The sequence below is a fragment of the Bradyrhizobium sp. 23AC genome (assembly GCF_054863025.1).
Genome location: NZ_JAVAYN010000014.1, coordinates 57,672 through 167,203 on the forward strand (window position 1 = coordinate 57,672; position 109,532 = coordinate 167,203).

Annotated in this window: 118 protein-coding genes and 3 pseudogenes (2 of these 121 cut by a window edge); 58 read left to right on the forward strand and 63 right to left on the reverse strand. The window is 64.4% G+C overall.

The window, feature by feature from the left end; genetic code table 11:
• A protein-coding gene (locus RAD10_RS27450; RefSeq protein WP_461619946.1) for a GlxA family transcriptional regulator crosses the window boundary here: on the reverse strand, window positions 1–342 show its 5' end (the start). 597 nt of this gene lie to the left of the window's left edge; the window shows 342 of its 939 coding nt (coding positions 1–342); its start codon is at window positions 340–342; its stop codon lies off the left edge, out of view.
• 95 nt (window positions 343–437) lie between these two features.
• Here RAD10_RS27450 and RAD10_RS27455 point away from each other — a divergent pair, with 95 nt between their 5' ends.
• Both RAD10_RS27455 and RAD10_RS27460 read left to right on the forward strand, forming a co-directional pair.
• On the forward strand, window positions 438–1,124 hold the full coding sequence (locus RAD10_RS27455; protein ID WP_461619947.1) for a DJ-1/PfpI family protein: 687 nt from the start codon (window positions 438–440) through the stop codon (window positions 1,122–1,124).
• Window positions 1,125–1,206: 82 nt separating this feature from the next.
• Window positions 1,207–1,926, forward strand: a complete 720-nt coding sequence (locus RAD10_RS27460) for a DUF899 family protein (protein WP_461619948.1) — start codon at window positions 1,207–1,209, stop codon at window positions 1,924–1,926.
• 356 nt (window positions 1,927–2,282) lie between these two features.
• Here the strand turns inward: RAD10_RS27460 and RAD10_RS27465 are convergent, their stop codons facing one another.
• On the reverse strand, window positions 2,283–2,690 hold the full coding sequence (locus tag RAD10_RS27465; protein WP_028144863.1) for an NADH:ubiquinone oxidoreductase subunit NDUFA12: 408 nt from the start codon (window positions 2,688–2,690) through the stop codon (window positions 2,283–2,285).
• A 243-nt stretch (window positions 2,691–2,933) separates the two neighbouring features.
• Between RAD10_RS27465 and RAD10_RS27470 the strand changes: the two genes are divergently transcribed.
• The 6 genes from RAD10_RS27470 (at window position 2,934) to RAD10_RS27495 (ending at window position 11,003) form a co-directional block, all read left to right on the forward strand.
• Entirely contained in the window at window positions 2,934–3,599 is a 666-nt protein-coding gene (locus RAD10_RS27470) for a BA14K family protein (protein WP_461619949.1), read from the forward strand.
• A 305-nt stretch (window positions 3,600–3,904) separates the two neighbouring features.
• A complete protein-coding gene (locus tag RAD10_RS27475) occupies window positions 3,905–4,789 on the forward strand; it encodes an outer membrane protein (protein ID WP_461619950.1) in 885 nt (294 codons plus the stop codon).
• 379 nt (window positions 4,790–5,168) lie between these two features.
• Entirely contained in the window at window positions 5,169–5,591 is a 423-nt protein-coding gene (locus tag RAD10_RS27480; RefSeq protein WP_104464395.1) for a response regulator, read from the forward strand.
• Window positions 5,588–7,846 carry a CHASE3 domain-containing protein gene (locus RAD10_RS27485; RefSeq protein WP_461619951.1) on the forward strand — a complete coding sequence of 753 codons (2,259 nt, stop codon included), beginning with the start codon at window positions 5,588–5,590 and terminating at the stop codon, window positions 7,844–7,846. Before RAD10_RS27480 ends, RAD10_RS27485 begins: the two co-directional genes overlap by 4 nt.
• 377 nt (window positions 7,847–8,223) lie before the next feature.
• Window positions 8,224–9,195: an ABC transporter substrate-binding protein gene (locus tag RAD10_RS27490; RefSeq protein WP_461619952.1), complete on the forward strand. Its 972-nt coding sequence runs from the start codon at window positions 8,224–8,226 to the stop codon at window positions 9,193–9,195.
• Window positions 9,196–9,203: 8 nt separating this feature from the next.
• A complete protein-coding gene (locus RAD10_RS27495; protein WP_461619953.1) occupies window positions 9,204–11,003 on the forward strand; it encodes an adenylate/guanylate cyclase domain-containing protein in 1,800 nt (599 codons plus the stop codon).
• 19 nt (window positions 11,004–11,022) lie between these two features.
• Here the strand turns inward: RAD10_RS27495 and RAD10_RS27500 are convergent, their stop codons facing one another.
• Window positions 11,023–11,919 carry a DMT family transporter gene (locus tag RAD10_RS27500; RefSeq protein WP_461619954.1) on the reverse strand — a complete coding sequence of 299 codons (897 nt, stop codon included), beginning with the start codon at window positions 11,917–11,919 and terminating at the stop codon, window positions 11,023–11,025.
• Between the two features lie 766 nt (window positions 11,920–12,685).
• On the opposite strand from RAD10_RS27500, the gene RAD10_RS27505 reads away from it, so the two are divergent.
• From RAD10_RS27505 to RAD10_RS27515, 3 genes are read left to right on the forward strand one after another with little or no spacing between them, the layout of a single operon-like run.
• Window positions 12,686–16,459, forward strand: a complete 3,774-nt coding sequence (locus RAD10_RS27505) for a vitamin B12-dependent ribonucleotide reductase (RefSeq protein ID WP_461619955.1) — start codon at window positions 12,686–12,688, stop codon at window positions 16,457–16,459.
• The gene (locus RAD10_RS27510; protein WP_461619956.1) at window positions 16,459–16,953 is read left to right on the forward strand and encodes a helix-turn-helix domain-containing protein; all 495 of its coding nucleotides are present in this window, start codon (window positions 16,459–16,461) and stop codon (window positions 16,951–16,953) included. Before RAD10_RS27505 ends, RAD10_RS27510 begins: the two co-directional genes overlap by 1 nt.
• On the forward strand, window positions 16,953–17,483 hold the full coding sequence (locus tag RAD10_RS27515; protein WP_461619957.1) for an ImmA/IrrE family metallo-endopeptidase: 531 nt from the start codon (window positions 16,953–16,955) through the stop codon (window positions 17,481–17,483). Before RAD10_RS27510 ends, RAD10_RS27515 begins: the two co-directional genes overlap by 1 nt.
• Before the next feature lie 212 nt (window positions 17,484–17,695).
• On the opposite strand, the gene RAD10_RS27520 is transcribed toward RAD10_RS27515, so the two are convergent.
• The gene (locus RAD10_RS27520; RefSeq protein ID WP_461619958.1) at window positions 17,696–18,535 is read right to left on the reverse strand and encodes a hypothetical protein; all 840 of its coding nucleotides are present in this window, start codon (window positions 18,533–18,535) and stop codon (window positions 17,696–17,698) included.
• 438 nt (window positions 18,536–18,973) lie between these two features.
• Here RAD10_RS27520 and RAD10_RS27525 point away from each other — a divergent pair, with 438 nt between their 5' ends.
• The 3 genes from RAD10_RS27525 (at window position 18,974) to RAD10_RS27535 (ending at window position 21,467) form a co-directional block, all read left to right on the forward strand.
• On the forward strand, window positions 18,974–19,489 hold the full coding sequence (locus RAD10_RS27525) for a ParB N-terminal domain-containing protein (protein ID WP_461619959.1): 516 nt from the start codon (window positions 18,974–18,976) through the stop codon (window positions 19,487–19,489).
• Between the two features lie 120 nt (window positions 19,490–19,609).
• Complete coding sequence (locus RAD10_RS27530; protein ID WP_461619960.1) at window positions 19,610–20,344, forward strand: transglycosylase SLT domain-containing protein; 735 nt, start codon at window positions 19,610–19,612, stop codon at window positions 20,342–20,344.
• 118 nt (window positions 20,345–20,462) lie between these two features.
• Window positions 20,463–21,467, forward strand: coding sequence for a hypothetical protein (locus tag RAD10_RS27535; protein WP_461620069.1), 1,005 nt, complete (start codon window positions 20,463–20,465; stop codon window positions 21,465–21,467).
• Window positions 21,468–21,624: 157 nt separating this feature from the next.
• Here the strand turns inward: RAD10_RS27535 and RAD10_RS27540 are convergent, their stop codons facing one another.
• The 5 genes from RAD10_RS27540 to RAD10_RS27560 form a co-directional block, all read right to left on the reverse strand.
• Window positions 21,625–22,131 carry a hypothetical protein gene (locus tag RAD10_RS27540; protein ID WP_461619961.1) on the reverse strand — a complete coding sequence of 169 codons (507 nt, stop codon included), beginning with the start codon at window positions 22,129–22,131 and terminating at the stop codon, window positions 21,625–21,627.
• A 361-nt stretch (window positions 22,132–22,492) separates the two neighbouring features.
• Window positions 22,493–22,774 carry a hypothetical protein gene (locus RAD10_RS27545; protein WP_461619962.1) on the reverse strand — a complete coding sequence of 94 codons (282 nt, stop codon included), beginning with the start codon at window positions 22,772–22,774 and terminating at the stop codon, window positions 22,493–22,495.
• Window positions 22,775–22,879: 105 nt separating this feature from the next.
• On the reverse strand, window positions 22,880–23,416 hold the full coding sequence (locus RAD10_RS27550; RefSeq protein ID WP_461619963.1) for a helix-turn-helix domain-containing protein: 537 nt from the start codon (window positions 23,414–23,416) through the stop codon (window positions 22,880–22,882).
• 250 nt (window positions 23,417–23,666) lie between these two features.
• The gene (locus RAD10_RS27555; protein ID WP_461619964.1) at window positions 23,667–24,314 is read right to left on the reverse strand and encodes a cell envelope biogenesis protein TolA; all 648 of its coding nucleotides are present in this window, start codon (window positions 24,312–24,314) and stop codon (window positions 23,667–23,669) included.
• Between the two features lie 38 nt (window positions 24,315–24,352).
• Complete coding sequence (locus RAD10_RS27560) at window positions 24,353–24,757, reverse strand: VOC family protein (RefSeq protein WP_461619965.1); 405 nt, start codon at window positions 24,755–24,757, stop codon at window positions 24,353–24,355.
• 386 nt (window positions 24,758–25,143) lie between these two features.
• On the opposite strand from RAD10_RS27560, the gene RAD10_RS27565 reads away from it, so the two are divergent.
• The gene (locus RAD10_RS27565; protein ID WP_461619966.1) at window positions 25,144–25,317 is read left to right on the forward strand and encodes a hypothetical protein; all 174 of its coding nucleotides are present in this window, start codon (window positions 25,144–25,146) and stop codon (window positions 25,315–25,317) included.
• Window positions 25,318–25,433: 116 nt separating this feature from the next.
• A complete protein-coding gene (locus RAD10_RS27570; protein ID WP_018322971.1) occupies window positions 25,434–25,784 on the forward strand; it encodes a zinc ribbon domain-containing protein YjdM in 351 nt (116 codons plus the stop codon).
• A gap of 7 nt (window positions 25,785–25,791) precedes the next feature.
• On the opposite strand, the gene RAD10_RS27575 is transcribed toward RAD10_RS27570, so the two are convergent.
• Window positions 25,792–26,712 (reverse strand): DMT family transporter, encoded by a 921-nt coding sequence (locus tag RAD10_RS27575; protein WP_091956906.1) that lies wholly within the window; start codon window positions 26,710–26,712, stop codon window positions 25,792–25,794.
• 86 nt (window positions 26,713–26,798) lie between these two features.
• On the reverse strand, window positions 26,799–27,215 hold the full coding sequence (locus RAD10_RS27580; protein ID WP_461619967.1) for a nuclear transport factor 2 family protein: 417 nt from the start codon (window positions 27,213–27,215) through the stop codon (window positions 26,799–26,801).
• Window positions 27,216–27,337: 122 nt separating this feature from the next.
• On the opposite strand from RAD10_RS27580, the gene RAD10_RS27585 reads away from it, so the two are divergent.
• A complete protein-coding gene (locus RAD10_RS27585; protein ID WP_461619968.1) occupies window positions 27,338–27,898 on the forward strand; it encodes a bifunctional transcriptional activator/DNA repair enzyme AdaA in 561 nt (186 codons plus the stop codon).
• A gap of 18 nt (window positions 27,899–27,916) precedes the next feature.
• On the opposite strand, the gene RAD10_RS27590 is transcribed toward RAD10_RS27585, so the two are convergent.
• From RAD10_RS27590 to RAD10_RS27605, 4 genes are all read right to left on the reverse strand, one after another.
• A complete protein-coding gene (locus RAD10_RS27590) occupies window positions 27,917–28,063 on the reverse strand; it encodes a hypothetical protein (protein WP_162832230.1) in 147 nt (48 codons plus the stop codon).
• A gap of 286 nt (window positions 28,064–28,349) precedes the next feature.
• Window positions 28,350–28,598 carry a hypothetical protein gene (locus RAD10_RS27595; protein ID WP_461619969.1) on the reverse strand — a complete coding sequence of 83 codons (249 nt, stop codon included), beginning with the start codon at window positions 28,596–28,598 and terminating at the stop codon, window positions 28,350–28,352.
• Between the two features lie 172 nt (window positions 28,599–28,770).
• The gene (locus RAD10_RS27600) at window positions 28,771–28,974 is read right to left on the reverse strand and encodes a hypothetical protein (RefSeq protein WP_091956908.1); all 204 of its coding nucleotides are present in this window, start codon (window positions 28,972–28,974) and stop codon (window positions 28,771–28,773) included.
• A 115-nt stretch (window positions 28,975–29,089) separates the two neighbouring features.
• Window positions 29,090–29,254 carry a Flp family type IVb pilin gene (locus tag RAD10_RS27605; RefSeq protein ID WP_461620070.1) on the reverse strand — a complete coding sequence of 55 codons (165 nt, stop codon included), beginning with the start codon at window positions 29,252–29,254 and terminating at the stop codon, window positions 29,090–29,092.
• Between the two features lie 333 nt (window positions 29,255–29,587).
• Here RAD10_RS27605 and RAD10_RS27610 point away from each other — a divergent pair, with 333 nt between their 5' ends.
• On the forward strand, window positions 29,588–30,883 hold the full coding sequence (locus RAD10_RS27610) for a hypothetical protein (protein ID WP_461619970.1): 1,296 nt from the start codon (window positions 29,588–29,590) through the stop codon (window positions 30,881–30,883).
• Between the two features lie 5 nt (window positions 30,884–30,888).
• Here RAD10_RS27610 and pdxY read toward each other — a convergent pair whose 3' ends face one another.
• Together pdxY and RAD10_RS27620 are read right to left on the reverse strand one after the other, a co-directional pair.
• Window positions 30,889–31,707 carry a pyridoxal kinase gene (gene pdxY / locus RAD10_RS27615; RefSeq protein ID WP_461619971.1) on the reverse strand — a complete coding sequence of 273 codons (819 nt, stop codon included), beginning with the start codon at window positions 31,705–31,707 and terminating at the stop codon, window positions 30,889–30,891.
• A gap of 45 nt (window positions 31,708–31,752) precedes the next feature.
• Window positions 31,753–32,385: a TetR family transcriptional regulator gene (locus tag RAD10_RS27620; protein ID WP_461620071.1), complete on the reverse strand. Its 633-nt coding sequence runs from the start codon at window positions 32,383–32,385 to the stop codon at window positions 31,753–31,755.
• A 99-nt stretch (window positions 32,386–32,484) separates the two neighbouring features.
• Here RAD10_RS27620 and RAD10_RS27625 point away from each other — a divergent pair, with 99 nt between their 5' ends.
• From RAD10_RS27625 to RAD10_RS27635, 3 genes are all read left to right on the forward strand, one after another.
• A complete protein-coding gene (locus tag RAD10_RS27625) occupies window positions 32,485–33,150 on the forward strand; it encodes an O-methyltransferase (protein ID WP_461619972.1) in 666 nt (221 codons plus the stop codon).
• A gap of 190 nt (window positions 33,151–33,340) precedes the next feature.
• Window positions 33,341–33,685 (forward strand): DMT family transporter, encoded by a 345-nt coding sequence (locus RAD10_RS27630; RefSeq protein ID WP_028144892.1) that lies wholly within the window; start codon window positions 33,341–33,343, stop codon window positions 33,683–33,685.
• A complete protein-coding gene (locus tag RAD10_RS27635) occupies window positions 33,685–34,254 on the forward strand; it encodes a TetR/AcrR family transcriptional regulator (RefSeq protein ID WP_461619973.1) in 570 nt (189 codons plus the stop codon). The genes RAD10_RS27630 and RAD10_RS27635 overlap by 1 nt, the downstream gene beginning before the upstream one ends.
• A 14-nt stretch (window positions 34,255–34,268) precedes the next feature.
• Here RAD10_RS27635 and RAD10_RS27640 read toward each other — a convergent pair whose 3' ends face one another.
• The 5 genes from RAD10_RS27640 to RAD10_RS27660 all read right to left on the reverse strand — a co-directional run bounded on the left by RAD10_RS27640 (window position 34,269) and on the right by RAD10_RS27660 (window position 38,683).
• A complete protein-coding gene (locus tag RAD10_RS27640) occupies window positions 34,269–34,589 on the reverse strand; it encodes a hypothetical protein (protein ID WP_028144894.1) in 321 nt (106 codons plus the stop codon).
• Between the two features lie 71 nt (window positions 34,590–34,660).
• Window positions 34,661–34,867: a hypothetical protein gene (locus tag RAD10_RS27645; RefSeq protein ID WP_028144895.1), complete on the reverse strand. Its 207-nt coding sequence runs from the start codon at window positions 34,865–34,867 to the stop codon at window positions 34,661–34,663.
• Window positions 34,868–35,130: 263 nt separating this feature from the next.
• Window positions 35,131–35,358: a hypothetical protein gene (locus RAD10_RS27650; RefSeq protein ID WP_244550826.1), complete on the reverse strand. Its 228-nt coding sequence runs from the start codon at window positions 35,356–35,358 to the stop codon at window positions 35,131–35,133.
• Window positions 35,359–35,570: 212 nt separating this feature from the next.
• Complete coding sequence (locus RAD10_RS27655; protein WP_461619974.1) at window positions 35,571–36,605, reverse strand: SH3 domain-containing protein; 1,035 nt, start codon at window positions 36,603–36,605, stop codon at window positions 35,571–35,573.
• A gap of 155 nt (window positions 36,606–36,760) precedes the next feature.
• Entirely contained in the window at window positions 36,761–38,683 is a 1,923-nt protein-coding gene (locus tag RAD10_RS27660) for an FAD-binding monooxygenase (RefSeq protein ID WP_461619975.1), read from the reverse strand.
• A gap of 103 nt (window positions 38,684–38,786) precedes the next feature.
• Here RAD10_RS27660 and RAD10_RS27665 point away from each other — a divergent pair, with 103 nt between their 5' ends.
• Both RAD10_RS27665 and RAD10_RS27670 read left to right on the forward strand, forming a co-directional pair.
• Entirely contained in the window at window positions 38,787–39,251 is a 465-nt protein-coding gene (locus RAD10_RS27665) for a MarR family winged helix-turn-helix transcriptional regulator (RefSeq protein ID WP_461619976.1), read from the forward strand.
• 120 nt (window positions 39,252–39,371) lie between these two features.
• The gene (locus RAD10_RS27670) at window positions 39,372–39,806 is read left to right on the forward strand and encodes a COG4315 family predicted lipoprotein (RefSeq protein ID WP_461619977.1); all 435 of its coding nucleotides are present in this window, start codon (window positions 39,372–39,374) and stop codon (window positions 39,804–39,806) included.
• A 71-nt stretch (window positions 39,807–39,877) separates the two neighbouring features.
• On the opposite strand, the gene RAD10_RS27675 is transcribed toward RAD10_RS27670, so the two are convergent.
• A complete protein-coding gene (locus RAD10_RS27675; protein ID WP_461620072.1) occupies window positions 39,878–40,474 on the reverse strand; it encodes a L,D-transpeptidase in 597 nt (198 codons plus the stop codon).
• Between the two features lie 370 nt (window positions 40,475–40,844).
• On the opposite strand from RAD10_RS27675, the gene RAD10_RS27680 reads away from it, so the two are divergent.
• Window positions 40,845–41,888: a hypothetical protein gene (locus RAD10_RS27680; protein ID WP_461619978.1), complete on the forward strand. Its 1,044-nt coding sequence runs from the start codon at window positions 40,845–40,847 to the stop codon at window positions 41,886–41,888.
• A 375-nt stretch (window positions 41,889–42,263) separates the two neighbouring features.
• Complete coding sequence (locus tag RAD10_RS27685) at window positions 42,264–42,494, forward strand: DUF6894 family protein (RefSeq protein ID WP_018322949.1); 231 nt, start codon at window positions 42,264–42,266, stop codon at window positions 42,492–42,494.
• Here the strand turns inward: RAD10_RS27685 and RAD10_RS27690 are convergent, their stop codons facing one another.
• Window positions 42,495–43,280, reverse strand: coding sequence for an SDR family NAD(P)-dependent oxidoreductase (locus RAD10_RS27690; RefSeq protein ID WP_461619979.1), 786 nt, complete (start codon window positions 43,278–43,280; stop codon window positions 42,495–42,497).
• A gap of 130 nt (window positions 43,281–43,410) precedes the next feature.
• On the opposite strand from RAD10_RS27690, the gene RAD10_RS27695 reads away from it, so the two are divergent.
• Complete coding sequence (locus RAD10_RS27695; protein ID WP_461619980.1) at window positions 43,411–43,800, forward strand: hypothetical protein; 390 nt, start codon at window positions 43,411–43,413, stop codon at window positions 43,798–43,800.
• Window positions 43,801–43,909: 109 nt separating this feature from the next.
• Entirely contained in the window at window positions 43,910–44,161 is a 252-nt protein-coding gene (locus RAD10_RS27700) for a hypothetical protein (RefSeq protein WP_461619981.1), read from the forward strand.
• Window positions 44,162–44,178: 17 nt separating this feature from the next.
• Here RAD10_RS27700 and RAD10_RS27705 read toward each other — a convergent pair whose 3' ends face one another.
• The 5 genes from RAD10_RS27705 to RAD10_RS27725 all read right to left on the reverse strand — a co-directional run bounded on the left by RAD10_RS27705 (window position 44,179) and on the right by RAD10_RS27725 (window position 47,591).
• Entirely contained in the window at window positions 44,179–44,364 is a 186-nt protein-coding gene (locus RAD10_RS27705; RefSeq protein WP_091956924.1) for a hypothetical protein, read from the reverse strand.
• Between the two features lie 177 nt (window positions 44,365–44,541).
• On the reverse strand, window positions 44,542–44,823 hold the full coding sequence (gene minE, locus RAD10_RS27710) for a cell division topological specificity factor MinE (protein ID WP_091956925.1): 282 nt from the start codon (window positions 44,821–44,823) through the stop codon (window positions 44,542–44,544).
• Complete coding sequence (minD, locus tag RAD10_RS27715) at window positions 44,820–45,635, reverse strand: septum site-determining protein MinD (RefSeq protein ID WP_018322943.1); 816 nt, start codon at window positions 45,633–45,635, stop codon at window positions 44,820–44,822. Before minD ends, minE begins: the two co-directional genes overlap by 4 nt.
• A gap of 19 nt (window positions 45,636–45,654) precedes the next feature.
• Window positions 45,655–46,353 (reverse strand): septum site-determining protein MinC, encoded by a 699-nt coding sequence (minC, locus tag RAD10_RS27720; protein ID WP_091956926.1) that lies wholly within the window; start codon window positions 46,351–46,353, stop codon window positions 45,655–45,657.
• A gap of 221 nt (window positions 46,354–46,574) precedes the next feature.
• Complete coding sequence (locus RAD10_RS27725; protein ID WP_461619982.1) at window positions 46,575–47,591, reverse strand: ABC transporter substrate-binding protein; 1,017 nt, start codon at window positions 47,589–47,591, stop codon at window positions 46,575–46,577.
• Between the two features lie 100 nt (window positions 47,592–47,691).
• On the opposite strand from RAD10_RS27725, the gene RAD10_RS27730 reads away from it, so the two are divergent.
• The 6 genes from RAD10_RS27730 (at window position 47,692) to RAD10_RS27755 (ending at window position 52,898) form a co-directional block, all read left to right on the forward strand.
• On the forward strand, window positions 47,692–48,339 hold the full coding sequence (locus RAD10_RS27730; RefSeq protein ID WP_461619983.1) for a TetR family transcriptional regulator: 648 nt from the start codon (window positions 47,692–47,694) through the stop codon (window positions 48,337–48,339).
• An 83-nt stretch (window positions 48,340–48,422) separates the two neighbouring features.
• The gene (locus RAD10_RS27735) at window positions 48,423–49,193 is read left to right on the forward strand and encodes an ABC transporter permease (RefSeq protein ID WP_461619984.1); all 771 of its coding nucleotides are present in this window, start codon (window positions 48,423–48,425) and stop codon (window positions 49,191–49,193) included.
• Between the two features lie 27 nt (window positions 49,194–49,220).
• Entirely contained in the window at window positions 49,221–50,258 is a 1,038-nt protein-coding gene (locus RAD10_RS27740) for an NAD-dependent epimerase/dehydratase family protein (RefSeq protein ID WP_461619985.1), read from the forward strand.
• Window positions 50,245–51,066, forward strand: coding sequence for a GNAT family N-acetyltransferase (locus RAD10_RS27745; protein WP_461619986.1), 822 nt, complete (start codon window positions 50,245–50,247; stop codon window positions 51,064–51,066). The genes RAD10_RS27740 and RAD10_RS27745 overlap by 14 nt, the downstream gene beginning before the upstream one ends.
• 6 nt (window positions 51,067–51,072) lie before the next feature.
• Window positions 51,073–52,128, forward strand: coding sequence for a dihydrodipicolinate synthase family protein (locus tag RAD10_RS27750; RefSeq protein ID WP_461619987.1), 1,056 nt, complete (start codon window positions 51,073–51,075; stop codon window positions 52,126–52,128).
• The gene (locus RAD10_RS27755; protein ID WP_201759891.1) at window positions 52,125–52,898 is read left to right on the forward strand and encodes an ABC transporter ATP-binding protein; all 774 of its coding nucleotides are present in this window, start codon (window positions 52,125–52,127) and stop codon (window positions 52,896–52,898) included. The genes RAD10_RS27750 and RAD10_RS27755 overlap by 4 nt, the downstream gene beginning before the upstream one ends.
• A 150-nt stretch (window positions 52,899–53,048) precedes the next feature.
• Here the strand turns inward: RAD10_RS27755 and RAD10_RS27760 are convergent, their stop codons facing one another.
• From RAD10_RS27760 to RAD10_RS27770, 3 genes are all read right to left on the reverse strand, one after another.
• A complete protein-coding gene (locus tag RAD10_RS27760; RefSeq protein ID WP_461619988.1) occupies window positions 53,049–54,140 on the reverse strand; it encodes a TRAP transporter substrate-binding protein in 1,092 nt (363 codons plus the stop codon).
• 216 nt (window positions 54,141–54,356) lie between these two features.
• Window positions 54,357–54,614, reverse strand: coding sequence for a hypothetical protein (locus tag RAD10_RS27765; RefSeq protein WP_461619989.1), 258 nt, complete (start codon window positions 54,612–54,614; stop codon window positions 54,357–54,359).
• Window positions 54,615–54,680: 66 nt separating this feature from the next.
• Window positions 54,681–55,631 (reverse strand): DUF2778 domain-containing protein, encoded by a 951-nt coding sequence (locus RAD10_RS27770; protein ID WP_028144917.1) that lies wholly within the window; start codon window positions 55,629–55,631, stop codon window positions 54,681–54,683.
• Between the two features lie 189 nt (window positions 55,632–55,820).
• On the opposite strand from RAD10_RS27770, the gene RAD10_RS27775 reads away from it, so the two are divergent.
• Window positions 55,821–56,252 carry a DUF1810 domain-containing protein gene (locus RAD10_RS27775; RefSeq protein WP_461619990.1) on the forward strand — a complete coding sequence of 144 codons (432 nt, stop codon included), beginning with the start codon at window positions 55,821–55,823 and terminating at the stop codon, window positions 56,250–56,252.
• A gap of 105 nt (window positions 56,253–56,357) precedes the next feature.
• Complete coding sequence (locus RAD10_RS27780) at window positions 56,358–58,439, forward strand: methyl-accepting chemotaxis protein (RefSeq protein ID WP_461619991.1); 2,082 nt, start codon at window positions 56,358–56,360, stop codon at window positions 58,437–58,439.
• Between the two features lie 6 nt (window positions 58,440–58,445).
• Here the strand turns inward: RAD10_RS27780 and RAD10_RS27785 are convergent, their stop codons facing one another.
• Together RAD10_RS27785 and RAD10_RS27790 are read right to left on the reverse strand one after the other, a co-directional pair.
• The gene (locus tag RAD10_RS27785; protein WP_461619992.1) at window positions 58,446–59,036 is read right to left on the reverse strand and encodes an NADPH-dependent FMN reductase; all 591 of its coding nucleotides are present in this window, start codon (window positions 59,034–59,036) and stop codon (window positions 58,446–58,448) included.
• 49 nt (window positions 59,037–59,085) lie between these two features.
• Window positions 59,086–60,033 carry an AraC family transcriptional regulator gene (locus RAD10_RS27790; RefSeq protein WP_461620073.1) on the reverse strand — a complete coding sequence of 316 codons (948 nt, stop codon included), beginning with the start codon at window positions 60,031–60,033 and terminating at the stop codon, window positions 59,086–59,088.
• Window positions 60,034–60,331: 298 nt separating this feature from the next.
• On the opposite strand from RAD10_RS27790, the gene RAD10_RS27795 reads away from it, so the two are divergent.
• Genes RAD10_RS27795 through RAD10_RS27805 form a run of 3 tightly spaced genes read left to right on the forward strand, consistent with a single transcriptional unit; the run spans window position 60,332 to window position 62,939 of the window.
• Window positions 60,332–61,441, forward strand: coding sequence for a DUF2336 domain-containing protein (locus RAD10_RS27795; RefSeq protein ID WP_461619993.1), 1,110 nt, complete (start codon window positions 60,332–60,334; stop codon window positions 61,439–61,441).
• Window positions 61,438–61,770, forward strand: coding sequence for a PilZ domain-containing protein (locus RAD10_RS27800; protein WP_028144927.1), 333 nt, complete (start codon window positions 61,438–61,440; stop codon window positions 61,768–61,770). The genes RAD10_RS27795 and RAD10_RS27800 overlap by 4 nt, the downstream gene beginning before the upstream one ends.
• Before the next feature lie 50 nt (window positions 61,771–61,820).
• Window positions 61,821–62,939 (forward strand): HD-GYP domain-containing protein, encoded by a 1,119-nt coding sequence (locus tag RAD10_RS27805; RefSeq protein WP_461619994.1) that lies wholly within the window; start codon window positions 61,821–61,823, stop codon window positions 62,937–62,939.
• 40 nt (window positions 62,940–62,979) lie between these two features.
• On the opposite strand, the gene RAD10_RS27810 is transcribed toward RAD10_RS27805, so the two are convergent.
• Both RAD10_RS27810 and RAD10_RS27815 read right to left on the reverse strand, forming a co-directional pair.
• On the reverse strand, window positions 62,980–63,183 hold the full coding sequence (locus RAD10_RS27810) for a hypothetical protein (protein ID WP_018322924.1): 204 nt from the start codon (window positions 63,181–63,183) through the stop codon (window positions 62,980–62,982).
• Between the two features lie 133 nt (window positions 63,184–63,316).
• Window positions 63,317–63,775, reverse strand: a pseudogene (locus RAD10_RS27815) (nitroreductase family protein); the annotation flags it as partial.
• 106 nt (window positions 63,776–63,881) lie between these two features.
• On the opposite strand from RAD10_RS27815, the gene RAD10_RS27820 reads away from it, so the two are divergent.
• On the forward strand, window positions 63,882–64,844 hold the full coding sequence (locus RAD10_RS27820) for an alpha/beta hydrolase (protein ID WP_461619995.1): 963 nt from the start codon (window positions 63,882–63,884) through the stop codon (window positions 64,842–64,844).
• Window positions 64,845–64,850: 6 nt separating this feature from the next.
• Here RAD10_RS27820 and RAD10_RS27825 read toward each other — a convergent pair whose 3' ends face one another.
• A complete protein-coding gene (locus RAD10_RS27825) occupies window positions 64,851–65,315 on the reverse strand; it encodes a cupin domain-containing protein (RefSeq protein ID WP_461619996.1) in 465 nt (154 codons plus the stop codon).
• Between the two features lie 204 nt (window positions 65,316–65,519).
• On the opposite strand from RAD10_RS27825, the gene RAD10_RS27830 reads away from it, so the two are divergent.
• Entirely contained in the window at window positions 65,520–65,768 is a 249-nt protein-coding gene (locus RAD10_RS27830; protein WP_461619997.1) for a hypothetical protein, read from the forward strand.
• A gap of 197 nt (window positions 65,769–65,965) precedes the next feature.
• Here RAD10_RS27830 and RAD10_RS27835 read toward each other — a convergent pair.
• Window positions 65,966–66,840: pseudogene (locus RAD10_RS27835) on the reverse strand (MBL fold metallo-hydrolase).
• Window positions 66,841–66,987: 147 nt separating this feature from the next.
• Here RAD10_RS27835 and RAD10_RS27840 point away from each other — a divergent pair.
• Complete coding sequence (locus tag RAD10_RS27840) at window positions 66,988–67,983, forward strand: glycerophosphodiester phosphodiesterase family protein (protein ID WP_461619998.1); 996 nt, start codon at window positions 66,988–66,990, stop codon at window positions 67,981–67,983.
• Here the strand turns inward: RAD10_RS27840 and RAD10_RS27845 are convergent.
• Both RAD10_RS27845 and RAD10_RS27850 read right to left on the reverse strand, forming a co-directional pair.
• Window positions 67,980–69,602: an ABC-F family ATP-binding cassette domain-containing protein gene (locus tag RAD10_RS27845; RefSeq protein WP_461619999.1), complete on the reverse strand. Its 1,623-nt coding sequence runs from the start codon at window positions 69,600–69,602 to the stop codon at window positions 67,980–67,982. The two genes, RAD10_RS27840 and RAD10_RS27845, sit on opposite strands and share 4 nt — an antisense overlap.
• Window positions 69,603–69,730: 128 nt before the next feature.
• Complete coding sequence (locus RAD10_RS27850) at window positions 69,731–72,751, reverse strand: AfsR/SARP family transcriptional regulator (protein WP_461620000.1); 3,021 nt, start codon at window positions 72,749–72,751, stop codon at window positions 69,731–69,733.
• A 143-nt stretch (window positions 72,752–72,894) separates the two neighbouring features.
• Here RAD10_RS27850 and RAD10_RS27855 point away from each other — a divergent pair, with 143 nt between their 5' ends.
• Complete coding sequence (locus tag RAD10_RS27855) at window positions 72,895–73,185, forward strand: hypothetical protein (protein ID WP_461620001.1); 291 nt, start codon at window positions 72,895–72,897, stop codon at window positions 73,183–73,185.
• 284 nt (window positions 73,186–73,469) lie between these two features.
• Here RAD10_RS27855 and RAD10_RS27860 read toward each other — a convergent pair whose 3' ends face one another.
• Window positions 73,470–73,856, reverse strand: coding sequence for a hypothetical protein (locus RAD10_RS27860; RefSeq protein WP_461620002.1), 387 nt, complete (start codon window positions 73,854–73,856; stop codon window positions 73,470–73,472).
• 234 nt (window positions 73,857–74,090) lie between these two features.
• Between RAD10_RS27860 and RAD10_RS27865 the strand changes: the two genes are divergently transcribed.
• Complete coding sequence (locus RAD10_RS27865) at window positions 74,091–74,507, forward strand: SRPBCC family protein (RefSeq protein ID WP_461620003.1); 417 nt, start codon at window positions 74,091–74,093, stop codon at window positions 74,505–74,507.
• Window positions 74,508–74,654: 147 nt separating this feature from the next.
• On the opposite strand, the gene RAD10_RS27870 is transcribed toward RAD10_RS27865, so the two are convergent.
• From RAD10_RS27870 to RAD10_RS27900, 7 genes are all read right to left on the reverse strand, one after another.
• Window positions 74,655–75,020, reverse strand: coding sequence for a GNAT family N-acetyltransferase (locus RAD10_RS27870; RefSeq protein ID WP_461620004.1), 366 nt, complete (start codon window positions 75,018–75,020; stop codon window positions 74,655–74,657).
• A 198-nt stretch (window positions 75,021–75,218) separates the two neighbouring features.
• Entirely contained in the window at window positions 75,219–75,923 is a 705-nt protein-coding gene (locus tag RAD10_RS27875; RefSeq protein WP_461620005.1) for a GrlR family regulatory protein, read from the reverse strand.
• A 258-nt stretch (window positions 75,924–76,181) separates the two neighbouring features.
• Window positions 76,182–76,331 (reverse strand): hypothetical protein, encoded by a 150-nt coding sequence (locus tag RAD10_RS27880; protein ID WP_007591825.1) that lies wholly within the window; start codon window positions 76,329–76,331, stop codon window positions 76,182–76,184.
• A 70-nt stretch (window positions 76,332–76,401) separates the two neighbouring features.
• Window positions 76,402–77,223, reverse strand: a complete 822-nt coding sequence (locus tag RAD10_RS27885; RefSeq protein ID WP_461620006.1) for a tetratricopeptide repeat protein — start codon at window positions 77,221–77,223, stop codon at window positions 76,402–76,404.
• 32 nt (window positions 77,224–77,255) lie between these two features.
• A complete protein-coding gene (locus RAD10_RS27890) occupies window positions 77,256–77,939 on the reverse strand; it encodes a substrate-binding domain-containing protein (RefSeq protein WP_461620007.1) in 684 nt (227 codons plus the stop codon).
• Window positions 77,940–77,957: 18 nt separating this feature from the next.
• Entirely contained in the window at window positions 77,958–78,659 is a 702-nt protein-coding gene (locus RAD10_RS27895) for a GrlR family regulatory protein (protein ID WP_461620074.1), read from the reverse strand.
• 197 nt (window positions 78,660–78,856) lie between these two features.
• A complete protein-coding gene (locus RAD10_RS27900; protein WP_091956955.1) occupies window positions 78,857–79,891 on the reverse strand; it encodes a glutamine synthetase beta-grasp domain-containing protein in 1,035 nt (344 codons plus the stop codon).
• Window positions 79,892–80,431: 540 nt separating this feature from the next.
• On the opposite strand from RAD10_RS27900, the gene RAD10_RS27905 reads away from it, so the two are divergent.
• Window positions 80,432–80,635 (forward strand): DUF2735 domain-containing protein, encoded by a 204-nt coding sequence (locus tag RAD10_RS27905; protein WP_461620008.1) that lies wholly within the window; start codon window positions 80,432–80,434, stop codon window positions 80,633–80,635.
• 110 nt (window positions 80,636–80,745) lie between these two features.
• On the opposite strand, the gene RAD10_RS27910 is transcribed toward RAD10_RS27905, so the two are convergent.
• Window positions 80,746–81,072: an MliC family protein gene (locus RAD10_RS27910; protein WP_461620009.1), complete on the reverse strand. Its 327-nt coding sequence runs from the start codon at window positions 81,070–81,072 to the stop codon at window positions 80,746–80,748.
• A 72-nt stretch (window positions 81,073–81,144) separates the two neighbouring features.
• Here RAD10_RS27910 and RAD10_RS27915 point away from each other — a divergent pair, with 72 nt between their 5' ends.
• The 4 genes from RAD10_RS27915 to RAD10_RS27930 all read left to right on the forward strand — a co-directional run bounded on the left by RAD10_RS27915 (window position 81,145) and on the right by RAD10_RS27930 (window position 83,780).
• The gene (locus RAD10_RS27915; RefSeq protein WP_461620010.1) at window positions 81,145–81,888 is read left to right on the forward strand and encodes a tyrosine-protein phosphatase; all 744 of its coding nucleotides are present in this window, start codon (window positions 81,145–81,147) and stop codon (window positions 81,886–81,888) included.
• Between the two features lie 23 nt (window positions 81,889–81,911).
• Window positions 81,912–82,592, forward strand: a complete 681-nt coding sequence (locus RAD10_RS27920) for an SDR family oxidoreductase (protein WP_461620075.1) — start codon at window positions 81,912–81,914, stop codon at window positions 82,590–82,592.
• 100 nt (window positions 82,593–82,692) lie between these two features.
• Entirely contained in the window at window positions 82,693–83,379 is a 687-nt protein-coding gene (locus RAD10_RS27925; protein ID WP_461620011.1) for a DUF2161 domain-containing phosphodiesterase, read from the forward strand.
• Window positions 83,380–83,474: 95 nt separating this feature from the next.
• Window positions 83,475–83,780 carry a hypothetical protein gene (locus RAD10_RS27930; RefSeq protein ID WP_028144951.1) on the forward strand — a complete coding sequence of 102 codons (306 nt, stop codon included), beginning with the start codon at window positions 83,475–83,477 and terminating at the stop codon, window positions 83,778–83,780.
• Between the two features lie 81 nt (window positions 83,781–83,861).
• On the opposite strand, the gene RAD10_RS27935 is transcribed toward RAD10_RS27930, so the two are convergent.
• A complete protein-coding gene (locus tag RAD10_RS27935) occupies window positions 83,862–84,473 on the reverse strand; it encodes a GNAT family N-acetyltransferase (protein ID WP_461620076.1) in 612 nt (203 codons plus the stop codon).
• 167 nt (window positions 84,474–84,640) lie between these two features.
• Window positions 84,641–85,039 (reverse strand): PaaI family thioesterase, encoded by a 399-nt coding sequence (locus tag RAD10_RS27940; RefSeq protein ID WP_461620012.1) that lies wholly within the window; start codon window positions 85,037–85,039, stop codon window positions 84,641–84,643.
• Window positions 85,040–85,156: 117 nt separating this feature from the next.
• Here RAD10_RS27940 and RAD10_RS27945 point away from each other — a divergent pair, with 117 nt between their 5' ends.
• A complete protein-coding gene (locus RAD10_RS27945; RefSeq protein ID WP_461620077.1) occupies window positions 85,157–85,936 on the forward strand; it encodes a cobalamin-binding protein in 780 nt (259 codons plus the stop codon).
• 180 nt (window positions 85,937–86,116) lie between these two features.
• Here the strand turns inward: RAD10_RS27945 and kynU are convergent, their stop codons facing one another.
• The 5 genes from kynU to RAD10_RS27970 all read right to left on the reverse strand — a co-directional run bounded on the left by kynU (window position 86,117) and on the right by RAD10_RS27970 (window position 91,374).
• Complete coding sequence (kynU, locus tag RAD10_RS27950) at window positions 86,117–87,319, reverse strand: kynureninase (protein WP_461620013.1); 1,203 nt, start codon at window positions 87,317–87,319, stop codon at window positions 86,117–86,119.
• Between the two features lie 20 nt (window positions 87,320–87,339).
• Window positions 87,340–88,179 (reverse strand): tryptophan 2,3-dioxygenase, encoded by an 840-nt coding sequence (kynA, locus tag RAD10_RS27955; protein ID WP_461620014.1) that lies wholly within the window; start codon window positions 88,177–88,179, stop codon window positions 87,340–87,342.
• A 36-nt stretch (window positions 88,180–88,215) separates the two neighbouring features.
• The gene (locus tag RAD10_RS27960) at window positions 88,216–89,025 is read right to left on the reverse strand and encodes an alpha/beta hydrolase (RefSeq protein WP_461620015.1); all 810 of its coding nucleotides are present in this window, start codon (window positions 89,023–89,025) and stop codon (window positions 88,216–88,218) included.
• A gap of 291 nt (window positions 89,026–89,316) precedes the next feature.
• On the reverse strand, window positions 89,317–90,594 hold the full coding sequence (locus tag RAD10_RS27965; protein ID WP_461620016.1) for an ArgE/DapE family deacylase: 1,278 nt from the start codon (window positions 90,592–90,594) through the stop codon (window positions 89,317–89,319).
• A gap of 54 nt (window positions 90,595–90,648) precedes the next feature.
• A complete protein-coding gene (locus RAD10_RS27970; protein WP_461620017.1) occupies window positions 90,649–91,374 on the reverse strand; it encodes a pyridoxamine 5'-phosphate oxidase family protein in 726 nt (241 codons plus the stop codon).
• A 76-nt stretch (window positions 91,375–91,450) separates the two neighbouring features.
• On the opposite strand from RAD10_RS27970, the gene pdxR reads away from it, so the two are divergent.
• Both pdxR and RAD10_RS27980 read left to right on the forward strand, forming a co-directional pair.
• Complete coding sequence (pdxR, locus tag RAD10_RS27975; RefSeq protein ID WP_461620018.1) at window positions 91,451–92,941, forward strand: MocR-like pyridoxine biosynthesis transcription factor PdxR; 1,491 nt, start codon at window positions 91,451–91,453, stop codon at window positions 92,939–92,941.
• Between the two features lie 67 nt (window positions 92,942–93,008).
• On the forward strand, window positions 93,009–93,254 hold the full coding sequence (locus RAD10_RS27980) for a DUF6719 family protein (RefSeq protein WP_104463142.1): 246 nt from the start codon (window positions 93,009–93,011) through the stop codon (window positions 93,252–93,254).
• Here RAD10_RS27980 and RAD10_RS27985 read toward each other — a convergent pair whose 3' ends face one another.
• The 3 genes from RAD10_RS27985 to RAD10_RS27995 all read right to left on the reverse strand — a co-directional run bounded on the left by RAD10_RS27985 (window position 93,255) and on the right by RAD10_RS27995 (window position 94,990).
• Entirely contained in the window at window positions 93,255–93,620 is a 366-nt protein-coding gene (locus RAD10_RS27985) for a hypothetical protein (protein ID WP_028144962.1), read from the reverse strand.
• A 34-nt stretch (window positions 93,621–93,654) separates the two neighbouring features.
• Complete coding sequence (locus RAD10_RS27990; RefSeq protein WP_461620019.1) at window positions 93,655–93,819, reverse strand: hypothetical protein; 165 nt, start codon at window positions 93,817–93,819, stop codon at window positions 93,655–93,657.
• Between the two features lie 622 nt (window positions 93,820–94,441).
• Window positions 94,442–94,990, reverse strand: coding sequence for a CreA family protein (locus RAD10_RS27995; protein ID WP_461620020.1), 549 nt, complete (start codon window positions 94,988–94,990; stop codon window positions 94,442–94,444).
• A gap of 208 nt (window positions 94,991–95,198) precedes the next feature.
• Between RAD10_RS27995 and RAD10_RS28000 the strand changes: the two genes are divergently transcribed.
• The 4 genes from RAD10_RS28000 (at window position 95,199) to RAD10_RS28015 (ending at window position 99,193) form a co-directional block, all read left to right on the forward strand.
• Window positions 95,199–96,779: a L,D-transpeptidase gene (locus RAD10_RS28000; RefSeq protein ID WP_461620021.1), complete on the forward strand. Its 1,581-nt coding sequence runs from the start codon at window positions 95,199–95,201 to the stop codon at window positions 96,777–96,779.
• A 94-nt stretch (window positions 96,780–96,873) separates the two neighbouring features.
• Window positions 96,874–97,443: a glutathione peroxidase gene (locus RAD10_RS28005; protein WP_461620022.1), complete on the forward strand. Its 570-nt coding sequence runs from the start codon at window positions 96,874–96,876 to the stop codon at window positions 97,441–97,443.
• Window positions 97,444–97,608: 165 nt separating this feature from the next.
• On the forward strand, window positions 97,609–98,634 hold the full coding sequence (locus RAD10_RS28010) for a polysaccharide deacetylase family protein (protein ID WP_461620023.1): 1,026 nt from the start codon (window positions 97,609–97,611) through the stop codon (window positions 98,632–98,634).
• Between the two features lie 7 nt (window positions 98,635–98,641).
• A complete protein-coding gene (locus tag RAD10_RS28015; RefSeq protein ID WP_461620024.1) occupies window positions 98,642–99,193 on the forward strand; it encodes a dihydrofolate reductase in 552 nt (183 codons plus the stop codon).
• 4 nt (window positions 99,194–99,197) lie between these two features.
• On the opposite strand, the gene RAD10_RS28020 is transcribed toward RAD10_RS28015, so the two are convergent.
• The gene (locus RAD10_RS28020) at window positions 99,198–99,650 is read right to left on the reverse strand and encodes a DoxX family protein (RefSeq protein WP_338306866.1); all 453 of its coding nucleotides are present in this window, start codon (window positions 99,648–99,650) and stop codon (window positions 99,198–99,200) included.
• Between the two features lie 296 nt (window positions 99,651–99,946).
• Window positions 99,947–102,253, reverse strand: coding sequence for an NADP-dependent malic enzyme (locus RAD10_RS28025; protein ID WP_461620025.1), 2,307 nt, complete (start codon window positions 102,251–102,253; stop codon window positions 99,947–99,949).
• A 248-nt stretch (window positions 102,254–102,501) separates the two neighbouring features.
• Here RAD10_RS28025 and RAD10_RS28030 point away from each other — a divergent pair, with 248 nt between their 5' ends.
• Window positions 102,502–104,472: a hypothetical protein gene (locus tag RAD10_RS28030; RefSeq protein ID WP_461620026.1), complete on the forward strand. Its 1,971-nt coding sequence runs from the start codon at window positions 102,502–102,504 to the stop codon at window positions 104,470–104,472.
• A 141-nt stretch (window positions 104,473–104,613) separates the two neighbouring features.
• Here RAD10_RS28030 and aspS read toward each other — a convergent pair whose 3' ends face one another.
• Window positions 104,614–106,386 carry an aspartate--tRNA ligase gene (aspS, locus tag RAD10_RS28035; protein WP_461620027.1) on the reverse strand — a complete coding sequence of 591 codons (1,773 nt, stop codon included), beginning with the start codon at window positions 106,384–106,386 and terminating at the stop codon, window positions 104,614–104,616.
• Between the two features lie 197 nt (window positions 106,387–106,583).
• Here aspS and RAD10_RS28040 point away from each other — a divergent pair, with 197 nt between their 5' ends.
• Entirely contained in the window at window positions 106,584–108,056 is a 1,473-nt protein-coding gene (locus RAD10_RS28040; protein ID WP_461620028.1) for a protein adenylyltransferase SelO, read from the forward strand.
• A gap of 140 nt (window positions 108,057–108,196) precedes the next feature.
• Here RAD10_RS28040 and RAD10_RS28045 read toward each other — a convergent pair.
• A pseudogene (locus tag RAD10_RS28045) lies at window positions 108,197–108,729 on the reverse strand (REP-associated tyrosine transposase).
• 190 nt (window positions 108,730–108,919) lie between these two features.
• Here RAD10_RS28045 and RAD10_RS28050 point away from each other — a divergent pair.
• Window positions 108,920–109,532 carry the 5' portion of a phosphodiesterase gene (locus tag RAD10_RS28050; RefSeq protein ID WP_461620029.1) on the forward strand. It continues 239 nt past the right edge of the window, so 613 of the gene's 852 nt are visible here — the first part of the coding sequence; the start codon lies at window positions 108,920–108,922; its stop codon lies off the right edge, out of view.

Genomic DNA, 109,532 nt, shown 5'->3' on the forward strand with positions numbered 1-109,532 from the left:
GAGCAGCCCCGCCTCGGCGAGCACATAGGCGCCCGAGCAGACGCTCGCGACGCGCACGCCGCGCCGCGCCAGCCGCTGCACGAAGGCGCGCGTGACCTCGCAGCGCGCGGCATCCGCAACGCCCGCGCCGCCCGCGATCACCAGCGTCGTGATCGCATTCGCCGACTTGAAATCACGCGCCATCATCTCGACGCCCGACGAGCTGCGCACCAGTCCCGCGCTCGCGGCCAGCACGCGCAGCGCAAGCGTCTTGCCGGTGCAGCGCGCCGCGACCTCGAACACCGAGATCGGGCCGGCCGCATCGAGCAGCTGGAAATCCGGGAAGATCAGGATGCCGATCATAGCCTGCGTCCGAAATAGAGGGAATTACGCCATTTCAGACACAACCGCACCATGCCAATCTTCCCGCGTCAAGCTCATCTTTAGAGGACCTGCCGATGTCGTCACCGCTCCAGATCGGTCTTCTGGTATTTCCGCGCGTCACCCAGCTCGACTTCACCGGTCCCTTGCAGGTGTTCTCCATGGTGCCCGGCGCGAAGCTGCACCTGATCTGGAAGCGGATCGAGCCGGTGCCGAGCGATTCCGCGCTCATCGTGACGCCGACCACGACATTCGCCGACTGCCCGCAACTCGACGTCATCTGCGTACCCGGCGGCCGCGGCACTGACGACCTGCTCAATGACGAGGAGGTGCTCGACTTCCTGCGCCGGCAGGCCGAGGGCGCCAAATACGTCACCTCGGTCTGCACGGGTTCGCTGGCGCTCGGCGCCGCCGGCCTTTTGAAGGGCTACCGCGCCGCCACCCATTGGAGCGCGATGGAGATGCTCAGCCAGTTCGGCGCGACGCCGACCAAGGCGCGTGTCTGCGTCGATCGCAATCGCTTGACGGGCGGCGGCGTCACCGCAGGAATCGATTTCGCGCTGACGCTGGTGTCGACGCTGATCGACCGCACCACGGCGGAGGCGATCCAGCTCGGGATCGAATATAATCCGGCGCCCCCGTTCACTTCCGGCTCGCCCGATACCGCGCCCGCAGAAGTGCTCGCTTCCGTCAAGCAGCGCATTGAGCCTTTGCAGGCCTACCGCCTCGATGCCGTCGAACGCGCGGCGGCGCGTCTGATGTAGGCATTCCACCTTCGGCGGTGGAACTGAGATTTTGGGGGGCGAGTTAAGCCCGCACGAAACTCACAGCATCCGGAGCGCAATCATGGAGCATCTCCACTACCCCAACGAAAGCACTGAGTATCGTGCCGCGCGAAATGCATTGCTGGATGAGGAGATTGCCCTCCGGGCTCAGATTGAGGTCGTTTCTGCCAGGCGTCGCGCGCTGCCGCTCGGTGGCGAGGTGCCCCAGGATTACGTCTTCGAGCGCATCGGCAAAACGAGCATGCCGGAACAGATCAGGATGTCGGAACTGTTCGGCCCGCATGACACGCTGATCCTGTACAGCTTCATGTATGGACCGGAGCGCGAGCTGCCCTGCCCCGGCTGCACCCATTTGCTTGACGGGCTCGACGGCGCCGCAAGGCATGTCGGCGAGCGTGCCGCGCTTCACATTGTTGCAAAATCGCCGATCGCGCGTCTCGCCGCCTGGGCCCACGAACGCGGTTGGGAACATCTGTCGCTGCTGTCCACCGCCGGCAACAGCTTTGACGCGGATTACTTCGGCGACACCTCGAAATTCTCCAAGGGTATGCGCGCGCAGCACCACGTTCCCGAGGGGCAGAACTGGGACGAAACGATCTTCAACGTCTTCAAGAGAGCGAACGGCAAGATCAGGCACTTCTGGGGCTCGGAGATGAGCTTCGCGCCGCCCGCGCCGAAGCAGCATCATCGCGCCGGTGATCTGGTCGATCCGCTCTGGGGCCTGCTCGACATGACGCCTGAAGGCCGCGGCGACTTCTTCCCGAAGGTGCGCTACGACTGAGGCGCACAAACCGGCCGACGAAGTGCCTCAAAGAAAAAGGCCGCTCGGTTTCCCGAGCGGCCTTTCCTGTCTTACGGCGGCTGCACATTCACATCGGGCGATTTCGGACCTTCCAGACCGGGGGCCTATCTCCCGATCGAGTCCTGGTCGGCGGCCGCTGCATTTCGGGACAGTCGCGAGCTGTTGCCCGAACCGAACGCGATGGTTTCCCATCTCCGTAAGATGGGATCATTGAGCCGCATCGCCCGCATCAGTGCAACGACCGCGCAAGCGTCATCCCCGCTGTTCCCGTTGTCCACAGCGGCGTGATGCGGATGCGGATGCATCCCAGTCGAACGATGGAAGATCGCGGGCAGTTAGCCAGGCGTCCAGGGCTGATAGTCGCCGGTCGCCTTCGGACGCTTGCCGCTGGCCAGCGTCGAGCCCGAGGGCCGATAGGCCTTTGCCGTGCCGGTGAGATTCGGCTGGTGCGGCTTTTCCCATTCGCGCGGCTGATAGTTGGCCTCGGTCGGCGGCACATCGACGACGTGATGAATCCAGCCGTGCCAGGACGGCGGGATCCGGCTGGCTTCCGCATAGCCGTTATAGACCACCCAGCGTCGCTCGAAGCCGAGCGTGGGATCGACCGCCCCGCCGCGGGTGCGATAGTAGAGATTGCCCTGCTCGTCCTGGCCGACCAGCTCTCCGTACCGCTTGGTCCAGAGTTGGGTGCCAAAAGTCTGGCCGTTCCACCAGGTGAAGAACTTGAGGAAGAATTGTTTCATGCGGCAAGGGCCCTGCTTCGTCGGGTCCTGATGCCATCCGGGCGGCGAAATGTCCAGTTCGGCGGGGCGGCGGTGCCCTCGGCAAATGCGCCGGCCTCGCCATGAACGCTGCCGCAAATCGGACGCGATCCGTTCATGCCGGGTACAGCCATTGAGAGCGAGGCTCCGTTCACGCGCAAACCGGCGTGATCCCAGGAACCCCAGCCCTTTCATAGGGTTTGCTTCCGGGAAAGGAGTTTTATCATGAAAAGTCTGAAAGTTTTGAGTGCCGCCGCAGCGCTGGCGCTCGTTCTACCCATGACCTCACCGAGCTTTGCACAGGGGCCCGGCGGCGGTGGCCGTGGCGGCGGTGGTGGCGGCCACGTCGGCGGTGGTGGTGGTGGTGCTCACTTCGGCGGTGGCGGTGGCGGCGGCGCTCACTTCGGTGGTGGCGGCGGCGCGCGCATGGGTGGCGGCGGCTTCGGTGGCGGAGCACGAATTGGCGGCGGCCCCGCGTTGCAGGGCGGTGGCGGCAACTTCGCGGCCGGCCCAGCGGTACGTCCGAGCGGCGGCACGTCCTTCACCGGTGGCGTCAGCCGTAACTTTGCAGCCGCCAACGGCGGCACCTGGCAAGGCCGCGGCGGCAACTGGAGCGGCGGAGGCTGGCATCATCACCATCGTCGCGGCGGTTTCTGGCCGGGCTTCGCGGCCGGTGCGGCGATCGGCGGGCTCGGCTCGTATGCCTATTACGGCGGCGGCTATTACGATGACCCCTACTACTATGGCGACAGCTACTATGATGAGCCGTCCGTGGCGGTGGTCCCGGATAGCGGCGGCGACCCTGCCTATTGCGCGCAGCGCTACAAATCATACGACCCGGCGTCGGGCACCTATCTCGGTTATGACGGCCAGCGGCATCCCTGCCCGTAAGACGGCCTGAACAATCGATGCAACAAATCGCATGGGCCGCGCCGGTGATGGCTGGCGCCGCCCATGTGCGTTCTCCAAGCCGCCTGCAATTTCCCCAGTCCACCCGGTGATGCCCTGCAAAAGGGGGAAGCGACTAGGCCTGTCGCCGGCGGTCTAAACTTCGGGTTGAGTCTGCCGGTTCGTTCCTGAAATAGTTGTTGAATATCTGCGGATGTGTCCTGCGAGTGACAGCATTCGGCTCGACAGGCTTCTAAGCTTGCCGAATTCCGGCACGAAGAATTGCCAAACACATTTTGGGGACGGGCATGAAGACGCGCACGATCGTGGTGGTGGCGGCGAGCGCCCTGTTGGCAGGAGTTGCGACGGCTGATGCCGCTGACATGGCGGTCAAGGCACCCGTGGCAGTTCCGGCGCCGATTTTCAGCTGGACCGGCTTCTATGTCGGCGGAAATATCGGCGGGGCCTGGAGCCGCAATTCGTCGGACACCTACAACGGCGTTGTCTTTCCAGGCTTCATCGTCCTGCCGCCGAACGCCGCGGTCCCAACCCTCTTCCCCGGACAACTGGATACGTTGACGGGACCCGGCACCAAGAGCGCCGTGATCGGCGGTCTCCAGGCCGGATACAATTGGCAGGTGCAGCGCGTCGTGCTCGGTATTGAAGCCGATGCCGCCGGCACGGGCTTTGATGGGGCCACCGAAACCCGATCGCGGACCTTCGGCGCTCCGCTCATCATCGGCACGCCGGTCACCCAGACCGTGACGGTCGATTACGGTCATATCAACTGGATGGCCTCGTTCCGCGGCCGGCTCGGGTTCACGGCAGACCGCGTCCTGTTCTATGCAACCGGTGGCGCCGCCGTCGCCGATGTCAGCGGCAGCAAGGCGACGGTGGTGAATGGTCCGGGTATCGCCATCCCCGCAGGCACCTTCACGTCGGCCGGCAGCGGCTCGGAAACCCGTTGGGGCTGGACTCTCGGCGGCGGCGTCGAGTGGGCGTTCGCCAATCAATGGAGCGTGGCGGCCGAATATCGTCATTCGGATTTCGGCAGACGCAGCGTCAACATCGTGATCCCCGACGGTTTCGGCGGCACGGCAGGAGCCGGCACGACGACCGGCAGATTGACCACTGATCAGGTGACCGCACGCGTCAACTACCGCTTCGGCGGCCCGGTCGTCGCGCGCTATTGATGTTGGCTGGACCGGGCTGAGCCGTTGCCGTCATCCTTCCTCGTCTCGGCGTGACGGCAGGAAGCGGCTATGATTCTTTGCAACGCCTGAACGCCCGCCTCGTCCTTCGAGACGACCTCTTCGCGTCTGGCCTCGCGATCCCCTCGACTTTGCTTCAACCTTTCATCGAAGTTGCTCGCACCTCGCGTGCCGCGCGCGCTTTTGCGCGATCCATGACGTGTGGATGACACACATGGCCCGAAACACCTGACGGAACTGCACGCCGCAGCCCTATGCACCGCACCGTGCATATCTACCCTGATCCAATCCAAAATTGACCCGAGACACGATTCGCGGATATCACCAATCACAGTGGGGACTTCGATTACTGGGAAGTGTCATGCCGCGTATTCTCGTGGTTGATGACGATCCGATGGTCGGCGCGACCATCGAGGTCCTCCTCCAACGTCAGGGCTTCGACGTCACGCTGGCCGACGGCGGCGAAACAGGACTGGCTGCGCTGGAAGCGCAGGCCTTTGAGGTGATGCTCGTTGATATCTTCATGCCGCATATGCGCGGCTTCGAATCCATCCGCATCTTTCATGAGCGCGCGCCGGCTACTCCGCTGATCGCGATGTCCGGCTATGCCTTCGCCTCATCCGCCTCGCCCTCTCCCGATTTCCTCCGCATGGCGCTGGAGCTCGGGGCAACGCGCTGCCTGCGCAAGCCGTTCACGCCGGACGCGCTGCTGACCACGATCCGGGAATGCCTCGCCGGTCCGGGCGAGAGCGCACAGCCGAAGGACAAGAAAGAATCCCCTTGATCCCAACGCAGCGCGTCATTCTCGGTGCCGGACTTGCCATCCTCCTGATCATCACCGCGGCCTCGATCGCCCTCGACGTCAAGTCGCGGTCCGACGCGACGTGGGTCAATCACACCGTCCAGGTGCAGCAGAAGATCTCCGATCTGCGCGTGCTGCTTCGCCGCGCCGAGAGCGCCGCACGCGGCTATGAACTCTATCGCAGCCAGACGCTTGCCGACGAGTTTCAGAGCGTGCGGGTCCAGATCGCGCCGGCGCTGGCCGAGCTGAAGCGCGGCGTGCGCGACAATCCCGATCAGGTCGCGCTGCTGGAGGGCACCGAACCGCTGGCGCTGCGCCGGGTCGAGATCGCCGCCGAAGCGATGCGCCTGCGCGCGGCGAACGACCAGGCCGGCATTACCGCGCTCAACAGCAAGGCCGAGGGCCGCGGCCTGATGGACACGGTGATGGGCAATCTCGACCATCTGAGCGCGGATGAAGAACGCCAGCTCACCGCGCGCTCCCAGGATTCACGCCGTACCGGCATCGTGCTGCTCGGCATCGACGTCGCCGGCGCCGTGCTGATCCTGCTGTTGGTCGCGCTGGTCATGCGCGAGAGCCAGCGCGCCACGGTGCAGCTGCAGAGCACGCTCGAGCAAACACAAGCCGCCAAGCACGCACTCGAAGCGGCGGTGGCCGAGCGCACCGAGCATCTGGTGACCGCGCATGACGAGCTGCGCCTGTCGGTCAACGTGCTGCAAAGCACGTTTCACAGCATGGCGGAGGCGGTGCTGGTCATCGACGCCGAGGGCAACGTCCTGCTGTCCAATCCGGCCGCGGAGCGCATGCTGCTGCATCGCGCCGGCATGAACCTGCGCAATCTGCGCGCGCTGTCGGATGTGTTTCACGGCGACGGCGTCACGCCGATGAAGGCCGACGAGCTGCCCTCGGTGCGCGTGCTGCGCGGCGAGCAGTTCGAAGACCTGGAGATGATCGTCCGCCCGCACAGCGGCAATCCTCCCCGCCATCTCATGATCAGCGGCCGGCCGATGCTGGACGGGCAAGGCGACATCACGGGCGCGGTGCTGGTCTATCACGACGCGACCATGTCGCGCGAGACCGAGCGACAGCTGTACCAGTCGCAGAAGCTGGACGCGATCGGCAAGCTGACCGGCGGCGTCGCGCACGACTTCAACAACATGCTGACCGTGATCTCCGGCAACACCGAGACGCTGGTGGCGAGCCTGAAGCAGCAGCCCGAGCTCCAGCGCGCGGCGCGGCTGATCGACGATGCCGCCGAGCGCTGCGCCGAGCTGATCCAGCATCTGCTCGCGTTTGCGCGCAGGCAGCCGCTGCAGCCGCGCAACGTCGAGATCAACGCCGCGATCGCGGACATCGCGAAACTCCTGCGCCCCACCCTCGGCGAGCAGATCCAGATCGAGACCGTGCTGGAACAGGGGCCGATGACCGCGCACATCGATCCGTCCCGGCTCACCAATGCCGTGCTCAACATGGCGATCAATGCGCGCGACGCCATGCCGAACGGCGGCAAGCTGCTGCTGGAGACCCACCGCGTCGTGCTGGATGAGGCCTATGCGCAGGCCCATGCGGACGTGGTGGCCGGCCCCTACGTCATGCTCGCCGTCAGCGACACCGGCACCGGCATGTCGCCCGACATCCAGCAGAAGGCGTTCGAGCCCTTCTTCACCACCAAGGAAGTCGGCAAGGGATCAGGCCTCGGCCTTTCCATGGTCTACGGCTTCGTCAAGCAGTCCGGCGGCCACATCAAGATCTACAGCGAGGAAAACCACGGCACCACGATCAAGCTCTATCTGCCGCCGGGCGAAGGCACGGCGGACGTCGCAGCCGCCGCCGCGCCGCAGGTCGAAGGCGGCGCCGAGATCATCTTCGTCGTCGAGGACGACAACCTCGTGCGCAACTTCGTCACTGCGCAGCTCGAGAGCCTCGGCTACAAGACGATTGCCGCGCCCGACGGCCGGACGGCGCTGGAATTGATCGAGGCCGGCGAGCCGTTCGATCTCCTCTTCACCGACGTCGTCATCCCCGGCGGCATGAGCGGACGCGACCTCGCCGACGAAGTGGCCAAGCTGCGGCCGGGCGTGAAGGTGCTCTACACCTCGGGCTACACCGACAACGCCATCGTCCATCACGGCAAGCTTGATGACGGCGTGATGCTGCTGACAAAGCCCTATCGCCGCAACCAGCTCGCCGAGATGATCCGGAAGGCGCTGAATGGCGGGACGTTGACGGCGAGCTAGCGCGTGAACTACCGAAGGGCGCGCTGCAGTCACACCATATAAGAAGCCGAGGCACTGGCTCCTGATGTGAGTTCCGGTTGTCCTCTTGAGGCGCCGTAGCTCGCCCGGATCCGCGCCCGAGGTGTTTAGACACCGCGCGATGTAACGAGTAAGGCCGTTTTGATCTCGATCGGCCGGTCTCAAGCAAAAATCAAGCGCATCTCAAGGACAAATCGTCTCACCAGCCCAATCACTGAGCATGCTCGCGGCGACAAATGTTGGAGCCGGTGTCGCGACAGTCCGCTTGCGGAGCGCGATACCGAGCGCAGTCACCAGATGCACAGCTAGGATCATGGTCTGCGGCCGGAATTGACGGCGCAGCTTCGACAGGTGCTCGCATGAAAAGACGAGAGTTCATCTTGTTGATTGGTGGCGGACTGGTCTGGCCTGCGATCGCACGAGCGCAGGGCGGAGCCAAGCTGCATCGGATCTTCTGGGTCTCCACCGAGTCCCAACCAGATCCCTTCCTGGACGGCTTTCGCGAGGGAATACGCGCGCTGGGATACGTCGAGGGCAAGACCGTAACCTTCGAGACGCATTATGCTCCCGGAGATCCGCAGGCACTGCGCAAGATCGTCTCCGAGTTGCAGCGAGGGGATATCGACCTTGTGGTCTCGAGCGGTCCGGCGACACGCGTCATGACTGCGGTCACCGACATCCCCGTGCTGTTTGCATTGAGCGGTGACCCCGTCGCTTTGGGTGTGGTGAAGAGCCTTGCTCACCCCGGCACAAATTTCACCGGCAGCACATTTCTGTCGCTCGAGCTGGCAGGAAAGCGCGTTGAGCTGCTCAAGGACATTTATCCAAAGCTGCGAAAACTGGCGGTCTTCTCCAACACGGATCATCCGGGAGAGCCATTGGAATGGCGTGCGACTTTGGAGTCGTGCCGGAAGCTCGGCATTGAGGCAGCCTACGTTCCGTTCTGTGGCGCTCGCGAAATCGAGAATGGGTTGATGGCTGCCGGCAAGGTGGCCGCGGACGCTCTCCTCGTATTTCCCGATGCTGTGACGCTGGTGCATCGTGCGAAGATTGCGGAGTTTGCAATCGCGCACCGGCTGCCTTCGATGTTTGGCTGGTCTGAATATTGTGACGCTGGAGGTCTCTTGAGTTACGGCGCAAACCAGCGCACGACCTATTATCGGCTTGCCACTTATGCCGATCGCATCCTGCGCGGTGAAAATCCGTCAGATCTTCCGGTGATGCGCCCCGAGAAGTTTGAACTGGCAGTCAATCTGAAGACAGCCAGGCTTCTGGGTCTCGACCTGGATGTGTCGTCGATCCTGTTTCGCGCCAGCAAGGTGATTTCCTGAGAGTCGTTATGACGGACGGTGCTGCGCAATCCTCTTCGTGTACGATGCCCCCGCGTCGCTCGCTGTTCTGCAAGTACTTCGCGACGTTGTTTGTCGCTGCGGTCGTGCCTCTGATACTCGGCGCGGCCGTCGAGGCTTCGTTCGGTTACCGAGACCAGCGCCGCCAGATCAGCGCGGTGCTGCAGGCCGATGCTCGCGCGGCGTCCGACAGGATCGAGGCGTTCACCGATGGCATCCGAGATCAGCTGGGTTGGATGGTGCAGCTTCCCTGGTCTGCCGGAGACGATGCGCAACATAAGATCGATGCCTTGCGCCTCCTCCAGCAGGTGCCCGCAATCGTTTCGGTTTCGCTTCTGGATGAGACCGGTACCGAACGGGTCTTTGTTTCCAGGCTGCATCTGAACAGGACCGGGCGCGGCATTGATATGTCTACGGATCCCGCTGTTCTGGGCGCACGCGCCAACAAGGTTTGGTACGGACCGGTTCAGTACCAGCGAGATTCAGAGCCCTACATGAGGATCGCGGTTGCCGGGAGCCTGCCGGCCGCGGGGATTGCCATCGCCGAGGTCAATCTGAAGCTGATCTGGGATGTCATCGCAGCCATTAGAATTGGCGAGACCGGCCACGCCATTGTTGTCGATGATTCCGGTCATCTGATCGCACATCCCGATATCAGTCAGGTCCTGCGCGGCCGCGCCAGCTCGGGCAGTTTCGGCCGGATCAAGCATCTCGCCGGCGCGGCGAGCGGAGCGGCGGTGATAACCGGGGACCAAGGCAACCCGGTGGTGGCGCTATCCGTTCAGGCCGCCGATGTGGGATGGACGGTGATCGCGATGCAGCCGGCCTCGGAAGCCTTTGCATCAATTCGCGCGGCGTTGTGGCGCTCGTCAATTCTCATTGCCTTTGGTGTTCTCATCGCGCTGGCGCTCGCCTATTGGCGCGCGCACAGAATGTCCGGGCCGATCAAGCAACTGGAAGAGGGCGTGGAGCGGATCAGAACCGGACAATTCGAGCATCGCATCAAAATCTTCAGCGGTGACGAGTTGCAGCAACTGGCGTTGCGCTTCAATGAAATGGCTTCTGAACTGGCGATCTCGCAGCAGAAATCTGCGCGGATCGAACGGCTGAAGCAGTTCCTGCCGTCACAGGTCGCCGAATTGGTCGAGCATTCTCATGAATTGCTCGAAGGGCAGCGACGCGAAGTGGCTGTCATTTTTGGCGACTTGCGCGGCTTCACGGCGTTCTCCACCCGCAATGAACCCGATGTCATCATGGCCGTCATGCGAGAGTATTACGAGGCCGTCGGCGCCGTGACGACTCGTCACGAGGCAACGCTCATCGGCTTTGATGGCGACGGAGTCATGCTCCTGGTCAATGCCCCGGTCGCATGTGAACAGCCGGCAACCCAAGCGGTCCGGCTCGCGATCGACCTGCAAATGACGGTGCAGTCCCTTGCCGGCAAATGGTGCGACGCAGGCCACGCGATCGGCTTTGGTGTGGGCGTTGCCATGGGACCGGCAACGGTAGGAACGGTTGGTTATAATGGTCGGCTAGACTACACGGCGATGGGAGCCGTGGTGAATTTGGCGTCGCGGCTCTGCAATCTCGCGAAGGACGCGCAGATCCTGGCTGATCCCACTATCGCTGGAAGGGTAAGGGATAGCGTTCCGTTGGCATCGCTCGGACAGCGGACCATCAAAGGCTACGACCAGGCCCTCGAAGTCTTTGCCGTCGCACCGGCTGACCTGCCGTTGAAACCGCCGGGCTCGGGACAACGCCGGCGAGAGAAAGAGCCTCAGGACCACTGATACCCCGGCGTCCGGACGGCTAGCGCGTCGCCAGCACGACCGCCGCCAGCGTGAAGATCAGCGCCGCGATCTGGCCGGGCCCCAGTGGCTCGCCCAGCGCAATCGCCGAGGCGACAACGCCGATGACAGGCACCGCCATGGTGCCGATCGCGGCGACCGAGGCCGGCAGGCGGGCGAGTGCTGCGAACCAGCTGACATAAGCGATGCAGAACTGCACCACGGTCGAGTAGACCAGCAGCCACCAGCCGACCGGCGTCACCTGGGAGAGATGCGTGGTCTCGACCAGGAGGCCGATGATCGAGATCGGCAGGCAGCCGATCCCGATCTGCCAGGCCGCGGCCGTGATCGGCGGCAGATGGATCGGGTATTTCTTCGAGAACACCGTGCCGACGGCAAAGCCCAGCGCGCCGCAGAGCGCCATGACGATGCCAGGCAGCTTCTCGACGCTGGCGGCAATGCCGTTGCCGCCCATGATCGAGGCAAGCCCGACAAAGGCCATCACCAGCCCCAGCGTGCGCAGCACGGTCGGGCGCTCGCCGAGCACCGGCCAGGCGATGATCGAGGCCCAGACCGGCATCGTATAGGCGATCAGCGCCGCCTCGCTCGCGGGCAGCCAGAGCAGCGCCAGGCCCATCAGCACCATCCAGCCGGTGACGTTGAGCACGGCGGCGGTCAGGAGGCGCGGCCAGATCGCGGGGTCCACCTTGAGGCTCTGCCGGCGGATGATCGCCAGCGCCGCCAGCAGCACCGCCCCCAGCACGCCGGTCACCCCGCGCAGCGTCAGCGGCGGCAGCTCGGAGAGCAGGAATTTCGTCACCGGCCAATTGAAGCCCCAGCCGATCGAGGTGATGGCAAGGAACATCAGGCCGGCCGGGGCGATGCGCGGCCGCGCATCCCGGCGAGTCGAATCAAGCATGTGGGTGGTCCGGCAAAATCGACCCTCAGCTTGGCCCGGATTCGCCCCTCTCGCCACCGCCTCGGCGGGCATGCCTGCCCTCACCTTCCGTAGGGCTACGTGAGTCCCGCTGACGCAATCCCATTGCTCAAAAATATACCTGCCCTGTGAACAGCGGGATGAAGCATCCGCAGCACCACGGGATGCAAATTTTTTCGGTTGGGAATCTCTGAGGACTCACTGATACTTGCCTCCACAACAGGCGCGGGCTTGCCCCCTGTTATCCCCCGCAATCCACCATATTTAGTATTTGATTCAGGAACTCGCACTAGTTCTTGACGGGCGCAACGGAGAGTCCTAGCTTTCGGTCCGTTCGGCGCGAGTGAGTTTGCGTCCCGCCGGCACTCCCCCAAAGGGTCTCGCAAATCTCAACTCCGCCAAGCCAGCCAAAGGCAGCGGATGAGGGCTTGTCTGCCCGCGAAAGCGGACTTTTCGGGCGCCAGAACGGGCCGGCAACAGGCTCGGATGGCAACGGTAGAAGTTGTGATGGCGTGGGGCGTTGAACGCATGTCGGTCTCATCCCCTTGGGGGCGGATGTGTCTGGACATGCCGGCGGATGATCGATGCACGCATCGAGCCATCGCGTCGGGAAAAAACAGGGCCGGGTCCACCGGCTGAACTGCGATGCCCCAGGGCCGAACGGCCGGAAGGCGTCGCGAAACGAAATGTCGACCCGGCACGCCTGAACGGAGGCGGGTCCGGTCAATGAATAGGACGGGGCAAGACGATGCGGATTGAGCGGCGCCACACCACTTCGGGACAGTCACCTTACGCGGGAATCGATTTCCGCCAGACCACGTCGGAGATCAGGAATCCCGACGGCTCGGTCGTGTTTAAACTTGATGGCGTCGAGGTCCCGACCGCGTGGTCGCAGGTCGCCTCCGACGTGCTGGCCCAGAAGTATTTCCGCAAAGCCGGCGTTGCCGCGCGCCTGAAGAAGGTCGAGGAAGAGTCCGTCCCCTCCTTCCTGTGGCGCTCCGTGCCCGATACTGACGCGCTCGCCGCGCTGCCTGAGAAGGAGCGCTATGTCAGCGAGCTCTCAGCAAAGCAGGTGTTCGACCGCCTCGCCGGCTGCTGGACCTATTGGGGCTGGAAGGGCAAGTATTTCTCGACCGACGAGGACGCGCAGGCGTTCTATGACGAGCTCCGCTACATGCTCGCCATGCAGATGGTCGCGCCGAACTCGCCGCAATGGTTCAACACCGGTCTTCATTGGGCCTATGGCATCGACGGCCCCGGCCAGGGCCACTATTACGTCGACCCCTTCACCGGCAAGCTGACCCGTTCGAAATCGTCCTACGAGCACCCGCAGCCGCACGCCTGCTTCATCCAGGGCGTCGGTGACGACCTCGTCAACGAGGGCGGCATCATGGACCTCTGGGTCCGCGAGGCCCGCCTGTTCAAATATGGCTCCGGCACCGGCTCCAACTTCTCGCGCCTGCGCGGCGAAGGCGAAAAGCTCTCCGGCGGCGGCCGCTCGTCCGGCCTGATGAGCTTCCTCAAGATCGGCGACCGCGCCGCCGGCGCGATCAAGTCGGGCGGCACCACCCGCCGCGCCGCCAAGATGGTCGTCGTCGACGTCGATCACCCCGACATCGAGACCTATATCGACTGGAAGGTGAAGGAAGAGCAGAAGGTCGCCGCCCTCGTCACGGGTTCCAAGATCAACCAGAAGCACCTCAAGCTGGTGCTGAAGGCCTGCGTCAACTGCGAAGGCTCGGGCGACGATTGCTTTGACCCCGAGAAGAACCCTGCCCTGCGCCGCGAGATCAAGCTCGCGCGTCGCAGCCTCGTGCCCGACAACTACATCAAGCGCGTGATCCAGTTCGCCAAGCAGGGCTACAAGGACATCCAGTTCGACACCTACGACACCGACTGGGATAGCGAAGCCTATCTCACGGTCTCCGGCCAGAACTCCAACAACTCGGTCTCGCTCAAGGACGACTTCCTCCGCGCCGTGGAAACGGATGGCGACTGGAATCTGAACGCCCGCACCTCCAAGAAGGTGACGAAGACGCTGAAGGCGCGCGACCTCTGGGAAAAAATCGGCTACGCCGCCTGGGCGTCGGCCGACCCGGGCCTGCACTTCAACACCACCATGAACGACTGGCACACCTGCAAGGCGTCCGGCGACATCCGCGCCTCCAATCCGTGCTCGGAATACATGTTCCTGGACGACACGGCGTGCAACCTGGCGTCCGCGAACCTGCTGACCTTCTACAACACCGAGACCAAGCAGTTCGACGTCAAGGGTTATGAGCACCTCTGCCAGCTCTGGACCATCGTGCTCGAAATCTCCGTGATGATGGCGCAGTTCCCGTCGAAGGCGATCGCCGAGCTCTCCTACGAGTTCCGCACGCTCGGCCTCGGCTACGCCAATATCGGCGGCCTCTTGATGACCATGGGCTTGTCCTACGACAGCAAGGAAGGCCGCGCGCTCTGCGCCGCGCTGACCGCTGTGATGACCGGCATCACCTACAAGACCTCCGCGGAGATGGCGGCCGAGCTCGGCACCTTCCCCGGCTACAAGAAGAACGCCGCGCACATGCTGCGCGTCATCCGCAACCACCGCCGCGCCGCGCACGGTGAGTCCTCCGGCTACGAGGCGCTCAGCGTCAACCCTGTGCCGATGGACCTCGTCTCCTGCCCGCAGGCTGACCTCGTCAGCCACGCCCAGGCGGCCTGGGATGCGGCGCTCGCGCTCGGCGAGCAGCACGGCTATCGCAACGCCCAGACCACGGTGATCGCGCCGACCGGCACGATCGGCCTCGTGATGGATTGCGACACCACCGGCATCGAGCCCGACTTCGCGCTGGTGAAGTTCAAGAAGCTCGCCGGCGGCGGCTACTTCAAGATCATCAACCGCGCGGTCCCCGCGGCGCTGCGCGCGCTCGGCTATCGCGAAGCTGATATCGCGGAGATCGAGGCCTACGCCGTCGGCCACGGCTCGCTCTCCAACGCGCCCGGCATCAACGCCTCGACCCTGAAGGCAAAAGGCTTCACCGATGAAGCCATCGCCAAGGTCGAAAAGGCCCTGCCGACCGCCTTCGACATCAAGTTCGCCTTCAACAAGTGGACCTTTGGCGAAGACTTCATCCGCGACCAGCTCGGCATCGGCGCCGAGGCGATCGCAGCCCCCGGCTTCGACCTGCTCCAGGCCGTGGGCTTCACCAAGCGCGAGATCGAGGCGGCCAACGTCCACATCTGCGGCGCGATGACGGTGGAAGGTGCCCCGCACCTCAAGGCCGAGCACTATGCGGTGTTCGACTGCGCCAATCCCTGCGGCAAGATCGGCAAGCGCTATCTGTCGGTCGAGAGCCACATCCGCATGATGGCGGCGGCGCAGCCCTTCATCTCGGGTGCGATCTCCAAGACCATCAACATGCCGAACGACGCCACGGTGGAGGACTGCAAGTCCGCCTACATGCTGTCGTGGAAGCTCGCCCTCAAAGCCAACGCGCTCTATCGCGACGGCTCGAAGCTCAGCCAGCCGCTCAACTCGCAGCTCATCAGCGACGATGAGGACGAGGACGATGCGGTCGAATCCCTCTACGAGAAGCCGATGGCGGCGCGCGCCGCCCAGGTCTCGGAGAAGATCGTCGAGAAGCTGGTCGAGCGCATCATCGTGATGCGCGAGCGCGAGAAGATGCCGGATCGTCGCAAGGGCTACACCCAGAAGGCGGTCGTCGGCGGCCACAAGGTGTACTTGCGGACCGGCGAATATGACGACGGCCGTCTCGGCGAGATCTTCATCGACATGCACAAGGAAGGCGCGGCGCTCCGCTCCTTCATCAACAACTTCGCCATCGCGGTGTCGCTCGGCCTGCAATACGGCGTGCCGCTGGACGAATATGTCGACGCCTTCACCTTCACCCGCTTCGAGCCGGCGGGCCCCGTGCAGGGCAACGACAGCATCAAGTACGCGACCTCGATCCTCGACTACGTCTTCCGCGAGCTCGCGGTGAGCTATATGTCGCGCTTCGACCTCGCCCATGTCGATCCCAACGAGACCGGCTTCGACGCACTCGGCAAGGGCGTCGAGGAAGGCAAGGAGCCGGACGAGGACGGCGGCCACCACGCCACCCGCCTGGTCTCGCGCGGCCTCACCCGCTCGCGGACCGACAACCTCGTCGTGATGCGCGGCGGCAGCACCGCGATCGCCCCGGGCAATGACGGCGCCCCCACCGGCGGCAGCAAGGTCACCGCGCTGGCCGCCCACGGCACCAGCGCCCGCGTCGGCGACGCCCTCGAAGGCGCCGTCGCCCTGAAGCAGGAAGCCGCCCACGACCTCTCCCCCACGGAGAAGCTCGAGGCGCTGCAATGGAGCAAGGCCGGCAGCACCGCCCAGACCCTCGTCCCCACCAAGGCCGAGCGCCGCGCGGAAGCCAAGGCCAAGGGCTACGAAGGCGAGATGTGCTCGGAGTGCGGCAACTTCACGCTGGTGCGGAATGGCACCTGCATGAAGTGTGATACGTGTGGGTCAACAACCGGATGTAGCTGATGGGCGCCTTCTGGGGCTTTATCACTTCCAATCTCTCCCAGCTCCCCGCGACGGGTCTCTTACTCGTCGCGGGACTATTCGTCCTCGGCTACCTTGCCCTGAAGGCGATCAGCCTATTTCACGCTGTTCGGCTTTCCAAGAAGGCTATCGAACGGGGATATTCCGTCGAGGTCTCGGCCGGGCGGGAATTCTATTTCCGGATTCCCGCCTCCAAAGCGGACGCGATCAGCAAAGCCAGCATCGCCAAACCGCGACCCACTGCGTCTGGCTCTCAACTCAAAAGCCTGAGGCGGAAGAGAAGATTCTCGCTAGTCACGCTTTCAGCCGCGAGCAACATCTCTGTACCGCGCCTTTCGGCTCTTGAAACGGGAAGAGCAGAATTTCTCACCAGTGATATCGACGCCATCTGTCAGGCCTTACATCTATCTGAGGAGGAAGCTACGGACCTAAAGCGGCTTTCGGGACTCGAGCTACGCAGCTGGAAGGGTGCCTGATGACCTTGCGAGCGAGTGGTGTCTGCGCCCGAACTAACAATGAGATTCGTGCGGTCGCGCAACGCCTTCGGCGCGCGCTACTTCTGTCAGATCAGTATGCGATCAATCTCGTAGACGTTGTCGAGTTTGGTCTCCCGCAGTTGATCCCCGAGTTCACCTTTAGCGTGGTGAAGGACGACGACCTCCCAACTGACACCCTTGCGTTGGCACGCGAGAACCCTCCGGAAATTATCGTTGGGGAATCTATGTATCATGAAGCCACGAAGCACGAACCAATGGCCCGATGGATTTTAGCCCACGAGATCGGACACATTGTTCTGCTCCACGGGAAGGCTCCTTTGCCGAAATGCCCTAAGGCGATTTCTACCGACGTAGCTGACGCCGAACACCAAGCAAATCTTTTTGCCCGATACTTCCTGGTACCGCAGAATCTCGCTGAGGGTTGCAACTCGCCGTCAGCGATCGCGGCGAAGTTTCGAGTACCCAGTGAGATATTGGAAACCATTACTGAGTTGAAGAAGAACGACTGATCGCGCTAAGTTCGGCACCTCACTTCAAAGAGCCCGTAGGTTGGATGGAGGGAAGCGATACCAATCGTCAACAGATCGAAGGGATGATGGATTTCGTTACGCTCCACCCATCCTACGACCTATTCGCCGCTGACCGAGCACAAGGATTGTCGTTCAAGATCAGCGATATGTCCTTGCCCGAGCTCAGGGCACCCGTCAGATCAGAGTCAAGCTCACCTCACCTCGCTCGGGTTGAAGCCGAACAACTCGATGATGCGCTTATCCTGACCTCCTACTCCCTTGTAAGTGTCCAGATAGGCAGCGGCTTCCTTCGTTAGGCCAGCCTTGGCCTCGGTATCTTTAAACAGTCGCAGGAGTTGGCTCTTGAAGGCCTCAACCCCCTTCCTGTCGTTCTCACTCAGATGTTTCGTCGGCATAACGCGAGCCAGTTCCTCTTCAAGCGAGTAGGTCGCCAGCTGAGAGAACAAATTGTAATTCGGCTTCCAATCCTTCAATAGCTCATCATAGCTCGCCGCCTCGGCCATCATCGCTCCGTTGTTTTCTCGATTGCCGACCATCCGCAACGCGTCTCGTTTAAATTTGAAATAGCGCTCCAGTGTGTGAACATATTGCATGCAGAAATCGAAGCCCATTAGACGGACATAGGTAGTTGCGAGATCTCGCCTTTCCTTCTCCGTCACACCAAACTCCGCGAGTTGGGCGTTGATCTCATCCAGTCTCGCCTGGTTCTCGACGGCGCTGTGACCGTCCCACCGCTGACCAATTCCGACAGTCTCATAGGTGGACTTCGCGTTAATCACGGCCAAGCGTCGCAGCTTGGCGAGGATCTCATCGGCTTCATTGAGGGTACGGACGAGATGAGCCTTGACGCCCCACGCCTCAAGTATTTCCAACTTCGGTAAGTAAACGACCAGTACGCATACGAGAAAGATTGCACTGAGCAAGCCAGCCGATGCGACCTTGTCATTCATCGCCTGGTAAACGGCGCAGATGAGCGCAAAAACCGCCATCGCGGCAGCGACGTAGAGGAGTATCTCCCGAATTTTGTCCATCCGCCCCCCAAGGTTGAGCGCCAATATATAAGACAACCGTCTAAAGAGGAACTGCTCGGGACGCCGCAACCGCAATTACGGTGACAGTGCACTAAACCGACCGGCTCGAACGGCCTCGTCCTAGAGCAACAGCCGCAGATCTTTGCTATTACTCCTCGCCGATCAACCCTACCGTGCTACGCCGCTTTCGCCTGGTGACAGTCCACTAGATTCGTTTGCTATCGCCGGATCGGTTATTTCGGCTAACGCTCCCATGCGCCCCAGATTAAGTGCACTGTCACCAAGATCGCCTGTCACCAAAATCGCAGATTGGTTCCGGCCTCGATGCTCGTCAATTCGCAGCCGCCGAAATTGCCTTTGCGGTCGCGCCCTTCCCTCCTAAACTCCCAACCCCACCGGTATAGGTTCCGGCGAGCCCGGTAGAAGCGGAGTCGAGTTATGCCCAAACCGGAAAGCTTCCCGATCGAGAAGATCTTCGTTCCCACGAAGCAGAAGAAGGCCATCAAGCCCGAGACCGTCGCGGAGGTCGCGGAAAGTATTATGGAGATCGGACAACAGGAGCCCATTTCCGTTCGGCTCGACGGAGACCGCCTCGTTCTGGTCGAGGGACTGCATCGGCTCGAAGCCTGCAAGGCGCTCGGCGAGACGACCATTCTCGGCGTCCTGATCCCGGCCGAGCTGGCTCAACACAAGCCGCTGCTGTCCGAACGACCCGAAGTCGAGGCGGAGCGTATCAAGATGGCGCGATTGAAACAGTTGCGCCTCGAGAAGGAAGCCGCAGAGGCATCGACGGCTAGCTTGAAGGGCGCTGGCGCAACGGAAGCGCCGCGCACCCGTCTGGCGAAAGGCGTCCGCGACAATCCGAAGGCATCACCGGGCCGGACCGCGAAGGCGGCACCGAAATCATTGTCGGCCTGGATCACGCAGCAAAAGGGCAGCGGCGGCCGCTATTGATGGCCGGCTCCAGGTCTTGAGATCACTGGAATTAAGTGACAGCGCTGCGCGAGCGCAATGCCAGGAAAACGCAGCCACCTCCTCCCTCGCTTTCGCAACCTCCGACGATTCGCTCGGCGGATGCGAAAGGCGCTCGCCCACGCACCGCGGATCGTCCGGATCGCGGTCAGCGTAGCAGTCTTGCTCGGCGCCCTCGCCCTCCTCAACATCGCCTATCAAATCATCCGCAAGCCAACCGAACTCTTCGCGGTCGTCGGTCACGCCCTCGACAAGGAGCCGGCCGAGACCTGGGCGAGATACGGTCCTCTCTTCCGCAAGCATTCCACCGCGACGATAACGCCGGAACTGCTGGCAGCCCTTGCGCAGGTCGAGAGTTCTGGCAATCCGGTGGCGCGCACCTATTGGCGCTGGCGATGGAGTTTCAATCCGCTGGCGATTTACAAGCCCGCCTCGAGCGCCGTCGGCCTCTTCCAGATGACCGATCCGGCCTTCGCGGAGGCCGCTCGGTTCTGTGTCCGCAGCAACGCGGTCACGCAGACCGGATGCGGTTTCACGAGCCTCTACATCCGCGCGATCCCGAGCCATGCGATCGAGCTGGCCTCGGTGTATCTCGACCGCCAGGTGGCGCTGGTTCTTACGCTCGCCGGCGATGTGAAGGCGAGCGCACAGCAGAAGCAGGATCTGGCCGCCTTCATCCATCTCTGCGGCGCAGGTCCCGCGGCGGCCTATGCGCGACGCCGGTTTGTGATGATCGCGGGGACACGCTGCGGCGATCACCTCGTCGCGGGCTATGTCGGCAGGGTCAATGCGATGAAACGGCAGTTTGCGCGGCTGGCGGCGGACCAGGATAATTGAAGAGCACAGCCCCGCTCCCCGTCCCGCCATAATTTTTCCTTTGCACGCGCGTTGTGTTGGACAGCGGCGAGACCTATCCTTCCAGCGATCGGACTGCCTCCCATTGACGCCCGACCGGATGGAGAGCGCATCGGTGCCTGACACGAACGACCCCAAATCTGACACCAGCAAGCCTGACGCCCCCAAGCCGGACGAGGCGCGCGCCGATAGCGGGCTGGCGCAGGCCTACGACCGGATCAAGAGCGCGGAGCAAGACCTGGCGCGGCTGGACCGACTGGTTTCCGGAATGGAACGCGATAGCGAGGGACAGCGGGCCTCACGCGCAAGCGCCGCGCCGACGGGAGACGGGGCGCCGAAGCCCGACGCCCGAGTTCCGAGCCCCTACGTTCCGAATACCGGGATTCGCGATCGCGGCTTGAAGAACGATCCGGCCATGATGCGCGCCTTGGTCATTCTCGTGCTGGCGATCGGCCTGCTCGGTGCCGCCGTCGCTTCGCAATATCGCGATGAGGCCCAATCGATCGGCCAGTCGATCATGGCGCGATGGGCTCCGCCGGCCGCGAGCACGCCCCCGCAGGCGTCCGCGGTGGAAAACCCAGTGCAGCCGCCGCTCGTGCTGCTGGCTGCTGCGGATGAACCGAGCCCGGTGCCCGCGCCGCTGCTACCTAAAGAAACGGACAGCGCCCCAAAGCCGGACGCTGCAAGGCCTGGCGCCACAGCGCCCGACCCGTCATCGTCCGATCTGGCGCAATCGCTCAAGTCGATCACCAGCGAGCTTGCGAGCATCAACGGCAAGCTCGAGCAACTGAAAAGCCGGAGCGAGCAGACCCTGCGCGAGCAGGCCGACACCATTCAACAGCTCAAGACCGCGCAAGAGAAGGATGCGGCGGACAATGCGCGCCTCGCCGCGCAGGTCCAGGCGCTGCAAACGCAACTGAGCGCGTCATCGGCGTCATCCGCCTCTGCAGCCGCGAAGCCCGTCGTGCGCAGTGTGAACAACGATTCGGCTGCGCGTGCCCGGGCGCACGTACCAGACGCCGCGCCACGGCGGCCGAGGCCGCCGCCGCGAGGCCCGTGGATGCCGCCGCCCTACGACCCTTATTACGGCGATCCGGATTGGTGAGCGAGCTGCCGTAGGGTGGGCAAAGCGACTTGTCCGCCGTAGCTCGAAGAGCGAAGGCGGAAGCGTGCCCACGTCTTGGCTGATCGAGGAGAAGACGTGGGCACGGCGCAAGTGCGCCTTTGCCCACCCTACGAAGCTACTACGCTCTACGCTCGCCTCAGCGTATCTCGTTCATCGTCACCTGGGCCGCGATCCCCGTCAGCTCGGGATCTTGCGCCGCAAGCTCCTCATCGGAAGACGGGCCAACCGAGACTTCAGCCATTCTGCGTTTGACCTGTTCGCAGGTCTTGCGCACGTCTTCGGTGAACAGCGCGCATTCTTCGATGCGCTTGAAGATCTTCCGTCCCTCTTCACGATACCCGGCCGCGGTTTCCCGCATGAACGCAATCGCATCATGAACCTGAGCCGTCAGCGCCTCGCATTTTTGCGCCGCGTCGATCAACTCGGTGCCCATGGCCTCGATCTCTTTTGCAGCGGACTCATAGTCGCGAACGACCGCCTCTGCACTGAGCGCACCGACGCGCGAAACGCCCGCGGTGTGCTCGACGTAATCAGGCAGATTAATTGAAGTAATGGAGCTCCCCGACCGGATCGACGTGATGTCGGCTTCGAGTTGGACCAAGTTCACTCCGTCCCGCCTGTGCAATTGTTCGACACTTGCCATGACCAATCCTCCCAATACGCGCGCCCAGCACCCCAAACAGTATTGGGTTTATTACGGGGATAAGTGTCGTTCTACCTCGATGTGTCCTTGACAGTCTCTACTTTGCCGTTTTTTCCCAGTCGCCACCTCTGCACGCAGAGATGACGAGCCATCAAACTGCAACTTGTCCGCGTTCGCGAATTGCTGAACGAGCCCGGCCCGGATCGAGCGCGGCGGAATCGAGGGCAGCCGCACGCGCAGTGCCGTAGGGTGGGCAAAGCGAAGCGTGCCCACGTCTTGGCTGATCGAGGAGAAGACGTGGGCACGGCGCAATTGCGCCTTTGCCCACCCTACGAAGCTACGAACTACGAAGCGTCGATCACTACCACCAATACGGCCAGCGCCATCCCTCATAGCGCACATAGGACGGCACCAGCGGCGGGCCGTAGGGATCAACGCGGTCGTCCTCGGGGCGATACCGATAGCGCGGAACGACATTGTAATCCCACGGCGTCGGCCTCAGCACGGGCGCCGTGACGATGAGCCGCTCTTGCGGCGCGCGAACGACGACGGCTTTCCGCGTCCGGGCTTCCGCACCTGATGTTGCAAGGCTGCTCAGCACCAGGGCGGTTCCGAGCGCGCAGGCGGCGGTCATTCTTGTCATGCGTTGGTCTCCTTCGCGGCAAGAGTGCAAAAGGACTCGGGGCAAGGCAAGCAAATTTCGCGCGACGAGGCGCGCGCTCGGGCCACGGGGAAGGCTTGCGAAAGCCTACCCCGCATCAACATCCTCAGGCACCGGCCCCGCCACGAGCCCGTCGAGACTGACCATCAGCAAATCGGCGATGTGCATCAGCTGGTACAGCGGAATGTCCACCTCGCCCTGCTCGGCCAGTGCCACGAAGGCTGGCGTGACACCCAGGCGCTCGGCGAGCTGGGCCGCGGTATAGCCGCGGGTCTCGCGTGCGGCCTTGACGCGCGCGCCGATGCCGAGGCGGTGCCGGGCCTGCTCGTCCGCGGTCATCATCGCCGCCTGCTCGTCCACGCTCGCATAACCGTCCGCGAACGCGCCGCCGATCAGCCTCTCCTTGCGCCAGGCGAGCCGGCAGCCCTTGCGCAGACCGCTCGAGAAGATCAGCGAAAACTGCTCCGGCACCCATGCCGAGCTGTTCAGAGCCACGCGCGCGCCGGTGCCGGAGACATCGCGGATCGTGCAGGGCACGCTGACGATGCTGCCGGTCCCGTTGTCGAACTCGACAAGGCCGGTCCGCAAGGTGTGATGCCTGACTGCGGCACGATGATCGCTCATGACAACTCCGTAAAAGCTCGCGGCAGCGTTTCCAACGCTGCCGAAATCGAGGCGAAGATAGCGCAGAACTTTCCTGCAACTCCTAACCGGCAGCCGCCTCGGCCGGGACTGGATGGCATGGTAAAGGAATTGCTCCCGGGCGATCCCGTAGACCGTAGCCCGGATGAGCGCGATATCCGGGAAATGGACCGCCCGCTCCGCTCCCGGTTGTCGCTTCGCTCATCCGGGCTACTTGCCGCGACTTGCCACCCTACTGCCGCGCGCGGCGCAGGGCCTGTTCAAGCTTCGCCCGCTGCTTGTCCCAGCGGCTCTGCTCGGCCTCGGCGCGGTCCTCGAGCGCGGCGCGGGCGGCGTCGATCTCCTCCGCCTTCGCGTCGTGCTGCCGCCTCGCCTTGTCCAGCGCCGCCTCGGCGATGGCGACCGCCTTGTCGCGGCGGGCGCGCGCCTTGGCGCGGGCAGCCTCCTCCTTGCGGCGCTCGGCATCGCGCCGCCGCTCTTCCTTCTCGAATGCCGCAGCGGCCTTGCGGGCGGCCTGATCGTCGATCTTGCCGGATGATTTCTTGGCGGCCTTGGCCGGACGCTTCGTCGATCGCGTCTTGCTCCTGGCCTTGCGTCTGGGCCTGGCGTCGTCATCGACGAGATCGGTGGGCAGCTCGGCGCTTTCGGTGAACGGCCCATCCGATCCCACGGGGCGCCTGAGCACGACGCCTGGCTTTGCCATGGTCGCCGCGACGATATCGGGGTCGTCGGTCTCCTTCGCCGCGCCCTGATGGAACAGATTGGAGCTGGCACCCCAGGCCTCCAGCGCCGCCTTCATCGAAGGCGCGGCGATGGCCTGGTCGTAGAAGCCGAGCGAGGTCTGGTAGGTCTTCAGTTTTCGTTTCGGTTTTGCCGGCATGTCGTCCCGATTGTGGCTTCGCTCACCCGCGCTACGAATTACGAACTTCCCACGAGCGCATCGTACCCCTTCTCGCTGAACGCCAGCAGACAAAAGCCGTGGCCGAACGGATCGGCCAGCATCGCAATCCGTCCATACGGCGCATCGCACGCCGGCGCCTCCAGGATCGCTCCGGCACTGAGCGCACGCGCGACGGCGGCGTCGACATCGTCGACGATGACGTCGATATGCACCGGCGTCCAGTGCCGCTCGTAGCGGCGGCGATCGCCGCCGGCACCTAACGTGCCGGCCTGCTTGGTCAAGAGATAGACCGGCGCGGGCCAGCCGAGCAGCTCGACGAAGTCGGCGCCGAAGCGGCGGCCGACGGTGAGGCCGAAGGCGGCGGTGTAAAAGCTCGTGGCCTGCGCGACGTCGGGGACGTCGATGTTGAGGAGGAAGGTCATGCCGGACTCGTTGCGCGGTTGCGCAGCGAGCGTAGCCCGGATGGAGGGCAGCGCAATCCGGGATGTTGCCGCATGGGGACCAGGATTTTGCTGACACTCCATCCAGGCCACGCACTCCGCACAAAGCGCCTCGCGGACGAGCGGCACCATCGCATCATGCCACTGTTTTGCCCGACGCATCAGAATATTATTCGGCATACCCGAAAATGCGAGCGTTATCAAGGCCACCTCTACTGTGCATGGGGTTGTTTTCGAGATTCGATGTGTCGGAGGCGTTGAGGCAGCTCAACTCGCAAGGGCGACATTGCCTCACGGATCAAGCCGGTCGCCAGGATCGCTGCAACCGCATAGGCTCGCGCCCGTCAACGACTCACGGAGGCATCACCATGAACGGCAACCGCTCTTACGGCGTCCACGTCGAGGGCGCGAAATACGGCGTCGGCTTCGGCTCGGCGCTCGCCATCGCGATCTCCTACACCAACAACCATTCGATACTGTGGGCGATCATCCACGGCATCCTGGGCTGGTTCTACGTGATCTTCGTCGCGCTGTTTCGGTGATATCGCACCGGCAGCAGATCTCAGTCCGCAGCTTTTCCTTGCTTTCCGCGATCCTGCCCCTACGGTCGCGCCGCGAACGAAGCGTGAGACGAGAGAAGGGTTCAACGAGACTTGCCATGACCGACACGATGAAATGCCCCGCCTGCAGCTCCGAGCACGCCTATCAGGACCGCGATCTCTGGGTCTGCCCGGAATGCGGCCATGAATGGAGCGGTGCGGCGGAGGCGGCGGCGGACACCGCGCAGGATGCGGGCGTGCGCGATGCCAACGGCAATGTGCTCGCCGACGGCGACAGCGTCATCGTGATCAAGGATCTCAAGATCAAGGGCTCCTCCTCGGTGGTGAAGGGCGGCACCAAGGTGCGTAACATCCGCCTGCAGGACGCCAGCGACGGCCACAACATCGCCTGCAAGATCGACGGCATCGGCGCGATGAACCTGAAGTCGGAGTTCGTGAAGAAGGCGTAGCTCGCGCTTAGCTTTGCCGCTGCGCCAGATAGAACCCGCAGAGCACCGTCACCAGCCCCGCGGCCTGCAGCATCGTCGGCGGCTCGCCGAGCAGCAGCCAGCCGGTGAGCAGCGTCAGCGCCGGCACGCAGGCCGGAAACACCGCGGCGCGGGCAACGCCAAGGCGCTGGACCGAGACGGCGTAGAGATAGAGCGCGGCGGGGCCCGCGAGCACGCCCTGCGCCAGCGCCTGGATCGCATTCTCGGTCACGCCGATCGCCGCGACATGGGCGAGCCCGACGGTTGCGATGTAGACCGGCAGCAGCAGCAGCGACAGCACGTTGATGACCAGCGCGGCCGACACGGCCGAGACGCGCCAGTGGCGCAGAGCTGCGCCGAAGCCGGCGAACATCAATCCGGTGAGCACGAAGATCAAATCGCCGAGCACGCCGTCGGCCCCGATATGGCCGATCGATTCCGCTCCGATCACGCCGAGGCCGCCGACGATGACGACGGCGCCGGCAAGCCGCGAGGCGGAGATGTGCTCCTTCAGCACGACCGCCGCGAGCAGCAGGCCGCCGAGCGTCGCGCAGGAGGGCTGGATCACGCTACCATGGCCGAGCGGCACGAACAGGAAGCCGGTGTAGGAGATCAGCGACATCACGGGGCCGCCGAGCACCATCAGCACAAGGCCCCTGCTCCAGCCGATACCGCAGAGATCGGAGATGCCGGCGCGGAACACCAGCGGCAGGAACGCGATCCCCGACCAGACATAGCGATGCACCAGCAGATCGACCGGCGTGAAGCCGAGCTTGAGGCCATGCCGCGTGGCGGCAAAGCCGAGCGCCCAGAACAGCGCCGCGGCAAGGCCGCAAGTTACGCCGACCAGTGCCGGCGCCGCATCCTTGTTCTGAGATAGAGCGTCGGCGCCGCTCGTCCGCTGATCCATGGACCAAGCCTTATGTCAGCGTGTAAATCGGCTCAACCCACGCCGCTGCAGGGCTGGCACGCAGCGATGATTGTGGGGCCCACGCATCACGCCTCCTGTTCGAAGACCATCCGCCATCCCTTGCGCGTATCCATGTATTCCCGCACCTGCCGGATCCGGTCGCCCGCCACGGTGAACACGAAGCAATAATCGTTCTCGTACGGCTTGCCGCCGGGGAGCGTGGCGCGCATTCGTTCCTCCACGATCACGACGTCGCCGTCGGCATAGACGCCGCGGAACGCGATATCGATGTTCGAGAACATCGTGTGCATCTCCTGCGCGATGAAGCGCGCGATCTGGTGCGGTCCGGCCATGTGGTCGGTGTGATCGAGCGCGACGGCCGTGGCATTGCCCTTCGGCGCGATCCATTCGGCGTCGTCGGTGAACAATGCGGCGATGCGCTCGGCATCGCGCGACGAAAAGATCTTCCACGCGTTCAGGACGATATCTTTTGGGCTGGACATGATGCTCCCTCGTTTTCGTTGAGGGGCGCCTTCTAGGCCGCGATGCGCCTTGCAGCTCGCCACAATCGGACTCGGTCATCCCGCAGCCCTTCCGCCGGTGCCATCATGCGTTATGATCGGCCATGCTGAGCTTCGATGTCTGCAACGCCGCGCGCCTGCGTCGCGATCCCCGATATGACGGCCGCTTCTTCACGGCGGTGAAGACCACGGGCATCTATTGCCGCCCGGTCTGCCCGGCCAAGCAGCCGCTGACGCGCAACGTCGCCTATTATCCGACGGCGGCGGCGGCGGAGGCCGCCGGCTTCCGGCCCTGCCTGCGCTGCCGGCCCGAGACTGCGCCGTTCTGCCCGGCCTGGAACGGCACGCGCTCCACGGTGGCGCGGGCCATCAAGCTGATCGATGACGGCGCGCTCGACGAAGGCTCGGTGGTCGATCTGGCGATGCGGCTCGGCATCTCGTCGCGTCATCTGGCGCGCCTGTTCGAGCGCCACGTCGGCGCCACGCCGCAGCAGCTCGCCAGGACGCTGCGGGTCCAGCGCGCCAAGCGCCTGCTCGATGCCGGCGACGACAGCATGACCGATATCGCATTCCAGGCCGGCTTCGGCAGCCTGCGCAGATTCAACGCCGCCTTCGCCGAGCTCTACGGCCGCTCGCCGTCAAGCCTGCGCGCGCGGAGAGCTTAGCGCGCCGCTGGAAGTCGCTCAGAAAAATCCGGGGCTGAGATCGAGGCCGTAGGTCAGGCTCAGGACGAACACGAACAAAGCGGCGGCGGCGAACAAAGCTGTCTGCTTGAGAATGAACGCACGCGGCGACGTGGTGGCGGCAACGACTTTCTGCGCAACGGGCATAATGGCCTCCATTATGATTTCAAAATTGGCCGCAACAATGCGGCGGCCGCATCAAGCAACGCGACGTGCAAAGCAACTGTTAAAAGGAACAAGCCCGTTATGAACGGGCATACATCACCCGCACATTCACGCGAACTTGTTCGCGGCCGGATTCTCAATCAGCGCATCGGGGTCAATTCATCGTGCCGAGACATTTGCACGATGCGCGAGCAGCGTCGATTTCGATCACGTGATGCAGATGGGTCCCGCCTCTCCGCGGAACCCATCTGCCGTTCACGATGTCAGCTTAGTGGGCCACGCCAACGGTCGCGGTCTTCACCTTGCGAGGGCTGAGCACCTTCGCCTGGTGGACCGAGGCCAGCGTGGTCGGCGCAGCGGTCTGCTGCTCGACATGCGCGGCGCCGAGGACGCGAACCTGCAAGGGCGAGACCGGAAATCCATCGGTCTCGTAAGTCGGCAGTTCGGCGGCGAAAGCCGCGGTGCTGCCCGCGATCGTCAGGATGGCGGCGGCGATCGACAGAGTCTTCTTGTTCATTGGTGATGCTCCTGAGTGGAAGAGTCGGAGCATATTTAGGCGCGTTTTGCTGCGTTGCGACATGCTTTGTTGCATTGCAACAGCGCGTGTTATGCATGGCGATATGTTTAATGCGTACAAGGCGTTGGCCGAATCACCGCCGGCCGCGACATGACGGTTTTATGGACGGTGCTCAGCCACCGAGCACATTGCCCCAGCCATCGAACAGATAGGCCTTCCAGGCCACGGTTCCATCCTCGCCCGGGCGGCTGGCCTGGCGGTAATCGTCGGCCTGATCAGCGGTCCAGGTGATGATCGTGTCCGTGATGCGATCGTGCAGGATGGCGGGCTCGGTGGGATCGAAGGCGTCCATGGGACGAAGCGAGGAATGCGTCATGGCCGACCAAACGCGCCAGCCGCAACAAAGTTGCGGCAACGCATCGGCAAGACGCCCTCATCAAGAAGGTGATGCCCGCCCCGCACTCCGTTCATCGATGCCGTGGCGCGACGCCCTATTTCAAGGCGGTCGCCAGCGCTTGCAGCTTTGCGACGAGATCGGTGCCGAGGGCATAGATGATCTCGATGATCGCGAGCGCGATGCCGGCTGCGATCAGGCCGTATTCGATCGCCGTGGCGCCGGATTCATCGGCGACGAATTCAGCCCATTTGCATTTCAACTTCACAATCGTGTCCTTCCCAACCCTGTCGGAACGGCCTGCAGGCGAGAAATGCACGACCACAATCCAAGATTGAGTGAATTCGATCGCTTCAAGTTGACGACAATGAACGCCGCATTTGCTGGCGATTCCGTTGAAAACCGCAGTGGGAACTCGCGTTGCAGCTTGGCAACACCTCCGCGAAAAGTCCGATTTCTCCGAATTACGCCATTGCGTCGCCACACGGTCCTCCGAACAATCGACGCGCTGCGTGCCTTTCCGTGCAAGACTGTTTTTGCATCATGACTGTTCCGACAAAGCGTGTCCGAACAGAACCGTTTGGAGGCAGGGATCATGAACGATCGGCGGTCTCTTCTGGTGGCGGTCGCGTGCCCCTCGGCCGTTCTCGCCGGCTGGCTGGCGCTTTCCCTCTCCGCCTATGCCCCTGCCCTCATCGAGAACAGCGGCGCCAATGCGGCTGCCGTGTCGCGCGCGAAGGATCTCAGCCGGCTCGACCTCGCCGACGTCCCGCACGCTGCGACGATCGAGGACGGCATCGCCTTGACCGCCGACATCGCGGCTGCCGTCGCTGCGGCACCGGCCCCGACGATCACTGAAGCGGTGCCCGAGTTTCCCGCCGTCAAGCTCGCCTCGGCAGATCCGGCGCTGATCCTTGCGACGGAGACGCCGCCCGCGCCGCAGATATCGCCTGAGCCAGAGCCCGTCATCAGCGAGGCTGCCCCAGTTGCAGCGCCGCCGCCCGTCAAGCTCGCATCTGCCGATCCCACCGAGATCGTGACGACCGACGCGCTGTCGCCCGCGGCGATCGCGAGCGGCCCCGTCACGCCTGCGAGCAAGGCATCGCCGCCGGCCGACACCGTCGCCGTGCTCGACGAATGCTTCGTCATGGATGCCTGCATCGACCGCTACCTCTGGGCGCTCTATCAGCGCACCGCAAAAGAGGACTCGATCAAGGTCCAGGAGCGCCGCGCCGTCACCGTCAAGCGCAAGGGCAAGACGGTCACGGTGATGCGCAGCTTCACCAAGCTGGTCGACGAGGATTTCGGCTGGAAGGATCCGAAGGCCGCCGAGCACGCCGGCATGTCGATGATGGACTACGTCATCGGCGGCATGGACAAGAGCTTCAAGCGGAAGCTGTTCCGCACGCTGCTCGCCGCGGAAGCCGCCGGACTCTCGCCCGGCATCACCAGCGCGTTCCGTGACAATTATCGCCAGTCGATCGCCAGCGGCCTGAAGGCCGCCTCCGACCGCTCCTATCACGGCGGCAGCACGCGCGGCGGCTACGGCCACGGCATGGCGGCGGACATCGTCAGCACCCAGGGCAATAACCGCGCGCAGCGCTGGGTCTCGACGGAAATTCTGTGGAAGTGGGTCGACGCCAACGGCAAGGCCTACGGCATCGGCCGCCCCTATCTCGGCCGCGATCCGCCGCATGTCGGCCCCGTCGATGGCGCCGAATACATCTCAAAGCGTGGCACGAGTGAGCGCAAGGAAGTCGCCAGCGCCAAACCGAAGAAGTCGCGCGCTGTGGCCCAGGCAAAGTCGCCAAAGGCACAGGCCGCGCGTGAGCAGAAGAGCCCGGCCAAGCCGCAGAAATCGGCGCAATCGACCGGCAAGCGCGCGACCTGAGACCGTTACGGCGCGCGTCCCGGCGTCGGCAGTGGAACGAGCCGCATCTCAGCCGTGCCGGCCTCCTGCGTACGCACCAGCACCGCAAAGATGGTCTCGACCGCCAGCCGCACCGCGGCCTCCGTCGCCTCGCCCTTGGCCAGATGCGTGGCGATCAGGCCCGTGAGGAGATCACCGGTGCCGTAGGGGCGGATCGGCAGACGCAGCGTCGCAAAGCGCGACAATTGCCCGTCGGCGCACAGTATCGTCTCCACCTGCCCTTCGGGCGTATCGGTGAGCGTGCAGCCGGTGGCGACGATGTCGATGCGGCCGGTCCCCGCCAACGCTGTACACGCCGCGCGCAGGCCCTGCGCGTCCGCGATCGTAAGGCCTGAGAGCAGCTCGAGCTCGAACTGGTTCGGCGTCGCCAGATTTGCGGCCGGCAGCAGTCGGTGCCGGACAACGTCCAAAATGCCGTCGGCGACATAGACGCGGCCATCATCGCCGATCACGGGATCGCAGAGATAGACGAGCTTGGAATTCCGCGTGAGCGCCCGCTCGACGAAATCGGCGATAACGGCAGCGTTGCCCGGCGAGCCGAGATAGCCCGTCACCAGCACGGCCGCTTCGTCAACAAGCCCGCGCTCCTCCACGCCCGTCAGAAGATCGGCGACGAGCTCGGTCTCCAGCACCCGCCCGCGCAGACTCGGATAGCGCGGATGGTTGGACAGCAGCGTCGTCGGCACCGCCGCAACGTTCACGCCCTCCGCCTGAATGGCATAGGCGGCCGCGCTGTTGCCGACATGGCCGTGGACCACCTGGCTTTGAATGGAGATCACGAGCATGAAAGAGGTCCGTAAGGTCAAACGTCGTGTGTGGCAAGAGTAGCTTCAGCGTCGCGCCAGCTCACCGAGGTAAGCACAGAACATGTCGGCCAACCCGTCGGCATGACGCGCGATCTCGGCCTGGCTGCGCGGCATTTCCGAAAACCGCTTGCCGACCTCGCTCAGCGTCGTCTTGATCAGCTCGCCGGCAAGCGCACGGGTCGCCTCCGAGCCTTTGGGCAGCGATTCCCGCATGAACGCCCCGATGATCCCCTCACCGGCGGCCCGCGCGTCCTGCGCCTCGGGCGCGTCGCGATAGAGCGGCGCCGCATCGCTGAGCGCGCCGCGGATCGCAGCCTCCTCGCACTCGGACAGAATGAAGGCGTGGACCAGCGCGCGCAGCCGCGCCGGCGGTGGCTTCGTCCGGTCCGCGAGGATGCCGCGCAAGAGGTCGCTCGTGCGCCGCCACTCATCGCTCTGGAGACGGAACAGGATCGCGGCCTTGTTCGGAAAATACTGATACAGCGACCCGACGCTCACCCCGGCCCGCTCCGCCACCCGCGCCGTGGTGAAACGCTGCGCGCCCTCCTTCGCCAGGACCTGAACAGCGGCATCGAGAATGGCCGCGACAAGCTCGCTGGAGCGGGCCTGTTGCGGCTGTTTTCGTGAGGAAATTGAACGGCTTCGACGATCGGCCATGGCCCCACTCAGGCAATGCGAATAGGAAATGCGACGAATTAGTCGTATTTCACTCGGCACGCAAGCACGCGTTTCCTTCGCCAACTCTGGAGACCTCTTATGACCACCCCGACCATCACATCGCTTGCGCCGCTGCTGGACCGCCTGTTCGACGCGGCCGAGGCGGCAAACGACGCAACCGGCGCCGCCGTCGCAGATTTGTCCGACGCAGACCGGGCGCGCTTGATGCGCAGCAAGACCGACTATCGCGACCTCTACGGACGCCTGAAGGACGCACCGCTTGCGGTCTCGCGCGAGACAGGCCACCTGCTCTACATGCTGGCACGCGGTTCCCGCGCCAGGGTGATCGTCGAGTTCGGCACGTCGTTCGGCATCTCGACGCTGCACCTTGCCGCAGGCCTGCGCGACAATGGCGGCGGCCACCTCATCACCAGCGAGTTCGAGCCGTCCAAGGCGGCGCGGGCAAGGGAAAACCTCATCGCCGGCGGCTTGATCGATCTGGTCGAAATCCGTGAAGGCGACGCGCTGAAGACGCTCAGCGCCGATCTGCCTGCCATGATCGACCTCGTGCTGCTCGACGGCGCCAAGGCGCTCTATCCGGAGATCCTTGATCTGCTGGAAGGCCATCTCGGACCGGGTGCGATCATCGTCGCCGACAATGCCGACGACAGCCCGGACTATCTGGCGCGCGTGCGCGCGCCCGGCAGCGGCTACATGTCCACGCCCTTCGCCGAAGACGTCGAACTCTCCGTGCGGATCAGCTGACACCGGTCGAAACGCCACGAAATTTTGGAGCCGCCGCGCTATTTACCACGCGGCGGCTTCATGCTGCGTCACGCGTGTCGCAGCCTCGTCACTCACACGTGATACCTCGTTCGGGCCAAAGCCGGGCCCGGCGTGCTAAACATACCTACCGCGCGGTATCTTTCTATTTGCCCCCGCGCCGGAGCTGACCATGACTTCCGCCTTCAATGCCTACGCAGCGCTTGCCCTCGCCATCGTTCTCGAGGTCACGGCGTCCGCCTTCCTGCAGCAATCCGCGCAGTTCACCCGCCCGTGGCCGACGCTGGCGATGGTGTTGTTCTATGTCGCCTCGTTCTATGCGCTGTCGGTGGCGATCCGCGTCATCCCCTTGAGCATCGCCTATGCGATCTGGGGCGGGGTCGGCATCATCCTGACGGCAACCGTCTCCTTCGTGCTGTTCCGCCAGATGCTGGACGCCGCGGCCTTCGTCGGCATCGCGTTGATCGTATCCGGGGTCGTGGTCATCAACCTGTTCTCGCAGGCCAGTGTGCATTGATGACGGAAAGCCGCTACACCCGCGCAAAGCAGCCGGAGCAGGTCCGGCGCGCGCTGCTCGACTGTGCCGCGGCGATCGCCATGGATCACGGCGTCGCCGGCGTCACGGTGCAGGCGGTCGCAGAGGCGGCCGGCGTCACCAAGGGCGGGCTGTTTCACCACTTTGGCAGCAAGCAGGCGCTGATCGAGGGCCTGTTTGCGGACCTGCTCGCGCGCGTCGATGCCGAGATCGACGCCACGATCGAAGCCGATCCGAAACCAAACGGCAGCTTCACGCGGGCCTATGTGAATGCGGTCTTCACGGGCAAGGCCTTCGGCTTCGCGACCCCATGGGCGGCGTTGAGCATGGTCGTCGTCACCGATCCGCCGCTGCGCCGGCTCTGGAACGACTGGATCAAGGCGCGCCTGAAGCGTCATCGCACGACCGACGACGCGCCCGATCTGCAAATCGTGCGCCTCGCCGCCGACGGCGCATGGCTCTCCTATGTCACGACGGGACAGACGCGGATGAGCGCCGAGCTACGCGCCGTGCACGCACGGCTGCTCGCGCAGACCTATCGGCGCAGATAGCAGCCCCGCACGTCCTACTGGCTCTGCACCGGCTTGGGCGGACGCGACGCGGATCGCGCGGGCTTCTTGGCGGGCTTGGTAGCAGCGCGCGGCGGCGGAGTATCGACTGACTCAAGATACGCCGCGAGCGCCTTGGCCGAGTCCGAGCTGGTCGCGTAATGATCCCTGAGAAACCAGGACAGCGTCAGGCTGAAGCGACCCTTGGCAAGGCCGCGCGGACTGCGATGGCAGGTCGCACAGCCCTCAGCGAAGAGCTTTGCGGGCGGCTTGCCGGCGTCGAGATTTTGCGCGGCGGCGACCGTCACCGTCAGAACAGCGGCGGCTGCAACGGTCATCACGGGCACGATCCGGTCGCGCCCCGATCGAAACAGCGATCTCAAATGCCGTCCTCTCGCCCGCCCTTCGGTCACGCCGCCGACAGCTGATCGAACTCCGGCGGTGCGTAGGCCTTGCCGTCCTGGTCGGTGATGACAACCCGCCACCCCTCGCTCGCCCACACCTTCGCCTTCGCCACGATGAGCAGCCGGCTCTCTCGGGCGAAACTGTACTTCTCGTTGTCGCGTTCTGCGATCATCTTGTAGGCCAATTCGCATCCCCTTGCGTCGCCCTGCACCGGCCTCCTCGTGGCAGCGGGCTTTGGCGGCAATTCGCCGGGAGCGTGGCAATTTGGTGCCATCCGCAGGCAAGGCGCCGATGATCGGCCGGCGACCGGCGTCGAGCCGTACCCCGCTGGGATGCGATTCCAACCCGTCGCAGGTTTCCCCCTGCGACGACGGAGCCGTCTACCAGCCGTGCTGGACCATGGCGTGCCGGATCGGCCGCCGGGGGCGGCCCGTCACATCAGCAATGGAACCGATCGTCCCAATATCCGACCCGCTAGTGCACGCGGATGATGTGGGGTCGGCCGAGGTCGATCAGCCCCTGCACCGCGGAGAGGCGGTCGTCGAGGGCTGCGATGGTGAGCAGCAGGTTGTTGCGACGCTCGTCGAGCATGCCCATCTCGGCGCCGGTGAGCTTTGTGCTCGTCCGTTCCTTGTGGATCCCTTCGAGGGATTCGCGCAGCCCGGCAATCAGGCCGGTCAACTGTTTGGCCTCCTTCGTCATCGAGCGCTTCGCGACATTTTGGCGGCGCGTCTCCGCCTGGCTCTGTCTCATATCATCCTCCCGTGCCCCGCTGCCCCGAGTGGATGCTTACACCTTTGGGTAGACATGTTACGATCGATGAAATCTGCCCGCGAAGATCTGTCTTAAATTGTAAAGGCCTCGACACGGCAAAGAAAAAGCCCGGCATCAGGGCCGGGCTTTTCTTTGCAAAGCTAGTGCTTCTGATGTCCGCCAGCAGGGCCGCCCGCCGGGGCGCCGCCGCCACGCGGGGCGGCATTGATATGCGGAGCTCCGCCCCCGCCGCCGTGCGGCATGGCAGGCGCGGCCGCGCGCGGCGCAGGCATCTGCGCACGGGCATTCATCGGCGAACCATGGCTCACGCCTGGCTGGGCGACATGCGGCGTCGCGGGACGCGCTGAAGGCGCGGCCACACGCGGCGCTTCGTGCGCGCGGGCCATCGGCTGCGAACGCACCGGAGCGCGGGGCGCGGCCTGCTCACGCATCATGCGGGCTTGTGCATCACGCGGATTGCGGGTCTGCACATTGGTCCGCTCATGCGCGATGCGCTCACTTGGTCCAACGCGGGCCCGGTCGGGCGTAACCGCAGCGCCGCGCTTGGCGATCGCAGCGTCGCGCCTCTCGATCGCAGTGTCGCGCTTCGCGATCGCAGCGTCGCGCTTCGCGATCGCCGCATCGCGCTGTGTGGTCGCGGCGTCACGCGTTGAGATCGCGGCGGCCCCCTTGCCGCGCACACCGCTGCGTTCGAGCGCGATCGCCGCGTCGCGCGTTGCCGCGCGGCCAATGCGAGCCGCGCGCGGATCGATCGTCATCCGCGTCGCGACGCTCTGATGAGAGGTCCAGTAATTATTCCAATAGGCATGGCGTCGATACCAGGGACGTCCCCCATAGTAACTCGACCAATACGAAGTCAGCACGAAGGGAACGACGGGCACGTCGATCTCGTCGACATAGTCGGGGAGATAGACGTAGTGATTGCGATAGAGATATTCGAGATATTGCGACGACACCCAGCCGCGATCATCAGAGAAGCTAACGTCGCACCAGGCATTGCCGCGCAGGCAGCCGTGGATGTTGACGCGGGCGCCCCCGGGGACGCGATCGACCAGGGGAAAGCCTGAACCCGGCCCGGCGCGCAGGCCGGTCGAGACGGTGACGATGCCCGGCGCGGCCAATGCGGCTGTTGGGACCAGCAAAAATGCTGCAACTAAAGCGGTTCTGAACTTCATGGCGCATTCCTCCTTTGAGAGGCGGAACGCGCCAGCGGAACAGGCGTTCCGTGCACGAGGGTCTCATCCGTCGAAAGATTGAAACGCACGCCGCGCGCGGTTCAATATTCATCCGCCGTTCATCGGCACACCGCGTAGGCCGCGCTGGCGGACCGTCAGTTGACCTGCAACATGAACGCGTCGAAGTACGACGCAAGCCCGGCAAAGTCGGAGAGCGGCAGCACGTTCGCGACATACTGGTCCGGGCGCACCACGACCATGCAGCCGGCTTTCCGATCGATGCCGCGCATGGCGAAAACGTCCTGCCCCCTCTTGAAGTCCGGACAGAACATTTTCTCGTAATCATACAAGCCATAACGGCCTTTGCTTGGGAGCAACATGGGCGGCATTGCCTCGATCGCGAGCTCTCGATGATCCTGCTGAAACACTGCGCGCAGATCGATCACGCTGTCGATGTCGAAATTTCTGGACGTATATCGCCGGATCGGCGATTCCCGGGACTCGGCGAGAAAATTGCACAAGCGACGAATGACCGAGTCCGAGGCAGCGGGATTCTCAGCAGGCGAGAACGCGTAGATCCGAAAACGGCCGTCGGCCTGCGCGGCATGACCCAAATGCATCGGCTTTGCGTCCGCAAGTCGGATCACGGGCGCCGAGTGGAAGCGCTTGCCGATGATGAATCCCTCTGCGAGATGCTGATGCGAGCCTGCGCCGGTAAGAAGCGACGGCGCGTAATGTGTCGCCGTGCCCGCGGTGTAGCGGCCATGCCTGACAAAATAGTCCTGCGTCTTGGCAGCATCGGCGCTGCCCGCCTTTGCTGACGAAGCCAAAATCCCCGCCCACTCGCGATCGAAATCGATCAGCTCTTTCGCAACCGCCTGACGCTCCGCCGAATAGGAATGCAGCAGGCTCGGGGCGCACTGCTTCCGGAGGACGGCGGCAAGCTTCCAGCCCAGATTGAAGGCGTCCTGCATCGAGACGTTCATGCCCTGCCCGGCTTTCGGGCTATGGGTATGGCAGGCATCGCCGGCGATGAAGATGCGCGGCAGGCGCGTTGCGATCTCGGCGTCCGGCACGTCGTCGAACTTGTCGGTGAGACGCTGGCCGATCTCGTAGACCGACCACCAGGCGATCTCCTTCACGTCGAGCGTATGGGGCTTCAGGATCCGCTGCGCTTTCGCAATCACGTCATCGGCGGTGATGTTGCGGCTGGCGACGCGCTCGCCGGCATCGAGCTTGGCGAGCTCGACATAGATGCGGACCATGTAGCCGCCTTCGCGCGGGATGATCAGCAGGCTGCCGTCCTTCGCCGATTGGATCAGCGACTTGAAGCGGATGTCCGGAAAATCGGTCACCGCCAGCACGTCCATCACGCCCCAGGCGTGGTTGGCGGAATCGCCGTGCAGCTCGCGCCCAATCGACTTGCGCACGGTGCTGCGCGCACCATCGCAGCCGACGACATAGCGTGCCTTGATCGTCTCGACCTTGCCCTCGCTTGCGGCATCGACGCGTTCGAGGCGCACGGTCACGGCATGGTCGGCTGGACCTGCAGCCGGATCGACCTCGAGGTCGAGCAGGCGGCGGCTGTAATGAGGCTCGAGCTTGGCCGGCGATTTGCGCATCACGTCGAGAAATCCGTCATGGATGCGCGCCTGGTTGAGGATGACATGCGGGAATTCGGACAGGCCGTCCTCGACGTCCTGCACCCTTCCGCTGCGGACGATGGTCTCGGGCCGCCGCTCGTCCGGCTTCCAGAATGTCGTCTCGTTGACCCAATAGGCCTCCTTCAGCACGCGCTCGCTGAAGCCGTAGGCGTGAAACATTTCCACGGTGCGGCAGGCGATACCGTCGGCCTGACCGACCAGCAAGCGATCCGGCTTCTGCTCGACGATGCAGGTCTTGATGTCAGGAAATTGCGCGAGCTGGGCGGCGAGCGTGAGGCCGGCAGGGCCACAGCCGACGATGAGGACATCGACCTCGCCAGGCACGGCGCCCGCCGCGCCCGGGGCCTGAACGCGCTCGGCGGGGTCGGCAATGTCAGGGTCGCCCGGCTGAAATCCATTCAGATGGAATTGCATGAGCCTCTCCCGTCAACCCTCTGTTTTGATGTTGCTCAGTATGCTGACTATCAGTATGCTTGTCAACGATCGTACGCCGTCCTGCCTCCGAGGAGAGAATTCGGTGAAAGACAACAACGACATGCCCGGGCATCTGGCGCGCCGGTTCCAGCAGATCGCCGTCGCGGTGTTCCTGGCCGAGGTCGAGGATGCCGGCTTCGATCTCACACCGGTGCAATACGCCGCGCTTGCGACCATCAAGGCCAATCCGGGGCTCGACCAGGTGACGCTTGCAGGCTTGATCGCCTATGACCGCACCACCATCACCGGCGTGATCGACCGCCTCGTGCAGAAGGGACTGGCCGAGCGCCGCGCTTCCAGCCGCGATCGCCGCGCCCGCGAACTCGAGATCACCGACGAGGGCCGGCGCACGCTGCGCAAGATCACCCCGGCCGTGGAATCGGCCCAGCGCATCCTGCTGCGTGGCCTCAGCGCAAAGGAGGGCGAGGATCTGACGCGGCTGCTGCGCAAGGCGATTGCCGCCGGCAACGATCTGAGCCGCGCGCCGCTCCGCGATCTGCAGGCATGATCCGGTATTTTTGTACGTAATTGTCGCAGGACTGCGAAACCAGGAACTAACCTTCGGCTGTTACGGTCGGCAACATTCTGCGCTTAACGCGCGATTAACTTTGCCGGTCGGGAGATCAGGATGTTCAGGTTCCTCATTGCGGCAGCGGCCGTCGCGCTCTCGACCGGTCATGCGCTCGCAAACGGCCATGGCGGCGGCGATGCCCCTTCTCCGCCCAAGCCCGAGGCGACGACCGCACCGGCGAAGGTGGTGCTGACCAAGCAGGGTCCCAAGCTCGTCGATCTCAAGGGCATGACGCTCTATTATTACGAGCGCGACACCACCGGAAAGACGTCGAACTGCAACGGAAAATGCACCGAGAGCTGGATGCCGTTGCCCGCAACGTCCGACGCCAAGGCCATTGGCGACTTCACCGTGATCAGCCGCAACGACGGCAGCAGGATGTGGGCGTACCGCTATCGCCCGCTCTACACCTCGGCCGCCGACAAGACGCCGGGCGACGTCAACGGCAATGCGACGACGCTGCAATGGCGCGTCGCCCGGCCCGGAGAGTAAGCAAAGCCGCCATCATCGTGCCCACGTGTGCACGATGATCATCTCGTGAGGATTGAGACGCTGGTGTGTGCTTACCCGCGCCAGCGCGCGCCGGTCTCGGCCTGCGCGTTCTGTCCCGGCGGCAGCACGACGACCATCGAATTGAGCTTCACCCGGTCGTAGAGATCGATCACGTCCTCGTTGCGCATCCGGATGCACCCGGACGAGATCGCCTGCCCGATATATTCGGGCTGGTTGGTGCCGTGAATGCGGTAGAGCGTGTCCTTGTTGCCGGAATAGAGATAGATGCCCCGCGCGCCCAAGGGATTGGCGGGACCGCCGGGGACGCGCGCCGGATACGGCCCGAGCCGCGCCTGGATATCTGCTGTCGGAACCCAGTCCGGCCATTCCGCCAGACGGCCGACCCGCGCGACGCCGGAGAACGCCATGGCTTCCTCGCCGACCGCAACGCCGTAACGGATCGCCTTGCCACCAGGCAGGACGTAATAGAGGTAGCGCGCGTCGGTATCGACCAGGATGGTACCCGGCTGCTCCTTGCGCTGGTAGTCGACGACGTGACGGAGATATTGCTCGGGCACGTTCGCTTGCGCGTAAGGCGTATGCGAAAGCAACTGCCGGTCGCGCGGCGTCATGCTCGCGTCGGTCGACGGCGAAAGCGTTGCCTGCATGCAGCCGCCCAGCGGCAGCAAGGCAACGACGAACAAAGCGATTAAGGATCTTGGCACCGCCGGCCCCCGATAGCGGATAGCAGCGCCCCCAGCATCCCCAGATGCTGCCAAAATCGTGCTGAAAACAAGGCAGCGCGGAACACGTGCGCGTGTTCAACAAAAGGGGTTCCATCACCACAAACGGCGGAAGACCGTCGCATCATCTCCATCCCCTCGCCTTGCTTTGGTCAAACCCGACTGGACTCGTGCGTCATCGTGCGAGGCTCATCCGGTTGGGATGGACTCACCCCAACAGATCGGCTCGCGCCAATGCGGACGACCAGTATTTCAAGCGCCCGGCCTTCAAACACCGGGCTTCAAAGGAGCTGCGATGCTCGCGACGCTGAACCCCAAGCAAATCGTCGATGAGATCGTGAAGGACACGGTCAAGGACAACGATCCGCACGACGCGATTCAGATTTCGCCCGACATAGTGCTGGCCTCGCGCCCCATCAGCGTTGCGCCCGCGCTGGCGCCTGACATTGCGACGCGTCCGGAGCCGAAATTTGCGCCGGAGCCCAAAGCCTTGCTCGAGCGCAAGATCTCTATTGAGCCCAAGTTCAGTCCCGTCTCGGAGCCGCAGGCGGCGCCCCCGCCCTCTGTCGACACGGCCGTCCGTGTCGCGGCGAGCGATGGTCTCGGTCCGCGGAAGCGATCCACCGCGGGCAAGTGGCTGCGCGGCGCTTTCGTCACGTTTCTGTTTGCAGGCGGCAGTGCGGCCGCCACCATCGCGTGGGAGAAACACGGCGACACCGCCAAACAGATGCTCGCCGAATGGACACCGGCATTGACGTCGCTGCTGCCGTCGACATCGCAGACCGCGCCGGTCGCTGCCGCGCAGGCCGCACCGCCCGCGGAGCAGGCCGCCCCGCCCGTAGCGCCAGCGGCAACCGAACAAGCGGCCGATCAATCTGCGACACCGCCCGCAGTCCAGGTCGCGGCAGCTGCGCCCGCAGCGACGCAGCCCGATACTGCACAGTCAGTGCAATCGATGACGCGCGACCTCGCCGCGATGGCGCAGCAGATCGAAGCGCTCAAGGCCAACATCGCCGAGTTGAAGGCCGGACAGGAGCAGATGGCGCGCGAGATGGCAAAACCGCCTGCGCCGAAGCCGGTAGCAGAGGTCAAGCCTGTTGATCCGCGCGCACGCACTGCTGCGGTCCCACCGCGAGCTCCGTCACCGCCGCCGGTTCGCAAACCGAAACCGGTCGTGTCGCACACCTACATGCCGGCCTATTCGCCCGCGCCGCTCGCAGCTTCGCCGCCGCCTTCGCAGGCTGCCGCGATGCCGCCGCCGGCCGCACCTGTTACCACGACCCAAGCCGTCGCCGATGACGACGGACCAATCGTGCGTCCGCCGATGCCGTTGCGCTAGACTGAGACCGCGCAAGCAGCACCGCGCGCTGCGACAACGTCGCGTAGGCTGTCCGAGTCGATGTGATGCGTTGAGTCCGGACAATTACGGAAAGCGATTTTTCTCGCTTAAGAGAAAAGGCCGTCGGGATCTATGCCGGCGGCCTTCTCTTGCAGCTGCCGGTTCCCGGAGCCCGGTTCTGCTGCAATTCCATGCCTTAAGATCGCGCCAACATATTTAATTAAATGTTAAGGTCGTCACACGTTGCACATCATTTCTGCGCCATAAGCACAGAGATTGCGCGGTCCGTTCATCGGTAGATGTCGACTCAGTGGTACCATCCGACATGTGTTGAGACTTCCACTGAAGCTCATCTCGTCACACCGGGGAATTCGGATGCCGTACTACTCTTTCGATCTTGTGGTTGGTGGAGAGTTCAGGAACCAGGGCGGAATCATCCTCGAAGACATCGAGGTTGCCTCCGATCGCGCCGACCAGCTCGCCACCGAGCTGTCGCAGGTGAAGCCGGAGCTGCAGCAGAAGGGTTGCGCGGTGCGCGTCACCGATCGCGACGACAACGAGCTTTACCGCACGCCGCTCGATCCCGTGCCGGCCTGGCGCCGCTGACTACTCATCAAGCGCCGGCGGCTCGAACCAGTTCGTCAGCGACAATCCGCCGTCGACGACGAAGGCTGCGCCGGTGACGTAGGCGGAGAGCTTGTTCGACAATACGGTGAGCGCCATCGGCGCAAGGTCATTGGCCTCGCCGAGACGCCCGAGCGGAATGTGCCGCGCCAGCGCGGGGTCCGCAACGAACCCGCCGGCGGCGATCGCGCCGGGCACCAGCGCATTGACGCGGATGTCGTGCCGGCCGAACGTCTTGGCCAACTCCTTCACCAGCATCGCCATCGCCGCCTTCGCCGTCGAATAATGCGGTAGGTTGCGCGGCGTGCCCGCATGCAGCGAGGTGAGGAACAGGAACGAGCCCGGCCGCTTCGCCGCGATCAGCCGCTTTGCGAGTTCGCGCGCCAGGTGAAAGGCGGCATCGAGATTGACGGCATGCATCTGCTGCCAGATCCTGCGATCGACCGCGAGCGCATGATCGGCCTCTCGCCGCGGCGGCGATGCGCTGTGGACGAAATGCGTGATCCCGCCCAACGCTGCGTCCGCGGCGGCAAGCAGCGCGTCGCACGCGTCGAGCTCGGCGAGATCGCCGACCCATGGCACCGCCAGCTCGGGCCTCTTGCTCGCGCCGATCGCAGCGCTCACCCGCTCTACGCTGATGTCGGCGAACACGGTCCGGACGCCCTCGCCAACCAGGGCCTGCGCGATGGCGCGGCCGATGCCGTTGCCCGCGCCGGTGACGAGCGCTGTGTCGCGGGCAGGATCGAACGGCGTGCTGAACAGGCTCATGTCGCTCTCCGAGGCCGGGATACGGGCCACGATAGCGCACCGCGCCGGGGCGCGACAAATTCGTCCCGGCACCATTGCGGAGCAGCGCGCCGGACGCTAGCCTCCCCAAAAAATGGAGGAGATACCAAGGATGCGCTACGGTTTCCTGATGGCTGGCCTGTTGCTGATCGCCGCTCCGGCCCAGGCCGAGGATCATCCACGCTCGACCTATGTGACCCTGGTCCTGCAGGCCTTCGCCGCCAAGGTCGAATGCCCGGGCACGGACGTCGTCTATCAGGATCTCGTGCAGAAGGCGGCGCAAATGAAGCTCCCCGACGGCACCACCGAGAAGGTACGCAAGGCAATTGCCTGGATGCATACCGGCGGCAAGATGGGCGAGAAGCAGGACGACGATCTGATGGCCGAGGTCGCGGTGGCGACCCAGGCGACCGATCTCAACCAGCGCCGCCTCGGCATGCCCAACTGGTGCGAGGCCCAGAAAACCAACCTCGCTGGCCTGATCCGGGCCAAGGGCGGCTAGCAAGCCGGCTGTCGCGGCGTTAAGCACACCGCGGCGGAACCCTTGTTTCGGCCAATAATCGTCACATTCCTCGCCAGCATGCGGGCTCCTTTCGCACAGGAGAAGCCCAATGCGGATGACGCATCTCATGGTCGCCGGCGTGCTCGCGATGAGCGCAACGCTGGGCGCCCCGGCACAGGCAAAGAATTCCGACGCCCAAAAGGGCGAGGACAAATCGACCTCGTCGTCCTCGTGCAGCGCCTATCAGCAGGCGCCGGACGGATCGTGGGAACAGCTCCCGTGCAAGGAGGCGGGCGAGCGCGGCCAGCCGCAGACGCAGCATCGATCCCCGTCACGGGGGCCGGATCGCGAGGAACACTGAAGATTTCTGGCCGGCGATCAGCTGTGGGCCGGCCCGCGGATGATCTTCATGGCGTCGGCGATGTGACGCCATTCCTTGGCCTCATCGGCCTCGCCGCGGCCCTCGCAGGCCTGGGCCTGCTCAGCGGCCTTCGCAATCGCAGCAAAACCGTGCCGTTCGAGCATCTGCCGCGCGACGGTGTGGACCTGGACCTCGGACATCATGAGCGCTCTCCCGTCTGACCAGACCGCAGGCCGCATCGCTCCCGCGGTCGTTCACAACGATTGAGGGCGGGACCTCGTTCCGCACCGTCTCTATGGTCCCAAAACAAAGGCGGCCCGCTATGCCCAGCGGACCGCCTTCTCACCCACCCCAAAGCTGAAGCTCGTCGGCCGCGTCCCCTACGCGACCGCCGCTTTCTTGCGCTCGAAGTCGTTGGGCACCTCGATATCGACCTCCAGGGTCGATACGTCGTCGCCACGCTCGAGCCGGACGATGACCTTGGTCGGGTCAAGCGTGACATGCTTGGACACGACGGCGAGAATTTCCTCACGCAGCACCCCGAGCAGATCGGGTTGGCCACGCATTCCGCGTTCATGGGCAAGCAGGATCTGCAGCCGCTCGCGAGCGACGGGTGCAGAGGCCTTTTTGCCGCGGAGAAGCCGAAGCAGACCCATGCTCATGCAGCCCTCCGTCGCAGCAGACGATCCATAAAGCGCTTGCGCTCAGTCGGAACCTGCATCGGCACGGTGTCGCCGCACAGCCGGCGCGCCGCGTCGATATAGGCCCGCGCCGGTGCGCCGTCCGCGTTCGACAGCGTCACCGGTGTGCCGACATTGGAGGCCTTCAAAACGTCCTGGCTCTCGGGGATGATGCCGAGCAAGGGCGTTGCGAGGATTTCCAGGATGTCGTCGATGGTCAGCATCTCGCCGCGCGCGGCCCGCGAGGGGTCGTAGCGGGTGATGAGAATGTGCTTCTCGACGCGCTCGCCCTTCTCGGCCCGCACCGTCTTGGAATCGAGCATGCCGATGATGCGGTCGGAATCGCGCACCGAAGAGACTTCCGGATTGGTGACGATCACGGCCTCGTCGGCAAAGCGCATCGCCATGGAGGCGCCGCGCTCGATGCCGGCGGGGCTGTCGCAGATCACCCAGTCGAAACGGCTCCGCAGATCGTCGATGACCTTGCCGACGCCCTCTTCCGTCAGCGCATCCTTATCGCGGGTTTGCGAGGCTGGGAGCAGCCAGAGGTTTTCCAGCCGCTTGTCCTTGATCAGCGCCTGCGGGAGTTTCGCAACGCCCTGCACCACGTTGATGAGGTCAAACACGACGCGGCGTTCGGCGCCCATCACGAGGTCGAGGTTGCGCAGGCCGACGTCGAAGTCGACGACGACGACCTTGTCGCCGCGTTGCGCCAGCGCAGCCCCCAGCGCGGCGGTCGTCGTGGTCTTGCCGACGCCCCCCTTGCCTGATGTCACGACCAGTACCTTTGCCATTTCTGAAATCTCCTTCTGGTCAGTTCAGCGCGGTAATTCGCATGGTGTTGCCCTGCAGCCAGGCCTGGGCCGGCTTGCCGCGCAGGGCCTCGTCGATATCGTCGGCGGTCTGATAAAACCCATCGATTGCAAGCAGTTCGGCTTCGATCTTCTGGCAATAGATGCGCGCGCTCGTGCGACCGTTCACGCCCGCCATGGCGCGGCCGCGTAGCGCGCCATAGACGTGGATGGAACCGCCGGCGACGACTTCGGCACCCGAGCCGACCGAGCCGAGGATGGTGACGTCGCCTTCGGGAAAGATCACGGTCTGGCCCGAGCGCACGGGCGTCTCTAGCAGCAGCGACGTCGGCTTGGCCTCAGCCTTCGTCTCGGTCTTCTTCGGCGCGTTCGGCTCGACCACGCAGCTGCGTCCACCCGAGAGCAGCGGCGGCATCATCGGGGTCAGCCTCGCCTCCTCCACGCCCTCGATGCCGAGCACGCGGATGTTGCGGTCTTGCAGGCTTGTGAGCAGATGGCCGATGCCGGACTGGCTGAGATCGACCGAGGACAGGTCGATCACCACGGGCCGGCCCGCAAAGAACCCCGGCGAGCGCGCAATGGTGGCGTCGATCTCGTGCAGCCAATCCTGCACCGGAACCGTCGGCGTGAATACGAAGGCCACATAAGAGCGCCCGCGCAGGCGCACCATTTGGCGTTGAGGTTTGACTGCAGCCTCCATATCGGCCGACTCGTTCCCAGTTATTGAATGGTTAACGATGCGGCGGATTTGGTTAACGGCCGGTTAATTTCTCCGTGGGTTGCCCGTCCCAAACTGTCATCGCCCGCGAAGGCGGGCAATCCAGTACTTCGAGACCCCTATGGATTGGTCAAAGGCCGCGGCGTACTGGATGCCCCGGTCAAGCCGGGGCATGACACCGCTGTGTGGGGTCCAGATGCCCCCTACTTCTTCACCTTGCTCGCGTCCATCTTGATGCTCGGATCCAGCATCTTCGTCGTGAACGCCGTCGAGACGTCGAACGGCTTCTCCATGCCGAGATAGGTCTGGACCAGCTCATAGTCCTTCTTCATCCGCTCGCCATCGATCCAGCCCAGCGACTTCGTCGTGGTGAACTCGTCCGTCATCAGGAACTTGATGCGCTCCCACTGGCGCTCCTGGTTGGCCTGGTCGAGACCGGAGACCTGGTCGAGCAGTGCCTTCAGGCACGGCGCGACGTCGGCAACGCAGGCCGCAAAGGCCTTCTGCGTGACGCGCACGAACTCTTCGACGACCTTCGGATTCTTCTGCAAGTAGGCGCCGTTGACGATCAGCGAATTGCCGTAAGGGTTGAGCCCGATGTCCTTCCAGTTGACGTAGCCGAGATCGGGACCGAACTCGATCACCTTCAGATCGTGCTCGTTGTAGAAGTCGCTGATGATGTCGACGGTGTGGCTCTTCAATGCCGCGATCTTTGCGGTCGGCCCGACATTGACGAAGCCGACGGCATCGGGCGCAAGCCCGGCGGCCTTGGCAAAGGCCGGCCACATCACGCGCGAGGCATCGCCGGGCGGATTGCCGATCTTGTGGCCGGCGAAATCCTTGACGCCGTTCACGCCGTAGCTCTTCAGCCAGTAGAAGGTTTGCCCGGTATTGGCATAGACGCTCATCACCGCGACGGTGTCGGCGCCCTTGCTCTTGGCCACCAGCATGGTGGCGAGATCGGCGACGCCGAAGGGCGAGCCGCCGGAGCCGACCTTGGCGGCGGAGACGCCGGAGCCCTTGCCGGTCTCGATCGTGAGGTCGATGCCCGCCTTCTCGTACCAGCCCTGCGCCTTGGCATAATAATACGGCGCGTGATCGGCCGTCGGCGTCCAGTTCAGGATCAGATTGACCGCTTCGCCCGCATGCGCGGGCGCCGCAGCCGCACCGAGCATCAGGGTCAAGACCAGGGCCGAGCCCGCCGCCTGCAAACGCTTCATCGCATCTCTCCTCGTTGCCGCGACCCGGCTTGTCGCTCTCCCCTTGTGAGGATACCAATGCAACAAGCCCGCCTTCCACTTGTCAACTGTTTGGTTGGAAATGCCCGCAAAACGATCTGGCGACAGCGTGCCGCAGCGCCGCGACCCCGTCGCCACCCGCAACAAGCTGCTGACCGCGGCGCGCCTGGAATTTGCCCGGCACGGCTTTGCGGGCGCCCGCGTCGACGAGATCGCCGAGCGCGCGGGCGTCAACAAGCAGCTCGTCTACCATTATTTCGGCGACAAGGACGCGCTCTACCTCGCCGTCCTCGAATGGGTCTATGAGGACATTCGCGAGCAGGAGCGGAAGCTCAATCTCGAAGGCCTGCCGCCGGAGAAGGCGATCCGCAAGCTGATCGAGGCTTCGTTCGACCATCTGGCCGCACACCCTGATTTCATCGTGCTTTTGAACGACGAGAACCGCGGCGGCGCCCGCCACGTCCGCGGCTCGACGCGGCTGGAAGCGATGCACTCCCCGCTGGTGAAGAGCGTCTCCCACATCCTCAACGAGGGGGTGCGCGCGGGCGTGTTCCGCAAGGGCATCGACCCGGTCCAGCTCTATATCTCCATTGCGGGCCTCAGCTATTTCTTCTTCTCCAACACGCCGACGCTGTCGGCGATCTTCGGCAAGGACCTGTCGAGCCGCACCGCGCGGCGCGCCCGCCGTCGCCATGTCGCCGATTTGGTGCTGCAGTCGCTCCGGCCCTAATCAACCAACTGGTTGAAACTCTCCCGGAAGGCGGCTAGGCTTGCGACCTGCGGCATCGCCGCCGCGCCAACAGGGAGCAATCGGTGGCAGCAGACAGCGCACGCGCCTCGCGCAGCTTTGCGATCATCCTGATCGTGCACCTCGCCGTGCTCGTGCTCTGGCAGGTCGCGGTCGATGCCTTCCACGTGCCGAAATTCATCCTGCCCTCGCCGCTGGCGACGGTGCAGACGCTGGGGACCGCGAGCTACGCCTGGGGTGCCAACACGCTGGTGACGGCGATCGAGATCCTCGGCGGCTTCGCGCTCGGTGCCTTCGTCGGCGTCGCGCTGGCCGTGATCTTCAGCTGGGCGCCGCTGCTCAGCCTGGTGCTGCTGCCGCTCTTCGTGACGCTGAACATGATCCCGAAGGTCGCGCTCGGCCCGCTCTTCATCGTCTGGTTCTCTTACGGCATCATTCCGAACATCCTGATCGCCTTCAGCATCTGCTTCTTTCCGATCCTGCTCACCACCGCGCGGGGCCTGCGCGAGGTCGAGCCGGATCTGCTCGATCTCGTCAAATCCCTGCGCGGCTCGCGCTGGACACTGTTCCGCAAGATCCAGCTGCCGGGATCGCTGCCTTACGTGTTCTCCGGCATGAAGGTCGGCGCCATCCTCGCTGTCGCCGGCGCCATCGTCGGCGAGTTCATCGCCTCCGAGCGCGGGCTCGGCTACCTCATGATCCAGGTGCAGTCGGCGCTCGACACGCCCGCGATGGTGATGGCCGTCGTGCTGCTGACGCTGCTCGGCGTCGCTCTCTACGGCCTGGTGCTCGCCCTCGAACGCATGTTCGTCGTCGGCGACGCCAGACAGACCTGACAACGGCAGACCTTAAGGACCAAATCCATGCTGCTTACCCGCGAGAACCTGCCGAAGACCATCCCCGATATCGCCGCCCTCGACGAGTTGCTGTGCCGGCCGACGCAGGCCCTGATCGACGACCTCAAGAAGGTCGAGGGCGACATCATGATCCTCGGCGTCGGTGGCAAGATGGGGCCGACCCTGGCGGGGCTCGCCAAGGCGGCCGCGCCCGATCGCCGGATCGTCGGCGTGGCCCGCTTCAGCGATGCCGGCGTGAAGGACTGGCTGCACGCGCGCGGCGTCGAAACCATCAATTGCGACCTGATGGACGAGAAGGCGATTGCGGCGCTGCCGAAGGCGCCCAACATCGTCTTCATGGCCGGCCGCAAGTTCGGCGCCGAGGGCGATCTGTCGCTGACCTGGGCGATGAACGCGCACGTGCCCGCGCTGGTGGCGCAGGCCTTTCCGTCCTCGCGCATCGTAGCGTTCTCGACCGGCTGCATCTATCCCTTCGTGCCCGTCGACGGCAAAGGCTCGACCGAGGAGATGGCGCCGAACCCGCCCGGCGAATACGCCCAGTCCTGTGTCGGCCGCGAGCGCATGTTCGAGTATTTCTCGCACAAATTCGCAACGCCGGGCCGGCTGTTCCGTCTCAATTACGCGATCGACATGCGCTATGGCGTGTTGCACGACATCGCGACGAAAGTGCTCAGCGGCACGCCGATCGACGTCAGCCTCGGTCATGTCAATTTCATCTGGCAGGGCGATGCCTCCGCGCAGGCGCTGCGCTGCTTCGCGCACTGCACCGCCCCGACCTCACCAATCAATATCAGCGGCCACGAGATTTTGGCGGTGCGCGATCTCGCCCAAAGATTCGGCGCAAGGTTCGGCCGCGCGCCGGTGCTGACAGGCACGGAGGAGCCGACGGCATGGCTGACCGACACCTCAAAGGCGGTTGAGCTGTTCGGCCTTCCGGTCGTCGACACCGAGCAGCTGATCGCCTGGACCGCCGATTGGGTCTCGCGCGCCATGCCGAGCCTCGGCAAGCCTACCAAATACGAGGTGCGCGATGGCCGTTACTGACGCCCCGCACATCGTCCAGCTCGGCGTCGACGACGCGATCGCGGGGCTGGCGTTGTCGACGGAAGCGCACTGGAACCAGACCGACGAGGATTGGCGCATCTTCCTGCGCGACGGCGTCGTGTTCGGCATTCGCGACGGCATGCGGCTGGTCGCAACCGCAGCACTGCTGCCCTATTCCGGCAACAACGCCTGGATCAGCATGGTACTGGTATCAGGCACGCATCGCCGCCGCGGCTTTGCCACCCGTCTGGTCGACGCCTGCCTGGAGACGGCGCGTCAGAACGGCCTGACCAGCTGGCTCGACGCCACACCCGACGGCGCCGCCGTCTACGGACCGCTGGGGTTCACGCCGACCCTGCAATTGCGCCGCCTGAAGCTATTGAAGCCTGCGCGAGCCGAAGCGCCGCCATCATCATCCGGGACCATCGAAGCGCTTCGTGCGCGGGACCTGCGGGCCACCGGTTTCGACCGGACCGCCCTCCTCTCCGCCTTCGCACAGCGTTCCGGCTCGCGCATCGTCGGCGCCAACGGCGCCATCGCGCTGGTTCGCGACGGCCGGACCGCCCGCCATATCGGCCCGTTGTTGGCCAACAATGCCGCGGCAGCTCTGGCGCTCGTTGACGCGATCGTGCGCTCCGAGACCAGTCCGCTCCTGCTCGACGCCGTCGCGTCGCAAGCCGCGTTCCTGGAAGGCTTGACCGCCTCCAGCTGGACCATCGAGCGGCCGTTCCAGCGCATGCGGTTCGGCCCCGCCACCGTCACAGGCGAGGAAATGCCATTCGCCGTCGCCGGCCCTGAATTCGGATAGGACATCATGCATCACAGCCAGATCAACAGCGACATCCGCAACCTGATCACTGAGGGCACCGTGATACCGGCGCATCCGCTCGCGCTCACCGCTGCGCGCAAGCTCGACAAGACGCATCAGCGTGCGCTGACGCGCTATTACATCGACGCCGGCTCCGGCGGCCTTGCCGTCGGCGTGCACACGACGCAGTTCGCGATCCGCGACGTCGGTCTCTACCGTCCGGTGCTCGAGCTCGCCGCCGAGACCGCGGCCAACTGGACCAAGCGACCGCTGGCGATGGTCGCAGGCCTCGCGGGTCCGACAAACCAGGCGGTCACCGAAGCCCGCACCGCGCGCGACATCGGCTATCATGCCGGCCTGCTCAGCCTCGCCGCGATGAAGAGCGCCTCCGAGGACGAGATCATCGCGCACTGCACGGCGGTCGCCGCCGAGATCCCGCTGGTCGGCTTCTATCTTCAGCCGGCCGTCGGCGGCGTCATCCTCTCCGCCCGGTTCTGGCAGCGCTTCGCCTCGATCGACAACGTCATCGCGATCAAGATCGCGCCGTTCAACCGCTATCGCACCCTCGACGTCCTGCGCGGCGTCGCGGCCGCGGGCGCGCTCGACCGCGTCGCGCTCTACACCGGCAATGACGACCACATCCTGCTCGATCTGATGCTGCCGTTCGATCTGCGCGACAACGGCGTCAGCACGCGCACCTATTTCAAGGGCGGCTTGCTCGGCCATTGGTCGGTGTGGACGGCGAGCGCCATCAAGCAGTTCGAACGCTGCAAGGCGGCGCGGCACAAGGACAGCGTGCCGGCCGACCTGCTGGCACTCGATGCCCGCGTCACCGACTGCAACAGCGCCTTCTTCGACGTCGCCAGCAATTTCCACGGCTGTATCGCCGGCTGCCATGAAGTGCTGCGGCGCCAGGGCCTGATGCAAGGCCTGTGGTGCCTCGATCCGGACGAGGGCCTCAGCCCGGGTCAGAAAGAGGAGATCGACCGCGTCTATCGCGCGCACGCCGACCTCAGCGACGATGCCTTCGTCGCCGCCAATCGGGACAAGTGGCTGGCATGAGCCCAGACCCCTTCATCAGCCTGCAGGGCGTCCGAAAGGTCTATCGCAGCGGCGGCGCCGAATTCCTGGCGGTGTCCGACGTCACCATGGACGTGCAGGAAGGCGAGCTGGTCTCGTTGGTCGGCCCGTCCGGCTGCGGCAAGACCACGGTGATGAAGATCCTGGCCGGCCTGCATGGCGCCGACGGCGGCACGGTGAAGATCGGCAACGCCAACAGCCCGTTCGATCCGACCCGCGACATTGGCATGGTGTTCCAGCAGGCTTTGCTGCTGAAATGGCGGACGATCCTGGACAACGTGCTGCTGCCGGCCGAGATCGTTGGCCTGCCGATGAAGGCGGCGCGCGAGCGGGCGCGCGACCTGCTCAACCTGGTCGGGCTCGCCGGCTTTGAACAGAAATATCCGCAGCAATTGTCCGGCGGCATGCAGCAGCGCACCGCGATCGCGCGCGCCTTCATTCACGACCCAAAGCTGATCCTGATGGACGAGCCGTTCGGCGCGCTGGACGCGCTGACGCGCGAGCAGATGAATCTGGAGATGCTGCGGATCTGGCGGGAGAGCGGCAAGACCATCATCTTCGTCACGCATTCGATCCAGGAAGCGGTGTTCCTGTCCTCGCATTGTGCTGTGCTGACGGCGGGACCTGCGAAGATGGCCGACTATTTCCCGATCGACCTGCCCTTCCCGCGCGACTTGCCGCTGAAGACGACCGATGCGTTCGGCGCCTATGCAAGGCGTATCTACGCGAAGCTGGGTCTGGGCGCGGTGTAATTCGCCGCACCACAGGTGCCGTAGGGTGGGCAAAGCGAAGCGTGCCCACCAATTTTATGAAACGCGGGGCAGTCGTGGGCACGGCGCAAGCGCGCCTTTGCCCACCCAACGAGAGCCGGGCGCGGCGTTGTCACCGCGCCCTCCTCACAATCAGCTCTTGTTGCGCATCTTGCCGAGCAGATAGTTGTCGTAGAAGTTCTCCGCGATCTGCGTATAGAACAGCAGCTCCTTCATATACGCGTCGTGGCTTTCCTTGGTCCGCTTGAACAGATCGCTCTTGGCGGCGAGCTCGTTCAGATGCTCCTGGGTGGCGTTGTAGCAGGCCTCCAGCACCGGTTGCGGGAACGCCCTCAGCTCCGCGCCGTTGGCGATCAGCCGCTTCAGCGCCGCCGGATTCACGCTGTCGTATTTCTCGAGCATCCAGGCGCCGGCCGCCGCGCCGGCCTGGTTGACGATCGCCTGGTACTGCTTGGGCAGCGAGGCCCATTTCTCGTCGTTGACGATCATGTGCAGCATCGCGCCGCCTTCCCACCAGCCCGGGAAGTAATAGTACTTGGCGACCTTCTGGAAGCCGAGCTTCTCGTCGTCATAGGGGCCGACGAACTCGACCGCGTCGATCGTGCCCTTCTCCAGCGCCGGATAGATGTCGCCGCCTGCGATCTGCTGCGGCACGACGCCGAGCTTGGCAAGCACGTGGCCGCCCATGCCCGCGATGCGGAATTTGAGGCCCTTGAGGTCGTCGACGGTCTTGATCTCCTTGCGGAACCAGCCGCCCATCTGGGTGCCGGAATTGCCGCAGAGGATGGCGTGCGCCTTGAACGGCTTGAGCGCTTCATTGGTGAGGTCGGCGCCGCCGCCGAAGTGCCACCACGATTCCTGATGGCGATGGTTCATGCCGAACGGCGCGCCGGTGGCATAGGCCAGCGCCGGCTCCTTGCCGATGTAGAAATAGAGCGGGGTCTGCGCCATCTCCACCGACGCCGTGCTGACGGCATCGAGCGCCTGCAGGCCCGGAACGATCTCGCCGGCACCGAAGGTCTGGATCTGGAATTTGTTGTCGGTGGCTTCGGCGACGTATTTCGCGAAGGTCTGCGCCGTGCCGTAGATGGTGTCGAGCGACTTCGGGAAACTCGACGTCAGGCGCCATTTGATCTCGGGCGCGCTCTGCGCGATCGCAGGTGCGGCAACCAGCGTCGTCGCGCCGGCAACCGCGCCGCCCTTGAGAAATGTACGGCGTTTCATGATGGGTCTCTCCCTGAACTAAATTTCAGACATGGGCTTGCGGCGACGATCTTCGCGGACCGTTTGCCCGTTCCCAAAGCAGAGTTCAAGATGCGCGAGGAGATGGCCTGTAGCCTGGATGGAGCGAAGCGCAATCCGGGAATCGCGCCACAAGCGACCGGGGTCCCGGATTACGCTGCGCTCCATCCGGGCTACAAGACTGCGAGCTGAAGGGCTTCAGAGCAGCTTGGCGCTGACGAACAGCGCGCGCACGGCGCTGGTTGCCTGCACCGCCAGCATCGCGTTACCCGCTGCACCCTCCAGAGCCTCGACGGCGTCCTCATGCAGGGAGCGGAATTCCATCCATTCGACCGACTTGAAGTTGGTGAGGAATTGATAGGCCTGACCGACGGTCGCGATCGCCAACGTGTCACCGTTCAGCTTGATCTTGAACGTCGTACGCAGCGGGGTCTCGGAACTTGATGGATCACTCATAGGCTGCTTCTGGATGATGACGGCTTAACGAAGGGGAAACGGCAGCCCCGCCGCAGCAGGCGAATATCAGGAGTCGGTGCTGGCGCGCTGCGAGGCAGTCGCAGATCCGCTCAGGCTCGGCACCACGACCAGGCGGTTGAACTCGCCATTGTCGTAAGCCTTGAGGAAGCGATCATAATCCTTGATCGAGACGCAGCCGTTGGAATCGCCGCGCGGCCCGAGCATGTAATTGTGGGTGAGAAGGCCGACGCGGCCGAGCGCGCTGGTGCCATCGGTGGGCGTCAGGCGCAGCGCGCGGACGCCGTGGAACAGCTTTTCGCGCGGCTTCAGGTCGTAGGTTGCGGGCGGGGTCGCGCCGACCATGCGCTGGTCGACATGATTAGGGTCGTCCATCAGCGCGCCCATGCCGGAATGGGCTTCCAGCGCGACGCCGCTCGGCAAGTAAAGCGCCTTGGCCTTGATGTCATAGACCGCCGTCCGCGAATCGTAGCCGAGGGCGGCCAGATCCGGCGCCTTGCCGAACAGGCCGTCGCCGGGCGTCAGCGAGGCCAGCCTGATCTTGTCGGTGAATTTTTCGAAGAAGTTGCGGTTGTCGACCCTTGGGTTGGTCTCGGCATAGGCCTGGCTGGAGGCGATCTGGGCGGAGAAGTCCGCCTGGGTCGGGCGCGAGCGCGGCATCGGGATGGCGTCGGCACGCTGCGACGGCCTCGTCTCGTCAACCACGTGCCGGTCGTCATCGGTCAGGGTCGAGCGCCAATCGTCGCCCTGGAGCTTCTGGGCGAGCATCGCCTTGGCATCTCGGAGCTTGAGCTGGACCGCACTCAGGGCGGAACGCTCCATCGTCCGCAGGCCAAGCTCGCGGGCGGGCGGATTGCCGGACGCCGACGCGAAACGATCCTCGAAAGACGGGCTATTGGCCGGCGGCAATGCAGCGGTGACCAGCGGGGTCGTGTCGCCGATATCGACAACCCAGGCAGCAGCCCCCAGCGCCAGCGCGACGGCGGCCAGAGACAGCAGAACTCTCTCGGCTCGCCCGACACGGCGGCGCGACAACAGCCTCTCGGCATGTGCTGCGTCGGAAACCATCAGATCCCCAAATCGACCCCCGGGGGGCCCAACCCCCGCCCGGAGACTCTATACCAGCTACCACATTGGGAGCCAAAAGTTAGGCATAATCGCGGCCGGCAAGCCCTCCTAAGGTATCCAATGACCGATCCTTTCGATCTAGAGCGCTTCGTAACGGCCCAGAATCCGGTTTTTCGCGCCGTCCAGGGGGAGCTGGCCCGGGGCCGGAAGCAGACTCACTGGATGTGGTTCGTCTTCCCCCAGATCGCGGGCCTCGGCTTCAGCGCCATGTCGCAGCGCTACGCCATCGGCTCCCGCGCGGAGGCCAAGGCCTATCTCGCCCATCCCGTGCTCGGGGCGCGTCTGATCGATTGCACCGGGCTGGTGCTCGCGGTTCAAGGGCGGAGCATCAACGCCATCCTCGGCGCGCCGGACGATTCCAAATTCCGCTCGTCGATGACGCTGTTCGGTGCGGTGTCCGATGAGCCCGTGTTCGACGAGGCGCTCGCCCGCTATTTCGCAGGCGAGCGCGACGCCGCGACGCTGGAGATCCTTGCCACCCTCGGTCGCTAAGCCAGGCTCGCACCCGCGGCATCCACCAGCGTAAACCCGCGATTAATACGGTCTGTCTATTTTCCGGAGAATATCTTTCTCCCCGCGCCAATTGCCGGACAGATCATGAAAATCGGAACGCTCCTGACCACCGCCATCGTCTCGCTCTCGACCGTGGGCGGCGGCCTCGCCGTCTACGTCGCCGTGACCAAGTACCAGACGATGGAGCGGATCAGCGAGGCGCAAGGCCGCCTGGCGATCGTCCGCGCCGCCAGCGACATCCCGCGCTATCTCAACCCCGAGCGCGGCTTTTCCACCAACATCCTCTACGGCCCCGCCACGATCGACCCTGCGCTGCTCGCCGAACAGAACAAGCTGCGCAAGCAGACCGACGGCGCCCGCGACAGGATGAACGCGCTGCGCAAGGAGCTGCCCGGCTCGTTCGACGACGGCAACAGCATCGGCAGCAACATCGATGGCATCAATGCGAAATTCACCGCCTTGCGCGAGGCCATCGACAAGGCACTCACCGGGCCGGCGGAGGCCCGCAAGGACGCGGCCAAGAAGATCGTCGCCGACAATGCCGTGCTCAACAGCGGCGTGACCGCGCTGCTGAACGAGCAGGTCCGCCGCATGGCGATCCTGAACGGTGATGCCTACCGGCAGGCCAGCTACGCCAACGCCGCCATGACGTTGCGCGACGTCGGCGGCTTCAACTCCAGCCTGCACAAGAACCTCGTCGGCGGCAAGAAGCCGGCGACCGACGCCGAGAAGGCCGACATCGGCCGCTCGCAGGGCCGCAACGACCAGCTCGTGATGGCACTGCTGGAGTTGCGCGGCAATCCGGCAACGCCAGCGAACGTCGCCACCGCGCTCGAAAAGTTCAATTCGATCTATGTCGAGGAATTTGGCCGCGAGCTCAAGCTCGTCAAGGACGGCGCGGTCAACGGCAAGTACGAACACGACATGGACACCTATTACGCCGCCACGCAGCGCGGCCTCAGCACCATCATCGAGGTCCGCGACGCGTTCTACGACAATGCCGAGCAGATCCTCGCCGGCGCCTCGTCCGCCGCGCGCACCAGCTTCACCATCGCGCTTGCAGGCCTTGCCGCCGTAATTGTCGCGAGCGTCGGCCTCATCGTGATGGTTCGCCGCCGCGTCTGCGCGCCGATCGTCAACCTGACGAGCCGGATGTCGCGGCTTGCCGAGGGCGAGGTTGCGGACAGCATCCCGGGCGCCGAGCGCTCCGACGAGATCGGAGCGATGGCTGCCGCCGTCCAGGTCTTCAAGGACAACATGATCCGGGCCGACCGGCTTGCGGCCGAGAAGCAGGCCGAGAATGACGGCAAGATGCGCCGCGCCCAGGCGCTCGACGAGCTCACCCGCGCGTTCGAGGCCAAGGTCACCGAGCTCGTCGGCGGCCTGTCCCGGGCCTCCTCGACCATGGAAAGCACGGCACAGTCGATGACCTCGACGGCGGCCCAGACCAACAGCCAGGCCGCGGTCGTCGCCACAGCCTCGGAGCAGACCTCGACCAACGTGCAGACCGTCGCCAGCGCCACCGAAGAGCTGACCTCCTCGATCTCCGAGATCGGCCGCCAGGTCGCGCAATCCACCGAGATCGCGGCCCGCGCCGTCGACAACGCCCGCCGCACCGGCGACACCGCACGCACACTCGCTGAGGGCGCGCAGAAGATCGGCGACGTCGTCACCCTGATCCAGAGCATTGCAGAGCAGACCAACCTGCTCGCGCTGAACGCGACCATCGAGGCCGCCCGTGCCGGTGAGGCCGGCCGCGGCTTTGCCGTGGTCGCCTCCGAGGTGAAATCGCTGGCGGGCCAGACTGCCAAGGCCACCACCGAAATCTCCGAGCAGATCACGGCGATCCAGACCGCAAGCGACGAGACCGTGGCCGCGATCCGCAACGTCGCCGACGTCATCGGCGAGATCGACCAGATCGGCACCGCGATCGCCGCGGCGATCGAGGAACAGGGCTCGGCGACCAAGGAGATCGCCCGCAGCGTCCAGGAGGCCGCCCGCGGCACCCAGGAGGTCAACACCAACATCGCAGGCGTGCAGCGCGCCGCCGACGACACCGGCGCGGCCGCAAGGGAGGTGCTCGGCGCCGCCGAGCAGCTCTCGACACAGTCGCGCGATCTCGCCGGCCAATTCGACCGCTTCCTCGGCGAGGTCAGGGCGGCGTAGACAAGTTCAGTACGGCGGCGCCTTGCGCGCCCGCTGCGCCTTCGCCGCCTCGATCCACCAGGCGAGATCGTCGGCAAAGCGCGGGAACGCGCGCTCCAGGGCCTTGCCGCCGTCGCCGGTCGGCTCGCCCTCGGCCGACAATGTCTGCGCGATCGGGCCGACCCCGATGGTGCTCGACACCACCACCATGCCCATCTCCGACAGCGTGCCGTGCCAGGCGGTCGCGGCGCGCGTGCCGGAAAAACGGCCGGCGGAATAGCTCACGATCGCGGCCGGACGCCAGAACCACTCTTCGAGGAAATGGTCGGTGAGATTCTTCAGGCCGGGCTGGATGCCCCAATTGTATTCGCCGGTGACGAAGACGAAGCCGTCGGCGCCGCGGATCTGTCCGGCCAGAATCTCAAGCGCTTCAGGTGCCGAACCCTTCGGATACTCCTTGTACATGCGGTCGAGCATCGGCAGGCCGATCGCCTTGGCGTCGATGAAGGTGACATCGTCGCCGCGCGCGCGCAGCCGATTGATGACGAAATTCGCAAGGCGGATGCCCATGCGGTCGGAACGGTAGGAACCGTAGAGGACGAGGATGCGATTGCTCATGGCCGGATGGTAGCACAAAACCGGCGTCCGGCCCTACTCGATCCGTCAACTATCGCCCGCGTCCGCGCTCCAGCGTTTGCGACGGCGTCTCGCCAAACTGGTCGCGGTAACTTCGGGAGAAATCGCTGAGATGCCAGAAGCCGAACGCAAGCGCCACCGCCTTGACGCTGTCGGCGCCGGCGAGCAGCCGCCGGCGCACCAGCCACAGCCGGCGCAGGCGCAAGTAACGGTGCAGGCTCATGCCGCGATAGCGGCGGATGACGTCGTGCATGGTGCGGACGGACAGTCCGAGCTTGCGGGCAATCTCCTCGCTGTAGATCGGCTGCGAGAGGTCATCGGACAGTAGCGCACTGATATCCCGGAACATCCTGAAGTTCCGCTCGTCATTGGGGCGCAGCGTCCAGCGGACCGAAACGACATCTCCCAACACATGGTCGACGGCCGCGAGCAGGGATTCCTTCATTGCTCTTGCCTTGATCGGGAGATCTGACGCCTCGACGGGCTCTGAGGCCGCGGCCAGCACCTCACGCACCACACGGCGCAGCCGGTCCAGGCCAGCGGCACTCGTTTCGAAAATCTTGAAGGTCTGGGAAGCTCTGGGCCAGCCGCGGTCCCTCACCTCCGGGCTGAAAACCACTGAGGCGATTTGCCGCTGCACCTCCTCGATGACGGTGTAGGCCGCGCCGCCGCTGCCAATGACCACGGCCGGGCGCGCACGTTGCGAGCCATTGAAGCGAATGGGGACGTTGAGGTCGTCCATCGTGAAGCCGATCGCCGTGCAATTCCCGACGAGCTGTGCATCAACGACCCGGGGAAACGCGCGCGTCAAATTCACGTCGCACCCGGGCAACGACAGAATTGTCTGCTCAGACGAAATCTTCCGTACGAAAGGCGTGAACTCGAAATTCAGCCCGCGTATGGCGCTTCGAAATTCGTCGACATCTGAAAAACGAAATGTCTTGAGTGCCAGCCTGGGCACGTCATCAATGCTGTTCATGGAAATACGAAACCCGGTGTCGCAATCGACGCGCATCCGGCAACGGTGCCGATCCGCTTCCCCTTTTTGGTTTCTCGTCGGACCTGAAGAATCAATCCTAACGTGTCCTGATCAATTGGGAAGGGTCCAACTGAAAGGACAAGCCGGGACGTCGAGCCTTGCCGAATTTCGATAGCATTTCCCGAAATGCCGCGGTGTATAATACCCTGGGATTTAATTCTCAAAATTAAAAATTAACACCTTTGAGGCCCAATAAAGCTCGTTAAATCGTATAGCTATTTTATTTCAGGCTCCTGCCATGATGGCAAATTCGCCTGCTGATATTTTGGTCGAGTTGGAGGATGCGGTCGCAACTTGCCCGCTGGACCGCTGCGCTCGCATCCTCGAAGGCATTTTGCAGCTGCTCACCGGCAGCCGCGACCGGCCTCAGGAATTGCTGGCCAATGTGGTCGACGGCGTCCTGCTTCGATTGACGGAGCGGGTCGAGGCCAGCGCATTGATTCAACTCGGCGCAGCGCTTGCCGAGCTCAAAGTGGCTCCGCCGAAGACCCTGCAACGTCTTGCCTTACACGACGATCCCGGCGTGGCCTGCCCCGTTCTGCTCAAATCGCAGGCGCTCTCCACGTCCGATCTCGAAACAATCGCGATTTCGAGCGGCGAACCGCAGCAACTCGCGATCGCTGTCCGAGCGCGCATCGAACCGCAATTGACCGAGACGCTCATCAAGCGCGGCGGCCGCTCCGTTCACCTTGCGCTGATCAGTAACGCAGGGGCACGGTTCTCCGATGCCGCCTACGTCGCGCTCGTTGAGACGTGCGCAAGCGATGACGAACTCACGAAGGCCCTGGCGCTCAGACCAGGCACACCAGATCCGGTCCTGCGGAAGTTGCTGCCGGCCTCGCCAGCCCCCGACGCTCGCGCGGAGCCGAAGGCTTCCACCGTCTCGTGTCCTCGAGCGGCAGCGCCGATCGTGCCCAAGCTGCCTAGCGCGGCCGCCTATGCAAGCGCACGGCCGGAGATCGTCGCGCTCAACCGCACCGGCAAGCTCAACGATTCCGCGGTGAACCGCTTCGCGATCCGCGGCGAGACCGCCAATTTGTTCACGGCCTTGTCGGTGCTTTCGGGGACCCCCATCGAGATCGTCGAGCACGTCATGACCGACGGCGATTGCGAAGGCCTGGTGATGGCCTGCCGGGCGTCGCGGCTGAACTGGCAGACCACGCTTGCCATCCTGAGCAACCGCAGCGGCACCAGGCTTTCCTTTGCCGAGCGCGAACGCGCACAACACGTTTTCGAGACGCTGCTTCTGTCGACCAGTCAGTGGACGGTGCGTTGGGGGGAAATCGCCGCAAGCGTCAAGGAGAGCAGTCGGCGAGATCGCGGCGCAAAAACGGGGGTTAGCCGATGAAGTTCGACGGCCGCAAGGCGGCGCGCGTGCGGATGGACCACAGGCAGGCCGTCAATCTGATGGGCTCTGACGGCACATGGCGGCGCAGCTGCGTTCTGCTCGACGTGTCGCAGACAGGCGCAAAGGTCGAGGTCGAGGGCACGCTGGACGTGCTGCAGGCCAAGGAATTCTTCATGCTGCTGTCGTCGACCGGGCTCGCCTATCGGCGCTGCGAGCTGGTCTGGATCGATGGCACCACGGCCGGCATTCACTTCGTCACCGCTGATGGCAAAAAGAAGCCGGCGAGCGCACCCTCGGCCGCTACGCAGACCGTCGCCCGGAGCAAATAGGCCAACAATTCGTCCCAATTATTGCAATCCACGATAGTCCAGGTCGAGCCGTGCAGAACGCGCGAACCATCCTCAGCCCCGTCAACGCGGACGGCATCCGCGAGAAGGAAGCGGCCCGCTCCTTCGTGCATGTGCTGGCGGATACGTCCGACAGGCTGGCCGGCGTCTGCACGATCCTTGAGGACCGTTTCGCCATCGCCGGCGAACGGCTGGACGCCGAAGCCAAGCTGTCGCAGGTGCCCGCCGCCATCGTCATCCGCGCGGACCTGCGCGACGTCGACAATATCGCCGCCCTCAAGAGACGGGCTGGCAAGCTCGCCAAGGCGAAGAAGCGGATATTTCTCCTCGAGCACAGCTCTCACGTCGGTATCTCGCAAGCCTACGCCCTCGGGGCGACGCACGTCCTGCCCGGTACGATCAACCGGCCCAAACTACTGTCTGCGCTGTGCGATCCGGCGGATCCGTCCTCCGCCGCGCCGGGCGAGATGGCACGGTCCGACAACGCGGTCGACGCCGCGGCAACCGCGATCGCCTCGATGTTTACGGCCGTCACCCTTGGCCAGCCCCTCGACGTCGATGGCACCAAGGAGGCCGGCCGCCAGATCGCCGACCGCATAACCCAGCGAGGCCTTTCGGAATGGCTCACGACGGTGCGGCGCCATCACGAGGGAACCTATCAGCACTGCCTGCTCGTGACCGGCGTCGCCATCGACTTCGGCCTGAGCCTCGGTGTCGGAAGAGCCGATCTGGAGCGCCTCTACTCGGCGGCCATGTTCCACGACATCGGCAAGGCGCAGATCCCGCTGGCCATTCTCGACAAGCCGGGCCGCCTCGATGCGGAGGAACGTGCCCTGATCGAGACCCATCCGGCCGCTGGCCATGAGTTTCTAAAGGGCCACGACAAGATTTCGCCGGAGATCCTCGATGCCGTTCGCCATCATCACGAATATCTCGACGGCAGCGGCTATCCCGATGCGCTCTGCGCCGAGAGCATCGGCGACGTCGTAAGGATTCTCACGATCTCCGACATCTTCGCAGCGCTGATCGAGCACCGGCATTACAAGCCCACCATGCCTCGTGCGGAAGCCTACGACGTCCTCTGCGGGATGAGCGGAAAATTGGAGAAAGCGCTGGTGACCTCGTTCAAGGAGGTCGCGCTCACGCGATAAGGCCGGCGGGCCTATGGCGATGGCCGCGAAGCGAGCCCGGCTAGTGCGTGGCGCGATGGCTGGCGCGGTGCGGGATGGACCGGCAGGCCAGCCCGTCGGCCAGCAGCTTCATGTCCTCATGCCGGCCGCTGCGAATCAGCCGGCCGAACTCTTCGGGTGTGAAAGGAAGACTTGGATCAGCATCGATGGGGCGCCGCAGTCGCGGGCCGAAGAACCATCGAACCAGGCTAGCCAGCCGCCGCATGTCAATTCCCTCGCGCCAGCAACAAACCTCTCAGTCTGCATATTGTTCCTCCCGCATCTTCGAGATTGCAAGAGGCCGCGAACGACTCCACACCAAAAAAAATTTGCGAGAGAATAATCTCCTCTTCATCGTGCTAATCGGCAAAACCCACGTAGCGCACGAACTCTTCGTTATGCTCGCGGTCCGAGCGAACGGCGTTCGCGGCAAAGTCGTCGTCGGGATAGCCCATCGCGACGCAGGTCATGATCACCTCGTCCTCCGGAATTTTCGCGACCTCGCGCACGATGTCGGAGCGCATGATGCCCTGCCCGTTGATGACAGAGCCGAGACCGCGGTCCCACGCCGCGAGCACGATGCCGTAGCAGAGCGCACCGAGATCGAAATGGCAGACCACGCCGGGATCGAGCACGCGGTCGTAGGTCAAGGACCAGCGAGGCCGGCGCATCGAATTGGCGGAAGCCGCGCAGCACCCAGTCCTGCCGCGTATCGTGCACGCCCTGGTATTCGCCGTGGCTGATGATGTCGCGCTTGACCGTGGCCCGCCGCTCATCTCGTTCATGTTGCGGCGGCGGACCTCGTCGAGCGGCTGCCCGTAAGCACATGATCCACCGGCGTGACGACGCGGCCGGTTGCCGATGCGGCGCGCAAAATCTATGCTAAGCGGCAAGCAAGACCAAGAACCCTGGAGGACCACAGCCATGGCCGCGCCACTCGATCCCGTCATCGCCCAGATCATTCCGCTCATGCCGATGCGCGATCCCACGGTCATGACGCCACAGAGCGCCCGCGATTCCTTGCGCGCACTGGCTGCCTCGCGCGCCGCCATCCCGCCGCCGCCGGTCGACAGCGTCGAGGATATCAAGGTGAAAGGCGGCGCCGGCCCGCTTCCTGCACGCGTCTATCGGATCGGCAGCACGCCCGCGCCAACCGTGGTGTTCTTCCATGGTGGCGGCTGGGTCGCGGGCGACCTCGAGACCCATGACCGGCAGGCGCGCAACCTTGCGATCGAGACCGGCGCCGTCGTCATCTCCGTCGATTATCGCCGCCCGCCGGAGACGCGCTTTCCGGGCGCGTTCGAGGACGCCTTCGCCGCCGTGAGTGATATCTTCGACCGCGTCGCGGAATTTGGCGGCGACGCAAAACGCCTCGGCGTTGCCGGCGACAGCGCCGGCGGCAATCTCGCCGCGACCACTGCGATCGCTTGCCGTGATGCTGGCATCAAGCTCGCCGCGCAATTGCTGGTCTACCCCGTGACCGACGTCCTCGGCGCTTACGCCGACGCGCGCGAGAACGCACGCTATCCCTCGCGCGCCGAGAATGCCGAGGGCTATTTTCTGACGCGTGCCACGATGGAATGGTTTTGTGGCCATTATCTCGCCGATCCCGGCCATGCCCTGGACTGGCGCGTCTCGCCGCTGCGGGCCGCTTCTTTGGCCGGCCTCGCGCCTGCGATCGTGACCACCGCCTGGTTCGATCCCCTGCGCGACGAGGGCGCTGCCTATGCGCGCGCGCTGGAGGCCGCCGGCGTGCGGGTCAAGCATCACGAGGGCCCCGGCCTGATCCACGGCTATTTCGGAATGGGCGACGCCTCAGACGTCGCGCGTGCCGAGGCGCAGCGCGCGCGAGCCGACTTCAAGGCCCTGCTCATGCGAGGAGCCTAAACCGCGCTAGGCGCTCTGCGCCCGCTGCGCGCCGGTGTGCCCCCAGGTTTCGTCCCAGTCCTGACCGGCGGCGTCGACCACACGGCCGTCGGCTTCGAAGAACTTGTTCGGCACCTGGAAGATCGCCAGGATCAGGGCGCCATCCGGGCACCAGGCGGCATGCCGGCTGCCCGCCTCGCGCCAGATGAATTCGCCGGCCTTGCAGGCGATGCCCTTGGCCGGCCCCTCCTTGTCGACGAGCGCGCCTTCGATCACCCAGCTCTGCTCGATGCCGACATGCTCGTGATCGGGCAGCACCGATCCCGGCGCAAACCGCATCAAGGCGGTCATCAGGCCGGTGTGGCGATCGAACAGCAGCGTCTTGGCCTCGCAGCCGGGAAAGCGTGTCGTCTGCCAATCCATGTCGTGAGGCCGAACCAGATGCGAATGCTGATCGGCGGCTTCCTGGCGTTTCGGGATCACGGCGTCCATCACGATGCTCCGTCCGGCTAAGCTGGCCAAGCCTAGCAGCATTGCCCGCCGCGGTCAGCGAGCAGTGCAACAGGAAGCGCGCCTGCGCGACTTCCGCATCAAAAAAATCGCCAGTCGGACCCGATGGCAGGCCCTTATCCAGCTTGATTGCGCCACGATTCCGGGCTCCAATCTCTTCGCCATTTCTGGTTTACGGAGACACCCATGATGAAGCGGATTTTCCTGGTTGCGATTGTTGCCACCTTTGCGGCAGGCTCGGCCTTCGCCCAAGAAACCTGCGAGAGCAAGGCGGTCGGCAAGGACGGCAAGGCGCTCGCCGGCGCTGCCAAGACCTCGTTCCTGAAGAAGTGCAAGGCCGACGCCTGCACGCCCAAGGCCGTCAGCGCCGACGGCAAGCCGCTCGCCGGCGCCGCCAAGAACAGCTTTATGAAGAAGTGCGAGATCAGCGCGTAACGCGCCGCCGTTATCCAACGCACTCTCGTGCCCCGGACGCGGCGCAGCGCTTCTTCAGCGGTGCGCTGCAGAGCCGGGGCCCATGCTTCCATATGCATGGTTCGATAAATGGGTCCCGGCTCTGCGCAGCAGCGTTACACGCTGCAGCGCGTCCGGGACACGAGACCTCCGGGTCGAGCCCACTGCTGGTTTCGCCATCACTCCCGCTTGAACTTATAATCAAACGCGTCGCCCAGCGGCTTGATCAGCCCCGCCGTCGGCGCCGGGAAATGAACCGGCAAAATCAGCGTGTCGGTATCCGCCACGGAGGCGAAGAATTTTCGCCGCGAGAGCGCCGACTGCTTCGGGTCCCAATCCGGCTTCGCCGACCAGTCCGGCTCGCAGCACTGGATCTGGTGATGCATGAGGTCGCCCGCGACCACCGCGCGCTGGCCCTTCGAAAAGATGTTCACGCAGCAATGACAGGGCGAATGTCCTGGCGTCGGCGTCAGCGTGATGGTGTCGTCGAGCGCGTAATCATCGTCGACCAAGAGCGCCTGCCCGGCCTCGACGATCGGCAGGCAATTGTCGCGAAACACCGTGCCGGGCGGATTGCTGCCTTTGGCGTGCTCGGCCTCCCAGGCCGCATACTCACCCTTGTGAAAGACGTATTTCGCATTCGGAAATGTCGGCACCCGCGGCCGTCGCGTAAACTCGTGTTCCAGCCGGTGTGGTCGATATGCAGATGCGTGCAGAACACGTAGTCGATCTGCTCAAAACCGATGCCGAGCGCGAACAGCTCGTTGCGCCAGCGCTCCTTGCCCGGAAAATCGAACGGCGGCGGATGGCCCTTGTCCTCGCCTGTGCAGGTATCGACCAAAATGGTGTAGCGCGGCGTGCGCACGACAAAGGTCTGGTAGGTGATCACCATCATGCCGCGCGCGGCGTCGAACACCTCCGGCTCCATCGTCGGCAGATGACGGGCGAACACGCCCGCGTCATAGGCCGGGAAGAAATCCTGCGGCCGCCGCCACGGCCCTTCCCGCTCGACGACCGCGTCGATGGTGATGTCGCCGATCCGGAGTTGCTTCATCGCCGTTTCACTCCCCTTTTTTGCAGGAGCGTAGCGACTGGCATGGGGCCGTTCAAGCGGCGCGATGCGGACAGCGCCCCTGCGAAACGATCGCCGCAAATCAACCTCAAATACCGCTGAGGGTGATCGCGGAATTGGGAATCATCTGTGGGCCGGAAACTCAGATTCGCGACGACAGCCATCATCGCCGTCGCGATAGGCGTCTACATCAACAACTCCAGCCTTCTGGCGCTGCATCAGGGCGGCAAGCCGGTGTTGCTTGCTCATCGCGGCATGGCGCAACGCTTCGATGAGCGCGATGTGAAGAACGACACCTGCACCGCCGCGCGGATGCTGCCGCCGACCCACGATTATCTCGAGAACACCATTCCATCGATGCGCGCCAGTTTTGACGCCGGCGCCGACGTGGTCGAGCTCGACGTGCATCCGACGACCGACGGTGAATTCGCCGTATTCCACGACTGGACGCTCGATTGCCGCACCGACGGCCACGGTGTCACGCGCGAGCAGAGCATGGCGAAGCTGAAAATGCTCGACATCGGCTATGGCTACACCGCCGACAGCGGCAAGACCTTCCCGTTCCGCGGCAACGGGATTGGAATGATGCCGACATTGTCCGAGGTGTTGGCCACCTTCCCTGACAAAAAACTCCTCATCAACGTGAAGAGCCGAGACCCGAACGAAGGCGAGACACTTGCCGGCGTGTTGAATGCGCTGCCGGCCGAGCGGCGCCGCACGGTCATGGTTTATGGCGGCGACGAGCCGATCGGCGCGATCCGTCGCCTTACCCCTGACGTCCGCACGATCTCGCGCGCTGCCATCCGGAGCTGCCTGATCCACTATATCGGCTATGGCTGGACCGGCCTGGTCCCGGCGGCCTGCCGCAACGCGATGGTGCTGGTGCCGATCAACGCCGCACCCTGGCTATGGGGCTGGCCCGATCGCTTCCTCGCGCGCATGAACGGCGTCAACAGCGCGGTGTTCGTGCTCGGTCCCTACAGGGGCGGAGAGTTCTCCACCGGCATCGATACGCCGGAAGCGTTCGCGCGGTTGCCGCAAGGCTATTCCGGCGGCATCTGGACCAACGAGATCGAGGCCATCGCCAAGATTGCGGGCAAGGTTGCGGGAAAGAGCAAAGATTAGCTCCGCAACCCCGGCGCCTCCTGCCCGGTGCGCGCGACATATTCCGTGTAGCCGCCGCCGAACTGATGGATGCCTTCCGGCGTCAGCTCCAGCACCCGGTTCGACAACGTCGCCAGAAAATGCCGGTCATGCGAGACGAACAGCATGGTGCCCTCGAAATCCGCCAGCGCCGTGATCAGCATTTCCTTGGTGGCTAGGTCGAGATGGTTGGTCGGCTCGTCCAGCACCAGGAAGTTCGGCGGGTCGAACAGCATCTTGGCCATCACCAGCCGCGCCTTCTCGCCGCCTGACAGCACGCGGCAGCGCTTCTCGACGTCGTCGCCGGAGAAGCCGAAGCAGCCCGCGAGCGCGCGCAATGATCCCTGCCCCGCGGTCGGAAACGCGTATTCGAGCGACTGAAACACCGTCTGTTCGCCGTCGAGCAGGTCCATGGCGTGCTGGGCGAAATAGCCCATCTTGACGCTGCCGCCGACCGCCACCGTGCCTTCATCGGGCTCGCTCGCGCCCGCGACGAGCTTGAGCAGCGTCGACTTGCCGGCGCCGTTGACGCCCATCACGCACCAGCGCTCCCTGCGCCGGATCATGAAATCCAGGCCATCATAGATGCGCTTGGCTCCGTAACCCTTGTGGACGCTCTTGAGCGCCACGACGTCCTCGCCCGAGCGCGGTGCCGGTGGAAAGTCGAACGCGACGCTCTGGCGCCGGCGCGGCGGTTCGACCCGCTCGATCTTGTCGAGCTTCTTCACCCGGCTCTGCACCTGCGCCGCATGCGAGGCGCGCGCCTTGAAGCGCTCGATGAACTTGATCTCCTTGGCGAGCATGGCCTGCTGGCGCTCGAACTGCGCCTGCTGCTGCTTCTCGTTCTGCGCGCGCTGCTGCTCGTAGAATTCGTAATCGCCGGTGTAGGTGGTGAGCGAGCCGCTATCGATCTCGATCACCTTGGAGATCACGCGATTGATGAACTCGCGGTCATGCGAGGTCATCAAGAGCGTGCCTTCGTAGTCGTGCAGGAATTTTTCCAGCCAGATCAGGCTTTCGAGGTCGAGATGGTTGCTCGGCTCGTCGAGCAGCATCACGTCCGGGCGCATCAAGAGAATACGCGCCAGCGCGACGCGCATCTTCCAGCCGCCGGAGAGTTTTCCGACGTCGCCGTCCATCATCTCCTGGCTGAAGCCGAGACCGGACAGCGCTTCGCGCGCGCGACCGTCGAGCGCATAGCCATCGAGCTCCTCGAAACGGTGCTGCACCTCGCCGTAGCGGGTGATGATCTCGTTCATCTGGTCGGCCTTGTCAGGATCGGCCATCGCGGCCTCGAGCTCGCGCAGCTCGGCCGCGACCTCGCTGACGGGGCCGGCCCCGTCCATCACCTCGGCCACGGCACTGCGGCCCGACATCTCGCCGACGTCCTGGTTGAAATAGCCGATGGTGATACCGCGATCGGTCGAAACCTGCCCCTCGTCGGGCAGTTCCTCACCGGCGATCATCCGGAACAGCGTGGTCTTGCCGGCGCCGTTCGGCCCGACCAGGCCGATCTTCTCCCCCTTGTTGAGGGCCGCGGAGGCTTCAATGAAAAGGATCTGGTGGCCGGATTGCTTGCTGACGTTGTCGAGGCGGATCATGAGTATCTTTTGGGGGGATTTTTGCGTTGCAGCGTCATAGGCCATGTGGGCCGCCAGGGGAAGCCCGGCTGGGTACTGATTTCCGGCCCTCACCGGACCACTCATTTCTGGTCAGTCCCGGCCAAACCTTATCGACATTCGGCATTCGATGCGCCCCTCGCGGCCAGCGCGTGTTGGACCTGATTTGCCGCATAATCGACCATCTCGCGGTGTGTCATCGCCGCACCGCGCCGCTTGGCCTCCGCGAAGGCGGCCTCACCCAGCACATCGCGAACGCGGGAGAGAGTATCAGGCAGCTCCTGGAAAAAGCTCGTGGCGGGGATCATTTGGGAAAGGGCGCCGCTGAGAGTGGCCGCGACCGTAGGATAGCCTAGCCGCTCGAACAGCAGAATAAGGGTGGCGGTCGTAAGGGTCGCAAGGCCTATCTCCGTGGATTGGCCCCAGATTTCGAGCATCCGCGGCAGGGTTCGCAGCGTCTTGACCGGATCGCCGCTGCGCACCTGCAACTCCGCGACGGCGGGAATGATGACGATCTCCCAATAGCGGTTACCCGATGTCCTCGCATGAGCCAAAGCCTTCTCTAGCGCATCCAGGGCACACGTCGGATCGGCGTTCCTGAATGCTCTTCCTTTGGAAAACAGCGCGGCGATGAACGAGCTTGGCGTTCTTGCGGTCTCGACCTTCTCCACGATGCCATCGGCGATGGCCATCGCCTCCTCGTGCGCGCCAGCCATCGCCAGGTAAAAGGGAAGCGTCGCCAGGCATTGCCGCTCGCGAAGGTCAGCTGGATGCGCGGCGCCCATACGCGCAAATCTGACGGCGCTTTCGGCATTGCCTTGGCGAGACGCAATCATCGCCAGAACGGAGAACGCCCAGACCGGGGGATCAAAGTTGGCGTTGCCGATCAGCGCTAGCGCTTCCTCGGCATAGAGCGTCGCCTCTTGAACACGTCCCAGGTTCCATTCCCTTTTTGCTGCATAAGTCAGCAGGACGCCGAGCCGGCGATGGCCGACGCGCCGTGCCGCATCGACGATCTCCGTCGGCCAGTTGAGCGGTTCGCTACGCACGCGGAGGAGCGCCATGCTCGGAATCCTGGATGCGATCCGGGCCGCAACGTCGATATCATCCTGGCTGGTCGCCCACCGAAACGCCGCACGCAGATTGTCCACCTCCTGATCCAGCCAGGCATAGGCCATCAGTTGCTGCGGGCTGCGCCAAACCTTGTGGTGCTTCTCCGCATCCTCCGTGAAGAATTGCGCATGGCGAGCGCGAAACACCTCGGTTTCTCCCAGCACGGCGAGCCGCTCCTCGGCAAACTGCCTTATCGTTTCGAGCTGGCTGTAGCGAACTGCATTCCCGACCCGTTTGGCGCTGAGCAGCGATTTTCGTACGAGCGAGTCCAGGAGATAGAGAACATCTGTGACCGCGATGTCGCCGCCGCTACAGACGCGCTCGGCAGCCTCCAGCCCGAAGCCTCCGGCAAATACCGATGCGCGCGAAAGCACGGCCTGTTCGGAAGACGACAACAGGTCATACGACCATTCTACGGTGTGGCGCAGCGTCTGATGTCGCTTCAGGACGCGTCGCGACCCGCCAGTAAGCAAGCGGAACCGCTCATGCAGGCGATCGCGGATCTGTGTGGGACTCATTGCCAGCGTACGCGCAGCTGCAAGCTCGATGGCCAGTGGGATGCCGTCGAGGCGGCGGCATATTTCACAGATGGTGTCGGCGTCACCGTTGAGTTCGAAGCATGGTTCCACGAATCGCGCGCGCTCTACAAACAGCTCCACCGCTGGCGCGTCGATTCCATCGCCACACTCTAGGGGAAGCACCGGATAGGTCCGCTCGCCATCGACCATCAGTGTCTCTCGGCTGGTCGCCAGCAGGCTGACGCGTGGGCACGCTGAAAGGATCTCCCGTACAAGGCCGGCTATTGCATCGATCACGTGCTCGCAATTATCGAGAATGAGAAGGAGACTTCGTCCGGCGAGCGCATTGGCGACGCTTTGCTCGATTGTCTTGCCGGCTTGCTGAGTGATGCCGAAAACGTCGGCGACGGCGTGACCGATCGCATTGGGATCGTCGAAAGCGGCAAGCTCCGCCAGCCATGCGCCATCCGGATAGTTGTCGTGCATCGTCGCCGCAAGCTGGAGTGCGAGCCGTGTCTTGCCGATTCCGCCGGGGCCGGTCAGCGTGATCAGCCGCGCGTCGGAAAGTATCCCGCCGGCTCTGGCGATATCTCTGTCGCGTCCCAGAAAGCTCGTTGCCTGGACAGGCAAGTTCCCCGGCGCAACATTCGCCTTCAGCGATGGGGGAATGCTTTTCTCCAAGACGTCCGTCACCGGCGATCCTTCGCTCCTGGTGGCGGGCCCCTCAGGTACCGCACCGCGCATCATCGAGGTTCGGGGCTGCTTGTGGTTCCACTCTCGCAGGAGATGGCGGTGCAATGATTTGGTCTGCGCGTCGGGCTCGATTCCCAATTCCCTGGAGAGCAGTTCGGCGCAGGTACGGTACTGCCGGAGTGCCGCGCCCTGTCTGCCCTGCCGGGCATACAGCTCCATCAGGGTGCAATGAACACGTTCTTGGAGAGGATCTGCGGCAAGCAGGCGCGTTGCGATGTGAATGCCACGTTCGATCACGCCCGCGGACAGGTGATGATCGAGCAGCTTCGCCATCCCCTCCAAGGCGAGTTCACGGAAACGCTGCCGTTCCGCCGCTGCCCAGTTTTCAAACTCCGGGGCCGCTACTTGAAAACCGTCGAGGAATTCGCCGCGATAGATTCCAATCGCCCGCTCCAAGTTCGCCACGCCCGGTTCCGCAATCAGATCCTCGAACGCCTTAGCATCGATCTCGAGGGCGGTCGGCTCAAGGCCGACGGCGTCCTCCTGAGCGATCAATGCGGCGGGACAGGCGTGCGACAAGGCCTTGCGCAAAAGGCTCAGCGCCTGACGCAGACTGTCGCGGGCCTGCGCCTCATGGTGACCGCCCCACAACAGTGTCGCAAGTTTTGGTCGCGCCTGCGCTTCGCCCGGATGCATTGCCAGATAGGCCAGCAAGGCTGTCGTCTTCTTGGTGACCAGAGGGATGGGCTCTCCGGTGTCCATATGGAGCCGGAAACTGCCGAGGAGCGCGAGGTTTGCCTTCGCCATATCCGCCGGCCCTTTGCTCTGGGCGCAAAAAGTACCCGGTCCGACGATTTTGCGAATTTATCACGCTCGCGCCGACAGGTCCATTGCGGCAGGCCGGTAGTCTGGTTGCGAGGTCAGGGCCACCGCTACCAAGGGAGATCACCATGTTGAACCGTTTGTCGATCGCAGCCGCCGCCGTCCTCATGATGGGCACAGTTGGAGCCAACGCTTCAGAACTGCCGACGTATGAGGTCCTGGGGTTTTCGATTACGCCGCACCAGTTCATGACATTGGGTCCGGCTAACGCGCAACAGGAGACGCCTGTGGTTGGCGTATCGGCGCCGGTCCTGACGCCGCGCCAGGGGACACGCAATGAGCAGACCGCCAGCAGCGGAGGACGCGCGATTACAGCGCTCGCCCTCTCCCCCGTTGTTGCGATCGATCCCGCGCGGTAGATGGTGCTGTCGCGTGGCGGCTAACCTCCAGCAGCCGCCGCGCGGCAGTAGCGCTTCGAGATCGCCGCGCTCCTACCGGGGCAAGCGTCGCCCGTAGCGTGCGCCTGCTAGCCAAGGGCGGCGGGTGGCAGCCAGGCTCGGCACATCCTCAAACCACCCATCGAACACCCAAGGAAAGCTTGCGAAACACCGGGCCATTCGTGAGGCCGGCTCCCCGCGCTTCGTCCCCTCAATGGCGCAATCCCCCCAGCGACTACCAGCTCCGTCGCTTCACCGGCCGGATGTCACTCGGCCGATTTGTCTTGCTTGTGCCGGAAGGGATCGGCGCTGTCATCGTGACCGCTGCGGCTGCTGAAGAACATCAGCGCCATCAGTCCGCATCCGATCAGAAACGAGAAAAATGTGCCAAGGCCTAGCGCGATCCAGCCGTGCTTGCCGATCTCGACCGCGCTGCTGGCATTCCATACCGAAACGGCCCAGACACCGGTCAAAATCAGGATCATGGCCAAGACGGCGAGCAGGAGGATCTGGCCCTTGCTGATGCGTTCCATGGTCACGCCTCCTGGTGCTTGCCGGACCAACAAGCTGCGCCAGAGGCCGTTCCTCGACGCGTCGAGAGCAATTACCGCTTCAGGCACCGGCGTTCTGATCTTCGCCTTCGGCACCACCACCGAATTCGCCACAGATTGTGGTCGTAAGTTTGATCACGATCGCTAGCGGATGGCCAACCCGCGTTCTGATGATACCCATTCGCATTTTTTATGCATTTGGGGCGCGACCATGTCGGCATGGGCTGGTCTCGATCGTCCTCCGGTGGATACTGCTCGCAAGTGCCGTGTATGGACCCGTGCACGTGAAGTGATGTCATCACCTCGAACCGTCAAAGTGAAACTGGAGCAATGCCCATGAGAATTACCGTCGAGACCAACGTAGCCGCCCCCGTCGATCAGGTCTGGCGTGCCTATACGACGCCTGCCGACATCGTGAAGTGGAACGCCGCGTCCGACGACTGGCATACGACCAGGGCTACGGTCGACTTGCGTGACGGCGGCGCGTTCTCGTCGCGCATGGAGGCCAAGGACGGCAGCATGGGTTTCGACTTCGCCGGCACTTACACGAAGATCGTTGAACACAAGCGGATCGAATACGCGTTCGGCGATCGAAATGCCGAAGTTGAATTCGTGCCCGGCCCAAAGGGCATTGTCGTCCGCGTCGTCTTCGATAGCGAACCGACGCACTCGGTCGAGCAGCAGCAAGGCGGTTGGCAGGCGATCCTCGACAGCTTCGCGCGATATGTGGAGGCAAAACAAAACAAGTCGTGAGGTCGTGTGTAGGCAGGAGATGGAGATCCTGACAGGCGTGGTCGGACTTCCGCGGAGTACCTGACGGAAACTGAATAGTCCGCTTGGGATTGCTTGCTGACCTCCGACAGTCGGCGACCGAGGTCAGCCACGGGCCAGAAGATGAAATCAGGTGTTCAGCTTCATCTCGTATTTCACGCCCGTGTCGCCGACGACCGAAAACCCCAATCGTTCGTAAAGTCGTCTTGCAGGATTGTTCTTGAGAACGGTCAAAACAGCCGGCTTGGCCGTCGCTCTCCAAGCCGCCAACCGGTCTTGCAGCACTTCCGTGCCAATCCCCTTACGTTGCTGGTCCGGCGCGATGAAGAACTGAAGCAGACGGACCTCTGTAGAGCTCTCCTGAACTTGTAACCAGCCGACGTCGCTTCCATTAAACGTCACGATCCGGACTTCCGTTAATTTCCATAGTGCAGCAAAATTAGTCCGTTGCTTGCCGTCATCCCACACCATGAGCTGTTCGGTGTAGGGGCGCATTGTCGACAGATACAGTTCGAGCGAAAACTGGCGCCGCGGTCGCCGGCTCCAGATGAATGGTTCTTTTCATGTTCGGCAGAGTAGCACTGACTTATCGTCAAATGTCAGCTTCGGGGTCACTGGCTGACATCGCCGGGCCGACGCATGAGGGCCGCTTCACCTCAGCATCCGGAGGCATCCGCCCTTGAGCAAACATCCTTAAGCCCTTCTCATCAACCTCAGCGAGGCCGCCAGCCGCAAGCTGCGCTTGCCGGCGAGCGCGATGCCTTCGAGCTCGCCGCTATCCTCGTTGCAGGTCCCGGAGAAGCCGATCCCGACCTCATAGCCGCCAAACACGGGGTTCTCGCCCTTCGCCGGCGTGTGTTCCTGGTTGAGCATCTCGCCTTTCCAGCGGCCGTCTGCCGAAGAGTAAGAGCCGAGATAGTAGAAGAACGCATCGCCGCCGAGGATGCGGCCGTCGATCAGCAGCATGACACCGGAGAGCCCTGCATCGACACCGTCGAGCGCGCGCAGACCCATCCCGTAGAGCCCGTTGGCGATGCCGCCCTGCCCGATCGTGCCGCGTGGCGGCAGCGCCCCGTCATCGAGCCGCGTCAGATTGGCCCAGAAGCCCGCGCCCGGCATGGTGTCCGCGCCGCCCGCAAGACGAATCTGGTTGCCGTGCAGCCGGCCGCGTGCGCCGATCCTGGCGACGTCGGCGCCCATCAGCGGCTTGTAATGGGGATCCTCGTTATGTCGCTCGGTGATCACCTCGGCGATGATCTCGCCATCACGCTCGGCATAGGTGCCAAGATGCGCGAAGGCCGAATTACCGCCCAGCATCTTGCCGTCGTGAAGGCACATGATGCTGCGCCCGAACGCATCGTTGACGCCGTATTCAACCTTGTAGAGTCCGTCCAGCAACGCAATGAACCCGCAAAATCGGAAAAGAATCGTAGGCTACCTAGCACTGCTGCCCCAGCCAGGCCATCCGGCTTTTTCGCGCAGGGCCCTTGCGGGGCGTCTCCCCGCCACGATGCCATCATGCTCCTGTTTTGCCCGACCGGTCAAAGCGGATTTCGCAAAATCCGTCGCGCGTAATTCCGCTGCGATTTCAAGGCCCCGCCTACTGTGCATGGGGTTGTTTTCGACATTTTTGTTTTGGCGAGCCTTCATCGCGCGTCAGTGACGCTTGAAATACTGCACCTCGCGCTCGTGCTTCTCGGCGGCCGCACGGCTCCGGAAGGTCCCGAGGTTACGACGCTTGCCGGTCTTCGGATTCACCTTGCGTGAATAGAGGCGGTATTCGCCCGATGCCAGTTTGCGGATCATGATCGCGCTCCGTTGTGTCTTGAGATCAACGGCGTCCACGCGGTTGAGGTTCCGTCGCGTGCGGCTCTGCTCAGAAACACAGCGTGGTGACGAGCTTGCCCTGCTTGTCCTTGATCGCATAGGGGCAGCGCAGCCGCTCCAGCGCCTTCTTGGCGTCCTCGTCGCCGAGCGCGGTGGCGCGCTCGTAATAGGTCTTCGCGGCGTCCTTGTCCTTTGCGCCGCCGCGGCCGCCTTCCGCGAAGGCCCCCATCCGCTCCAGCGCGCCGGGATGGTTTTGCGCCGCCGCCTTCTCGAACAGCGCACGCGCCGCGACGTCGTCCTTCGCACCGCCCGTGCCTTCGGAGAGCATCAGGCCGAGCTGGTACTGCGCCTCCGCATTGGTCTCGGCAGCCTTGCCGAGCAGCGCGCGCGCCTGCGCGGGATCGGCCGGCGCGGCGCCACCTGCGCCGCCGAGCGCAGCAAGGTTGCTGACGCCGCGGGGGTTGCCTGATTGCGCCGCCTTCTCGAACAGCTTTCGCGCCTGCGCCTCGTCCTTGGCAATGCCGGAGCCGGTGCCATAGGCAACACCGAGCTCGACCATCGCCGCGCTCGATCCCTTGTCGGCGGCCTTGCGCCAGGCGGCGATCGCCTCCGCCGTCTGCCGGTTGGCCGCGTAAGCGCGGCCGAGCGCGAACATCGCGCGGCGCGAGGACGGCGCGGCCTGCTTGCAGAACCTGATCGCCGTCGCGACGTCGGAAGACGCGATCTCACTCACGCCCCTCACATCAGCCGGCTTGTCGGGATCGCTGGGATCGGCCGCGACCCGGTCGCACAACACGAGATCGGCCGATTGCGCGCGCGCCGCCAAGGGCGCGGCGAGCACGAGGACGATGGCAAGGAGACAAGTCCGCATGGTCGTCACGTTGCGTCCCCGCCCCGGCAAATTCAAGGCTCGAGTCCCGATTGACGCAGGACGGGTACGACCTCGGGCGATGCCAGATAGCGCAGCAGCCGGTCCGCGGCGTCGGCATGCTTCGCCCCTGCCATGCGGCCGGCGGAGAACACCGCCAGTGTCTGCAATTCGTGCGGGATCGGACCGACCACCTCGATGCCGCCAACCTGCTTCAGCTCGCTGATCTGCTGCACGGCGAGGTCGGCCTCGCCGCTGACGAGACGCTCCGCTGTAAAGCCCTGCTCGACGATGGTGGCCTTTGCGTTGATCTCGGCTGCGATCCCCATCCGCACGATCAACTGGGCGAAGTAGACGCCGCTCGCGCCCAACCGCGAATAGGCAATGGACCGCGCTGCGAGCAGCGTCCTGCGCAGCGCCGCTTCGCTTCCGATATCGGGATGCGCCTGCCCTGCCCGCACCGCAATGCCGACATAGGAACGCGCCAGATCGGCCGCGCTCCCGGCGAGCACGCGGCCCTCCGCGATCACCTCGTCCAGCCCTTCGCGCGTGAGGATCACGAGATCGGCGGCCTCGCCGTCGCGCAGGCGCTTCAGCAGAGCGAGCGTCGGCGCGAACTCGGCGTCGATGCGGACGCCGGTTGCGGCTTCGTACGCGGACGACAGGCTGCGCATCGCACCCATCAGGCCGAGCGTCGAGAGCATGCGAAGGTTTTCCATGAGCTGCTCCCGTCGCGATCAAGCGCGATGCATCAGCTTGAGCGCGGCGGTCAGGCGCAGGCTGCGCTTGCCGGCAAGCGCAGTCGCCTCCAGCACCGCCTGCTCCGCATCGTAGCTGCCGGAGAACCCAATGCCGACCTCGTGGCCGCCGAAAACCGGGTCATCCTTGGCCGGCGTGTGCTCCTGGTTGAGAATCTGGCCCTTCCAGCGGCCGTTCGCGGCGGTGTAGCTGCCTAGATAGTAGAATGCCGCATCGCCGCCGAGAATGCGGCCCCGGTTCAGCAGCATCACGCCGGTGAGGCCGCCGTCGAGACCGTCGAGCATGCGCAGGTGGATGGAGTAAAGGCCGTCGGCGATGCCGGCTTCGCCGACGCCACCGGCGATCGGCACCTCGTCTTCCGTGATCGGCGTCATCACCGACTGGAAGGGGATGCCGGGCAGCTCCTTCAGCTCGCCCTTGAAGCGATAGAGGTCGCCATCCGCCCAGCCCTTGGCGAGCAAGGTCGCATCGTCGGTGCCCGCCATGGCGCGGTAGTTCGGATCGGGGTTATGGCGGACGGTGCTGATCACGACGTCGACGCCGCTGTCGGTCTTCTCGTAGGTGCCGATATGGGCGAAGGCCGAATTGCCGCCGAGCATCTTGCCGTTGCCGGCATGCATCACGCTCCGGCCGACGGCGTCGCCGAGCTGAAATTTCACCTTGTAGAAGCCTTCAAACACCAGCCGTCCCCGGCCCTGCGCGCATCCTGCGGGCACTCTATCCCGCTTTGGGCTGGTATGGACAGGTTTCCCGCGATGCAGCCCTGCGCGTCACGGGAATGGCGGTCATCAAGATGCTAAAAATCCGCCGGAGCCTTGCAGCTCCGGCGGATTGAGAGCCAACCCGGGCCAGCCCCCCAGCCCGGGCCGGGAGGATCTTAGGCCGCGGCCTTCTTGTCGGCCGGCACGGAGGCGATCGTCTTCAGGATCTGCGAAGCGATCTGGTATGGGTCGCCTTGCGAGTTCGGACGGCGGTCTTCCAGATAGCCCTTGTAGCCGTTGTTGACGAAGGAGTGCGGCACGCGGATCGAGGCGCCGCGGTCGGCAACGCCGTAGCTGAACTTGTTCCACGGCGCGGTCTCGTGCTTGCCGGTCAGACGCTTGTCATTGTCCGGGCCGTAGACGGCGATGTGGTCCATCAGGTTCTTGTCGAAGGCGGCCATCAGGGCCTCGAAATACTCCTTGCCGCCGACCGTGCGCATGTACTCGGTCGAGAAGTTGGCGTGCATGCCGGAGCCGTTCCAGTCGGTGTCGCCGAGCGGCTTGCAGTGGAATTCGATGTCGATGCCGTACTTCTCGGTGAGGCGCAGCATCAGATAGCGGGCCATCCACATTTCGTCAGCGGCCTTCTTGGAGCCCTTGCCGAAGATCTGGAATTCCCACTGGCCCTTGGCGACTTCCGCGTTGATGCCTTCATGGTTGATGCCGGCAGCGAGGCAGAGGTCGAGGTGCTCTTCGACGATCTTGCGGGCGACGTCGCCGACGTTCGAATAGCCGACACCGGTGTAGTACGGGCCCTGCGGCGCCGGATAACCAGCGGTCGGGAAGCCGAGCGGACGGCCGTCCTTGTAGAAGAAGTATTCCTGCTCGAAGCCGAACCAGGCGCCTGCGTCGTCAAGAATGGTGGCGCGCTTGTTGGAGGCGTGCGGGGTCTTGCCATCGGGCATCATGACTTCGCACATCACGAGCACGCCGTTGGTGCGCGCGGCGTCCGGGAAGACGGCGACCGGCTTCAGCACGCAATCGGAGCTGTGGCCTTCGGCCTGCTGGGTGGAGGAGCCATCGAAGCCCCAGAGCGGAAGCTGCTCGAGCGTCGGGAACGACGCGAATTCCTTGATCTGAGTTTTGCCGCGCAGGTTCGGAGTCGGCGTATATCCGTCGAGCCAGATGTACTCGAGCTTATACTTGGTCATTGAGCCTCTCTGTAGATGATGCGAAAGGTTGGGGGCCTGGCGGCCCCCGAACGTTTTGTACCCGGCCATCATCGGCCGGCCCTTTACAAGCATTTAACGTGCCAAAAGGCCGCAGCGCGGGAGGTTCTCCACCGCGGCCGTCCCCTGCCCGGCGTCGACGCGATGTCGACGTCGTCGTGCGTCATAGCGGCGCACCTTTGCGTGTAGCTGCACCGCAAAAATCCCGCGAAAAACGCCCGATTCTGAAGCAGGCCGGCCGGTGCCGGAGGTTGCCGATGAAACGCGCATCAACGTTCGGCAATTTTCGTAAAGCTCCACGCCCCTGCCTAGCAACCTTTGGAATGGCCCAGCCGTTAGCCACCGACACCGTGCCTTAGGGGATGCATCAGGCCACATGCCTACAAATTGGGCGGAAACTGATTTCGTTTTCAGCACTTTGCATTTCGGGATGCGCGGCCGATATGGGGATTCCAGTAACCACAATCGAACGAGTCGGGCGCACCATGGAGGCCAAGGCGCTTCGACCAAGGAGAAATCGTAATGATGAACAATGGTCTGAGTCACGGATCGGCAACGATCTACCAATTCCCTGTCGGGGGCCGTGCGGCTCTCGCGGGACGCCGCTATGGCGAAACCCGCCCTCCTGCCGATCATGCTTCGCTTCCGGCGAACGTCTCGATCTGCAGCGACAGCTGGTACCACCAAGAGGCAGTCGACGACGCCAAGCCGAAATGGGATCGCTGATGCCTATGGTCGGTTTGAAACCGCCGCGCTCTCGCAGGCGCCCGGCGGCAGCTCGAAAAGGGTCGAAACAGCGATGTTTCGGCCCTTTTTGATTCCAGCTGCCTTCCCGGCTAGATCCCGGGCTTTTCGATCACCGCGCATGCCGTGACCGGCCGCCTCAGATGCTTCACCGTGGTGGATCCCGTCTTGGGAATCGTCAGGGTGACCCCCGCCCCCGAATAGCGTTTTCCGGCGACCGACAGCCGCTTGGCGAGCGTGACCGGCTCGCCGTCGATCTGGAGAAAGGCCCGCTTGTCGGCGTCATAAAATGCAACGATGAACTGCGTACCATCCGCACAGCGATAGGTCTGGAACGTCTGCGCTTCAGTCTGCCGCGCACTGGTCATTCCAGCTGCCAGCATGGCGGTCGTCAAAAGAATGGCCTTGTGCCGGCCCATGATCGCCCCCTGTAATAGCTTTCAAGGACGCCCCCTCGTGCGTCCAATGGAACCATAACCGAAGCCGATCCCATGTCAGATTCCCCTTCCCGTCACCTCGCCCTGCAAGGCGCCAGCAATTTTCGCGATCTCGGCGGCTACCCGACCACCGACGGCCGCACCACGCGCTGGCGGCACATCTTCCGCTCCAACCATCTCGGCCAACTCACCGCCGCCGATATCGAGATCGTCAGGGCGCTGGGGGTGCGGAGCGCTTTCGATTTCCGTGGGGTTGAGGAGCGCGCGGCCGGCATCTGCGTTGTCAGCGAGATCATGGTGCATTCGCTGCCGATCGAGCCGAGCGTCGTGGCTGCGCTGCATACCGAACTCGCGAGGGGCACGCTGACTGCACCGGTCGCGCTGGAGCTCATGCGCGAATCCTATCGCAACTACGTTCGCCACCACACGAACAGCTTTCGCAACCTGTTCGGCCATCTCCTGGAGGACCGGGCGCCGCTGGTGATTCACTGCACGGCGGGCAAGGACCGCACCGGCTTTGCCAGCGCGCTGATCCTGCATGCGCTTGGCGTACCCGACGAAATCATTGCGGAGGACTACCTGCTCACCAACCAGCATTACAAGCGCGATGCGACGGCCGCCTTCGACCTGCCCGAGGACGTACGCAATGCCATCGGCAGCGTCGAAGCCTCGTACCTTGCCGCGGCATTCGAAGCCATCGGCAGTGAACATGGCGATCTCGAAACATATTTGCGCGACGCCCTCAAGCTCGGCACGGCGGAGCGGACCGCGCTGAAGGCGCGCTATCTGCAATCATAGACAGCCGTGCCCGGAGAACGATGATGCAAGACAAGGTCCTGATCGTGACAGGCGCACACGGCGCGCTCGGCAAGGTGGTTGCGGAGATCGCACGGTCGCGCGGCGCGCGCGTGGCCGGCATCGATCACGCGCCATCGCAGATTCCCGCAACACCCGAGAGCATCGAGATCGGCGGCGTCGACCTGTCCGAGGCGGCCCAGGCGAAGACGGCAATTGATGCGGCGGCCAAGCATTTCGGCCGGCTCGATGCGCTGATCAACATCGCCGGCGGCTTCGCCTTCGAGACCGTGGGCGATGGCGACGTCAAGACCTGGCAGCGCATGTACGCACTGAACGTCCTGACCGCGCTCAACACGTCGCGCGCGGCACTGCCGCATCTCGCAGCGTCCAGGGCCGGCCGCATCATCAATATCGGTGCCATGGGCGCGCTCCAGGCAGGCTCCGGCATGGGGCCCTATGCGGCCTCGAAAGCGGGCGTGCATCGCCTCACCGAAGCGCTGGCCAGCGAGTGGAAGGGCGAGGTCACCGTCAACGCCGTGTTGCCGTCGATCATCGACACCACAGCCAACCGAGCTGACATGCCGAAGGCGGACTTCTCCAAATGGGTGACGCCACAGGAACTCACCGAGGTCATCCTGTTCCTCGCCAGCGATGCGGCCAGCGGCATCACCGGCGCGCTGATCCCGGTCGGAGGACGGGTGTAAACGCGTTGCGTTCGGATCCTCCTGCGCGGCAGCTCTGATTCAATCGGACCCCAGAAGGCTCTAAACTGCCCGCAACTGATTCTCCGACCGGACGTCCCCTTTGGAAACCGCGCTTTACCTCCCCGTCAAACGCTTCCTCGAAGAGCTCGGCTTCACCGTGAAGGGCGAGATCGGCGGCTGTGATCTCGTGGGCCTCAGCGCCGGCGATCCGCCCGTGGTGGTGATCGGCGAGCTCAAGCTTGCCTTCAATCTCGAACTGATCCTCCAGGCGGTCGACCGCGCGCCGGCCGGCGACGAGGTCTGGATTGCGGCGAAGATGTCGATCCGGGGCAAGGGGCGCGAGAGCGATGCGCGCTATCGCAATCTCTGCCGCCGCCTCGGCTTCGGCATGCTCGGCGTGACCGATCGCGGCCAGGTCGAGGTGCTGGTGAAGCCGCCGACGGCGGCGCCGCGTCGCGAGCCGAAGGTGCGGTCGCGTCTCGTCGCGGAACACCAGCGCCGCCAGGGCGATCCCGTGCTCGGCGGCAGCACCCGCGCACCGATCATGACGGCCTATCGGCAGCAGGCTCTGGCCTGCGCCTCGGCGCTCGCCGACGGGCCGCGGCCCGTGCGCGAATTGCGCGAGCGCTGCCCTGACGCCGGCAAGATCTTGCTTAACAATGTGTATGGCTGGTTCGAACGGGCCGACCGGGGAATCTACGGGCTCACCGAGGCCGGACATGCCGCCCTGAAGCGCTGGCCGCAACAACGGGTTGAGATCGACGCCGGTGTCGCGTCACCGCCCTGACACCCGACCGGTGCATAGCTGAGATGCCACACTAATTTCATATTGCAATGCAACATTTGCGGCACTAGGTATCCCGGCATCAAAACGAGGCCGTTATGAGCGCAGACTGGAATACCAAATATGGCACGCGGCGCGTCCGCCATGATCCGCCCACCCTGGACGAGGCGATCTTCGCCGCCGTCGGCATCACCGACGATCATGAGCAGCAGGCCGAGATCGCCGCAGCTCTGATGGGGATGCCGCTTGATGTCGTGCAGGCCGAGGTCAAGAAGCAGGCGCGCACCAACAGCCGCATCACCGCCACGCGCGTGATCGCCGGCGAACAGGGCGCACAGCGGTCGGTGGTCGTCGAACGCCGCGTCGTCCGCCGCTTCAGCGCCGCCACACGCACTGGCACCTAAGGGGGCTTCATTCCCTGCTCCCAATACGAAAGCGGACCGGTTTTGCCGGTCCGCTTTTTGATTCCCGACAGTTTCCTGAACTCAGGCGGCGCGCTGGCCGTACATGCTGGAGATGATCTTCCAGCAGGTCGAGTTGAAGCTGAGCAAAGCGCGGCCGGCCCTGAACGGCGAGGCCGCGAGATCGGCGAGTTCGGCCTCAGGCGTCTTGGCGAGGTCGATAGTGCCAGTCGATTCGCCGTGGCGGAAAGCCAGATGCGCGCCGAACTTCCTGGCGAGCGCCCGCATGGCGTGATTCTCGGCGCCCGTGGTGATGCGCAGGCTCTTATAGCCTTTCCAGCGCGCTTCAGCGATCAGGCGGCTGAACAAGACCGTGCCGACGCCCTGGCGGCGCGCGGTGGCTTCCACACTGAAGGCAACTTCAGGCAGCGAACCATCTTCGGGCGGATGCAGCTCGGCAGCACCACGGACCACGCCGTCGACGATATAGGCGACGATCACGGTGCCGTCCTCGGCGCAGCGGGCGGCGTAACGCTCGATGAATGAGTCGTCGAGAAAGCCGTTAAAGCGGTCGTGCCGACTTCCGGCATCGAGCCGCAGCAGATGATCGCGCAGGAGCGGCAATTCTTCCTGCTGGCTCAAGGTCCGCACATAGCCCGGAACGTGGGTTGTGCGGGTGGTGGCCTCAAGGGCCAAATCTTCGAGTGACAAGTCAAAACTCCTCTTGGTGTCCCTCGAGGAGGCGTTCGAATCCCTAGGTCCCCTATATTGTGCATCGCAACATCTTTTGCAAGACGAGGACCTGCCCAACTTAGAGGCACGGGAGACGACCAATTCGTTAATAAAATCAACGCCCCGTAGTCTTACAGGACCAGCTGGGTCTGGGTGACAAGGGCGACCAGCTTGCCGTCCTCGGTCTCCAGCCGGGTGGTCCAAACCTGGGTCCGCCGGCCCCGATGAACGGGGGTTGCGGTCGCGATGACCGTGGTTCCCTCCTTGGCCCCGCCGATGAAATTGGTCTTGCTCTCCAGCGTGGTCGTGCCCTTGGCGTCCTCAGGCAGGTTGATCACGGTCGCGGCCGCACCGACGGAGTCGGCCAGTGCCATCACCGCGCCGCCATGGATGGTGTGATGCAGCGTGCAGAGATCGGGACGGACCATCATGCGCGCCACCACCCGGTCCTTCCCGGCCTCGACGAACTCGACGCCCTTCAGCTCAGCGAACGGCATCTTCATCGCTTTAAGTTTCTCGAGCGGCGTCATCAAAAGTCCTCCCAATGGATTGTTGTCCCAGCGTGAATTGCTTCGGGCGGCAAAGCAATGACGTCAGAGGTAATGGCCGCCGTGACATCGCCGCGGCATTTGCGCATATGGAGCGCCATGCGCCACTTCCCGCCACGCCGCATCGTCTGCCTGACCGAAGAGACGGTCGAAACACTGTACCTGCTCGGCGAGCAGGACCGCATCGTCGGCGTGTCCGGCTACGCCGTCCGCCCGCCCCAGGTGCGGCGGGAGAAGCCGCGGGTATCGGCGTTCGTCTCCGCGGACATTCCAAAAATCCTGGCGCTGGAACCGGACCTTGTGCTGGCCTTCTCCGATCTCCAGGCCGGCATCGTCGCCGATCTCGTCCGCGCAGGCATCGACGTCCACGTCTTCAACCAGCGCGACGTCGCCGGGATTTTGGCGATGATCCGCACGCTGGGTGCGCTGGTCGGCGCGGCGGAACGCGCAGAGGAACTCGCGCAAGGCCTTGAGCGGCGCCTTGCCACGATCGCCGCGACACCCCGCCCCTCGCTGCGGCCGAGAGTTTATTTCGAGGAATGGGACGATCCGTTGATCTCTGGCATCGGCTGGGTGTCGGAGTTGATCGAGATCGCGGGCGGAACGGACATCTTTCCGGAGCTGAGACATCAGCAGGCCGCGAAGGATCGCATCGTTGCGGCGGAGGCGGTACGCGAGGAAGCGCCCGAAATCATCCTCGCCTCCTGGTGCGGCAAGAAGGTCGTGCCAACCCGCATCAAGCAGCGCGACGGCTGGAGCGATATCCCCGCCGTGCGCGACGATCGTATTGTCGAGATCAAGTCGCCGATCATTCTGCAACCGGGACCGGCGGCGCTGACGGACGGGCTGGATGCGATTGTGACGGCGTTGTGGGGATGAGCGCTAATAGCGCGGCCACCGACACTCTCGTGTCCCGGACGCGCTGCAACGCCCCCAGGGTTGCTGCGCAGAGCCGGGACCCATCTCGCGACGGAGCACGGTGCGGGGATGGGCCCCGGCTCTGCTACGCATCACGCCGCAAGTGCGGCGCGCCGCGCTGCGTCCGGGGCACGGCTTCCCTCACGTCACCGCATTCACGACCTGATATTCCGGCCGCCGCCAGACCTCGCCCGCGATCACCTCCTCGATGATCTCGGCCGCCCGCACGATCTCGCTCTCACCAATGTACAGCGGCGTAATCCCGAACCTCATGATGTCAGGCGCGCGGAAATCGCCGATGACGCCGCGGGCGATCAGCGCCTGCATCGCTGCGTAACCGCCCTCGAAGGCGAAGGAGACTTGTGAGCCGCGGTGCTCATGCGCGCGCGGGGTGACCAGCTTCAGAGACGGACAGCGGCGTTCGATTTCGGCGATCAGCAAGTCACCGAGCGCCAGCGAACGCGCACGGACCTCCGCGATATCGACGCGGTCCCAGATGTCGAGCGAGGCCTCCAGCGCCGCCATCGCCAGCACCGGGGGTGTCCCGACGCGCATGCGTTCGACGCCACCAGCGGCCGCATAGCCAAGCTCGAATGCGAAGGGTTTGGCGTGGCCCATCCATCCCGACAGAGCGGCACGCGCGCTGTCGGCGTGGCGTGGCGCGACATAGAGGAAGGCCGGCGCGCCGGGGCCGGCGTTGAGATATTTGTAGGTGCACCCCGCCGCCAAATCGGCGCCGCAGCCGGCAAGATCGACCGGCAGCGCGCCGGCGGAATGCGCGAGATCCCAGACCGTGACGATGCCGAGCGCATGCGCCTTTGCGGTCAGCTTCGCCATGTCGTGACGCCGGCCGGTGCGGTAGTCGACCTCGGTGATGTAGAGCACCGCGACCTCCTCCGAGAGGGCGGCGTCGATCTCCTCCGGCGCCACCAGACGCAATTGATGGCCGCGCCCGAGCGTGGCGATCAGGCCTTCGGCCATGTAGAGGTCGGTCGGGAAATTGCCGGTGTCCGACAAGACAACCTTGCGGGACGCGTTCATGTCGAGCGCAGCAGCCAGCGCCTGGTAGACCTTGAGCGACAGCGTGTCTCCGACCATCACCGAGCCGGCTTCCGCACCGATCAGCCGCGCAATGCGATCGCCGACATGGCGCGGCTGCGCATACCAGCCTGCACTGTTCCAGGCGCGGATCAGCTCATTGCCCCACTCGGTCGTGATGACGCGATTGACGCGCTCGGCCACCCCCAGCGGCAGCGCACCGAGCGAGTTGCCGTCGAGATAGATCACGCCTTCAGGCAGATGGAACAGCGCTTTGGTGTCGTCATAGACGCGATATCTGGTCATAGACATTTCTTTGGGCATTTCTACAGAATGGTGCGGACGCGCCAGAGTTCGGGGAATAGCTCGACCTCCAGCATGCGCTTGAGATAGCTGACGCCACCGGTGCCGCCAGTGCCGCGCTTGAAGCCGATGACGCGCTCGACCGTCGTCACGTGGTTGAAGCGCCAGCGGCGGAAGTAATCCTCGAAATCGACCAGCTTTTCAGCGAGCTCGTAGAGCATCCAATGCGTCTCCGGCGCCTCGTAGACGACGCGCCACGCCTGCAGCACGCCTTCGTTGAAGCTGTGGGTCTCGCGAACGTCGCGCGCGAGCACCGCCGCCGGCATCTTCAGCCCGTTGCGGTCGGCGAGCCTGAGCACCTCGTCATAGAGGCTGGGCGTCGCCAGTTCAGCTTCGAGCAGCTTCGTCGTCTCCACATCGTGCGTGTGCGGCTTGAGCATGGCGTGGTTGCGATTGCCGAGCAGGAATTCGATCAGCCGGTATTGCCGCGACTGGAAACCGGAGGACTGTCCGAGCTGCGAGCGGAAGCGCGTGTATTCGCTCGGCGTCATCGTGCGCAGAACGTCCCACGCGTTGTTCAGCTGCTCGAAGATCCGCGACATCCGCGCCAGCATCTTCATGGCGGGCTGCACCTCGTCACCGGCGATGGCACGGCGGGCGGCACTGAGTTCGTGGATGGCGAGGCGCATCCACAGCTCCGTGGTCTGATGCTGGATGATGAACAGCATCTCGTCATGCGCTTCCGACAACGGATGCTGCGCGCCCAGGATCGCATCCAGCGCGAGGTAGTTGCCGTAGGACATGCGCCGGGCGAAATCGGTCTCGGCGCCTTCGCTCGTGGGATCGTAATCGCTGGACGTCATGGACAGGCCCTTTCGATCGATCTTCCCCGGGTTTGCTCAGTCGAGGCCGATCAGGCGCGCGGTGATCGGCGATGACGGATCCTTCAGTCCGTCGATCACGGTAAAATGGTTCAGACCGGGATCGACGACGAGGCGTGTCGGCACGTCGAAACCGGTCCAGACATTGGCCAGCAGGTCGGACTGGCGGATGAACTCGGGGCGCTCGCCACCACCGACCCAGGCGGTCACGGGCGAATGGCCGCGCGGCAGATGCAGCGCTGCGCTTTCGAGGCTCGCCTCTTCCATGGTCATGCGCAGCGTGTCGTTCATCTTCGTCTGCAGCAGCGGCCGCAGATCATGCAGGCCGCTGATCGAGAGCGTGCCGGCGATGCGGTTGTAGACGACGGGCTCGAGCGGACTGTCGTCGCACAGCATGCGCGTGACGAGATGGCCGCCAGCGGAGTGGCCGGCGAGCCGGATCGGCCCGGAGACGAGCGAAGCCGCCTTGGCGATCGCCGCGGCGATCTCGGCGGTGATTTCGGAGATGCGTGCGGCCGGCGTCAGCGTGTAGCTCGGCAACGCCACCGTCCAGCCATGCTGGCGCGCGCCTTCGGCCAGATCCGTCCAGGTCGACTTGTCGAAGCGCATCCAATAGCCGCCGTGGACGAAGACGACGAGGCCCTTGCTTTCGCTGTTGGGCAGGATCAGGTCGAGGTGCTGACGCTCACCGGCGCCATAGGCGATGTCGGGGCGAAAATTCTTCAGCCCGGCACGGTAAGCCGCGGCCCGCTCCGCCCATTGTCCAGGCATCTTGTCCGAGCCCGGGATATGGGCCGAATTGGCGTAAGCATCATCCCAATCGCGCATCGTGACTTCCCTCGGCGGACTCAAGGCCCTGCGAATCCGCCTTCGCTCTTCGAGCTACGGCGGACAAGCCGGGCGCCAGTCTGCCATCGGCGCGGCCGGCATCCTAGTCTTTATTTTAAGCTTAAAGGATTTGGGGGAGCCGGTGGATTGGGCAAAGGGTGCTCCAGTTGAGATACCGTAGGGTGGGCAAAGCGAAGCGTGCCCACGCACTTGGTCATGTCGGATAGAACTCGTGGGCACGGCGCAAGGGCGCCTTTGCCCACCCTACGAGAGCCGTGCCTGAGGCGCCTGCTACGCCTTCTCCACCCCGCACCATTCCGCGATGAACAGCGCCATCGCCTTGGTCGTCTTCTTCAGCGACTCCAGCTCGACATATTCGTTGAAGCCGTGCATCTCGCCGCCGCTGGCGCCGAAGCACAGGCTGGGGATGCCGTGGTTGAGGCCGTAGAAGCGGGTGTCGGTGAGCGCGGTGAAGACAAGATCCTCCACTGCACCGCCATAGACCTTGTCGAACGCCTTGCCGAACGCGGCCTCCGGCGCGGCGGCACCGGTCAGCTCATAGCCTTCCGACAGGAAGCCCGACCATTCGATCTCCGGCGGATTGTTGGCGAGAAAGCGGTGGTTGCGCGCCGCGGCGGCGACGCAGGCCGCAATTTCCTTCTGGTGATCGGCGATCGACCAGCCCGGCAACACCGCGATCCGGCAATCGACATCGCACCAGGCCGGCACGCTGGAGGCCCAATCACCGCCCTTGATGATGCCGGGGTTGAAGTTGATGGGATGGTTCAGCGTCTTGAAGTGCCTGTCAGCCTTGGCGCGCTCGTTCCATTCGATCTCGAGCTTTTGCAGCGCCTGGATCAAATGATAGGCGGCCATGATCGCGTTCGCGCCGGAGCCCGCAAACGCGACATGGGTCGGGTGCCCCTTCACCCGCAGGCGAAACCAGATCACGCCGACCTGCGAACGTACCATCTTGCCGCCGGTCGGCTCCGGAATGAAGCAGGCGTCCGCGCGATAGCCGCGCTGCAGCGTCGACAGCGCGCCGACGCCGGTGCTCTCCTCCTCGATCACCGACTGGAAATGGATCCGCGCCGTCGGCTTGAAGCCGGCGGCCTTGATCGCATCGAGCGCATGGAGCGCGCCGATGGTGCCCGACTTCATGTCGCAGGCGCCGCGGCCGAACATCTTGCCGTCCTTGATGACTGGCGAGAACGGCGGCGTGTCCCACAGTTCCAGGGGGCCTGCGGGCACCACGTCGCAGTGGCCCTGCAGGATCAGCGATTTGCCGCCATTCGTTTGCGGACGGTAGGTGCCCACCACCGAACGCGCCTTGGAGAAATCATGCTCGATCGGACCGAAACCGCGCAGGTCCTTGAGGTCGTCGACATCGATGTGCCAGTCGTCGACCTCGTAGCCGCGCTCGCGCAGGAGGTCGCCGATCATGTCCTGGCACGGCCCCTCCGCCCCGCGGGTCGAAGGGATTGCGACAAAATCGCGTGTGGTGGCGAGCTGGGCCTCGAAGCCGGCATCGACGGCGTCGAGAATCCTCTGTTGCGTTTCGGCATTCATCAGGCAACTCCCGGCATTCCAATGGTTCCCAAGCAGCGCGCAAGCTAGCCGATTTCAGCCGTTCGGGTACTCCACAAAATATGCATCCCGCAATGCATCTTCGAGCAGGCGGCCTTCCGAATAGCCGTTCAGCGTCGCAGGCCGGCTGACGCCGTCGAGCAGGCGCGGGCACGGCTCCGGCGCGCCGAGCACGGTGCGCACCGCGATGCGCTCGGCATAGATCGGCAGTGCATAGTCCTCGTCGTCGTCGGCGACACCCTTGGCGCGAACCTTGGCGGAGGCCTCCTCGATCTCCATTGCGATGAAGGAGGTCGCCTTGATCTCCTGCGTGTTGCTGGCCCGCAGGCTCGCCGTGCGGTCCGGAAAGAAGCGGTCGACCATCGCGATCACCGCGCGCTCCTTCTCCTCGGGGTCGGTGACCAGATAGGCGGTGCCGAACGCCATTACCGCACGGTAGTCTGCGGAGTGATTGAAGCCGCAGCGCGCGAGCACGAGGCTGTCGAGATGTGCGACGGTGAGACACACGCGCTCGCCCTTGGTCTGGCTGCGCAGCATCCGGCTTGCGCTCGAGCCATGCCAGTACAGCTTGGTGCCCTCGCGCCAGAAGAAGGTCGGCGTGCAATAGGGCTGGCCGTCGATCACGTAGGAGACGTGGCAGAGCATCGAGGAATCCAGGATGCGATGAACCGTGGCGTGGTCGTAGAAGCCGCGGTCGTGCCGGCGCTTCACCTGGTTGCGCACTGAGGTCGGATAGGAATTCGAGGTCTCGGTCTGGCTCACGGCCGCTCCTGCTCGGATTGGAAGAAATCTGGAAGCAGTTGTAGCGGCGCATTTGGTCTGCGATAGTTCCAATTCCATGCGAAATATTCCGACCAATTCTCTCCCCTCACCGGCCAAGCCTTCCTTGCCGACAAAGACGGAGCTGCCGCTCGACCTCACCGGCCCGCACGTCACGCCAGGCGCCTCCGCCGCACACCGGCTCTATCAGGCGCTGTGCGAGATGATCGTCTCCGGCCTCGTCAAGCCCGGCGAGCCGCTGCCGCCGTCGCGAACGCTGGCCAGGCAGACCGGCTTTCGGCGCAACGCTGTCGTCATCGCCTATGAGCGCCTGATCGCCGACGGCTTCGCCGAGGCGACCGTCGGCTCCGGAACGTTCGTCGCGGCGCGCATTCCTGCGCGCACGGCCGAGCCGAACAAGGCGAAGGTCATCGTCGAAACACCGGGGCAAGGCGCGTTCGCGCTCGGCTGCACCCATATCGACGAGCGCGCGGTGCAACGCTTCCGCGCTTTCGTCGGCCGGCGCATGCGCGCCTTCGGGGCCGAGCATTTGCATTATGGCGATCCCCGCGGCAGCCGCGAGCTGCGCGCGGCGATCGCCGATCATCTGTTGTCGGCGCGCGGCCTGCGCTGCGACCCCGATCAGATCATGCTGACGTCGGGCACGCTGCATGCGCTGCGCATCGTGCTGAGCGCGATTCTGAAGCCGAACGACCAGGTCTGGTGCGAGGACCCGGGTTACCCCGCCGCGCGAAAAACCATCGCGCATTGCGGCTATCGCGCCGTGCCGGTTCCGGTCGACGAGCACGGGATGCGGGTCGCCAAGGGACGCACTGCCGGCCCCAACGCGCGCGCGGCCTATGTCACGCCGTCGCACCAGTTTCCGCTGGGCGTGCAGATGTCGATGCCGCGGCGGCTCGAGCTTCTGGACTGGGCCAAGCAGGCCGGCGCTTTCGTGCTGGAGGACGATTACGACAGCGAGTTTCGCTATGACGGCGCACCGCTGATGTCGCTCGCCGGCATCGATCGCCTCCAGCGCGTGATCTACCTCGGCACGTTTGCCAAGACGCTGTTTCCGGGCCTGCGCATCGGCTATTGCGCCCTGCCCGAACGCCTGATCGCGGACGTGACGGCTGCGCGCGCGGCGCTCGACCGCTTCCCCGGCACGCTGATGGAAGGTGCGGTCGCCGACATGCTCAACTCCGGCGCCTTCGCCGCCAATCTCAAGCGCGTGCGAAAACTCTATCGCGACGCCCGCGACGTGCTGGCCGAAACGCTGGAAGCCGCATCCGATGGCGCGCTCTCGGTACCAGTGCCATCGCAGGGCCTGCATCTCGTCGCCCGGTTTGATCGCTCGGTCGACCTGGCGGTAGCAGCGCGGGCCAAGCAGGCGGCCGGCGCGGAAGGCTGGCTATTGGCCGACACCTATTCGCGCGCGCGCCCTCTGCCCGGCTTCGTGCTGGGATTTTCCGGCCACGCGGTTCCACAGCTCATCGCCTCCGCCGAACGGCTCGCGCGGGAATCGCGCACCGCGCTGCGCACGAGGAACAGATCAGCCCGGCGGCCCTGACAAAGGTTCACTATCAGAATCGCGAGCCCGTCCTTACATTGCGGTATCAATGCCGGGATCTTTCGCCATGCTTTTCCGCCGTGCAGCTTGCCTCTCGCTCCTGATCTCCGCCGCGTTCGTGACGACGGCGCACGCCGTCACGGTCGGACGCGAGCAGGACATCACCGATCTCAAGCTGGGCCAGCGCGTGCAAGTGGATGACGGAACCTGTCCCGCCGGACAGGTCAAGGAAGTGCGCGGAACGAAGATGACCGACAAGGGCGTCGCGCGCACCGCCGCCTGCGTGCCGCGCTACGGTCCGAAGACGAAATAGTTACTGCTTCGCCGGATCGAACATGCACTGCAAGGTTGGCTTGGCGATCTTGGTGAAGGTCGGACCGATCTCGCCCTGCTTGGACGTCGGCACCCAGTCGGTCTCGATGGTGGGCACGCCGGTCTCGCTGATGCCGCGCAACAGCGCCTCGCGCAGATCGCGGTCCTCGACGGCGGCTGCGGCGTGATCGTGCAGGCAGCCGCAGACTTCCTCGGGATGTTCCCACCGCCCGAGCATCCGCGGCGCGCACTGGCGCACGAACTCAGTGCGGGGATCCGGTAACCTGGTGGGAGCGCGCACCTGCGCCTGGGCGGCATTGATCGTCAGAACGGACACGAAGGCAGCGGCGCAAAATCGAACGATCATGATGGCCTTTATCGGCTGATTTTCTTGTTATCGATCAGAAGCGCGCGGCAACCACGATCGACTGCGACGTCGTGGGGATGATCGGCGAGCCGCTGTACTGGAAGGTGCCGACACCGGGGAGATTGCCGTCTGGCGCACCCGCGAACGAAGAGCCGGCAATCACGAAACCGAAGGCAAGGATGAAGCTGAGCGCGCGCATGGACTTGTCTCCGAATTTCCGTGGCCGGCGGTGCGCCGTTCGTCGTTGTGAAGCTGATAACCATGGGCGGTTTCGCGCGTGATGCGCCAAAAGCGCAAAATGGTTTCATCTTGCGTGAGAATTGTTTCGTCCGGCCCGAGACGACGACACAATTCTCCGAAAAGACCAATCATTTCAGACGGGTCCTGCCGCAGCTCAAAGTCCCCCTCCAAGTTCCGGATGCCGTGCACGCACACACCGGACGTCGCCGCCGTCATGCTCCCGCCTCACCCACTTCACACGCATTTTACGTTTTTCTGCTGAATGGAGCGGCAAACGAAGGCTGGGTCGAACCGGGAGAACGCCGGCCGCGACCCAAGCCATCGAAGCCAGGACGCCCGGATCACCGGGCGCATTCACTTGAGGGATGGCCATTATGGCGGCGCAAGATCGCGCAATGCCGCGCGAGGCGGACCAACGGACGGACCGCGGAGATCAACGATCGAATCGCGTCGCCTCAGCCGGCGCAATGTCGTTGCAGTCTGGCCGCGGCTTTGAAGCCGCGCCACAAGCGTTCGTGCGCCTGACCGGCTCGCACCTTGTCAAACCGCGGGCCAGCCGCGCTGAGTGAAACGCAAGCGCGTCACTGAGTGAAGAACTCGCCGCACTTCTGGATGTTTGCGTCCGCCGGTCCCCACGGCATGATCGGCACGGTCGAGGTCGAGTTCTTCGGCGAGCCCTCGATCAGCCTGTCCGAATAGACCATGTAGACCAGCACGTTGCGCTTGCTGTCACAGCCGCGCACGATCTGCATCTTCTTGAAGAACAGCGAGCGGCGCTGGCGGAACATGTCGTCGCCCTGCTCCATCTTGTTCTTGAACTTGATCGGGCCGACCTGGCGGCAGGCCAGCGAGATATCCGAGACCTCCTCGGCAAGGCCCAGCCAGCCCTTGAATCCGCCCTTCTCCGGCACGGTGAAATGACAGGCGACTCCCTCAACTTCGGGATCGTCGAGACCATAGGTCGCGAGCTTGTCGTTCGGGCTCATCCATTTGAACACGGTGGAGCGGCGGAAGATCAGATCGGGCTCGTCGGCGGCCGAAGCGGATGCCGCCGGCACGACCAGGGCAAGGAGGAAGAAAGCTAAGCCTTTCAAGCGGATGCCGGAAAGACCGAGGAAACGAGATGACATGAAGTTCTCCGCTAACAAGTCGCCACAATGTAGGCATGAGGCAGCCGCTCAGGAAGACGACGGACGGACGGGCGCGGCCGCCGTTTACCGCTCCGTGAGGCTTTTTTGCTACGAGTTGGACAAATGTAGCTGATGGCAGAACCGCCCTGCTGGTGAACGCGTATCCCCTCTGCGAGACTAACTTCTGATTTGGATTATGGATTCGAGGATGAGCAGCGTGAACGGGTCGGGTTTTTCTGCCAAGCCGGCGCGGCTGTGGCAGGTCGCCATTTTGACGGCGGCGGGTGTGATCGGCGCGACCAGCCAGGCAGACGCAGCATTTTATTATTGGACGGATTATTCTGACGGGTCCTATTACGCCCGGCAGGACCGGCATCCCGAAACACCGCGTCAGAAGCCGCCGAAGCGCGGCGCTGCCGTCAAGAAGGAAGCTGTCGCAGGGAAGGAAGCCGGGACCAAGCCCCAAGGGCCGCTGGTCATCGTCGTATCGATCGACCGGCAGAAGGTCACGGTCTACGACACCAACGGTGTGTTCGCGGAATCTCCGGTGTCGACAGGCATGAAGGGCCATTCGACGCCGATGGGTGTGTTCAGCGTCATCCAGAAGCACAAATTCCACCACTCCAACATCTATAGCGGCGCGCCGATGCCGTACATGCAGCGGATCACCTGGTCCGGTGTCGCCATGCATGCCGGCGTGCTGCCGGGTTATCCGGCCTCGCATGGCTGCATCCGCATGCCGATGGCGTTCGCGGTGAAGATGTGGAACTGGACCAGGATGGGCGCGCGCGTCATCGTCGCGCCCGGCGAGATGACGCCGCACAGTTTCTCCCATCCCCTGCTCGCCTCGTCGCGCGTGCCGCCGCAGCCTGCGGCCAGCCTGGAGCCGCAGACCAATGTCGGCGACAAGGCCGACAAGGGCACCGCGCCGACCAAAGCCGCCGAGACCAAAACTGCCAGCGCCGACAGCGTGCTCGAGCTGCGCACCTCCGTCGGACACGTCGCGATGTCGGATGTGACCACGGGCAATGCGTCAGCCCGCGAGGAAGCCGCCGTGCCGGCCGACAAGACCAAGACGGCCGAGGCATCCGACGCGGCCAACCCTCAATCGGAGGAAGCCGCCAAGCCGGCTAGCGACGACAAGCCCGCCACCGACAAGGTCGAAGCTGTCAAGACCGAGCCGGTCAAGACTGAAGCCGCGGACTCCGCGAAGACGCCCGATGCGCCGGCGCCTGCGCTCGCCGCCTCGCCCGACGCGAAGAAGGATGACGGCCGCGTTGCCGAACCGGCGGTGGCCGGAAAGCCGGAAGCGCCCAAGCGGGCCGGCCAGATCGCCGTCTTCATCAGCCGCAAGGATTCCAAGCTCTACGTGCGGCAGAATTTCGCGCCGCTGTTCGAGGTCCCGATCACGATCGCGACGAGCGACCGTCCGCTCGGCACGCATATCTTCACCGCCGAGCTCGACAAGACCGACTCCAATGCGCTGCGTTGGTCGGTGGTGTCGTTGCCGGTCTCCGCCCGTTCCGCGGCCCGCGAGGACGACAGCCGCCTCACGCGCCGCAAGGGCGGCGCTGCGGTGATCCCTGTCGCCGCCAAGCCTGTGATTGCCAAGCCCGTGGTCACGCCGGACAGCCCGGCCGCGGCCCTCGACCGCATCTCTATCCCCGCCGACACCATGGCGAAGATCAACGAGATGCTGACATCAGGCGGCTCGATCATCATCTCGGACCAGGGCATCAACCAGGGCGAGACCGGCGAAGGCACCGATTTCATCGTCCGCCTGTACTGACCTGTTTCACGGCGCCCCCGATAACGCGGTGTTGACGAGGCAGGTCGCGGCGGCGGAGTAACATGCGGCCCGGATCATTTCGGGGGACGCCGTCATGATAGATCGCAGAACGATGCTCACCGCGGCGCTTGCAGGCATGCTCGCGCCGGCAACGCGCGCGCTCGCCGATGGCGGCATGAGCCGGATCTCGGCCTATGCCTTCTCCTTCCCCGCTTTGTCCGGCGACGACATCCGCCTTGCCGCCTTCACTGGCAAGCCACTGCTGGTGGTCAACACGGCCTCGCTCTGTGGCTACACGCCGCAATATGCCGGCCTGCAGGAGATCTGGAACGAGTTTCGCGCGCGGGGGCTCACCGTGATCGGCGTGCCCTCCAACGATTTCGGCGGCCAGGAGCCGGGCGGCAGCAGCGAGATCACGGAGACCGCCCACCACCAATATGGTGTTACCTTCCCGGTTGCGGTTAAGGCGAACGTCGTCGGCGCAAAGGCGCATCCCTTCTACAAATGGGCCGCCGACGCGCGGCCGCGGGAAGTTCCGCGCTGGAACTTCCACAAATACCTGATCGGGCGCGACGGCTATATTGCCGAGGTCTTTCCGTCCGCGGTCGAACCGGCCGACACGCGGATCAAGACGGCCATTGCCAGGACGCTGGCCGACAGTTGACGCGCGGCGCCCCAATCCGGCTGGGCACAATTGTGGCGGGATGCCAAACAGCCGTTGCAATGGCGATGGCCCACCATCTAGGCTAGGATCGTTTGGGGCAGGACGGTTTTTGCCGAGGGCGAAAAGCAGCGGCGGAACAACGGGATCAATCTCGAGGACAACACCATGCGTGTGGCGGCAGGACTGATTTTGGCAAGCGCGATGTCGGTTGCAATGACCGGCGCAGCATGGTCGCAGACCCCGGCCGCAAAGCCCGCAGCTGCGACGCAATCCGCACCCGCGGCGACGCCGGCCGCGGCCGCGCCTGCTGCGGCTCCGCCGGGAGCTCCCGCGGCAGCCGCCGCGCCGGCAGGCTTCGTCAATCCGCCTCCGCCCAAGCAGGCGCCGCAGCCGGCCCGCGCGGCCTGCAACACGCCGGGCGCGCTCGGTGTCGCCCGCACCGTCGAGATCGACACCACGGGCGGTCCCGGCTTCGGCTTCGAGCATTTCAAGGACCTCGACTTCCTGCGCGACAAGGAGGTGGTGCTGACCTTCGACGACGGCCCCTGGCCGAAGAACACGCCCGCCGTGCTGAAGGCGCTCGCCGACGAATGCACCACCGGCATCTTCTTCTCGATCGGCAAGCACGCGACCTATGAGCCGGAGATCCTGAAGCAGGTCTACAACGCCGGCCACACCGTTGGCACCCACACCTGGTCGCACGCCAATCTCAACAACAAGAAGCTTAACGAAGCGCAGCGCAAGGAAGAGATCGAGAAGGGCCTGTCCGCGGTGAAGTGGGCGCTCGGCGGCATCTCGCCCTCGCCGTTCTTCCGCTTCCCGGCGCTTCAGCATCCGCCGGAGATGGTCACCTATCTCGGCAACCGCAACACCGCGATCTTCTCCTGCGATATCGACTCTTTCGACTTCAAGGCTTCCAAGCCCGAGAAGGTGGTCGAGACCGTGATGAAGAAGCTCGACACCAAGGGCAAGGGCATCATCCTGATGCACGACTTCCAGAAGCACACTGCGGAGGCCCTGCCCGAGCTGCTCAAGCGCCTGAAGGCCGGCGGCTACAAGGTGGTGGCGATGCGCGCCAAATTCCCGGCCTCGTCGCTGCCCGAATACGACCAGGAGCTGCTCAAGGACGCCAAGCTGCCGACGGTGAGCCAGCGCCCAGTCAACTCCGTGGTGACGACCGTTTCCGAATAGACGGCCATTGTCTTTCCGTATCGAAGGCTACGTCATCGTCTCGGCGGACGGCATGCTCGCCGACGCCGGCCACGTCATGCCCGACAGCCTGAGGTTCGACGGCGACAAGCTGTTCTTCGAGCAGGCGCTCGATCGCGCCGCGCTGATCGTGCACGGCCGCCACTCGCATGAGCAGCAGCCGAATTCGCCGAAGCGCAAGCGGCTGATCCTGACCCGCAAAATCAAGGCGCTCACCGTCGATCCGGAGATGCCGAACGCGACGCTGTGGAATCCGGAACAGGCGAGCTTCGAGGAGGCCAGCGCCTTTGCCGATGTCGCCTCCGGCATGATCGCCATCATCGGCGGCCCAGCCGTGTTCGAGATGTTCATGGGCCGCTACGATACGTTCTGGCTGTCGGAAGCCCCGCATGTGCGTCTGCCCGGCGGCGAAGGCTGTTTCGTCGGCGTGCCCCAGCGCAGCCCGCAGGAGGTGCTGACGTCGCACGGGATGCAGCCGGGCGCGCCGTATTTGCTCGACGCGGCGCATGAGGTGACTGTGACACCCTGGCGCCGACCCTAGGCCCTCAGACGTCCCCGTACGCCGCCTCGGCCGGACGCGTGGTGCGGCCGTATCCCATGATCATGAACAAGGCGCCGATGATCGAGAGATTCTTCAGCGCGTCGACCACCATCTTGGCGTTGTCGGGCGGCGCCTGGTTCCAGAAGTCGTCGAACAGCACGGTCGCGACCGCGACATAGACGATCATCAGCATCGCGAAGAACCGCGCGCCGAAATTCAGCGCGATCATCAGCCCCGCGATGATCTCGAGCGCGCCCACGGCGATCGCCAGCAGCTGCGGCGTGGTCATGGCGGTGGCGGTCTCCACCTGCTTGGCGTAAGGCGCGACGATGTCGGGCACCACGACCTTGGTGGCAATGAAGTCGGCGGTCGCCTGGATGGCAAAGAGCTTGGTCGCGCCCGTGTAGATGAACAGCACGGCGAACAGGATTCGCCCGAAAGTCACGAACGCTGGCATGATCGGCCTCTTGGCAAAGCGCTAAGCACGGAACGCGCGAGGATTATGAAGAGTCGCGCGCCGCTTTACAAACGGGGAAATGGAGAACTGAAAGTAATTCAAGGTTGGCCGTCTCTTCCCTTCTCCTTGTGGGAGAAGGTGGCTCGCCGCAAAGCGGCGAGACGGATGAGGGGTATCTCTCGGCGCGGAAACTCGCGAGATCCCGAGGCGCGGAAACGACCCCTCATCCGGCGCTTCGCGCCACCTTCTCCCACAACAAGGGGAGAAGGGATTGCAGCGCCGATGACGCTAGAGGCCTACGTAAACAACGTCGGCTGCCGTGCCGCACGCTCCTGCGCTTCGACGACCGCGACGGCCGTCATGTTGAGAATGCCGCGCGCCGTCACCGACGGCGTCAGAATATGCGCCGGGCGCGCCGGGCCGACCAGGATCGGGCCGACGGGGAGCGCGTCCGCCAGCGACTTGATCATCTGATAGGCTACGTTAGCGGTGTCCAGCGTCGGCATGATCAGGATGTTGGCCTCGCCCTCGAGATTGGAGTGCGGCAGCACCATTTTTCGCGCCGCAGCCGAAAGTGCCGTGTCACCCTGCATCTCGCCGTCGGCTTCGATCTCGGGATGCTTATCCTTCAACAGCTGGGTCGCGCGGCGCATCTTGCGCGAGGAATCGGTGTCGTAGCTGCCGAAATCCGAGTGCGAGACGAAGGCGATCTTCGGCTTGATATTGAAGCGCTGCACGTGGACCGCGGCGAGCGATGCGATCTCGGCGAGCTCCTCCGCGCTCGGATTGGGGCGAACTTGCGTGTCGGCGATGAAGAAGGCGCCCTTGCTGGTGATCAGCAGCGCCAGCGCCGCGTAGTCGCTGATGCCCGGGCAAAAACCGACGATCTCGCGAACATGGCGCAGATGGCTCATGTAGCGGCCCTCAACGCCGCAAAGCATCGCATCCGCCTCCCCGCGCGTGACCGCGAGCGCAGCGATCACCGTGTTGTTGGTACGCACCACCGTGCGCGCCGCATCCGGCGTCACGCCGCGGCGCCCGGCGACCTCGACATAGGACTGCACATAGGAGCGGTAACGCGGATCGTCCTCGGGATTGACGAGATCGAAATCCTTGCCGGCGCGGATCGAGAGGCCGAAGCGCTTGATGCGCGCCTCCACGACCGAAGGACGGCCGACCAGGATCGGCCGCGCCAGGTTCTCCTCAAGCACCACCTGCGTGGCGCGCAGCACGCGCTCGTCTTCGCCTTCGGCGTAGATCACGCGCACCGGCTGGGTCTTGGCCTTGGCGAACATCGGCTTCATGACGAGGCCGGAACGGAAGGCGAAGCGCTCGAGCAGCGCGGTGTATTCGTCGAAATTGGTGATGGGCCGCGTCGCCACGCCCGACTCCATCGCCGCCTTCGCCACCGCCGGCGCGATGCGTAGAATCAACCGGGGATCAAAGGGACTCGGGATCAGCGAGCCCGGGCCGAACCCTTGCGTCTCGCCGGTATCAAAACCTTGCGCGACCGCGTCCGACGGCGCCTCGCGCGCGAGCTGCGCGATGGCCTCGACGGCAGCGTGCTTCATCTCCTCGTTGATGGCGCTGGCGCCGACATCGAGCGCGCCGCGGAAGATGAAGGGAAAGCAGAGGACGTTGTTGACCTGGTTCGGATAGTCGGAGCGGCCGGTGCAGATCATGGCGTCGGGGCGCACCTTGCGCGCCTCTTCCGGCATGATCTCAGGCGTCGGGTTCGCGAGCGCCATGATCAGCGGCTTGTCGGCCATGGCCTTGGCCATGTCGGGCTTGAGCACGCCCGGCGCCGAGAGACCGATGAAGATGTCGGCACCGCCGATGACGTCGCCGAGCGTGCGCTTCTCGGTCTTCTGCGCATAGACCGCCTTCCAGCGGTCCATCGTGGTGTTGCGGCCCTCATGCACGAGGCCGTCGATGTCGCAGACCCAGATGTTCTTGCGCTGCGCGCCCATCGACACCAGCAGGTTCAGCGTGGCGATCGCCGCGGCCCCTGCCCCCGACGCCACGATCTTGACGTCGGACAGCTTCTTGCCGTTCAGGCGCAGGCCGTTGGTGATGGCAGCGGCGACGATGATGGCGGTGCCATGCTGGTCGTCATGGAAGACCGGGATCTTCATGCGCTCCTTGAGCTGCGCCTCGATCTCGAAGCATTCCGGTCCGCGGATGTCTTCCAGATTGATGCCGCCGAAGGTCGGCTCGAGCGCCGCGACGGTCTCGACCACGCGGTCGATGGTGTCGGCGGCGATCTCGATGTCGAACACGTCGATACCGGCGAACTTCTTGAACAGGACGGCCTTGCCCTCCATCACCGGCTTGGAGGCGAGCGGGCCGATATTGCCGAGGCCGAGCACGGCGGTACCGTTGGAGACCACGGCGACCAGATTGGCGCGGGTGGTCAGCGTGGCGGCTTCCGCCGGGTTCTTGGCGATCTCGGTGCAGGCCGCGGCGACGCCCGGCGAATAGGCCAGCGCGAGGTCGCGCTGGTTGGCAAGCGGCTTGCTTGCCTGGATCTCGAGCTTTCCAGGGCGCGGCAGACGGTGATAGGCGAGCGCCGCCTGGTGGAGATCATCAGAATAGGACGACATGCGGTGTCTCGCCTCGCGTTACCGGCCTCAAAAATGCACGATCCGAAAGCGGCTGTCCAAGCGGACCGTATTTCCGGGTCATGGAAACGGGATGAAGCACGCCGGGCGCCCCGGTGGCAACATCCGATTGCGCGCCCATCAACAGGGCGCGCGGTCAAATATTTGAAAACCATAGCTTTCCCTGGACCGCGCGGCGTTTCGCGAATATGGCAGGTTGCGCGGTGCAAAACGAGCAACTGGAGCTGGGAATGAAGCGAATCCTGATCGGCCTGATCGTGGCAGCCGTACTCGGCGCGGGCGGATGGTTCGGCTTCAACCTCTATGTCCAGCACCGGATGACGAGCGAGGTCGAAGCAGCGTTCGAGCAGTTGCGCGCAGGCGGCGGCAAGGCGAGCCATGGCAAGATCGGGTTCGAGCTGATGACCCGGACGCTGACCATCGAGGACATCGCGGTCACGCCCGGCAGCCAGCCGCAAGCGCAGATCAAGATCGCCGGCATCAAGGGCACCGGCGTTCGCCAGATCGACGACAGCAGGTTTTCGGCCGACAGCGTCGACTTCGCCGGCATCGACGTCGCGTTGGACCGGGTCGGCCCGGCCAAGGTGAAGGCGTCCTACAAGATCCCGCAACTGACGATGCGCGACTATGCCGGCCCCCTTCACACCGGGACGGCGCCGGCGAACGGCTCCCTGATCGACCTCTACCGCTACGTGCTCGGTCAATACGCGAGCGTCACGGCATCCTCGCTCGCGGCGCCGACGCTGACGATGAGCTTCGATTCCGGCAACGGTCCCGGTGGCAGCGGCGAGGTCACCTATTCCGGATTGGCGATCCAGAACCTGAAGCACGGCAAGATCGATGCGATGAAGGCAGACCGCGCCGCCATCTCAGTCGACGTGAAGCAGCCCGGCAAGCCGGACAAGCTAACCGGCGAGCTGTCGAACATCATCGTCAATGATGTCGATGCGACCGCGATCATCGCCGCGCTCGATCCGCAGACCAGCAGTGACGAGACCTATCACCGCGTCTACCGGCACGTCTCGGCCGGCCCCTACGCGCTCAAATCGGCTCAGGGGGTGCGTGTTGATATCGACGGCTTCGTGATGGAGGACATCGACGTGCAGCCGTCGAAATTCCGGCTGGCCGAGATATTTGCCGCGCTGCCGCAGGATCAATCAGCCGTTCCGACGCCGGCACAGTCTCGCGAGTTGATGGAGAAGCTCGCCGGGGTCTATGAGGGTCTTCGCATCGGCAAGGCCGAGGTCAGCAAGATTTCGATCGGTACGCCGCAGGGAACCGGCAAGGTCAACGCGATCCGATACCGCGAGGGCGAGTTCGCGATCGAGGGCGTCGATACGCCGGCCCCGCAGGGGCAGTTCAAGATGGAGCGCTTCGCGCTGAAGTCGTTCAGCGTGGCGAATCTGATGCGCTGGGCCGCAGGCCTCGCCAATCCCGGACGAGCTCCCTCGCCCGATCAGATGCTGGGCCTGTTCCGCGTGCTCGAAGGCGCCGAGATCAAGGGCGTGGTAGCGCCCTACAAGAATACGCGGCAGCTCGTCACCATCGACACGATCAGCCTGAACTGGGGTCAGCTGGTCGGGTCGATCCCGAGCAAGGCCAATCTGGTCGTGAAGATGGTCACGCCCACCGATCCGACAAATCCGGCGCAGCGGCCGCTGATCATGGCGGGCGTCGACAAGCTCGCGATCGACCTCGATCTCGGTGCGGCCTGGACGGAATCGTCCGGCGCATTCGCGCTCGCGCCGGCCACGCTCGATCTCGGCAACCTCGCCAAAGCGCAGGCCCGCTTTGGGCTTGCCAACGTCCCGCGCAGCCTGTTCACGACCGACCCCCTGCAGGCGATGGGCCAGGCGGCGCAGGTCGAGACCGGCACGTTCGAGCTCTCGCTGCGCGACAGCGGCGTCGTTGATCTCGTCGTGGCGCAGTTCGCGCGCATGCAGGACGTCAGCCGCGACGCCGCGCGCAGCGCCATCGTCGCGATGATCAGGGCGCAGGGCGAGAAGATCACAGGGGCCAATGGCGACGTGAAAATGGCGGTCGATGCGCTCGCCGGTTTCGTCGAGACGTCAGGGCAGACGCTGACCGTCAAGCTAACGCCCCGCGCCAAGGTGCCGCTGATGCAATTGATGCAGCTGTCGCAAAGCGACCCCGAGGGCGCGCTGGCGCAGTTCAGGATCGAGGCGTCGACGGGGTTGTAGCTCTCGTGTCCCGGACGCGCTGCGGCACGCAGTGACGCTGCGCAGAGCCGGGATCCAGAAGGCCTGCCGTTCGCCGAAATGTGGGCCCCGGCTCAGCAGCGCATCACTACCGTGCTGCGCTGCGTCCGGGGCATGCACCACTCACTTCTGCGGCAGATTCACCCGCACATGCAGCTCGCGAAGCTGTTTTGTGGTCGCATCCGACGGCGCGCCCATCAGCAAATCCATCGCCTGCTGGTTCATCGGGAACAGCGAGATCTCGCGCAGATTGTTCGTGCCGCAAAGCAGCATCACGATGCGGTCGACACCCGCGGCCATGCCGCCATGCGGCGGCGCGCCGTACTGGAAGGCGCGGTACATGCCGCCGAAGCGATCGACCACTTCCTGTTCGCCATAGCCCGCGATCTCGAACGCCTTCACCATCGCTTCCGGCACGTGGTTGCGGATGCCGCCCGAAGCGATCTCGTAGCCGTTGCAGGTGATGTCGTACTGGAACGCCTTGATGGTCAGCGGATCCTGGCCCTTCAGCGCGTCAAGACCGCCCTGCGGCATCGAGAACGGGTTGTGCGAGAAGTCGACCTTCTTGTCGTCCTCGTTGTACTCGTACATCGGGAAGTCGACGATCCAGGCGAGCTCGAACCGCTCCTTGTCGGTGAGGTTCAATTCCTCGCCGACCTTGTTGCGGGCGAGCCCTGAAAACTTCCAGAATTTGTCGGGGTCGCCGGCGACGAAGAAGGCGGCATCGCCTTCCTTCACGCCGATCTGCGCGCGGATCGCGGCGGTGCGCTCCGGCCCGATGTTGTTCGCAAGCGGACCTGCACCCTCGCCGCCCTCGCGCCACATGATGTAGCCGAGGCCGGGCTGGCCCTCGCCCTGCGCCCACGAATTCATGCGGTCGCAGAACGCGCGGCTGCCGCCGCCAGGGGCCGGGATCGCCCAGACCTGATTCTTGGGGTCTTCGAGCATACGCGCAAAGACCTTGAAGCCGGAGCCGCGGAAGTGCTCGGAGACGTCCTGCATCTCGATGGGGTTGCGCAGATCCGGCTTGTCGCTGCCGTATTTGCGCAGCGCCTCGGCGAACGGAATCCGGCGCCATCCCTTGGTCACCGGCTTGCCCTTGGCGAACTCCTCGAACACGCCGGTGATGACCGGCTCCATCGCGGCGAACACGTCTTCCTGCGTCACAAAGCTCATCTCGACGTCGAGCTGATAGAATTCGCCCGGCAGACGATCGGCGCGCGGGTCCTCGTCGCGGAAGCAGGGCGCGATCTGGAAGTAGCGGTCGAAGCCCGACATCATCAGCAGCTGCTTGTACTGTTGCGGCGCCTGCGGCAACGCATAGAACTTGCCGGGATGGATGCGCGAGGGCACCAGGAAGTCGCGCGCGCCTTCCGGCGAGGACGCGGTCAGGATCGGGGTGTTGAACTCGAAGAAGCCCTGCCCTTCCATGCGCCTGCGCATCGACTTGATGATCTCGACGCGCGTCATGATGTTCTGGTGCAGCTTCTCGCGGCGCAGGTCGAGGAAGCGATACTTCAGGCGGATGTCTTCAGGATATTCCTGGTCGCCGAACACAGGCAGCGGCAGATCGCCGGCCGGACCCAGCACCTCGATCTCGGTGACGTAGATCTCGATCTTGCCGGTCGGCAGATCGTCATTGTCGGTGCCCTCGGGGCGCCGGCGGGCCTTGCCGTCCATCCGCACCACGAATTCCGAGCGCAGCTTCTCGGCCAGCGAGAACGCCGGCGAGTCCGGGTCGACCACGCACTGGGTCAGGCCGTAATGGTCGCGAAGGTCGATGAACAGCACGCCGCCATGGTCGCGAACGCGATGGACCCAGCCTGACAGGCGGACCGTCTCGCCGATGTTGCTCTCGCGGAGCGCGCCGCATGTATGTGACCGGTAGCGATGCATGGTCGTCCCAAAAATGATGTCGGAGGAAACGAATCGGACGGCCTGTAAGGGCCGGTCCGAGATTGCGGCAGGGTTTACCCGACGAGACCCAAGGCGGCAACCGAGGGAACGGCCTGTTTTGGGGCTGGATGCGCCCATTTTTGGCTTATTGGGACCTGAGCCTTTGCCATCAGGCGTTCCAGCCCTATCTTGAGCCCATGACGGTCCATTTCCCCTTCCAGAACTCCTATTCGGCGCTGCCGGACAGCTTCTTTGCCCGCGTTGCGCCAACCCCTGTCGCCGCCCCCCGGCTGATCAAGCTGAACCGGCCGCTAGCGGTCCAGCTCGGGCTCGATCCCGACTTGCTGGAGACCCCTGAGGGCGCGGCGATCCTGGCGGGAAAGACGGTTCCCGCGGGAGCCGATCCGATCGCCATGGCCTATGCCGGCCACCAGTTCGGGCAGTTCGTCCCGCAGCTCGGCGACGGACGCGCCATTCTGCTCGGCGAGGTCATCGACAAAGACGGCATCCGCCGCGACATCCAGCTCAAGGGCTCGGGCCCCACCCCGTTCTCCCGCCGCGGCGACGGCCGCGCCGCGCTCGGACCTGTGCTGCGCGAATACATCGTCAGTGAAGCGATGCATGCGCTCGGCATCCCGACCACGCGCTCGCTCGCCGCCGTCGTTACCGGCGAGCACGTCATTCGCGAGACCGCGCTACCCGGCGCGGTGCTGACGCGTGTTGCTTCCAGCCATATCCGCGTCGGCACCTTCCAGTTCTTCGCCGTCCGCCGTGACACCGATGCAATCCGCCGGCTCGCCGACCACGTCATTGCCCGTCATTACCCGGAGCTGCGGGACGTGGAGCGGCCCTATCACGCGCTGCTCGCCGGCGTCGTCGCGCGCCAGGCCGACCTTGTCGCACGCTGGCTGCTGGTCGGCTTCATCCACGGCGTGATGAACACCGACAACAGCTCCATCTCCGGCGAGACCATCGATTACGGTCCCTGCGCCTTCATGGACGCCTACAACCCTTCGCAGGTGTTTTCCTCGATCGACGAGATGGGCCGCTACGCCTACGCCAACCAGCCGCGCATCGCGCTGTGGAATCTGACGCGCCTCGCCGAATGCCTGCTGCCGTTGTTCTCCGACGAGCAGGAGAAGGCGGTCGCCGAAGCCCAGGACATTCTTGGCGCGTTCGCCGAGACGTTCAGCGCCGCCTATCAGGCCGGCCTGCGCAAGAAGGTCGGCTTCTTCACCGAGCGCGACGGCGACGAGGCCCTGATCCAGGACCTGCTCGACGCCATGGCCAAGAACCAGGCCGACTTCACCCTCACCTTCCGCAAGCTCGGCGATGCCGCCGTTGATGACAGCGCGGATGCGCGTGCGCAGTTCATGGAGCCCGCAGCCTTCGACGAATGGGCCGACCGCTGGCGCGCCCGCATCGCGCTGGAGCCGCAGAGCGCTGCCGATCGACAAGCCGCCATGCACGCCGTCAATCCGGCCTTCATCCCACGCAACCACCGCGTCGAGGCCGTGATCCAGGCCGCGGTGAACAACGACGACTACGCGCCATTCGAGGAGCTGGTGCAGGTGTTGGCGAAACCCTTCGAGGACCAGCCGGATTACGCCGCCTATGCCGATCCTCCACTGCCGGACCAGCTGGTGTTGCGGACGTTCTGCGGGACGTAGCCACAAACCCGGTGCGTAGGGTGGATTAGCCCGCGGCTGCGCAAGGCGCAGTCCGCTGGCGTAATCCACCACTTCTCTCGACGCCGGAAAGTAAAGGTGGATTACGCTTCGCTAATCCACCCTACAGATTGGCGCGGCTATCACGTCCGCTCTCCGAACTCGCCGACGAACTGAGTGTCTCCGCCCCAATCCTCCGGAAGCAGTCCTGCACGAACATCGCAGTGAAATGACGAATACGGCCAGTCGCAGACCCGCGACACATGCCCGGGCTTGACGGGATTGTAATAACAATACTCGACGTGGCGGGCGTAGTCGGCCTCGTCCCGGATCAGGTGCTCCCAGAACCGTGCTGCCATATGCCGCGTTCATTCCGTGCGAAACGGACAGCGCTCAGCCGCTCGGTCGCCGGGAGTGCTTTGGCAAAACGTGTCTTGATCAATCGCCAGCGCACCGAAAAATCGGCGTCGCCCGACGACAGCTTCCAGATTGCGCGGAGATGATCCGGCAGAACCACGAAAGCATCGATTGCGAAGGGGTGGCTCTGTCGCGTTGCGGCGACCGCGTCTCGTAGGCTCTCAATCTGGTCGGTCAAAAGAGCTTTCCGCCGATCGAGCAGGTTCACGGTAAAGAACCAGCATCCTCCTGCGAGGAATGCGCGGCGATAGTCGGACATCGCCCATCGATAGCACAACTTGAAGTTGGCTCACAGTGGTGGATTACGCCTTCAGCTAATCCACCCTACGAAGCGAGCACTGTGGACGCGGGAACCACTGTCATCAAACTGAAACACACGCGCTCTAACCGCCTGTCAGGGTCGTCCTGCCGGAGGCGCCCATCCTCCAACCGTCCCGACAAAGCGCGCCATGCCCTTCAAGTTCATCCACCTCACCGACACGCATCTGGCGAACCCCGGTTTGACGCTCTATGGCCTCGATCCGCGCGCCCGGTTGGATGCGGCGATCGCCGACATCAACACGCACCAGTCCGATGCCGCCTTCGCGGTCGTGACCGGCGACCTCACCCATTGGGGCGAGCCGGAATCTTACGCCAATTTCGCAGACGCGATGTCAGCGCTGAGGATCCCGTACATCGCCATGGTCGGCAATCACGACCGCCGCGTCACCTGCCTCGACGCGCTGAAGGCCGCGCCGCGCGATTCAAACGGCTTCGTGCAGGGTACGCGCACCACCGAACATGGCCTGTTCGTCTTCCTCGACACGCTGGACGAGACCAGCCACGCCGGCGAGATGTGCGCCAAGCGCTTCGACTGGCTGGCGAAGTCCCTCGCGGCTGCGCCTGCCGGCCAGCAGTTCGTCGTGTTCATGCATCACCCGCCCTTCCCGATCGGCGTCCATGCGATGGACGAGATCGGGCTGAAACAGAGCGCGGAGTTCGCCGAGGTGATCGCGCCCTATCGTGCCCGCATCCGTCACCTCTTCTTCGGCCACGTCCACCGCCCGATCTTCGGCAGCTACG

Coding starts and splice junctions, on each gene's coding strand:
- RAD10_RS27980 (WP_104463142.1), top strand. CDS start 93,009: ATGCTTTTCCGCCGTGCAGCTTGCCTCTCGCTCCTGATCTCCGCCGCG.
- RAD10_RS27480 (WP_104464395.1), top strand. CDS start 5,169: ATGCCGCGTATTCTCGTGGTTGATGACGATCCGATGGTCGGCGCGACC.
- RAD10_RS27885 (WP_461620006.1), bottom strand. CDS start 77,223: ATGCGGACTTGTCTCCTTGCCATCGTCCTCGTGCTCGCCGCGCCCTTG.
- RAD10_RS27985 (WP_028144962.1), bottom strand. CDS start 93,620: ATGATCGTTCGATTTTGCGCCGCTGCCTTCGTGTCCGTTCTGACGATC.
- RAD10_RS27505 (WP_461619955.1), top strand. CDS start 12,686: ATGCGGATTGAGCGGCGCCACACCACTTCGGGACAGTCACCTTACGCG.
- RAD10_RS27540 (WP_461619961.1), bottom strand. CDS start 22,131: ATGGCAAGTGTCGAACAATTGCACAGGCGGGACGGAGTGAACTTGGTC.
- RAD10_RS27515 (WP_461619957.1), top strand. CDS start 16,953: ATGACCTTGCGAGCGAGTGGTGTCTGCGCCCGAACTAACAATGAGATT.
- RAD10_RS27945 (WP_461620077.1), top strand. CDS start 85,157: ATGCGCCACTTCCCGCCACGCCGCATCGTCTGCCTGACCGAAGAGACG.
- RAD10_RS27465 (WP_028144863.1), bottom strand. CDS start 2,690: ATGAAACAATTCTTCCTCAAGTTCTTCACCTGGTGGAACGGCCAGACT.
- RAD10_RS27630 (WP_028144892.1), top strand. CDS start 33,341: ATGACTTCCGCCTTCAATGCCTACGCAGCGCTTGCCCTCGCCATCGTT.
- RAD10_RS27990 (WP_461620019.1), bottom strand. CDS start 93,819: ATGCGCGCGCTCAGCTTCATCCTTGCCTTCGGTTTCGTGATTGCCGGC.
- RAD10_RS27700 (WP_461619981.1), top strand. CDS start 43,910: ATGCGGATGACGCATCTCATGGTCGCCGGCGTGCTCGCGATGAGCGCA.
- RAD10_RS27570 (WP_018322971.1), top strand. CDS start 25,434: ATGACCGACACGATGAAATGCCCCGCCTGCAGCTCCGAGCACGCCTAT.
- RAD10_RS28010 (WP_461620023.1), top strand. CDS start 97,609: ATGCGTGTGGCGGCAGGACTGATTTTGGCAAGCGCGATGTCGGTTGCA.
- RAD10_RS27510 (WP_461619956.1), top strand. CDS start 16,459: ATGGGCGCCTTCTGGGGCTTTATCACTTCCAATCTCTCCCAGCTCCCC.
- minC (WP_091956926.1), bottom strand. CDS start 46,353: ATGGAGGCTGCAGTCAAACCTCAACGCCAAATGGTGCGCCTGCGCGGG.
- RAD10_RS28020 (WP_338306866.1), bottom strand. CDS start 99,650: ATGCCAGCGTTCGTGACTTTCGGGCGAATCCTGTTCGCCGTGCTGTTC.
- RAD10_RS27575 (WP_091956906.1), bottom strand. CDS start 26,712: ATGGATCAGCGGACGAGCGGCGCCGACGCTCTATCTCAGAACAAGGAT.
- RAD10_RS27655 (WP_461619974.1), bottom strand. CDS start 36,605: ATGAAGTTCAGAACCGCTTTAGTTGCAGCATTTTTGCTGGTCCCAACA.
- RAD10_RS27725 (WP_461619982.1), bottom strand. CDS start 47,591: ATGAAGCGTTTGCAGGCGGCGGGCTCGGCCCTGGTCTTGACCCTGATG.
- RAD10_RS27460 (WP_461619948.1), top strand. CDS start 1,207: ATGGAGCATCTCCACTACCCCAACGAAAGCACTGAGTATCGTGCCGCG.
- RAD10_RS27695 (WP_461619980.1), top strand. CDS start 43,411: ATGCGCTACGGTTTCCTGATGGCTGGCCTGTTGCTGATCGCCGCTCCG.
- RAD10_RS27745 (WP_461619986.1), top strand. CDS start 50,245: ATGGCCGTTACTGACGCCCCGCACATCGTCCAGCTCGGCGTCGACGAC.
- RAD10_RS27785 (WP_461619992.1), bottom strand. CDS start 59,036: ATGAGCAATCGCATCCTCGTCCTCTACGGTTCCTACCGTTCCGACCGC.
- RAD10_RS27865 (WP_461620003.1), top strand. CDS start 74,091: ATGAGAATTACCGTCGAGACCAACGTAGCCGCCCCCGTCGATCAGGTC.
- RAD10_RS27730 (WP_461619983.1), top strand. CDS start 47,692: ATGCCCGCAAAACGATCTGGCGACAGCGTGCCGCAGCGCCGCGACCCC.
- RAD10_RS27690 (WP_461619979.1), bottom strand. CDS start 43,280: ATGAGCCTGTTCAGCACGCCGTTCGATCCTGCCCGCGACACAGCGCTC.
- RAD10_RS27910 (WP_461620009.1), bottom strand. CDS start 81,072: ATGGGCCGGCACAAGGCCATTCTTTTGACGACCGCCATGCTGGCAGCT.
- RAD10_RS27495 (WP_461619953.1), top strand. CDS start 9,204: ATGACGGACGGTGCTGCGCAATCCTCTTCGTGTACGATGCCCCCGCGT.
- RAD10_RS27545 (WP_461619962.1), bottom strand. CDS start 22,774: ATGACAAGAATGACCGCCGCCTGCGCGCTCGGAACCGCCCTGGTGCTG.
- RAD10_RS27750 (WP_461619987.1), top strand. CDS start 51,073: ATGCATCACAGCCAGATCAACAGCGACATCCGCAACCTGATCACTGAG.
- RAD10_RS27640 (WP_028144894.1), bottom strand. CDS start 34,589: ATGACCGTTGCAGCCGCCGCTGTTCTGACGGTGACGGTCGCCGCCGCG.
- RAD10_RS27660 (WP_461619975.1), bottom strand. CDS start 38,683: ATGCAATTCCATCTGAATGGATTTCAGCCGGGCGACCCTGACATTGCC.
- RAD10_RS27650 (WP_244550826.1), bottom strand. CDS start 35,358: ATGACGAAGGAGGCCAAACAGTTGACCGGCCTGATTGCCGGGCTGCGC.
- RAD10_RS27535 (WP_461620069.1), top strand. CDS start 20,463: ATGGAGAGCGCATCGGTGCCTGACACGAACGACCCCAAATCTGACACC.
- RAD10_RS27675 (WP_461620072.1), bottom strand. CDS start 40,474: ATGCAGGCAACGCTTTCGCCGTCGACCGACGCGAGCATGACGCCGCGC.
- pdxY (WP_461619971.1), bottom strand. CDS start 31,707: ATGCTCGTGATCTCCATTCAAAGCCAGGTGGTCCACGGCCATGTCGGC.
- RAD10_RS28030 (WP_461620026.1), top strand. CDS start 102,502: ATGAAGCGAATCCTGATCGGCCTGATCGTGGCAGCCGTACTCGGCGCG.
- RAD10_RS27590 (WP_162832230.1), bottom strand. CDS start 28,063: ATGCCCGTTGCGCAGAAAGTCGTTGCCGCCACCACGTCGCCGCGTGCG.
- RAD10_RS27810 (WP_018322924.1), bottom strand. CDS start 63,183: ATGCGGCGGCTGGCTAGCCTGGTTCGATGGTTCTTCGGCCCGCGACTG.
- RAD10_RS27820 (WP_461619995.1), top strand. CDS start 63,882: ATGGCCGCGCCACTCGATCCCGTCATCGCCCAGATCATTCCGCTCATG.
- kynU (WP_461620013.1), bottom strand. CDS start 87,319: ATGACCAGATATCGCGTCTATGACGACACCAAAGCGCTGTTCCATCTG.
- RAD10_RS27915 (WP_461620010.1), top strand. CDS start 81,145: ATGTCAGATTCCCCTTCCCGTCACCTCGCCCTGCAAGGCGCCAGCAAT.
- kynA (WP_461620014.1), bottom strand. CDS start 88,179: ATGACGTCCAGCGATTACGATCCCACGAGCGAAGGCGCCGAGACCGAT.
- RAD10_RS27995 (WP_461620020.1), bottom strand. CDS start 94,990: ATGTCATCTCGTTTCCTCGGTCTTTCCGGCATCCGCTTGAAAGGCTTA.
- RAD10_RS27620 (WP_461620071.1), bottom strand. CDS start 32,385: ATGGCCGATCGTCGAAGCCGTTCAATTTCCTCACGAAAACAGCCGCAA.
- RAD10_RS27585 (WP_461619968.1), top strand. CDS start 27,338: ATGCTGAGCTTCGATGTCTGCAACGCCGCGCGCCTGCGTCGCGATCCC.
- RAD10_RS27900 (WP_091956955.1), bottom strand. CDS start 79,891: ATGACCAAGTATAAGCTCGAGTACATCTGGCTCGACGGATATACGCCG.
- RAD10_RS27530 (WP_461619960.1), top strand. CDS start 19,610: ATGCGAAAGGCGCTCGCCCACGCACCGCGGATCGTCCGGATCGCGGTC.
- RAD10_RS27525 (WP_461619959.1), top strand. CDS start 18,974: ATGCCCAAACCGGAAAGCTTCCCGATCGAGAAGATCTTCGTTCCCACG.
- RAD10_RS27595 (WP_461619969.1), bottom strand. CDS start 28,598: ATGAACAAGAAGACTCTGTCGATCGCCGCCGCCATCCTGACGATCGCG.
- RAD10_RS27520 (WP_461619958.1), bottom strand. CDS start 18,535: ATGGACAAAATTCGGGAGATACTCCTCTACGTCGCTGCCGCGATGGCG.
- RAD10_RS27845 (WP_461619999.1), bottom strand. CDS start 69,602: ATGATCCGCCTCGACAACGTCAGCAAGCAATCCGGCCACCAGATCCTT.
- RAD10_RS27680 (WP_461619978.1), top strand. CDS start 40,845: ATGCTCGCGACGCTGAACCCCAAGCAAATCGTCGATGAGATCGTGAAG.
- RAD10_RS27705 (WP_091956924.1), bottom strand. CDS start 44,364: ATGATGTCCGAGGTCCAGGTCCACACCGTCGCGCGGCAGATGCTCGAA.
- RAD10_RS27960 (WP_461620015.1), bottom strand. CDS start 89,025: ATGCGCGATTGGGATGATGCTTACGCCAATTCGGCCCATATCCCGGGC.
- RAD10_RS27555 (WP_461619964.1), bottom strand. CDS start 24,314: ATGCCGGCAAAACCGAAACGAAAACTGAAGACCTACCAGACCTCGCTC.
- RAD10_RS27825 (WP_461619996.1), bottom strand. CDS start 65,315: ATGGACGCCGTGATCCCGAAACGCCAGGAAGCCGCCGATCAGCATTCG.
- RAD10_RS27625 (WP_461619972.1), top strand. CDS start 32,485: ATGACCACCCCGACCATCACATCGCTTGCGCCGCTGCTGGACCGCCTG.
- RAD10_RS27795 (WP_461619993.1), top strand. CDS start 60,332: ATGATGGCAAATTCGCCTGCTGATATTTTGGTCGAGTTGGAGGATGCG.
- RAD10_RS27610 (WP_461619970.1), top strand. CDS start 29,588: ATGAACGATCGGCGGTCTCTTCTGGTGGCGGTCGCGTGCCCCTCGGCC.
- RAD10_RS27470 (WP_461619949.1), top strand. CDS start 2,934: ATGAAAAGTCTGAAAGTTTTGAGTGCCGCCGCAGCGCTGGCGCTCGTT.
- RAD10_RS27870 (WP_461620004.1), bottom strand. CDS start 75,020: ATGCGCCCCTACACCGAACAGCTCATGGTGTGGGATGACGGCAAGCAA.
- RAD10_RS28040 (WP_461620028.1), top strand. CDS start 106,584: ATGACGGTCCATTTCCCCTTCCAGAACTCCTATTCGGCGCTGCCGGAC.
- RAD10_RS27600 (WP_091956908.1), bottom strand. CDS start 28,974: ATGACGCATTCCTCGCTTCGTCCCATGGACGCCTTCGATCCCACCGAG.
- RAD10_RS27580 (WP_461619967.1), bottom strand. CDS start 27,215: ATGTCCAGCCCAAAAGATATCGTCCTGAACGCGTGGAAGATCTTTTCG.
- RAD10_RS27880 (WP_007591825.1), bottom strand. CDS start 76,331: ATGATCCGCAAACTGGCATCGGGCGAATACCGCCTCTATTCACGCAAG.
- pdxR (WP_461620018.1), top strand. CDS start 91,451: ATGCGAAATATTCCGACCAATTCTCTCCCCTCACCGGCCAAGCCTTCC.
- RAD10_RS27755 (WP_201759891.1), top strand. CDS start 52,125: ATGAGCCCAGACCCCTTCATCAGCCTGCAGGGCGTCCGAAAGGTCTAT.
- RAD10_RS28000 (WP_461620021.1), top strand. CDS start 95,199: ATGAGCAGCGTGAACGGGTCGGGTTTTTCTGCCAAGCCGGCGCGGCTG.
- RAD10_RS27830 (WP_461619997.1), top strand. CDS start 65,520: ATGATGAAGCGGATTTTCCTGGTTGCGATTGTTGCCACCTTTGCGGCA.
- RAD10_RS27800 (WP_028144927.1), top strand. CDS start 61,438: ATGAAGTTCGACGGCCGCAAGGCGGCGCGCGTGCGGATGGACCACAGG.
- RAD10_RS27890 (WP_461620007.1), bottom strand. CDS start 77,939: ATGGAAAACCTTCGCATGCTCTCGACGCTCGGCCTGATGGGTGCGATG.
- RAD10_RS27490 (WP_461619952.1), top strand. CDS start 8,224: ATGAAAAGACGAGAGTTCATCTTGTTGATTGGTGGCGGACTGGTCTGG.
- minD (WP_018322943.1), bottom strand. CDS start 45,635: ATGGCAAAGGTACTGGTCGTGACATCAGGCAAGGGGGGCGTCGGCAAG.
- RAD10_RS27635 (WP_461619973.1), top strand. CDS start 33,685: ATGACGGAAAGCCGCTACACCCGCGCAAAGCAGCCGGAGCAGGTCCGG.
- RAD10_RS27550 (WP_461619963.1), bottom strand. CDS start 23,416: ATGAGCGATCATCGTGCCGCAGTCAGGCATCACACCTTGCGGACCGGC.
- RAD10_RS27560 (WP_461619965.1), bottom strand. CDS start 24,757: ATGACCTTCCTCCTCAACATCGACGTCCCCGACGTCGCGCAGGCCACG.
- RAD10_RS27500 (WP_461619954.1), bottom strand. CDS start 11,919: ATGCTTGATTCGACTCGCCGGGATGCGCGGCCGCGCATCGCCCCGGCC.
- minE (WP_091956925.1), bottom strand. CDS start 44,823: ATGAGCATGGGTCTGCTTCGGCTTCTCCGCGGCAAAAAGGCCTCTGCA.
- RAD10_RS27775 (WP_461619990.1), top strand. CDS start 55,821: ATGACCGATCCTTTCGATCTAGAGCGCTTCGTAACGGCCCAGAATCCG.
- RAD10_RS27455 (WP_461619947.1), top strand. CDS start 438: ATGTCGTCACCGCTCCAGATCGGTCTTCTGGTATTTCCGCGCGTCACC.
- RAD10_RS27855 (WP_461620001.1), top strand. CDS start 72,895: ATGTTGAACCGTTTGTCGATCGCAGCCGCCGCCGTCCTCATGATGGGC.
- RAD10_RS27685 (WP_018322949.1), top strand. CDS start 42,264: ATGCCGTACTACTCTTTCGATCTTGTGGTTGGTGGAGAGTTCAGGAAC.
- RAD10_RS27760 (WP_461619988.1), bottom strand. CDS start 54,140: ATGAAACGCCGTACATTTCTCAAGGGCGGCGCGGTTGCCGGCGCGACG.
- RAD10_RS27930 (WP_028144951.1), top strand. CDS start 83,475: ATGAGCGCAGACTGGAATACCAAATATGGCACGCGGCGCGTCCGCCAT.
- RAD10_RS27565 (WP_461619966.1), top strand. CDS start 25,144: ATGAACGGCAACCGCTCTTACGGCGTCCACGTCGAGGGCGCGAAATAC.
- RAD10_RS27740 (WP_461619985.1), top strand. CDS start 49,221: ATGCTGCTTACCCGCGAGAACCTGCCGAAGACCATCCCCGATATCGCC.
- RAD10_RS27765 (WP_461619989.1), bottom strand. CDS start 54,614: ATGAGTGATCCATCAAGTTCCGAGACCCCGCTGCGTACGACGTTCAAG.
- RAD10_RS27940 (WP_461620012.1), bottom strand. CDS start 85,039: ATGACGCCGCTCGAGAAACTTAAAGCGATGAAGATGCCGTTCGCTGAG.
- RAD10_RS28005 (WP_461620022.1), top strand. CDS start 96,874: ATGATAGATCGCAGAACGATGCTCACCGCGGCGCTTGCAGGCATGCTC.
- RAD10_RS28025 (WP_461620025.1), bottom strand. CDS start 102,253: ATGTCGTCCTATTCTGATGATCTCCACCAGGCGGCGCTCGCCTATCAC.
- RAD10_RS27905 (WP_461620008.1), top strand. CDS start 80,432: ATGATGAACAATGGTCTGAGTCACGGATCGGCAACGATCTACCAATTC.
- RAD10_RS27850 (WP_461620000.1), bottom strand. CDS start 72,751: ATGGCGAAGGCAAACCTCGCGCTCCTCGGCAGTTTCCGGCTCCATATG.
- RAD10_RS27790 (WP_461620073.1), bottom strand. CDS start 60,033: ATGAACAGCATTGATGACGTGCCCAGGCTGGCACTCAAGACATTTCGT.
- RAD10_RS27670 (WP_461619977.1), top strand. CDS start 39,372: ATGTTCAGGTTCCTCATTGCGGCAGCGGCCGTCGCGCTCTCGACCGGT.
- aspS (WP_461620027.1), bottom strand. CDS start 106,386: ATGCATCGCTACCGGTCACATACATGCGGCGCGCTCCGCGAGAGCAAC.
- RAD10_RS27780 (WP_461619991.1), top strand. CDS start 56,358: ATGAAAATCGGAACGCTCCTGACCACCGCCATCGTCTCGCTCTCGACC.
- RAD10_RS27475 (WP_461619950.1), top strand. CDS start 3,905: ATGAAGACGCGCACGATCGTGGTGGTGGCGGCGAGCGCCCTGTTGGCA.
- RAD10_RS27965 (WP_461620016.1), bottom strand. CDS start 90,594: ATGAATGCCGAAACGCAACAGAGGATTCTCGACGCCGTCGATGCCGGC.
- RAD10_RS27920 (WP_461620075.1), top strand. CDS start 81,912: ATGCAAGACAAGGTCCTGATCGTGACAGGCGCACACGGCGCGCTCGGC.